The sequence below is a fragment of the Rhodococcus sp. P4_F5 genome (genome assembly GCF_056401315.1).
The window spans coordinates 56343-168425 of record NZ_JBFUJP010000001.1; the positions used below are offsets into that span (position 1 = coordinate 56343).

The 112083-nt window shown below is 70.9% G+C and carries 114 protein-coding genes, 1 tRNA gene, 1 pseudogene and 1 riboswitch (2 of these 117 running past the window's edge); of the genes and pseudogenes, 55 read left to right on the forward strand and 61 right to left on the reverse strand.

All coding sequences use genetic code 11. The features are described from left to right. Positions 1-1337: the 3' portion of a dihydrolipoyl dehydrogenase family protein gene (locus AC1DU4_RS00290; protein ID WP_477836939.1), read on the forward strand. The gene continues 127 nt to the left of window position 1, outside the view; 1337 of the gene's 1464 nt are visible here — the last part of the coding sequence; its start codon lies beyond the left edge, outside the window; it ends in the stop codon at positions 1335-1337. Then, positions 1330-2820 (forward strand): carboxylesterase/lipase family protein, encoded by a 1491-nt coding sequence (locus AC1DU4_RS00295; RefSeq protein ID WP_477836941.1) that lies wholly within the window; start codon positions 1330-1332, stop codon positions 2818-2820. Before AC1DU4_RS00290 ends, AC1DU4_RS00295 begins: the two co-directional genes overlap by 8 nt. Positions 2821-2838: 18 nt before the next feature. Here AC1DU4_RS00295 and AC1DU4_RS00300 read toward each other — a convergent pair whose 3' ends face one another. Both AC1DU4_RS00300 and cobF read right to left on the reverse strand, forming a co-directional pair. Further along, positions 2839-3714 (reverse strand): Fpg/Nei family DNA glycosylase, encoded by an 876-nt coding sequence (locus tag AC1DU4_RS00300; protein WP_477836943.1) that lies wholly within the window; start codon positions 3712-3714, stop codon positions 2839-2841. An 18-nt stretch (positions 3715-3732) separates the two neighbouring features. After that, positions 3733-4473 (reverse strand): precorrin-6A synthase (deacetylating), encoded by a 741-nt coding sequence (cobF, locus tag AC1DU4_RS00305; RefSeq protein ID WP_072842893.1) that lies wholly within the window; start codon positions 4471-4473, stop codon positions 3733-3735. Between the two features lie 156 nt (positions 4474-4629). Here cobF and AC1DU4_RS00310 point away from each other — a divergent pair, with 156 nt between their 5' ends. From AC1DU4_RS00310 to AC1DU4_RS00330, 5 genes are all read left to right on the forward strand, one after another. Continuing rightward, on the forward strand, positions 4630-5388 hold the full coding sequence (locus tag AC1DU4_RS00310) for a thymidylate synthase (RefSeq protein ID WP_477837426.1): 759 nt from the start codon (positions 4630-4632) through the stop codon (positions 5386-5388). After that, on the forward strand, positions 5388-5873 hold the full coding sequence (locus tag AC1DU4_RS00315) for a dihydrofolate reductase (RefSeq protein ID WP_477836945.1): 486 nt from the start codon (positions 5388-5390) through the stop codon (positions 5871-5873). The genes AC1DU4_RS00310 and AC1DU4_RS00315 overlap by 1 nt, the downstream gene beginning before the upstream one ends. Positions 5874-5958: 85 nt before the next feature. Continuing rightward, complete coding sequence (locus AC1DU4_RS00320; RefSeq protein WP_477836947.1) at positions 5959-6285, forward strand: cupin domain-containing protein; 327 nt, start codon at positions 5959-5961, stop codon at positions 6283-6285. Positions 6286-6326: 41 nt separating this feature from the next. Then, complete coding sequence (locus tag AC1DU4_RS00325) at positions 6327-6989, forward strand: alpha/beta hydrolase family protein (RefSeq protein ID WP_477836949.1); 663 nt, start codon at positions 6327-6329, stop codon at positions 6987-6989. Next, positions 6986-7723, forward strand: coding sequence for an SRPBCC family protein (locus AC1DU4_RS00330; protein WP_477836951.1), 738 nt, complete (start codon positions 6986-6988; stop codon positions 7721-7723). Before AC1DU4_RS00325 ends, AC1DU4_RS00330 begins: the two co-directional genes overlap by 4 nt. A gap of 10 nt (positions 7724-7733) precedes the next feature. Here AC1DU4_RS00330 and AC1DU4_RS00335 read toward each other — a convergent pair whose 3' ends face one another. Both AC1DU4_RS00335 and AC1DU4_RS00340 read right to left on the reverse strand, forming a co-directional pair. Then, the gene (locus AC1DU4_RS00335) at positions 7734-8372 is read right to left on the reverse strand and encodes a Tat pathway signal protein (RefSeq protein WP_477836952.1); all 639 of its coding nucleotides are present in this window, start codon (positions 8370-8372) and stop codon (positions 7734-7736) included. A 120-nt stretch (positions 8373-8492) separates the two neighbouring features. Beyond that, positions 8493-9395, reverse strand: a complete 903-nt coding sequence (locus tag AC1DU4_RS00340; protein ID WP_477836954.1) for a universal stress protein — start codon at positions 9393-9395, stop codon at positions 8493-8495. Positions 9396-9622: 227 nt separating this feature from the next. Here AC1DU4_RS00340 and AC1DU4_RS00345 point away from each other — a divergent pair, with 227 nt between their 5' ends. From AC1DU4_RS00345 to AC1DU4_RS00360, 4 genes are all read left to right on the forward strand, one after another. Further along, a complete protein-coding gene (locus AC1DU4_RS00345; RefSeq protein ID WP_477836956.1) occupies positions 9623-10801 on the forward strand; it encodes a sensor histidine kinase in 1179 nt (392 codons plus the stop codon). After that, entirely contained in the window at positions 10798-11475 is a 678-nt protein-coding gene (locus AC1DU4_RS00350) for a response regulator (RefSeq protein WP_477836958.1), read from the forward strand. The genes AC1DU4_RS00345 and AC1DU4_RS00350 overlap by 4 nt, the downstream gene beginning before the upstream one ends. Before the next feature lie 77 nt (positions 11476-11552). Then, the gene (locus tag AC1DU4_RS00355; protein ID WP_477836960.1) at positions 11553-11816 is read left to right on the forward strand and encodes an SHOCT domain-containing protein; all 264 of its coding nucleotides are present in this window, start codon (positions 11553-11555) and stop codon (positions 11814-11816) included. Next, on the forward strand, positions 11813-12619 hold the full coding sequence (locus tag AC1DU4_RS00360; protein ID WP_477836962.1) for an LLM class flavin-dependent oxidoreductase: 807 nt from the start codon (positions 11813-11815) through the stop codon (positions 12617-12619). Before AC1DU4_RS00355 ends, AC1DU4_RS00360 begins: the two co-directional genes overlap by 4 nt. Here the strand turns inward: AC1DU4_RS00360 and AC1DU4_RS00365 are convergent. After that, positions 12616-13656: an LLM class F420-dependent oxidoreductase gene (locus AC1DU4_RS00365; RefSeq protein WP_477836964.1), complete on the reverse strand. Its 1041-nt coding sequence runs from the start codon at positions 13654-13656 to the stop codon at positions 12616-12618. The two genes, AC1DU4_RS00360 and AC1DU4_RS00365, sit on opposite strands and share 4 nt — an antisense overlap. A 114-nt stretch (positions 13657-13770) precedes the next feature. Between AC1DU4_RS00365 and AC1DU4_RS00370 the strand changes: the two genes are divergently transcribed. Further along, complete coding sequence (locus AC1DU4_RS00370) at positions 13771-14583, forward strand: SDR family oxidoreductase (RefSeq protein WP_477836966.1); 813 nt, start codon at positions 13771-13773, stop codon at positions 14581-14583. Here AC1DU4_RS00370 and AC1DU4_RS00375 read toward each other — a convergent pair. Continuing rightward, a complete protein-coding gene (locus tag AC1DU4_RS00375; protein WP_477836968.1) occupies positions 14580-15557 on the reverse strand; it encodes an antibiotic biosynthesis monooxygenase in 978 nt (325 codons plus the stop codon). The genes AC1DU4_RS00370 and AC1DU4_RS00375 overlap by 4 nt on opposite strands. Before the next feature lie 153 nt (positions 15558-15710). On the opposite strand from AC1DU4_RS00375, the gene AC1DU4_RS00380 reads away from it, so the two are divergent. The 6 genes from AC1DU4_RS00380 (at position 15711) to AC1DU4_RS00405 (ending at position 22841) form a co-directional block, all read left to right on the forward strand. Next, positions 15711-16334 (forward strand): TetR/AcrR family transcriptional regulator, encoded by a 624-nt coding sequence (locus AC1DU4_RS00380; RefSeq protein WP_477836970.1) that lies wholly within the window; start codon positions 15711-15713, stop codon positions 16332-16334. A gap of 26 nt (positions 16335-16360) precedes the next feature. Then, positions 16361-18715 carry an MMPL family transporter gene (locus AC1DU4_RS00385; protein ID WP_477836972.1) on the forward strand — a complete coding sequence of 785 codons (2355 nt, stop codon included), beginning with the start codon at positions 16361-16363 and terminating at the stop codon, positions 18713-18715. A gap of 116 nt (positions 18716-18831) precedes the next feature. After that, positions 18832-20142, forward strand: a complete 1311-nt coding sequence (locus tag AC1DU4_RS00390) for a YhgE/Pip domain-containing protein (protein WP_477836974.1) — start codon at positions 18832-18834, stop codon at positions 20140-20142. Between the two features lie 43 nt (positions 20143-20185). Beyond that, a tRNA-Arg gene (locus tag AC1DU4_RS00395) sits at positions 20186-20261 on the forward strand. Between the two features lie 147 nt (positions 20262-20408). Next, on the forward strand, positions 20409-21824 hold the full coding sequence (locus AC1DU4_RS00400; RefSeq protein WP_477836976.1) for a DUF1254 domain-containing protein: 1416 nt from the start codon (positions 20409-20411) through the stop codon (positions 21822-21824). Positions 21825-21947: 123 nt separating this feature from the next. Continuing rightward, complete coding sequence (locus AC1DU4_RS00405; protein WP_477836978.1) at positions 21948-22841, forward strand: ABC transporter substrate-binding protein; 894 nt, start codon at positions 21948-21950, stop codon at positions 22839-22841. Positions 22842-22858: 17 nt separating this feature from the next. Here AC1DU4_RS00405 and AC1DU4_RS00410 read toward each other — a convergent pair whose 3' ends face one another. The 14 genes from AC1DU4_RS00410 to AC1DU4_RS00475 form a co-directional block, all read right to left on the reverse strand. Beyond that, entirely contained in the window at positions 22859-23290 is a 432-nt protein-coding gene (locus tag AC1DU4_RS00410; protein ID WP_477836979.1) for a type II toxin-antitoxin system Rv0910 family toxin, read from the reverse strand. A 102-nt stretch (positions 23291-23392) separates the two neighbouring features. Beyond that, the gene (locus AC1DU4_RS00415; RefSeq protein ID WP_477836981.1) at positions 23393-25030 is read right to left on the reverse strand and encodes a solute symporter family protein; all 1638 of its coding nucleotides are present in this window, start codon (positions 25028-25030) and stop codon (positions 23393-23395) included. Next, complete coding sequence (locus AC1DU4_RS00420) at positions 25027-25389, reverse strand: DUF485 domain-containing protein (RefSeq protein ID WP_072842912.1); 363 nt, start codon at positions 25387-25389, stop codon at positions 25027-25029. Before AC1DU4_RS00420 ends, AC1DU4_RS00415 begins: the two co-directional genes overlap by 4 nt. 145 nt (positions 25390-25534) lie before the next feature. Beyond that, positions 25535-27289, reverse strand: coding sequence for a sodium/solute symporter (locus tag AC1DU4_RS00425; protein ID WP_477836983.1), 1755 nt, complete (start codon positions 27287-27289; stop codon positions 25535-25537). A 10-nt stretch (positions 27290-27299) separates the two neighbouring features. After that, complete coding sequence (locus tag AC1DU4_RS00430; RefSeq protein WP_477836985.1) at positions 27300-27674, reverse strand: hypothetical protein; 375 nt, start codon at positions 27672-27674, stop codon at positions 27300-27302. Further along, positions 27671-28492 (reverse strand): LytR/AlgR family response regulator transcription factor, encoded by an 822-nt coding sequence (locus AC1DU4_RS00435; RefSeq protein ID WP_477836987.1) that lies wholly within the window; start codon positions 28490-28492, stop codon positions 27671-27673. Before AC1DU4_RS00435 ends, AC1DU4_RS00430 begins: the two co-directional genes overlap by 4 nt. 28 nt (positions 28493-28520) lie before the next feature. Further along, a complete protein-coding gene (locus tag AC1DU4_RS00440) occupies positions 28521-29726 on the reverse strand; it encodes a sensor histidine kinase (RefSeq protein WP_477836988.1) in 1206 nt (401 codons plus the stop codon). After that, the gene (locus AC1DU4_RS00445) at positions 29723-30094 is read right to left on the reverse strand and encodes an MmcQ/YjbR family DNA-binding protein (RefSeq protein WP_477836990.1); all 372 of its coding nucleotides are present in this window, start codon (positions 30092-30094) and stop codon (positions 29723-29725) included. Before AC1DU4_RS00445 ends, AC1DU4_RS00440 begins: the two co-directional genes overlap by 4 nt. Before the next feature lie 49 nt (positions 30095-30143). Beyond that, entirely contained in the window at positions 30144-31787 is a 1644-nt protein-coding gene (locus AC1DU4_RS00450) for a Na+/H+ antiporter (protein WP_477836992.1), read from the reverse strand. Between the two features lie 3 nt (positions 31788-31790). Beyond that, entirely contained in the window at positions 31791-32183 is a 393-nt protein-coding gene (locus tag AC1DU4_RS00455; RefSeq protein WP_477836994.1) for a thiol-disulfide oxidoreductase DCC family protein, read from the reverse strand. A gap of 33 nt (positions 32184-32216) precedes the next feature. Further along, positions 32217-32408: an antitoxin gene (locus AC1DU4_RS00460; RefSeq protein ID WP_072842920.1), complete on the reverse strand. Its 192-nt coding sequence runs from the start codon at positions 32406-32408 to the stop codon at positions 32217-32219. A gap of 113 nt (positions 32409-32521) precedes the next feature. After that, entirely contained in the window at positions 32522-34984 is a 2463-nt protein-coding gene (locus AC1DU4_RS00465) for an HAD-IC family P-type ATPase (RefSeq protein ID WP_477836997.1), read from the reverse strand. A 10-nt stretch (positions 34985-34994) separates the two neighbouring features. Next, complete coding sequence (locus AC1DU4_RS00470) at positions 34995-36110, reverse strand: MBL fold metallo-hydrolase (RefSeq protein WP_477836999.1); 1116 nt, start codon at positions 36108-36110, stop codon at positions 34995-34997. A 17-nt stretch (positions 36111-36127) separates the two neighbouring features. Continuing rightward, a complete protein-coding gene (locus AC1DU4_RS00475) occupies positions 36128-36859 on the reverse strand; it encodes an enoyl-CoA hydratase (RefSeq protein ID WP_477837000.1) in 732 nt (243 codons plus the stop codon). A 39-nt stretch (positions 36860-36898) separates the two neighbouring features. On the opposite strand from AC1DU4_RS00475, the gene AC1DU4_RS00480 reads away from it, so the two are divergent. After that, a complete protein-coding gene (locus AC1DU4_RS00480; protein WP_477837002.1) occupies positions 36899-37996 on the forward strand; it encodes an NAD(P)-binding domain-containing protein in 1098 nt (365 codons plus the stop codon). Here AC1DU4_RS00480 and AC1DU4_RS00485 read toward each other — a convergent pair. From AC1DU4_RS00485 to AC1DU4_RS00495, 3 genes are all read right to left on the reverse strand, one after another. After that, positions 37975-38643 (reverse strand): hemerythrin domain-containing protein, encoded by a 669-nt coding sequence (locus AC1DU4_RS00485; RefSeq protein ID WP_477837004.1) that lies wholly within the window; start codon positions 38641-38643, stop codon positions 37975-37977. The genes AC1DU4_RS00480 and AC1DU4_RS00485 overlap by 22 nt on opposite strands. Positions 38644-38744: 101 nt before the next feature. Beyond that, positions 38745-40496 (reverse strand): hypothetical protein, encoded by a 1752-nt coding sequence (locus AC1DU4_RS00490; protein ID WP_477837427.1) that lies wholly within the window; start codon positions 40494-40496, stop codon positions 38745-38747. A 173-nt stretch (positions 40497-40669) separates the two neighbouring features. After that, positions 40670-41254, reverse strand: coding sequence for a TetR/AcrR family transcriptional regulator (locus tag AC1DU4_RS00495; protein WP_477837006.1), 585 nt, complete (start codon positions 41252-41254; stop codon positions 40670-40672). A gap of 53 nt (positions 41255-41307) precedes the next feature. Between AC1DU4_RS00495 and AC1DU4_RS00500 the strand changes: the two genes are divergently transcribed. Continuing rightward, on the forward strand, positions 41308-41988 hold the full coding sequence (locus tag AC1DU4_RS00500) for a lysophospholipid acyltransferase family protein (protein WP_477837008.1): 681 nt from the start codon (positions 41308-41310) through the stop codon (positions 41986-41988). Positions 41989-41996: 8 nt separating this feature from the next. On the opposite strand, the gene AC1DU4_RS00505 is transcribed toward AC1DU4_RS00500, so the two are convergent. Then, positions 41997-42848, reverse strand: a complete 852-nt coding sequence (locus AC1DU4_RS00505; RefSeq protein WP_477837009.1) for an aldo/keto reductase — start codon at positions 42846-42848, stop codon at positions 41997-41999. Between the two features lie 59 nt (positions 42849-42907). On the opposite strand from AC1DU4_RS00505, the gene AC1DU4_RS00510 reads away from it, so the two are divergent. Beyond that, entirely contained in the window at positions 42908-44548 is a 1641-nt protein-coding gene (locus AC1DU4_RS00510) for an ABC-F family ATP-binding cassette domain-containing protein (protein WP_477837011.1), read from the forward strand. Here AC1DU4_RS00510 and AC1DU4_RS00515 read toward each other — a convergent pair whose 3' ends face one another. The 4 genes from AC1DU4_RS00515 to AC1DU4_RS00530 all read right to left on the reverse strand — a co-directional run bounded on the left by AC1DU4_RS00515 (position 44549) and on the right by AC1DU4_RS00530 (position 48411). After that, the gene (locus AC1DU4_RS00515; protein WP_477837013.1) at positions 44549-45739 is read right to left on the reverse strand and encodes a Dyp-type peroxidase; all 1191 of its coding nucleotides are present in this window, start codon (positions 45737-45739) and stop codon (positions 44549-44551) included. Then, positions 45732-46250: a copper chaperone PCu(A)C gene (locus AC1DU4_RS00520; RefSeq protein WP_477837015.1), complete on the reverse strand. Its 519-nt coding sequence runs from the start codon at positions 46248-46250 to the stop codon at positions 45732-45734. Before AC1DU4_RS00520 ends, AC1DU4_RS00515 begins: the two co-directional genes overlap by 8 nt. Further along, positions 46247-47719 carry a PepSY-associated TM helix domain-containing protein gene (locus AC1DU4_RS00525; RefSeq protein ID WP_477837016.1) on the reverse strand — a complete coding sequence of 491 codons (1473 nt, stop codon included), beginning with the start codon at positions 47717-47719 and terminating at the stop codon, positions 46247-46249. The genes AC1DU4_RS00520 and AC1DU4_RS00525 overlap by 4 nt, the downstream gene beginning before the upstream one ends. 149 nt (positions 47720-47868) lie before the next feature. Next, the gene (locus tag AC1DU4_RS00530) at positions 47869-48411 is read right to left on the reverse strand and encodes a hypothetical protein (protein ID WP_477837018.1); all 543 of its coding nucleotides are present in this window, start codon (positions 48409-48411) and stop codon (positions 47869-47871) included. Between the two features lie 110 nt (positions 48412-48521). On the opposite strand from AC1DU4_RS00530, the gene AC1DU4_RS00535 reads away from it, so the two are divergent. The 6 genes from AC1DU4_RS00535 to AC1DU4_RS00560 are packed head-to-tail and all read left to right on the forward strand — an operon-like array spanning position 48522 to position 54064. Further along, positions 48522-48839, forward strand: coding sequence for a helix-turn-helix transcriptional regulator (locus tag AC1DU4_RS00535; RefSeq protein WP_477837019.1), 318 nt, complete (start codon positions 48522-48524; stop codon positions 48837-48839). After that, entirely contained in the window at positions 48832-49407 is a 576-nt protein-coding gene (locus AC1DU4_RS00540) for a hypothetical protein (RefSeq protein WP_477837021.1), read from the forward strand. The genes AC1DU4_RS00535 and AC1DU4_RS00540 overlap by 8 nt, the downstream gene beginning before the upstream one ends. Beyond that, a complete protein-coding gene (locus AC1DU4_RS00545; RefSeq protein WP_477837023.1) occupies positions 49386-50288 on the forward strand; it encodes an ABC transporter ATP-binding protein in 903 nt (300 codons plus the stop codon). The genes AC1DU4_RS00540 and AC1DU4_RS00545 overlap by 22 nt, the downstream gene beginning before the upstream one ends. After that, on the forward strand, positions 50285-51493 hold the full coding sequence (locus tag AC1DU4_RS00550; RefSeq protein WP_477837024.1) for an ABC transporter permease: 1209 nt from the start codon (positions 50285-50287) through the stop codon (positions 51491-51493). Before AC1DU4_RS00545 ends, AC1DU4_RS00550 begins: the two co-directional genes overlap by 4 nt. A gap of 19 nt (positions 51494-51512) precedes the next feature. Then, entirely contained in the window at positions 51513-53006 is a 1494-nt protein-coding gene (locus tag AC1DU4_RS00555; protein WP_477837026.1) for a carboxyl transferase domain-containing protein, read from the forward strand. Further along, positions 53003-54064, forward strand: coding sequence for a hypothetical protein (locus AC1DU4_RS00560; RefSeq protein ID WP_477837027.1), 1062 nt, complete (start codon positions 53003-53005; stop codon positions 54062-54064). The genes AC1DU4_RS00555 and AC1DU4_RS00560 overlap by 4 nt, the downstream gene beginning before the upstream one ends. Here AC1DU4_RS00560 and AC1DU4_RS00565 read toward each other — a convergent pair. From AC1DU4_RS00565 to AC1DU4_RS00575, 3 genes are read right to left on the reverse strand one after another with little or no spacing between them, the layout of a single operon-like run. Further along, positions 54061-54738 carry a GOLPH3/VPS74 family protein gene (locus AC1DU4_RS00565; protein WP_477837028.1) on the reverse strand — a complete coding sequence of 226 codons (678 nt, stop codon included), beginning with the start codon at positions 54736-54738 and terminating at the stop codon, positions 54061-54063. The two genes, AC1DU4_RS00560 and AC1DU4_RS00565, sit on opposite strands and share 4 nt — an antisense overlap. Before the next feature lie 47 nt (positions 54739-54785). Further along, positions 54786-55646 carry a cytochrome c biogenesis CcdA family protein gene (locus tag AC1DU4_RS00570; RefSeq protein ID WP_477837030.1) on the reverse strand — a complete coding sequence of 287 codons (861 nt, stop codon included), beginning with the start codon at positions 55644-55646 and terminating at the stop codon, positions 54786-54788. Continuing rightward, positions 55643-56371: a DsbA family protein gene (locus AC1DU4_RS00575; RefSeq protein ID WP_477837031.1), complete on the reverse strand. Its 729-nt coding sequence runs from the start codon at positions 56369-56371 to the stop codon at positions 55643-55645. The genes AC1DU4_RS00570 and AC1DU4_RS00575 overlap by 4 nt, the downstream gene beginning before the upstream one ends. Before the next feature lie 148 nt (positions 56372-56519). On the opposite strand from AC1DU4_RS00575, the gene AC1DU4_RS00580 reads away from it, so the two are divergent. Next, entirely contained in the window at positions 56520-57053 is a 534-nt protein-coding gene (locus AC1DU4_RS00580) for a hypothetical protein (protein WP_477837033.1), read from the forward strand. On the opposite strand, the gene AC1DU4_RS00585 is transcribed toward AC1DU4_RS00580, so the two are convergent. After that, on the reverse strand, positions 56954-57904 hold the full coding sequence (locus AC1DU4_RS00585) for a M56 family metallopeptidase (RefSeq protein ID WP_477837034.1): 951 nt from the start codon (positions 57902-57904) through the stop codon (positions 56954-56956). The genes AC1DU4_RS00580 and AC1DU4_RS00585 overlap by 100 nt on opposite strands. After that, positions 57901-58275 carry a BlaI/MecI/CopY family transcriptional regulator gene (locus AC1DU4_RS00590; protein ID WP_477837428.1) on the reverse strand — a complete coding sequence of 125 codons (375 nt, stop codon included), beginning with the start codon at positions 58273-58275 and terminating at the stop codon, positions 57901-57903. The genes AC1DU4_RS00585 and AC1DU4_RS00590 overlap by 4 nt, the downstream gene beginning before the upstream one ends. A 315-nt stretch (positions 58276-58590) precedes the next feature. On the opposite strand from AC1DU4_RS00590, the gene AC1DU4_RS00595 reads away from it, so the two are divergent. Continuing rightward, complete coding sequence (locus AC1DU4_RS00595) at positions 58591-60498, forward strand: propionyl-CoA synthetase (RefSeq protein ID WP_477837036.1); 1908 nt, start codon at positions 58591-58593, stop codon at positions 60496-60498. Positions 60499-60684: 186 nt separating this feature from the next. Here the strand turns inward: AC1DU4_RS00595 and AC1DU4_RS00600 are convergent, their stop codons facing one another. Further along, complete coding sequence (locus AC1DU4_RS00600; protein ID WP_477837038.1) at positions 60685-62823, reverse strand: HNH endonuclease signature motif containing protein; 2139 nt, start codon at positions 62821-62823, stop codon at positions 60685-60687. Positions 62824-62890: 67 nt separating this feature from the next. Next, entirely contained in the window at positions 62891-63499 is a 609-nt protein-coding gene (locus tag AC1DU4_RS00605) for a DinB family protein (protein WP_477837040.1), read from the reverse strand. Between the two features lie 97 nt (positions 63500-63596). On the opposite strand from AC1DU4_RS00605, the gene AC1DU4_RS00610 reads away from it, so the two are divergent. Further along, positions 63597-64187: a lipocalin family protein gene (locus tag AC1DU4_RS00610; RefSeq protein WP_477837042.1), complete on the forward strand. Its 591-nt coding sequence runs from the start codon at positions 63597-63599 to the stop codon at positions 64185-64187. A gap of 5 nt (positions 64188-64192) precedes the next feature. On the opposite strand, the gene AC1DU4_RS00615 is transcribed toward AC1DU4_RS00610, so the two are convergent. Then, on the reverse strand, positions 64193-65671 hold the full coding sequence (locus tag AC1DU4_RS00615; protein ID WP_477837043.1) for an SDR family oxidoreductase: 1479 nt from the start codon (positions 65669-65671) through the stop codon (positions 64193-64195). 20 nt (positions 65672-65691) lie between these two features. Then, positions 65692-67026 (reverse strand): cryptochrome/photolyase family protein, encoded by a 1335-nt coding sequence (locus tag AC1DU4_RS00620; protein WP_477837044.1) that lies wholly within the window; start codon positions 67024-67026, stop codon positions 65692-65694. On the opposite strand from AC1DU4_RS00620, the gene AC1DU4_RS00625 reads away from it, so the two are divergent. Together AC1DU4_RS00625 and AC1DU4_RS00630 are read left to right on the forward strand one after the other, a co-directional pair. Further along, the gene (locus AC1DU4_RS00625) at positions 67025-67780 is read left to right on the forward strand and encodes a response regulator transcription factor (RefSeq protein ID WP_477837045.1); all 756 of its coding nucleotides are present in this window, start codon (positions 67025-67027) and stop codon (positions 67778-67780) included. The two genes, AC1DU4_RS00620 and AC1DU4_RS00625, sit on opposite strands and share 2 nt — an antisense overlap. Continuing rightward, positions 67777-69114 carry a sensor histidine kinase gene (locus tag AC1DU4_RS00630; protein WP_477837047.1) on the forward strand — a complete coding sequence of 446 codons (1338 nt, stop codon included), beginning with the start codon at positions 67777-67779 and terminating at the stop codon, positions 69112-69114. Before AC1DU4_RS00625 ends, AC1DU4_RS00630 begins: the two co-directional genes overlap by 4 nt. Before the next feature lie 220 nt (positions 69115-69334). Here the strand turns inward: AC1DU4_RS00630 and AC1DU4_RS00635 are convergent, their stop codons facing one another. Further along, positions 69335-69982, reverse strand: coding sequence for a response regulator (locus tag AC1DU4_RS00635; RefSeq protein ID WP_477837048.1), 648 nt, complete (start codon positions 69980-69982; stop codon positions 69335-69337). Further along, positions 69979-71130: a sensor histidine kinase gene (locus AC1DU4_RS00640; protein ID WP_477837050.1), complete on the reverse strand. Its 1152-nt coding sequence runs from the start codon at positions 71128-71130 to the stop codon at positions 69979-69981. The genes AC1DU4_RS00635 and AC1DU4_RS00640 overlap by 4 nt, the downstream gene beginning before the upstream one ends. Before the next feature lie 228 nt (positions 71131-71358). On the opposite strand from AC1DU4_RS00640, the gene AC1DU4_RS00645 reads away from it, so the two are divergent. After that, positions 71359-71814 carry a DUF6326 family protein gene (locus AC1DU4_RS00645; protein ID WP_477837051.1) on the forward strand — a complete coding sequence of 152 codons (456 nt, stop codon included), beginning with the start codon at positions 71359-71361 and terminating at the stop codon, positions 71812-71814. A gap of 312 nt (positions 71815-72126) precedes the next feature. Here AC1DU4_RS00645 and AC1DU4_RS00650 read toward each other — a convergent pair whose 3' ends face one another. The 6 genes and pseudogenes from AC1DU4_RS00650 to pdxH all read right to left on the reverse strand — a co-directional run bounded on the left by AC1DU4_RS00650 (position 72127) and on the right by pdxH (position 77272). Further along, positions 72127-72495, reverse strand: a complete 369-nt coding sequence (locus tag AC1DU4_RS00650; protein ID WP_477837429.1) for an FKBP-type peptidyl-prolyl cis-trans isomerase — start codon at positions 72493-72495, stop codon at positions 72127-72129. 6 nt (positions 72496-72501) lie between these two features. Next, positions 72502-72852 (reverse strand): annotated as a pseudogene (locus AC1DU4_RS00655) (FKBP-type peptidyl-prolyl cis-trans isomerase); the annotation flags it as partial. 5 nt (positions 72853-72857) lie between these two features. Further along, a complete protein-coding gene (locus tag AC1DU4_RS00660; protein ID WP_072842951.1) occupies positions 72858-74156 on the reverse strand; it encodes a citrate synthase in 1299 nt (432 codons plus the stop codon). Between the two features lie 144 nt (positions 74157-74300). Next, positions 74301-75248: an aldose 1-epimerase family protein gene (locus AC1DU4_RS00665; RefSeq protein WP_477837052.1), complete on the reverse strand. Its 948-nt coding sequence runs from the start codon at positions 75246-75248 to the stop codon at positions 74301-74303. A 24-nt stretch (positions 75249-75272) separates the two neighbouring features. Beyond that, the gene (locus AC1DU4_RS00670; protein ID WP_477837053.1) at positions 75273-76574 is read right to left on the reverse strand and encodes an MFS transporter; all 1302 of its coding nucleotides are present in this window, start codon (positions 76572-76574) and stop codon (positions 75273-75275) included. Next, entirely contained in the window at positions 76571-77272 is a 702-nt protein-coding gene (gene pdxH, locus AC1DU4_RS00675) for a pyridoxamine 5'-phosphate oxidase (protein ID WP_477837054.1), read from the reverse strand. The genes AC1DU4_RS00670 and pdxH overlap by 4 nt, the downstream gene beginning before the upstream one ends. A gap of 239 nt (positions 77273-77511) precedes the next feature. On the opposite strand from pdxH, the gene AC1DU4_RS00680 reads away from it, so the two are divergent. Both AC1DU4_RS00680 and serC read left to right on the forward strand, forming a co-directional pair. After that, positions 77512-78639 carry a citrate synthase 2 gene (locus AC1DU4_RS00680; RefSeq protein ID WP_477837055.1) on the forward strand — a complete coding sequence of 376 codons (1128 nt, stop codon included), beginning with the start codon at positions 77512-77514 and terminating at the stop codon, positions 78637-78639. A gap of 133 nt (positions 78640-78772) precedes the next feature. Beyond that, a complete protein-coding gene (gene serC, locus AC1DU4_RS00685) occupies positions 78773-79897 on the forward strand; it encodes a phosphoserine transaminase (protein WP_477837057.1) in 1125 nt (374 codons plus the stop codon). A 63-nt stretch (positions 79898-79960) separates the two neighbouring features. Here the strand turns inward: serC and AC1DU4_RS00690 are convergent, their stop codons facing one another. The 3 genes from AC1DU4_RS00690 to AC1DU4_RS00700 all read right to left on the reverse strand — a co-directional run bounded on the left by AC1DU4_RS00690 (position 79961) and on the right by AC1DU4_RS00700 (position 81614). Beyond that, complete coding sequence (locus AC1DU4_RS00690) at positions 79961-80476, reverse strand: hypothetical protein (protein ID WP_477837058.1); 516 nt, start codon at positions 80474-80476, stop codon at positions 79961-79963. Between the two features lie 214 nt (positions 80477-80690). Beyond that, positions 80691-81080 (reverse strand): RidA family protein, encoded by a 390-nt coding sequence (locus AC1DU4_RS00695; RefSeq protein ID WP_477837060.1) that lies wholly within the window; start codon positions 81078-81080, stop codon positions 80691-80693. 12 nt (positions 81081-81092) lie between these two features. Next, on the reverse strand, positions 81093-81614 hold the full coding sequence (locus AC1DU4_RS00700; RefSeq protein ID WP_477837062.1) for a nucleoside deaminase: 522 nt from the start codon (positions 81612-81614) through the stop codon (positions 81093-81095). A 220-nt stretch (positions 81615-81834) separates the two neighbouring features. Here AC1DU4_RS00700 and sepH point away from each other — a divergent pair, with 220 nt between their 5' ends. The 3 genes from sepH (at position 81835) to AC1DU4_RS00715 (ending at position 84037) form a co-directional block, all read left to right on the forward strand. Then, positions 81835-82728 carry a septation protein SepH gene (gene sepH, locus AC1DU4_RS00705; RefSeq protein WP_477837063.1) on the forward strand — a complete coding sequence of 298 codons (894 nt, stop codon included), beginning with the start codon at positions 81835-81837 and terminating at the stop codon, positions 82726-82728. Between the two features lie 95 nt (positions 82729-82823). Then, positions 82824-83087, forward strand: coding sequence for a hypothetical protein (locus AC1DU4_RS00710; RefSeq protein WP_477837065.1), 264 nt, complete (start codon positions 82824-82826; stop codon positions 83085-83087). Positions 83088-83290: 203 nt separating this feature from the next. Further along, positions 83291-84037: a DUF6928 family protein gene (locus AC1DU4_RS00715; RefSeq protein WP_477837066.1), complete on the forward strand. Its 747-nt coding sequence runs from the start codon at positions 83291-83293 to the stop codon at positions 84035-84037. On the opposite strand, the gene AC1DU4_RS00720 is transcribed toward AC1DU4_RS00715, so the two are convergent. The 4 genes from AC1DU4_RS00720 to AC1DU4_RS00735 are packed head-to-tail and all read right to left on the reverse strand — an operon-like array spanning position 84017 to position 87045. Further along, positions 84017-84292: a DUF2537 domain-containing protein gene (locus AC1DU4_RS00720; protein WP_477837068.1), complete on the reverse strand. Its 276-nt coding sequence runs from the start codon at positions 84290-84292 to the stop codon at positions 84017-84019. The two genes, AC1DU4_RS00715 and AC1DU4_RS00720, sit on opposite strands and share 21 nt — an antisense overlap. After that, positions 84289-85095, reverse strand: coding sequence for a TrmH family RNA methyltransferase (locus AC1DU4_RS00725; RefSeq protein ID WP_477837069.1), 807 nt, complete (start codon positions 85093-85095; stop codon positions 84289-84291). The genes AC1DU4_RS00720 and AC1DU4_RS00725 overlap by 4 nt, the downstream gene beginning before the upstream one ends. Positions 85096-85126: 31 nt before the next feature. After that, positions 85127-85558, reverse strand: coding sequence for a MarR family winged helix-turn-helix transcriptional regulator (locus tag AC1DU4_RS00730; protein WP_477837071.1), 432 nt, complete (start codon positions 85556-85558; stop codon positions 85127-85129). A gap of 32 nt (positions 85559-85590) precedes the next feature. Further along, complete coding sequence (locus AC1DU4_RS00735) at positions 85591-87045, reverse strand: NCS2 family permease (protein ID WP_477837073.1); 1455 nt, start codon at positions 87043-87045, stop codon at positions 85591-85593. Between the two features lie 79 nt (positions 87046-87124). Between AC1DU4_RS00735 and AC1DU4_RS00740 the strand changes: the two genes are divergently transcribed. Next, positions 87125-87373, forward strand: coding sequence for a DUF2530 domain-containing protein (locus tag AC1DU4_RS00740; RefSeq protein ID WP_072842965.1), 249 nt, complete (start codon positions 87125-87127; stop codon positions 87371-87373). A 29-nt stretch (positions 87374-87402) separates the two neighbouring features. Here AC1DU4_RS00740 and AC1DU4_RS00745 read toward each other — a convergent pair whose 3' ends face one another. From AC1DU4_RS00745 to AC1DU4_RS00755, 3 genes are all read right to left on the reverse strand, one after another. Then, positions 87403-89406 carry a YhgE/Pip family protein gene (locus AC1DU4_RS00745; protein WP_477837074.1) on the reverse strand — a complete coding sequence of 668 codons (2004 nt, stop codon included), beginning with the start codon at positions 89404-89406 and terminating at the stop codon, positions 87403-87405. A gap of 79 nt (positions 89407-89485) precedes the next feature. After that, on the reverse strand, positions 89486-90049 hold the full coding sequence (locus tag AC1DU4_RS00750; protein WP_477837075.1) for a phosphatase PAP2 family protein: 564 nt from the start codon (positions 90047-90049) through the stop codon (positions 89486-89488). Positions 90050-90093: 44 nt separating this feature from the next. After that, positions 90094-90969, reverse strand: coding sequence for a hypothetical protein (locus AC1DU4_RS00755; protein WP_477837076.1), 876 nt, complete (start codon positions 90967-90969; stop codon positions 90094-90096). Between the two features lie 195 nt (positions 90970-91164). Between AC1DU4_RS00755 and AC1DU4_RS00760 the strand changes: the two genes are divergently transcribed. Next, entirely contained in the window at positions 91165-91731 is a 567-nt protein-coding gene (locus AC1DU4_RS00760) for a DUF732 domain-containing protein (RefSeq protein ID WP_477837077.1), read from the forward strand. Positions 91732-91783: 52 nt separating this feature from the next. On the opposite strand, the gene AC1DU4_RS00765 is transcribed toward AC1DU4_RS00760, so the two are convergent. Both AC1DU4_RS00765 and AC1DU4_RS00770 read right to left on the reverse strand, forming a co-directional pair. Further along, a complete protein-coding gene (locus AC1DU4_RS00765) occupies positions 91784-94510 on the reverse strand; it encodes a sacsin N-terminal ATP-binding-like domain-containing protein (RefSeq protein ID WP_477837078.1) in 2727 nt (908 codons plus the stop codon). A 2-nt stretch (positions 94511-94512) separates the two neighbouring features. Continuing rightward, the gene (locus tag AC1DU4_RS00770) at positions 94513-95394 is read right to left on the reverse strand and encodes a DUF3027 domain-containing protein (protein ID WP_477837079.1); all 882 of its coding nucleotides are present in this window, start codon (positions 95392-95394) and stop codon (positions 94513-94515) included. Positions 95395-95445: 51 nt separating this feature from the next. Here AC1DU4_RS00770 and AC1DU4_RS00775 point away from each other — a divergent pair, with 51 nt between their 5' ends. The 3 genes from AC1DU4_RS00775 to AC1DU4_RS00785 are packed head-to-tail and all read left to right on the forward strand — an operon-like array spanning position 95446 to position 98411. After that, positions 95446-96234, forward strand: coding sequence for a glutaminyl-peptide cyclotransferase (locus AC1DU4_RS00775; RefSeq protein ID WP_477837081.1), 789 nt, complete (start codon positions 95446-95448; stop codon positions 96232-96234). A 57-nt stretch (positions 96235-96291) separates the two neighbouring features. Then, a complete protein-coding gene (locus AC1DU4_RS00780; protein ID WP_477837082.1) occupies positions 96292-97920 on the forward strand; it encodes an MFS transporter in 1629 nt (542 codons plus the stop codon). Positions 97921-97943: 23 nt separating this feature from the next. Further along, positions 97944-98411, forward strand: coding sequence for a DUF2771 family protein (locus tag AC1DU4_RS00785; protein WP_477837083.1), 468 nt, complete (start codon positions 97944-97946; stop codon positions 98409-98411). 8 nt (positions 98412-98419) lie between these two features. Here AC1DU4_RS00785 and AC1DU4_RS00790 read toward each other — a convergent pair whose 3' ends face one another. Then, positions 98420-98833, reverse strand: coding sequence for a cold-shock protein (locus tag AC1DU4_RS00790; RefSeq protein WP_477837430.1), 414 nt, complete (start codon positions 98831-98833; stop codon positions 98420-98422). Between the two features lie 121 nt (positions 98834-98954). On the opposite strand from AC1DU4_RS00790, the gene AC1DU4_RS00795 reads away from it, so the two are divergent. From AC1DU4_RS00795 to AC1DU4_RS00810, 4 genes are all read left to right on the forward strand, one after another. Then, positions 98955-99182 (forward strand): hypothetical protein, encoded by a 228-nt coding sequence (locus tag AC1DU4_RS00795; protein ID WP_477837084.1) that lies wholly within the window; start codon positions 98955-98957, stop codon positions 99180-99182. After that, positions 99179-99586 carry a YccF domain-containing protein gene (locus AC1DU4_RS00800; protein ID WP_477837086.1) on the forward strand — a complete coding sequence of 136 codons (408 nt, stop codon included), beginning with the start codon at positions 99179-99181 and terminating at the stop codon, positions 99584-99586. The genes AC1DU4_RS00795 and AC1DU4_RS00800 overlap by 4 nt, the downstream gene beginning before the upstream one ends. Next, complete coding sequence (locus AC1DU4_RS00805) at positions 99583-100908, forward strand: glycosyltransferase 87 family protein (RefSeq protein ID WP_477837087.1); 1326 nt, start codon at positions 99583-99585, stop codon at positions 100906-100908. Before AC1DU4_RS00800 ends, AC1DU4_RS00805 begins: the two co-directional genes overlap by 4 nt. A gap of 183 nt (positions 100909-101091) precedes the next feature. After that, a riboswitch (cyclic di-AMP (ydaO/yuaA leader) is annotated at positions 101092-101275 on the forward strand. Between the two features lie 5 nt (positions 101276-101280). Further along, positions 101281-101916: a transglycosylase family protein gene (locus tag AC1DU4_RS00810; protein WP_477837088.1), complete on the forward strand. Its 636-nt coding sequence runs from the start codon at positions 101281-101283 to the stop codon at positions 101914-101916. A gap of 68 nt (positions 101917-101984) precedes the next feature. Here the strand turns inward: AC1DU4_RS00810 and AC1DU4_RS00815 are convergent, their stop codons facing one another. Next, entirely contained in the window at positions 101985-102179 is a 195-nt protein-coding gene (locus AC1DU4_RS00815) for a hypothetical protein (protein WP_477837089.1), read from the reverse strand. A gap of 60 nt (positions 102180-102239) precedes the next feature. On the opposite strand from AC1DU4_RS00815, the gene AC1DU4_RS00820 reads away from it, so the two are divergent. The 5 genes from AC1DU4_RS00820 (at position 102240) to AC1DU4_RS00840 (ending at position 107571) form a co-directional block, all read left to right on the forward strand. Beyond that, complete coding sequence (locus tag AC1DU4_RS00820) at positions 102240-104531, forward strand: helicase-associated domain-containing protein (protein ID WP_477837091.1); 2292 nt, start codon at positions 102240-102242, stop codon at positions 104529-104531. Between the two features lie 107 nt (positions 104532-104638). Then, positions 104639-104764, forward strand: a complete 126-nt coding sequence (locus tag AC1DU4_RS00825) for a hypothetical protein (RefSeq protein ID WP_477837093.1) — start codon at positions 104639-104641, stop codon at positions 104762-104764. A 154-nt stretch (positions 104765-104918) separates the two neighbouring features. Further along, positions 104919-105083: a hypothetical protein gene (locus AC1DU4_RS00830; protein WP_175478195.1), complete on the forward strand. Its 165-nt coding sequence runs from the start codon at positions 104919-104921 to the stop codon at positions 105081-105083. Positions 105084-105230: 147 nt separating this feature from the next. After that, entirely contained in the window at positions 105231-106889 is a 1659-nt protein-coding gene (locus AC1DU4_RS00835; RefSeq protein ID WP_477837095.1) for a DNA repair helicase XPB, read from the forward strand. A 10-nt stretch (positions 106890-106899) separates the two neighbouring features. Then, on the forward strand, positions 106900-107571 hold the full coding sequence (locus AC1DU4_RS00840) for a DUF3239 domain-containing protein (protein ID WP_477837096.1): 672 nt from the start codon (positions 106900-106902) through the stop codon (positions 107569-107571). Here AC1DU4_RS00840 and AC1DU4_RS00845 read toward each other — a convergent pair. Then, positions 107568-108554, reverse strand: coding sequence for an LLM class F420-dependent oxidoreductase (locus AC1DU4_RS00845; protein WP_477837098.1), 987 nt, complete (start codon positions 108552-108554; stop codon positions 107568-107570). The two genes, AC1DU4_RS00840 and AC1DU4_RS00845, sit on opposite strands and share 4 nt — an antisense overlap. Positions 108555-108673: 119 nt before the next feature. Here AC1DU4_RS00845 and AC1DU4_RS00850 point away from each other — a divergent pair, with 119 nt between their 5' ends. Then, positions 108674-109768 (forward strand): alpha/beta hydrolase, encoded by a 1095-nt coding sequence (locus AC1DU4_RS00850; RefSeq protein WP_477837099.1) that lies wholly within the window; start codon positions 108674-108676, stop codon positions 109766-109768. 25 nt (positions 109769-109793) lie between these two features. Further along, a complete protein-coding gene (locus tag AC1DU4_RS00855; RefSeq protein WP_477837100.1) occupies positions 109794-110756 on the forward strand; it encodes a sigma-70 family RNA polymerase sigma factor in 963 nt (320 codons plus the stop codon). Here the strand turns inward: AC1DU4_RS00855 and AC1DU4_RS00860 are convergent. Continuing rightward, on the reverse strand, positions 110680-111285 hold the full coding sequence (locus tag AC1DU4_RS00860; protein WP_477837101.1) for a carboxymuconolactone decarboxylase family protein: 606 nt from the start codon (positions 111283-111285) through the stop codon (positions 110680-110682). The genes AC1DU4_RS00855 and AC1DU4_RS00860 overlap by 77 nt on opposite strands. A 124-nt stretch (positions 111286-111409) precedes the next feature. On the opposite strand from AC1DU4_RS00860, the gene AC1DU4_RS00865 reads away from it, so the two are divergent. Continuing rightward, positions 111410-112083, forward strand: partial view of a pyridoxal phosphate-dependent aminotransferase gene (locus AC1DU4_RS00865; protein WP_477837102.1) — the 5' portion only. 511 nt of this gene lie beyond the right edge of the window; 674 of the gene's 1185 nt are visible here — the first part of the coding sequence; its start codon is at positions 111410-111412; its stop codon lies off the right edge, out of view.

Consider the following 112083-nt stretch of genomic DNA (forward strand, 5'->3'; position numbering starts at 1 on the left):
GCGGCGAGTGCTCGTACTGGGCGTGCATGCCCAGCAAGGCGCTGCTCCGGCCCGCGGAGGTGCTCGGCTCCGCCCGTGCCATGCCGGGGGTCCGCGGCCTGGTCGGCATAGGCCGGCTCGACGTGCCCGCGGTGCTGCGCAGGCGCGACGCCATCACCAACAATCACGACGACTCCGGCCAGGTGTCCTGGGCGGAGTCCGCGGGAATCGACGTGATCCGCGGGGCGGGCTCGCTCACCGGCGAGCGGACCGTGCTCGTCTCGCGGCCGGACCGGCCTACCCGCACGTTGCGGGCCCGCTCCGCGGTGGTGCTGGCCACCGGGACCACGGCCGCGGTGCCGCCGGTCCCCGGCCTCGCGGAGTCGCTGCCGTGGACCTCCCGCGACGCCACCAACCTGCGGGAGGTGCCCGCCCGGGTCGCGATCATCGGCGGCGGCGTGGTGGCCACCGAGTGCGCGAACTGGATGCTCGCCCTCGGGGTGCGCGAGCTGACGCTGCTCGTCCGCGGCGACGCGCTGCTCGCGGCCGCGGAACCCTTTGCCGGCGAACTGGTCACGCGGTCGCTGCGAGAGGCCGGGGCCAGCGTGCGGTTCGGGGCACGGCTGCAGTCAGTCGAGCGCGAGGACCCGGAGGACACCGGCATCGGACGCGTCCACGGCGGGCCGGTCACCCTGGTCGTCGACGGCGAGCCGCTGGTCGTGGACGAGGTGATCGTCGCGGCCGGCCGTGTTCCCGCGACCGCGTCGTTGGGGCTCTCCGAGGCGGGTGTGGTGGCCACCGGCGCCGGACATGTCGCCACCGACGAGCATCTGACCGTGGAAGGCGCTGCGGGACAGTGGCTATACGCGGTCGGCGACGTCAACGGCCGGGCGCCGCTCACCCACATGGGCAAGTACCAGGCCCGCGTGTGCGGGGACGTGATCGCGGCCCGCGCGGACGGCCGCGGCCTGGACGGCCCGCGCTTCACCGCGCACGCCGACCACGACCAGGTTCCGCAGGTGGTCTTCACCGACCCCGAGGTGGCCTCCGTCGGACGCACCGAACGCCGTGCCCGCGCCGACGGACTCGACGTGGAGACCGTCGAGGTGCCGATCGCGGTGGCCGGATCATCGTTGGCCCGAGACGATTTCACCGGTCGCGCCAAGCTGGTCATCGACCGGGCCACCGACACCCTGGTGGGCGCCACCTTCGCCGGCACCGAGGTCGCAGAGTTGGTGCACGCGGCGACCGTGGCCGTGGTGGGCGCCGTGCCGATGGACACGCTCTGGCATGCCGTCCCGTCCTACCCGACCGTCAGCGAGGTGTGGCTCCGGCTGCTCGAGGCCAGGCGTGACTGACCCGCTGCTGGTCCGGACGGACGCCGGCGACGTCCTCGGACGCGAGCAGGGCGGGCTCCGCTCCTGGCGCGCGATCCCCTACGCCGCGCCGCCGGTCGGCGCGCTGCGACTGCGGGCGCCGCAACCGGTGACGCCCTGGCCGGAGGCACTGGAGGCATTCGAGTTCGGTTCCGCCGCACCGCAGTCGGGTCGGTTCGGCCGTCACGACGGTGGCACCGACGAGGACTGCCTGACCCTGAACGTGCTGGCGCCGTCCGCCCGCAGCATCAACCCCAGGCCGGTGATGGTGTTCATCCACGGCGGCGCGTACAGCGGCGGGTCGGCCTCCTCCCGGCTGTACCGCGGCGAGCGCCTGGTCCGCAACGGGCACGTCGTGTACGTGTCCCTGAACTACCGGCTCGGCGCGCTGGGCTACCTCGACTTCGGTGAGTACTCCACGCCGGAGCGCACTTTCGACTCGAACCTGGGACTGCGCGACCAGGTGGCCGCGCTGGAGTGGGTGCAGCGCAACATCGCCGCGTTCGGCGGCGACCCCGACGCCGTCACCGTGTTCGGGGAGTCGTCCGGCGCCAACGCCGTCACCACCCTGATGTGCACGCCCGCCGCGCGCGGACTGTTCGCCCGGGCGATCGCGCAGAGCCCGCCCGCCGCGTCCGCGTACGGCCCCCACCGATCGAGGATCTGGGCGGCGGAGTTCCTGGAACTGCTCGGCGGTTCCGACGACCCGGTCACCGCGCTGACCACCGCGAACGCCGAGACCCTGACCCGGGCGGGCGACGCCCTGGCCGCCCGCGGTGCGGACGAGGCGCCCGGCACCCGCGCGTTCGCCCCACTGGTCGACGGCGAGTTCCTGCCGCGGCACCCGCTCGACGCCTTCGCCGACGGACACCAGCATCGGGTGCCGCTGATCATCGGCACCAATGCCCGTGAGGGCACGATGTTTCCGCGGTTCCTCGACATCATCCCGACCGACCCGGTCCGGATCGAGAAGATGTTCGCCGAGACCGACCCGGCGCTGAAGGCCCGGATCCTGGCCGCCTATCCCGGCTACCCGGACCGCGCGGCCGCCGTGCAGCTCGGCGGCGACGTCACCTTCTGGGAGCCGTCCGTGCTGGTGGCCCAGGCCCACGCGGAGGTGGCGCCCACCTACGACTACCGCTACGACTTCGCGCCGCGCCTGCTGCGGGCCACCGGGTTCGGCGCCACCCACGGCACCGAACTGCTCGCGGTGTTCGACGCCGCCGACCTGCCGCTCGGACGCGGGGCGACCGTCCTCGGCGGCCGGAAGGGGTTGCGCGCGGTCGCCTCGATCATGCAGTCGCACTGGCTGAACTTCGCCCGGCACGGCGAGCCCCGGCCGACGTGGCCGTGCTACACCGCCGAGCGACGCGAGACGCTCGTCGTCGACACCGCCGCCCGCGTGGAGTACGACCCGGACGCGGAGCGGCGTCGGGCCTGGATCGGCTACCGGCACCGGCGTTGAGCGGTCAGCGGCGGGCAATCACTTGAGCAGTCGGGACATCCGCCGGTCCGCCAGCACCTTGCCGCCGGTCTGGCAGGTCGGGCAGTACTGGAACGAACGCTCCGCGTACGACACCTCGCGCACCGTGTCCCCGCACACCGGGCAGGGCAGGCCGGTCCGGGCGTGCACCCGCATGCCGGAGCGTTTCTCCCCCTTGAGCCGCGCCGCGTCCTGGCCCACCGAGCGCGTGACCGCGTCGGTCAGCACCGACCGCATCGCGGTGTGCAGCGCGGCGACCTGCTGGTCGGTGAGCTTGTTGGCCGTGGCGAACGGCGACAGCTGCGCCACGTGCAGGATCTCGTCGGAGTAGGCGTTGCCGATCCCGGCGAGCACGCTCTGGTCGGTGAGCGCGGACTTGATCCGCTGGCCGGTCTTCGACAGCAGCTGCGCGAACGCCGGTTCGGTGACGTCGAGGGCGTCGGGTCCCAGCTTGGCGATGGTCGGCACCTCGGCCGGCGTCCGGACCAGCCACACCGCGAGCCGCTTCTTGGTGCCCGCCTCGGTGAGGTCGAACGCCGGGGTCCCGCCGTCGGGGGCGAAGAAGTGCATCCGCAGCGCCAGCGGCCCCTTGCCGGGCTTCGGCGGCGTCTCGCTGGGGTGGTCGGTCCAGCGCAGCCAGCCGGCGCGGGACAGGTGCGTGATCAGCCACAGCCCGTCCTCCTCGCCACACCGGATGCCGAGGTGCTTGCCGAACCGGGCGGCGCCGCTCACGTCGCGGCCCGGCAGCGTGGAGATCGGCGGGTCGAAGGTCTTGAGCACGCTCAGTGCCGCGACGTCCACCCTCCCGATCACCGCACCCACCGCATGGGTGCGCAGGAACTGTGCCAGGGCCTCTACCTCGGGCAGTTCGGGCATGCGATCAAGCGTAAGGCGTCAGCGCCGGATCAGATAGGTATCCATGATCCAGCCCTTGCGCTCCCGCAGCTCCGCGCGCACGCGGACGATCTCGTCCTCCACCTGCCGCAGGTTCCCGGAGATCAGCACCTCGTCCTCGGTCCCGAGGTAGGCCCCCCACCAGATCTCGGCGTCCTCGCCCGGGACCTGGGTGAAGGTGCAGTCGGCGTCGAGCATCACCACGGCGTCGTCCACGCCGTCGGGCAGGCCCTCGCGCAGCCGCCGCCCGGTGGTGATGTGGACGGGACGGCCGATCCGGTTGAGCACGATCCGGTGCTGCGCGGCCAGCGACTGCACGCTGGTGACGCCGGGGATCACCGAGTAGTCGAAGTCGACCACACCGCGCGCGAGCACCCGCTCGACGATCCGCAGGGTGCTGTCGTAGAGCGAGGGGTCGCCCCAGACCAGGATCGCGCCGACCCCGTCGACGGCGGCGAACTCGGCCTCGAACACCGCGGCCCGGCGGTCGTGCCAGTCGTCGACGACGCCCTGGTAGTCCGACGGCGTGCGGTCCCGCGGCGGGTCGGTGATGTCCACCACCCGGTAGGTCCCGCGCATGTGCTCGTCGAGGATGCCCATCCGCAGGTCCACCAGGTCCTGCTTCTCGTCACCCTTGCCGATGACAAAGAAGACGTCGGCCCTGTTCATGGCCTTGACGGCCTGGATCGTCACCTGGTCGGGGTCGCCGGCGCCGATGCCGATCACGAGGAGCTCACGCATAGGGCGAGGCTATCGCCCGTGCGCCCTTCCGGTGGTACCCGCCACCGGAAGGGCGCACGGGCGGCGCGGCCGCCGTGTGCGGCGATTAGGCTTGCGCGCGTGACTGCCCAGCCCGCCCCCGTTGCCACCCCGTACGAGGACCTGCTGCGGCTGGTCATGGAAACCGGCACGCCGAAGGCCGACCGCACCGGGACCGGCACCCGCAGCCTGTTCGGTCACCAGATGCGCTTCGACCTGCGCGACGGCTTCCCGCTGATCACCACCAAGAAGGTGCACCTCAAGTCCATCGTCTACGAGCTGCTGTGGTTCCTGCGCGGCGAGTCCAACGTCGAGTGGCTGCGCGAGCACGGCGTCACCATCTGGGACGAGTGGGCCTCTCCCGAGGGCGAGCTGGGTCCGGTCTACGGCGTGCAGTGGCGGTCCTGGCCGACGCCGGACGGCGAGCACATCGACCAGATCAGCAAGGTGCTCGAGACGCTGCGGACCAACCCGGACTCGAGGCGCATCATCGTCTCGGCCTGGAACGTCGCCGACCTCGATGCGATGGCTCTGCAGCCCTGCCACGCCTTCTTCCAGTTCTACGTCGCCGACGGCAGGCTCTCCTGCCAGCTCTACCAGCGCAGCGCCGACCTGTTCCTCGGGGTGCCGTTCAACATCGCCAGCTACGCGCTGCTCACCCACATGGTGGCCCAGCAGGCCGGGCTCGAGGTGGGCGAGTTCATCTGGACCGGCGGCGACTGCCACATCTACGACAACCACACCGAGCAGGTCGCCGAGCAGCTCAGCCGCGAGCCCTACGAGTACCCGACGCTGAAGCTGCGCAAGCGGGACTCGATCTTCGACTACGAGTTCGAGGACGTCGAGATCGTCGGCTACCGGCACCACCCGGCCATCAAGGCCCCGGTGGCCGTCTAGTGCTGGGTCTGATCTGGGCGCAGGACCGGGCCGGGGTGATCGGCCGCGACGGCGCGATCCCGTGGCGCATCCCCGAGGACATGGCCTACTTCAAGGACGTCACCACCGGCCACCCGGTGGTGATGGGCCGCAAGACCTGGGACTCGATCCCGCCCCGGTTCCGGCCGTTCAGCGACCGGCGCAACATCGTGGTCACCCGCGACCCGCGGTGGGCGGCCGCCGGCGCCGAGGCCGCGCACTCGGTGCCCGACGCGCTGGCCCTGGCCGGCAACGGCGAGACCTGGGTCATCGGCGGCGGCCAGATCTACTCCGCCGCACTGCCTCTCGCCGACCGACTGGCGGTGACGGAGGTCGACCTGGACGTCGAGGGCGACGCCTACGCCCCGCCGATCGGCCCGGAGTGGACGCCCGATCACACCGGGGACTGGCAGGCCTCCAGCCGGGACGGCGTCCGCTTCCGGTTCCGCACGTACGTCCGACGCTGAGTCGTTACCCTCCTGTGGCCCCCTTTTGCGTGACGTGGGTCATACTGCTGGTGCAGGTGACAGACCCACCCTCGAGAGGCACGAGATGGACAAGAAGTCGCTGACCGCCGTTGCGCGGCAACAGCTCAAGCTCGCCGCCGCCGCCTCGAGCGGCCGCAGTTCGCAGACGCTCGTCGGGGGCCATTCCCGCGCACTCCGGCAGACCGTGGTCGCGCTGCGCGCCGGCGAGGGCCTGGCCGAGCACGACAACGCCGGAGACGCCACACTGCTGGTCCTGAGCGGGACGCTGTCCCTCGTCGTCGGCGAAGACTCCTGGAAGGGCTCGGCGGGCGACCTCCTGGTCATCCCGCAGGCCCGGCACAGCGTCGAGGCGCTCGAGGACGTCGCGTTCCTGCTCACCGTCGCCAAGTAGCACGCACCCGTCGTCGCGGTGACGGCGTAGGTTTGGGCGCCATGAGCGAGTTGTTCGAGCGCGACGGCGTACACGGTCACCTGCACCGCCCGGACGGCGAGCCGGTGGCCGCGCTGCTGCTGGCGCACGGCGCCGGCGGCAACTGCGAGGCTCCCCTGCTCCGACGCGCTGGCGACGAGTTCGCGGCGCGGGGCCTGCTGGTGCTGCGGTACGACCTGCCGTTCCGGCAACGACGGCCGAAGGGTCCCCCGCACCCGTCCGGAGCCGAGGCGGACCGGGCCGGGATCGCGGCGGCCGCCGACGCGGTCCGCGAGCTGGCGCCGGGACCGTTGCTGCTCGGCGGGCACTCCTACGGCGGCCGGCAGTCGTCGATGCTCGCGGCGGAACGCCCGCAGGCCTGCGACGGCCTGCTGCTGTTCTCCTACCCGCTGCACCCGCCGGGAAAGCCCGAGAAGGCAAGGACCGCACACCTTCCCGACCTGCGCTGCCCCTGCGTGTTCGTGCACGGCACCCGCGACTCCTTCGGCACGCCGGACGAGCTGCGCGCCGCCCTCGAACTGGTCACCGCGCCGACGACGCTGGTCCTGGTCGACGGCAAGGGGCACGACCTGGCCCCGGATCGCAGCGACGCGGTCCCGCGCGCGGTGGCCGCCGCCGCGGAGGCCTTCGCCCTGCCCACGACCGACCCGGAGGACCCGCGATGACCACCGACCCGCAGCCCGTGATCGAGGCCACCGTCGCCGCGGCGCCCGACCTCGTCTGGCAGGCCCTGCGCGACCCGGCCCTGATCAGGCGCTGGCACGGCTGGGAGTACGACGGCGAGGACGGCCTGGACGAGGAGATCACGCAGATCTACTTCGACGGCGTGAGCGAGGACGCGCCGGCGCGGACCCTGACCCTCCAGGGCGGCGACCGGTTCACCCTCTCCCCGGGCGACGGCACCACCACGGTGCGGATCACCCGGGCGCCCAAGGGCGGAAACCCGGAGTGGGACGACTGGTACGAGGACATCACCGAGGGCTGGGCCACCTTCATCCAACAGCTGCGCTTCGGCCTCGAGCGGCACGACCTCGCCGAGCGCCGCACCCTGCACCTGGACGGGCCGACCGGCGGGGTCACCGCCGCGCACCTGCTCGGAGTGGACACCGTCGTGGGCGACCCCGGTTCCGGGTACTCGGCGACGGTCGCGACCGGCGACACCCTGAGCGGCACGGTGTGGTTCCGCTCCCCCACCCAACTCGGGCTGACCGTGGACGCGTGGGGACCGGGACTGCTCATGCTCGGCGTCCTGCCCGGCAACCCACAGCGCCCCGGCGGAGGCGCTCAGGTCATCGTGAGCACCTACGGCCAGGGCGCCGAGGAGTTCGCGGCCCTCTCGGACCGCTGGGGCAGCTGGTGGGACACCCGCGAGAGCGCGGGCAGCTGCGACTGCGGCTAGCCGTACCCGGTCAGGCCGTCACGATGCCCATGCTCGGCCACCAGATGGTGCTCGTGACGACGTCCTCGGCCTTCGGCCCCACCTTGTGCTTGAGGTTGCCGTAGACGGCGCCGACGACCATGCCGCTGCCCACGTTCAGCGGTGCGGAGGAGATGACGGTCGGGATCACCTTGTTGTTCTGGTCCAGCCGGGTGATGCCGCTGGTCCCGTTGGCCAGGCTGTACCAGACCACGTTCAGTTCGGCGCCGGTCTGGTCGTCGGCGATGGTGCCGGGCCCGCCGAAGAACCCGAACCGGAACTCCTTGTTCATGTTGGTGGYGACCCCGGACCCGTACAGCTGGCCGAGGACCTCGCCGCCCTGCCCGGTGTCCGAGTAGGCGGGGACCGGGAAGATCTGGCCCGGCAGCGTGAAGACCGGCGTCACCGCACCCTTCACGTCCTTGGGTGCGGCGACGAGCCGCTCGACGGCGGCCGCGGCCGCCGGGTCGCCTGCCGCCGCGGACCGCAGACCCGCCTCGGCGGCCGCGAGGTCGGCGGTGGGCGGCGTTGCCGGCGCCGCGACCGCGGTGCCGGCGAGCAGGGCCGTCGCCGCTGCCGCGGTGGTCAGGACGGTGGCCAGTCGACGCCCGAACGTGAAACGCTGCTTCATGGAGCCTCCTTCGACGATGGGTCAGCTACTCAAAACATCGTTTCCGGTCTGGTTCCGTTACTGCGCAGCCCGATTCGGCCCGGCGCCTGCCGCCCGACCAGACCTGCCCCGGCCGCCCGGTCAGTCCTGTGCCGGCGGCCGCACGATCAGGACCGGGCAGTCGGCGGTGTTCATCAGCGCGTTGCTCGTCGAACCGAGCACCATCCCCTTGAAGCCGCCGCGGCCGTGGCTGCCGACCACCAGCAACTGAGCCTGCTCGGAGTACTCGCTCAGCACCCGGACCGGGCGGTCGCGGCTCACCACACGCTGCACGTTCACGTCCGGGTACCGCTCGAGCCAGCCGGCCAGCCGCTCCGAGAGCACCGCCTCCTCCGCGGCCTGGATCCCGCTCCAGTGCGGGTCCGAGGCGGTGGCCCCGAGCGAGGGCTGGACGGACACGTCGCTCCAGACGTTCACCGCCACCAGCGAGGCGCCCCGGGCGGACGCCTCCGCGAACGCCACGGCCACCGCGGCCTCGCTCACCTCGGACCCGTCGACACCGACAACGACCGGGCCCTGGGCGGGCGGGCGGCCGTCGAGGGTGCGGCCGCGCACCACCGCGACCGGGGCGGTCGAGTGCGAGGCCACCGCGCGGGTCACCGAGCCGAGYAGCGCCCCGGTGAACTCGCCGAGCCCCCGGCTGCCGAGCACGATCATGGTGGCGTCGGCCGAGTACTGCAGCAGGATGTCCGCGATCCGGCCCTCGTGCAGCTTGGTACCCACCGCGAGCGGGCCGAGGTCCTCGGCGACCGAGCGGGCCAGCACCTCGGCGCTGTCGAGGTGCGCGCGGCCCTCGTTCTTCAGGTCGTCGCTGTAGCCGCGGGCCAGGTAGGGCTCGGAGTAGTAGTACGGAGGCACGTGGACCACCGAGACGAGCAACAGCGGAACCTTGCGGCCGGCCGCCGTGCGCGCGGCCCACACCACCGCGGTCGACGCCGATTCAGATCCGTCCACTCCGACTACGACGGGCTTGCCTGCGCTCATGCCTTGTCCTCCAGCTGTCCGGTTTTCACCGATTGTGCCCTCCAGACCCGTCGCGCGGGGCGCACCCCGCCGCCCGGGCACCCGAAGTCCGAGGCGGGCCGAGACGGGGTGTGAGAAACGGCACCACAACCGATCCCGGTCCCGGACTCCGACTGCGCCGCGCGGCGGACTCCGCGTTACGCCTTCAGACCGATGCCGCGGCCGCCGTCCGGCGCTAGGTTGAAGCCATGCATGCCCGGGTGCCGAGGCCCTTCGACGTCGCACTCGCGACGGCGGTCGGCGTCGTCTTATGCGTCGGTTCGGTGGCCGCGGCCCGGCACCAACCGGGCACGCAACCGCTCGACGCGGCGGCCTTCGTCCTGCTCGCGGTGGGTCCGGTCGCACTGCTGTGGCGGCGGACCGCGCCCGTCGCGGTGCTCGCGGTGACCGTGGCGGCGGCACTGGCCTACCTGCTGCTCGGGTACGGGGAGGGTCCCGTCTTCCTGTCCGTGGTCGTCGCGTTCCTCACCGCCGCCCCGACGACCCGGCGCTGGCCGATGTACGCGGTACCCGCGGTCGGCTACGTGGTGTTCGTGTGGGGCGTCCCGTGGGTCACCGGCCGCGCCGTCCCGCCGGCCGCCGCAATGGTGGGGCTGGCCGCCTGGCTGCTCACCCTGCTGGCGGTGGCCGAGCTGATCCGGCAGCGACGCGACGCGGCCCGGGCACGCCGCCAACGGGCCCGGGCGGCCGCCCGCAGCGCCGAGGAGGAGCGCCTGCGTCGCGCCACCGAGGAGCGGCTCGACATCGCGCGCGAGCTGCACGACGTACTGGCGCACAGCCTTTCGATGATCAATGTCCAGTCCGGGGTGGCCCTCGAGCTGCTCGAGAGCCGGCCCGAACAGGCGGGCATCGCACTGGCCTCCATCAAGACCGCCAGCCGCGACGCCCTGCTCGAGGTGCACTCCATGCTGCGGACGCTGCGCCGCGGCGGCACCGAACTGGCACCGCTCGCGCCGGCCCCCACCGTCGCGGACCTCGACGCCCTGGTGGAACGGGCCCGCGCCGCCGGGATCCGGGTGCAGACCACCACCACCGGTGCGGCGCAGCCCCTTCCGGCGGCGGTGGACCTGGCGGCGGCACGGATCGTGCAGGAGGCGCTGACCAACGTCGCGCGGCACTCCGGCCAGACCGCGGCGCGGGTGTCGGTGCGTTACCTGCCCGGCCTGCTGGAACTGGAGGTGGCCGACGACGGCGTGGGAGACGGCGGTCGTGCGGCCCCGCACGGCGCCGGCATCGCGGGGATGACCGAACGCGCCCACGCCCTCGGCGGCACCCTCAGTGCCGGCCCCCGGTCCCCGCACGGCTTCCGGGTAAACGCGCGAATACCCGTGCCCGGCAACGACATCGGCGGCGGTGAGCCGACATGACGCCGCCGGCGATCCGGGTCCTGGTCGCCGACGACCAGGCGCTGGTGCGGGCCGGGTTCGCCGCCCTGCTCGACGCCCAGGACGACATCGAGGTGGTCGGCCAGGCCCAGGACGGCGCGGAGGCGCTGCGGCTGGCCACGGAGCTGGTGCCCGACGTCGTGTTGATGGACATCCGGATGCCGGTGCTCGACGGGCTCGAGGCCACCCGCCGGATCGCGGCCAGGCCGGCACTGTCCGGGGTCCGGGTGGTGGTGCTGACCACCTTCGAGCTGGACGAGTACGTCTTCGAGGCGATCCGCGCCGGCGCCGCCGGGTTCCTGGTCAAGCACACCGAACCGGCCGACCTGGTGCGTGCGGTGCGGGTGGTCGCGGACGGCGAGGCACTGCTCTCCCCCGGCGTCACCCGGCGACTGCTCGCCGAGTTCGCGGCCCGCGCCAAGCCCGCCCCCGACGCCGCCCCGCTGGCCGAGCTCACCGACCGCGAACGCGAGGTGATGACCCTGGTGGCGGAGGGCCTGACCAACGCCGAGATCGGGGAACGGCTGTTCCTCAGCCCCGCCACCGCGCGCACCCACGTCAGCCGGATCCTGTTCAAGCTGGGTGCGCGGGACCGCACCCAACTGGTGGTGCTCGCCTACGAGTCCGGCCTGGTCCGGCCCGGCTGGCGGGACTGAGGTACGTCCCGACGCGTACCCGAGATGCCGCGCGGCGGCCGATGCGCCGGAGCACCGCGAGCGGCCAGGCTCGGGACATGAACACTCTCAGCGCACAGACGTCCCTGATCCTGGCCGACCACTTCGACGGCCGATACGGACCCGGCTGGGGGCCGGGCCCGTGGTTCGTCCTCGTCCCCATCGCCTTCTGGGTGACCGTGATCGTGCTGGTCATCCTCGCCCGTCGCCGCTGGCGCGGGCACCACGGCGAGTCCACGCTGCGCGACGTCTTCGCCCGCGGCGAGATCACCGAGGCCGAGTACCGCGCCCGGTTGGCGGTGCTGCGGGAGACCCGGCGATGAGGGTCGCGGTGGTCGAGGCGCCCGCCCGGTCCGGCGCCGACTGGATCCGGCGGGTCCGGCATCTCGAGGAGCAGGGGTTCGACTCGCTGCTGGTGCCGGACACCCTGTGGACCACCTCGCCCTTCCCCGCGTTGGCGGCCGCGGCGGCGGTGACGACCACGCTCAGGCTGCGGACCTGGGTGGCCGCGGCGCCGCTGCGCACGCCGGCCGCGCTGACGCGGGAATGCGCCGCCCTGCAAGAACTCTCGGACGGACGGTTCGATCTGGGCATCGGGCCGGGACGCCCGGCGGCAGAGGAGGAGGCACGCCGGCTCGGGGCGTCCTGGCCCGCCGCGCCGGACCGGATCGCCGCGGTGGAGGAATCGGTGGCCGCGGTGCGGGCGGGCGTCGACCCGGCGCCGGAGGTGATCGTCTCGGCGGCGGGGCCGAAGATGACGGCCGCCGCGGGGCGGGTGGCGGATCGCATCGCGCTCGCCCTCGGCCCCACCGCGACCGAGGCAGATCTGGAGACAACCGTCGAGGCCGCGCGCGAAAAATGCGGCCCGGCAATGGTGTTCACCCACTCACTGGTGGGCGTCGGCGAGGCGTTGCCGTCGTGGTTCGCCCGGACCGGCGGACCCACCCTCGCCGAACTCCGGCGGCTGGGGTCGGCGGGTCTGCTGCCCGCGGACCCCGGCCTGGCCTTCGACCTCCTCCGCGAGCGCGAGGAGCGTCTGGGGATCACGGAGGTGACGGTGCCGGGCGAGCTGGCCGAGGCGTTCGCCCCGATGCTGGCCCGGCTCCGCCGATCCCCCGCGCTCTAGTCGACGATCTTGCGCAGCTGCTCGATCAGCTTGACCCGGCCCGCCGAGTCCGCGGCCAGCGGCGCGACGTTCAGCGTGGTGACCCCGGCCTCCGCGAACGCGGCGACCCGCTCCTTGACGTAGCCGGCGGGACCGATCAGCGAGATCGCCCGCACCAGCTCGTCCGGCACGGCGGCCGCGGCCTCTTCCTTCTTGCCGGAGAGGTAGAGCTCCTGGATGGTCGCGGCCTCGGCCTCGTAGCCGTAGCGGCAGGCCAGGTCGTTGTAGAAGTTCTTGCCCTTGGCGCCCATGCCGCCGATGTAGAGGGCCAGGTTGGGCTTGATCCACTCGAGCATGTGGTCGACGTCCTCGCCGATCGCGAGGGCCGGCCCGGCGTAGACCTCCAGCTCGCCGAGGCTCGGGTCGCGCTTGGCCTTGCCCTTGGCGAGCGACTCGCCCCACACGTCGTCGGCGCGCTCGGGATGGAAGAAGATCGGCTCCCAGCCCTCGGCGATCTCGGCGGTCAGCGCGACGTTCTTCGGCCCCAGCGAGGCGATCACGATCGGGATGCGCTCGCGCACAGGATGGTTGATCAGCTTGAGGGGCTTGCCCAGGCCGGTGCCCTTCTCGGCGGGCAGCGGGACCTGGTAGTACTTGCCCTGGTAGTTGACCTTCTCGCGGCGCCACACCTGACGGCAGATGTCGACGATCTCGCGGGTGCGGCCGAGCGGTGCGTCGTACGGCACGCCGTGGAAGCCCTCGATGACCTGCGGGCCGGAGGCGCCCATGCCGAGCACGAAGCGCCCGTCCGAGACGAAGTCCAGACCCGCCGCGGTCATCGCCATCAGCGACGGGGTACGGGTGTAGATCTGGAAGATGCCGGACGCGAGCTTGACCGTCTTCGTCTTCGCGGCGAGGAAGCCGAGCTGGCTCACCGCGTCGAAGGAGTACGCCTCGGCGACGAAAGCGATGTCGAGACCCGCGCGTTCGAGGTCCCCGACCTCCGCGACCGTCTCGGCGAAACCGCCGCTGTAGGTGATCTGCATTCCGATCTGCACCGGGCACCTCGTATCTGTTCGTTGGACGTTGCCTCGCACCCTACGCAGCGCGGCGCGGTAAACGTATGACAGAAGTGACCGTCTTCCGTGACCGAGTGACCCTACGATCGCGCCGTGAGACGAAAGAGGCGGATCGACTGGCCGCGCGCGCACGTGCTGGTGACCGGCGGCTCCCAGGGCATCGGCGCCGCGGTGGCCCGCGCCGCCGCGACCCGGGGTGCGACGGTCTCGATCCTCGCCCGCGGCGAGGAACGGCTGCGCGCGACGGCCGAGCCGATGGGCGCGAACTGGGCGGTCGCCGACGTCACCGACCCGGCGGGACTGTCGCGGGCGGTCGAGCAGCTCGAGGCCCGGTCCGGTCCCTGCGACGTGCTGGTCGCGTGCGCGGGCACCGCCCTGCCGGGGCGGTTCCTCGAGGTGCCGGTCGAGGAGTTCGAGTCGCAGATGCGGCTGAACTACCTGGGCGCGGTGCATGCGGCGCGGGCGGTGCTGCCGGGGATGCTCGCCCGAGGCCGCGGCACCGTGGTGCTGACCAGTTCGACCGCCGGTCTGATCGGGGTGGTCGGATACAGCGGGTACGCACCCACCAAGGCCGCCGTGCACGAACTCGCGCACTGCCTGCGCTACGAGGTGCAGCCGGCCGGGGTCACGGTCGCGGTGCTGTACCCGCCGGACACCGACACCCCCGGCTTGGCCGTCGAGAACACCCGCAAGCCGCCGGAGACCGTGGCCGTGTCCGGCGCAGTCGCGCCGGTCTCCGCCGACAAGGTCGCGGCCGTGGCGATGAAGGGGATCGAACAGGGCCGCCACCACATCTCGGTGGACCCGCTGACCCGCGTCCTGGTCCGCGCCGGCGGGATCGCCGAACCGCTGCTGCGCCCGTTCCTGGCGCGCACCATCCGCCGGTCCCTGGGCACACCGGGTTAGGGCAGCGTCCACACCACCGTGGTCGCGATCCAGAAGACGACGGCAGCCGCCGTCAGGAATCCCACCGAGATCACCAGCCCCAGCGTGTCGGTGCGCCGGCCCGGGCGCCGGCCCGGCTCCAGCCAGAAGCCCAGCACGCGGGTGACCAGTGGCATGACGACCCAGGTCAGGAGGCTGACCGAGGCGATGTTGCCGACCAGCAGGGCTGCCCACAGCTTCGCGCCCGGCCAGATCTCGGTGAGCGCGACGGTGAGGATCACGACGGTCGGGTACAGACCGACCAGCACCGAGAGCGCCGTCTTCCATGACGCGGTGGCGTCGGCCCCCGGCCCGGCCGCCGGGAACCACGACCCGTAGGGGTTCGCGATCTGGTGCACCTCGTACTCCTTGAAGTCGCGCCCCTCCGCGAGCAGCGCGGCGCGTTCGGGCGAGCCCAGCCACGCGTCGAGGTGTTCCGCGGTGTCGAAGCTGAAGACGATCGTCCAGCTGTTCTGGATCCCGGGCACCGGCCGGTGCAGCCGAGAGCCCCGGAATCCGGGGAACCCCTTCTCCGCCTCGACGACCCGCTGCTGCCAGGCCACGAACTCGTCCTCCCGGCCGGGCACGTGCGGGTGCGAGACCACCACCGTCACGACGTCGTCGTCGGCCTCGTCGACGAGCACGTGCTGGATCGGGGGCGCCTCGAAGAGGTCGGCGCCGCGGACCATCAGCTCGCGCCGGGTGTCGCTGTCGAGCCACCGTTTCAGGTTCGCGGTGCCGTCGAACCGGTAGACCACCGACCACCGAGACCCGGCGCCGGTGGGCCCGGTGACCTCGGCGCCGAGGAACCCGGCGAACGCCGCGGCGGCGCGGTCCACCTCGTCCTGCCAGCGCCGGAAGTCGGCGCGCCGGCCCGGGCTGACGCGTTGCGTCACGACCACCGTCGCCGGCGAGTGTCGCGGTGCGGCGGTGCCGGACTCCGACGACGGACTCATGGTGGGCCTCCCGACGGGACTCCCGACCAGAGTAGTCGCCGCCCATCCCGAAAGTGACCCACACCACTTCCCTTGTCGCGCTGTGGCCAAACCGACAATTTTGCACACCTGCGCAAGATTGCAGAACTCTGCAACATCGGTACCTTCGAGTAGGTGACCAGCCAATCCTGTCTGCGCGACCGTAAGAAGGCCGCCACCCGCTCGGCCCTCAGCAACGCCGCGGTCCGGCTCGCCCGGGCCGTCGGCGTCGACGCCGTCACCGCCGACGCCATCGCCGCCGAGGCCGGGGTCTCCACCCGCACCTTCCACAACTACTTCTCCTCCAAGGAAGAAGCGATCCTGTACCGCTTCGAGACCGAGGCGACGGTGTGGGTGGAGATGTTGCGCGCCCGGCCCGCGGACGAGCCGATCTGGGACTCCCTCGAACGACTGTCCCTCGACCTGGTCACCGACCCGGACCGCGACCTCGACGAGATGGTCGCGGTGATGGCGTTGGTCGAGGACAGTCCGGCGCTGATGACCCGCAAGGTGGAGATGCGTGGGCGCGTCACCCGGATCCTCGGCGAGGCCATCGCCGAGCGCACCGGTACCGACATCGACACCGACCTGTACCCGAACCTGCTGCAGATGGCCGCCGGTGCCGCCTGCAAGGCCGCAATCGAACTGTGGCTGCGCGGCACCTCCACCGCCACGTCCCCGGGAGAGCTTGTCTCCCAGTCATTTCGACAGCTGCGGGCCGGCCTGCCGCAGCCGCACCCCACCGCTCCCCAGTCCTGACAGTTCTCGACACCGAAGGGTCTTCCATGGCCACCTATCTTTATCGGATCGGCAAGTTCGCCTATCGGCGAAAAGGCACGGTCCTGGCGATCTGGCTCGCGATCCTCGTTCTCATGGGGGTGGGCGCCGCCACCCTGTCCGGCCCGACGAGCGACTCGTTCTCGATCCCCGGCACGCCCGCGCAGAAGGCTCAGGACCTGATGAGCGAGCGGTTCCCGGACTCGGGCAAGGACCCCTTCAGCTCGCTCAGCGCCCGGTTCGTCTTCGCCGCACCCGACGGTCAGACCCTCGCGACGCCCGCGAACGAGGCCGCGATGGACGCGGCGCTGGCGCAGGTCCGCGGCATCGACCTGGTCGATCCGGCCGCCAAGGCCGACCCCGCCGCGCCGGTTCCCGAGGGTGAGCGCTCCGCCGCGCTGGTCAACCCGGTCGTCGCCGACGCAGGCCTGACCGAGATGGCCACCGCGCAGGCCGAGCAGACCGGAAAGCCGCTCGACCAGGCCGTCGCCGACGCGCAGGCGCTGTCGCCGCTGAGCCCCGACAAGACCGTCGGCTACGTCGAGGTGCCCTTCAGCGGAGGCATGCAGGACGTCACGACCGACCTGACCGACCAGATCGACGCGGYCGCGCAGACCGCCCGCGACGCCGGCCTGACCGTGGAGGTCAGCGGCAGCGCCGCGCAGAAGGTCGACATGCCGGGCGGATCCGCGGAACTGGTCGGCATGGCCGTGGCGGCCGTGGTCCTGATGCTCACCTTCGGATCGCTGGTCGCCGCCGGGCTGCCCCTGATCTCCGCCATCATCGGCGTCGGCATCGGCAGCCTCGGCATCACCGTCGCGACCGGGTTCACCGAACTCGGGTCGATGACCCCGACGCTGGCCGTGATGATCGGTCTCGCCGTGGCGATCGACTACTCACTGTTCATCGTCTCCCGGTTCCGGCACGAACTCAGCGTCACCGACAGCCGCGAGGAGGCCGCCGGGCGCGCCGTCGGCACCGCCGGTTCCGCGGTGGTGTTCGCCGGCCTGACGGTGATCATCGCGCTGGTGGCGCTGCGGGTCGTCGGCATCCGCTTCCTCACCGAGATGGGCATGGCCGCCGCCTTCGCCGTGCTGATCGCGGTGCTCATCGCGCTGACCTTCCTGCCCGCGATGCTGGGCCTGTTCGGCCGCAAGGTGTTCGCCGGCAAGATCCCGTTCGTCAATCCCCGCGACCCCGAGTCCGGGTCGCTCGAACCGGGGCCGGCCAAGCGCTACGCCACCTGGGTGACGAAGCGTCCCGCCGTCCCGTTGATCGGCGGCGTGCTGCTGCTGGTGCTGCTCGCGCTGCCCGCCACCGGCCTGAAGCTGGCGTTGCCCAGCGAGGGCACCGGCGACCCGGCGACCTCCGCTCGGCAGGCCTTCGACCTGGTCAACGAGGGCTTCGGCCCCGGCCGCAACGGCCCGCTGCTCGTGGTGGTCGACGCCAAGGACGCGTCCGTCCCCGCCGAGCAGGCGTTCGGCGAGGTGCTGACCGCGGTCGCCGGTCAGCCCGACGTCACCAACGCGCAGATCATCGGCGTCAACCCGGCCGGCGACACCGCGCAGATCATGGTCACCCCGGCCGGCGCGCCGACCGACCAGAGCACCGTCGACCTGATGCAGTCCCTCCGTGACGGCGAGGCCGGCCTGCACGAGCAGATCGGCGTCAACTACGGCGTCACCGGGCAGACCGCGATCGAGACCGACATCTCGGACACCCTGCTCGACGCGTTGGTGCCGTACCTCGCGGTGGTCGTCGGCCTGGCGTTCCTGCTGCTGATGCTGGTGTTCCGGTCGATCCTGGTGCCGCTGACCGCGACCCTGGGCTTCCTGCTCAGCGTGCTCGCGACCTTCGGCGCCACCGTGGCGATCTTCCAGAACGGGTGGGGCGGACTGGTCGGCAACCCGCAGCCGCTGGTCAGCTTCATGCCGATCTTCCTGATCGGTGTGGTGTTCGGGCTGGCGATGGACTACCAGGTGTTCCTGGTGACCCGCATGCGCGAGGAGTACGTGCACGGGGCGTCCGCGAAGGACGCGATCACCATCGGCTTCAGCCATGGTTCCCGCGTCGTCACCGCGGCCGCGCTGATCATGATCTTTGTGTTCGGCGCGTTCATGGCCGAACCCAACTCGTTCATCAAGTCGATCGGCTTCGCGCTCGCCGCGGCGGTGTTCTTCGACGCCTTCATCGTCCGGATGGTGATCATTCCGGCGGTGCTGGCCCTGCTCGGCGACAGGGCTTGGTGGCTGCCGAAATGGCTGGACCGGATCCTGCCGAACATCGACATCGAGGGCGCGAAGCTCGAGCGCGACCTCCAGGCACCCGCGCCGTCCGAGCCGGAGGCGGTCGCCGCGCGCTAGCCGCTCCCCTACGATTGCCGCAGATCTGGCACCGTGTCCGCACCGTCTGGTGCGGGTGCGGTGCCAGAATCGTTTCGGGCACCAGTCTGGAGTCCCTCTGCGGAAGGCGACGACCAGTGGCATCGACCGAATCCGTACTGCGCACGGCCCGGTTCTGGTTGGCGCCGCTGGTGGTGGTCAGCGCCCTGATGTCGCTGCTCGYCGGGCTCTACCTGGGCGGCGTCCTCGACGCGCAGGAGGAACTGCACGACTTCCCGATCGCGCTCGTCAACCAGGACGAGGGCGACACCCCCGCCACGCCGGGCGCGGAGCCGGTGAACTTCGGCACCCAGATCACCGACGGACTGGTCGCGAACATCCCCGCCGACAAGATCGACCTGCAGCGGATCGGCATCGCGCAGGCGCAGCAGCGGCTCGCCGACGGCGACGTCTACGGCGCGATCGTGATCCCCAGCGACTTCAGCAAGCGCCTGCTGATCCTCGCCGAGGCCAGCGTGGTGCCCGGCGACGTCGAGAAGCCGATCATCACCGTCTACACCAACCCCCGCGCCGGGACGTACAGCGCGGGACTCGTCACCGGCGTCACGCAGCGCGCGCTCGACGAGGTGAACGCGACGGTCGGACGGCAGCTCACCGAGCAGGTCAACGCCCAGCTGGCGGGCATGGCGGGCGCCCCGCAGGTCGCGGGGGCCGCCCGGCTGACGCTGGCCACCCCGATCAACGTGGTCACCACGCCGTTCCACCCGCTGCCCGCGGGCACCGGCAGCGGGCTGTCCGCCTTCTACTACGCGCTGCTGCTCCTGCTGGCCGGCTTCACCGGCGGCATGATCGTGCACTCCCTGGTCGATGCCGCGCTGGGCTTCGCGCCGACCGAGTTCGGCCCCCGGTACGTGCACAACCCCGCCGTCGAGATCTCCCGGCTGCACACCCTGCTGGTCAAGTGGGGGGTGATGCTGGTGCTGGCCCCGCTGGTGTCCGGGCTCTACGTCGGGATCGGCCGGGCGCTGGGCATGCCGGTCCCGCACGGCCTCGGGCTGTGGCTGTACGGCGCGTTCGCCATCACCGCGGTGGGCGTCACCGCGCTGTCGGTACTGGCCGCCTTCGGCACCGCGGGCCTGCTGGTCAACCTCATCCTGTTCGTGATCCTCGGCCTGCCCTCCTCCGGCGCCACCATCCCGATCGAGGCGACGCCGCCGCTGTTCGGCTGGCTGGCGAACTTCGAGCCCATGCACCAGGTGTTCCTCGGCGCCCGGGCGCTGCTCTACTTCGACGGCGGCGCGGACCTCACCCACGCGGTCGGAATGACCGGAGTGGGGCTGCTGGTCGGGCTCCTGCTCGGCCTGGTGGTGACCCGGCTCTACGACGTGAAGGGTTTCCACCGCGGGACGGCGGCACCCGGCCAAGAGCAGGCGCCGACGACGCCGTGACGGGGAGTCGGATAGACTCCGCTGCGGTGTGTACACACACAACGCCTTCGTAGCTCAGGGGATAGAGCAACCCTCTCCTAAAGGGTAGGTCGCAGGTTCGAATCCTGCCGAGGGCACCACACTGCCGGTAGGGCGAGCACCCGCCGGGCAGGCCGCGCCGCACCGAGCGCCATTCCACCACTTTCACCCCCGCGGGATGAGGCCCGGGAGGCAGGTTCGCCGGGATGCTGAGGGCTCCACTGGTGCGAACTCAGGAGCGGCGAGGCATGGGCAATGCAAAGGATCTGACTGCGGATTTGAACAGGATCGGCGTTCCGGACCGGGTGGAGACCCCGCTCGGCACGTTCGAGTTCTTCGACGGTGTACCGCTGCCCGACTCGACCCGCGCGCTGTACGACGGCCTGGACTTCGTGCGCGGCATCGACGCCTTTCTCAACGCCGTGCCCGGAGCGTCCCTGGTGGCGATGCGGCGCGGCCTTCGCAGCGTCGGCGTCGACGGTCTCAACGTCCTCGGCGTCACCGATCCCCGGGCCAACTCGGGGAGCTACTTCCTGACCCCGAACACCGCGACCGCGTACGGGACCATGTTCATCGACCTGCACGACGGACCGGTCGTCATCGAGCCGCCGACGAACTCCCTGTGCGTCGTCGACGACTTCTGGTTCCGGTACGTGACGGACATGGGCATCGCCGGACCGGACAAGGGGGAGGGCGGAAAGTACCTGTTCCTCCCGCCCGGCTACACCGGCGACGAGCCCGAGGGCTACTTCGTCTGTCGCACACCCACTTTCACCAACTGGGTGGTCTTCCGTGCCCTCGACGGGATCGAGGCCGTCAAGCAGTCCCGTGTCTACCGGCTCTCCGAGTCGGCCAATCCGCCCGAGATGACGTTCGTCAACATTGCGGAGGAGAAGTTCAACACCGTCCACTCGAACGACTTCTCCTTCTTCGGCGAGGTCGACGAACTGATCCAGGAGGAGCCGCCCGGTTCGCTCGACCCCGAGCGGGCGGGTCAGCTCGCCGGGATCGGCATCAAGCACGGACGACCGTTCGAACCGGACGACCGGCTGAAGAAAATCCTCGACTCGGCGGCGAAGACCGCCGCGGGCATCAGCCGGGCGCTCGCGTACTTCCCGCGCGGCACGGAGAACTTCACGTTCGAAGAGGCGTCCTGGAAGGACGGGTTCGTCGGCGGCAGTTACGAATTCCTGCACGAGCATGCGCGCCTGCTCGATGCCCGAACCCTGTTTCACTACATCGCCACCGTCATCACGCCGGCGATGGCCCACGCCCAGGTGGGGGCGGGCTCCGCCTACACCTACACGGCCCAGGACTCGCAGGGGCGCCTGCTGGACGGCGCGAAGACCTACCGGCTCGTGCTCCCCCCGAACCCCCCGGCGAAGAACTTCTGGTCGGTCGACGTCTACGACACCCAGACCCGGTCGCTGCTGCAGACGGACAACCCGTACCCGAGCCTGATGAGCCTCACCGGCACCGTCCAGGAGGAGCAGGACGGGTCGATCGTGCTTTGGTTCGGACCGAGCGCGCCGGCCGGGAAGGAAGCGAACTGGATCCAGACCGTCGCCGACAAGAGCTGGTGGCCCGTCCTTCGCATCTACGGCCCGCTCCAGCCGTGGTTCGACAAGGCCTGGCAGCCCGGCGAGATCGAAGAATCCAGCTAGCCAAGGAAACTCCCGGGGTCGACGAGGGGCAACAGTGGAGCGGCCGAACGCCGCCCCACTGTTGCCCCGGACCCACGGTCCATGCACTATGTCCGGGTGCGCCGAATCGGACATCGCCCCGTCATGCTCACCCTCGTAGCGGTTTCCGCGCTGGCGCTGAGCGGATGTTCGACCGCCACCACCAACGCGGACATCGACGCCGGCGCCACCTCGACCGGGTATCCGGTCGCCTTCACCAAGCTGCCGTCGACCGCCGCGGTCAGTACCTGCGGACCGAGCAGCGAGGCCACCGTCAAGAAGGGCACGCTCACCATCGCGACGGACTCGCCGGCCTACGAGCCGTGGTTCGTCGGTGACAACCCCGCCAACGGCACGGGCTTCGAGGGCGCGGTCGCGAAGGCGGTCTACGAGAAACTCGGCTACCAGGCCGGGCAGGTGGAGTTCGTCCGGGTGCCGTGGGGCGAGGCAATGGCGCCGGGCCCCAAGGACTTCGACTTCGACATCAACCAGTTCACCATCGTCGGCGAGCGCCGCGACGCCGTCGACTTCTCGTCGCCGTACTACGCGGTGGCGCAGTCGATCGTCGCGATGAACGGCACCCCGGCCGCCACCGCCCGCAACCTCAATGACCTGACCCCCTACCGGCTCGGCGCCCAGCGCGGCTCCACCAGCCTGGCCGCGATCACCGGGACCATCCGGCCCGCGCAGCCGCCCGTCGAGTTCGACACCACCGACGACGCGAAGGCCGCGCTCACCGCCGGGACCGTCGACGCCCTCGTCGTGGACATCCCCACCGGATTTCAGATCACCGAGTCGGATCTGCCGAACAGCGCTCTGGTGGGCCAGTTCCCACGACCGAACTCCGTCACCGAGTTCTTCGGCCTGGTGCTGGAGAAGAACAGCCCGATGACCCCGTGCGCGTCGGCCGCGGTGGACTCGCTCTACGCGGACGGGACCCTGGACCGGCTCGCCCAGACCTGGCTCATCGACACCGGCGACGCCCCCGTGCTCGAGTAGCCCTGTCCTCGAACGGCTTACGAATACAGCGAGACGAAGGTGCGCAGCGAAGCCTCGATGTCGCCCTTGAGCGCCCGCGCCACGCCGGATCCGATAGGGCCGAACAGCGGGGCGCCGCCGAGGTCGATGTCGAGTTCCACCTCCGAGCCGGCCCCCTTGGACCGCACCGACAGGGTCATCTTGATCTTGACGCCGCCCTTGCCGTCACCCGCGAGCACCAGGTTGCGCGGCGGTGTGTAGCCGGTCAGGACCCACTTGACCCGGTTGCGAAGCCCCTTGACCGAGACCACCGACTCCGCGGTGGTGCCCGTCGCGAGGTGCTCGGGAATCTGGCTGCGCCAGCCGTCGTGGATCGAGAGCCACCGATCGAATTCGGTCAGGGCACTTGCCTTTTCCCACGCCACCTCGGGCGCGAGGGGAACGTCGACCGAGACCTTCAGCTTTGCCATTGACGCATGGTAGCCAACGGGGAAACGAAGCACCCCGCACCTGGGTACAGGGGGCACCAGGTGCGGGGCACGTTTCGCGTCTGCAGGGACGGTCCGGTCGCGTCAGTGCGCGACCGCCTTCTCCACGCCGACGCCGGTCAGGGAGCGCACCTCCATCTCGGCCTGCTTGCCCGCGTCCTCGAGCTTCCTACGGCCCACGTAGGTGCCGACGATGCCCAGCACGAAGGCCAGCGGGATGGACACGATGCCGGGGTTCGCCAGCGGGAACCAGGCGAAGTCGGCGTCGGGGAACATCGAGGTCGGAGTGCCGGAGACGGCCGGCGAGAAGACGATCAGCGTCAGGCAGCTGAGCAGGCCACCGTAGATGCTGAACAGCGCGCCGGTGGTGTTGAATCCCTTCCAGAACAGCGAGTACAGCAGGGTCGGCAGGTTCGCCGACGCCGCGACCGCGAAGGCCAGCGCCACCAGGAAGGCGATGTTCTGCCCCATCGCCAGGATGCCGAGCACGATTGACACCAGGCCGATGACCACCACGGTGATCCGCGAGACCCGGACCTGCTCCTCCTCGGATGCGTTGCCGCGCTTGATGACACTGGCGTAGATGTCGTGGGCGAAGGACGCCGACGCGGTGATCGCCAGGCCCGCGACCACGGCCAGGATGGTGGCGAACGCGACCGCGGAGATGATCGCCAGGAAGACCGTGCCGCCGAGCTCGAAGGCCAGCAGCGGAGCCGCCGAGTTCTCCTTTCCGGGCGCGGCCAGGATGGCGTCGGGTCCGACCAGCTTCGCGGCGCCGTAGCCGAGCACCAGGGTGAACAGGTAGAAGGCGCCGATGAGGCCGATGGCCCAGGTGACCGAGCGACGGGCCTCCTTCGCGGTGGGCACGGTGTAGAAGCGCATCAGCACGTGCGGCAGGCCGGCGGTGCCGAGGACCAGCGCGAGGCCGAGGGAGATGAAGTCGAGTCGCGTCATCGAGCTGAGGCCGTACTTGGCGCCCGGCGCCAGCACGTCCCGGCCCGCGACCGCCTCGTTGGTGGAGCTGTTGACCATGGCCTGCGCGTCGGCGAGCAGCTGCGAGAAGTTGCCCTTCACCGCGAACAGGACCAGCACGAACATGATGCCCGCGCCGAGGATCAGCAGCACGGCCTTGACCATCTGCACGTAGGTGGTGCCCTTCATGCCGCCGATCAGCACGTAGACGATCATCAGCAGGCCGACCACGGTCACCACGATCGCCTGGCCGACCTTGTCGTGGATGTCGAGCAGCAGCGCGACGAGTCCGCCGGCGCCTGCCATCTGGGCGAGCAGGTAGAACAGCGAGACCACCAGGGTGGACAGCGCCGCGGCCATCCGCACCGGCCGCTGCTTGAGCCGGAAGCTCAGCACGTCCGCCATGGTGAACCGGCCGGTGTTGCGCAACAACTCCGCGACCAGCAGCAGGGCCACCAGCCAGGCCACCAAGAATCCGATCGAGTAGAGGAAGCCGTCGTAGCCGTAGACCGCGATGGCGCCGGCGATGCCGAGGAAGGACGCCGCCGACAGGTAGTCGCCCGCGATCGCGAACCCGTTCTGCGGGCCGGAGAACTGGGCGCCGCCGGTGTAGAAGTCCGACGCCTTGGTGGTGGTGCGGCTGGCGCGGATCACGATGGTCATGGTGATGACGACGAAGGCCACGAAGATGGCGATGTTGAGCATCGGGTTGCCGACATCGGCCGACGATGCCGCGAGGATGGTGTTCACAGCTGGGGGCCTTCCAGTTCTTCGCGGATCGCCGAGGACCGCGGATCGAGTTCACGGTTCGCGAACCGCACGTAGAGGCCGGTGATCACGAAGGTCGTCACGAACTGGCCGAGCCCGAGGATCAGGCCGAGGTTGACGTTCCCGATGACCTTGGTGGCCATGAAGTCGCTGGCGTACGTCGCCAGCAGCACGTAGACGGCGTACCAGAGCAGGAAGAAGGCCGTCATCGGGAACACGAAGTTCCGCAGCCGGCGTCGGAGGTCCTGGAACTCCGGGCTCGCCTGCATGTCGATGAAGGCCTGCTCGTCCGGTGCCGCCCGTTCGGGCGAGCCTTCCGGAATCACATCGGCTGTGGTCACTGCGAACTCCTCGAGCGGGGTACGTGGATGGAGCGGTTGACCGATGACGCTAGTGAGATGCGGGTCACAGCCGCAGCCTGTGGCGGCGGTCACACGCCGAGGGGTCGAGGTGGGCGCCAGGCGGTCGGCCGAGCGCGACGAACGGCTAGCGGGAACGCAGCCCCGTCGCCCGGTCCGAGCCCACGTCGAGCCGCTCCGGCGCGTGCATCCGGGTGAAGATCAGCCCCACTCCGGCGGGCACCCGGCCGCGCGTCGCCCCGCTGACGAGCACCATCACCGCGAACGCCAGCGGCACGCTCACCGCGGCGGGGTAGCCGACCAGCGCGGCGGGCCAGCCGCCCCACAGTCCGCCGTCGACGCCACCCGCGACCGTCACCGCCGCCGCCAACCCCGACACCAGGCCGCCGACCACCATCCCGGCCGCCGCCCCGGCTGCGGTCAGCCCGCGCCACCAGATGCCCAGCACCAGCAGCGGGCACAGCGTCGACGCCGCCACCGCGAACACCAGACCGACGGTGCGCGAGAGGTCCAGCGAGACCACCCCGACCGCCAGCACCAGCGGAATCGCCCCGGCCAGTACTGCCGCCAACCGGAAGTCGCGCACCCGCCCGCGCAGCACGTCGGTGCTCAGCACGCCCGCGACGCTGACCAGCAGGCCCGAGGAGGTGGACAGGAACGCCGCGAGCGCGCCCGCCGCGACCAGCGCCGCCAGCAACTGGCCGCCGAGACCGGAGAACACCGATCCCGGCAGCAGCAGCACCGCGGCGTCGGAGGCCCCGGTGATGAGCAGTTGCGGCACCCACAGCCGGGCGAAGGCGCCCAGCAGCGTCGGGAACAGGTAGAACACCCCGAGCAGGCCGATCACCGCGAGCGAGGTGGCGCGGGCCGTCCGGCCGTCCGGGTTGGTGTAGAAGCGGACCAGCACGTGCGGTAATCCCATGGTGCCCAGGAAGATCCCGATCATCAGGGAGTAGACCTGGTAGATCGGGTGGGACCCGCCGAACCCCCAGCCGGGCTCGAGCCACTGCGCCTCGGTGGCGGGGGCGCCCGCCACCACCGGCACCGGCGCGCCCGCGTCGAGCACCAGCACGGTGCCGGCGCCGAGTTCGTGTTCGCCCGGGCCGAGCGAGACCGGGCCCTCGACCGGCGCGTCGTCGACGGTCCCGCTCACCTGCGCGTGCAGCGTCTCCGAGACCTGCACGACGACGTCGGTGGTGATGTCGACGGTGGTGCGCGCGCCGACGGTCGGCGGCGCGGGCGACGCCAGATCGTATGCACCGCCGAAGAAGTGCACCGACAGCACCACGGCGGGCACCGCGACCGCGGTGAGCTTGAGCCAGTACTGGAAGGCCTGCACGAAGGTGACCGACCGCATCCCGCCGCCGACCACGTTCCCGATCACGATCAGCCCGACCACCAGCGCGCCCACCCACGCCGGGATCCCGAGCAGGATGCCCAGCGTCAGCCCGGCGCCCTGGAACTGCGGCACCATGTAGAGGATGCAGATCACCACCACCACCAGCATGGCCAGCCGGCGCACCCGAAMCGAGCCGAGCCGGAACTCGGCGAAGTCCGGCACGGTGTAGGCCCCCGAACGGCGCAGCGGCGCCGACACGAACAGCAGCAGCCCGAGGTAGCCGGCGGTGAACCCGACCGGATACCACAGCGCGTCCGCGCCGTACTTGGCGATCAGCCCGGCGACGCCCAGGAACGAGGCGGCCGACAGGTACTCGCCGGAGATGGCGGCGGCGTTCAGGCGTGGGCCGACGCTGCGCGAGGCCACCAGGAAGTCGGAGGTGGTGCGCGCCAACCGGACTCCGTACAACCCGATGACGACGGTCGCGACGGCGGCAACCACCAGGACCAGGAGTGTGACGACGGGGAGCGGCTGACCGGACATGGCGGCCCGCTCAGTCGTCGGCCAGGTCGACGAATTCCTGCTCGGTGCGTTCGGCCAGCCGGCAGTAGAGCCGGGCGACGCCGTAGAGCAGCGGGTACACCGCCACCCCGAGCACCAGCCACGGCAGCCGGATCCCGAAGACCGCGACGCCGCTCAGCGCCGGGAACGCGAGCACCAGCAGCGGGATCAGGCCCAGCAGCGCCGCGGCGAGCACCGCGATCCGCAGTGCCAGTCCGAGTTGCGCGCGCACCAGCGCCCGGACCATCACCTCGCCGACCTCGGTCTGTTCCTGGACCTCCACCCGGGTCCGCACCACGCGGGCCCCGTGCCGGTCCGCGAGGACCACCCGCTGCCGGGCCCGCGGCGGGCCGTCGGCGACGCTCACCGGGGAGACCAACTCTGCCGGGGCGCCCGCACCAGCCGGTCCTTGAGTTCGCGGGTGTGGCGACGGCTCACCGGCAGTTCCACCGTCGGGCCGTCGGCGGTGGCGCGCAGGCACACCACGATGCCGGTGCCCGCGGTGCGGATTCCGGTGACCAGCGGCAGCGCCACCAGGTAGGAGCGGTGCACCCGCAGGAAGCCGGCCGGCTGCCACCGGGACTCCAACGCGGAGATGGGGATTCGCACCAGGTGCGAGCCGGACGCGGTGTGCAGCCGCGTGTAGTCGCCGTCCGCCTCCACCCATGCCACCGCCGAGCGGCGCACCAGGGTGGTGACCCCGCCCAGCTCCACGGGGATGACCTCGTCGGCGTCGGGCTCGGCGCCGGCCGCCTCGACCTGCGGTCCGCGCTGCTGACGCTGCGCGAGGATCCGGCGCACCGACTCCGCCAGCCGCTCCTCGCGCAACGGCTTGAGCAGGTAGTCCACGGCGCCGAGGTCGAAGGCGTCGACCGCGCGGTCGTCGTGGGCGGTCACGAACACCACCACCGGCGGGCGCACGAACGCGGCGAGCACCCCGGCCAGCTCGAGGCCGTCCAGACCGGGCATGTTGATGTCGAGGAAGACCGCGTCGATGGGTGCGGCGTGTCCGAGCCGGTCCTTGATCACCCGCAGCGCCGTCGTCGCGTCGCCCGCGGTGAGGATCTCCCCCACGCCGTCCTGCGCGCGCAACAGGTAGGCCAGCTCGTCGAGAGCGGGTCGCTCGTCGTCCACGGCCAGCACCGTCAGTGGGGCCTCGCGGGTCCCCTCGGCATTCTGCGTCACAACGAATCCATCGTGCCATGCCCGCCGGTCATGCCCGGATTCCGGCACGGAACTTGGGCACCCGCATGCTGACCTTGGTGCCCGCCCCCGGTGCGGTCTCCACCACCAGGCCGTAGTCGTTGCCGAACGCCGCCCGCAACCGGTCGTCGACGTTGGCCAGGCCGACGTGTGCGGACTCCTTCGCGCTGGGCCGGCCGGGACCGGACTCGACGGCGTCCAGAGATCCCGAGCGCAGCACGTCCGGATCCATCCCGACGCCGTCGTCCTCCACGCTGATCACGCAGTCGGTGCCCTCGTCCGCCGCGACGATGGTGACCGTGCCGCCGTGCTGCTTGCCGGAGAGACCGTGCCGGACAGCGTTTTCCACCAGCGGCTGCAATGCCAGGAACGGCAGCACCACGTTGAGCACCTCGGGTGCCACCTGCAGCCGCACCTCGAGCGCGCTGCCGAACCGGGCACGTTCGAGGGTGAGGTAGCGGTCGATGTTGCGCAGCTCGTCGGCGAGGAGCGTGTACTCCCCCGCGGACCGGAACGAGTACCGGGTGAAGTCGGCGAACTCGAGGATCAGCTCCCGGGCGCGGGCCGGGTCGGTCCGCACGAACGACGCCACCGTGTTGAGCGCGTTGTAGATGAAGTGGGGGCTGATCTGCGCCCGCAGCGCCCGGACCTCCGCCCGGTCCAGCCTGGCGCGCGAGGCGTCGAGTTCGGCCAGCTCGATCTGGCTGCTCGCGTACCGGGCCACCTCGGTGACGGCGCCGAGCACCCCCGGCCCCGGATCCGTGGTGGCGACCACGCCGAGCACCCCGATCACCCCGGCGTCCTCGACCAGCAGCGGCTGCGCGATCAACGCCCGGGCCGCGGTGGCGCCGAGTTCGGCCTGCTCGACCAGGACCTGCCGTTCTCCCTCGACCGCGCGGGCCGCCGCCACCCCGAACGCCTCGGAGAGCTGCTGGTGCGGTCCGTGCCAGACCAGCAGCCGACCCTCGGCGTCGGCGATCGCCAGGGCCGCGCCACCGGTGAGCTGGCGCAGGTACGGGGCGGCCTCGGCCGCCGAGGTCGCGTCCAGTCCGCGGCGCAGCGGTCGGGCGGCCAGGGACGCGGTGTGCAGGGTGTCGTGGACCGCGCGCTCCGCGGGGGTGGTGAGCGCCTGCCGGGTGCGTAGCCACACCACCACGACGCCGACCACGAGGGCCACCGCGACCACCCCCAGCAGGGCGAGAACCGTTGTGCTCACGGGGTGTCCGCGTCGAGCCTGGCCGTCAGGGTGCGCGGCGCCACCGTGCGGTACGCGTCCTCGACGATGTCCGCCACCTCGTCCCAGTCCACGCCCACGTCGAGGTACACCCCCACCCATCCGCGGGTCCCCACGTAGGGCGGACGGAAGTACCGCTGGGGATCGCGTTCGACCCAGTCCTGCTGCGCCCCGGCCGGTGCCGCGGCCCAGAAGGCGAGGCGGTCGTCGTGATGGTGGTCGGCGAGGCTGGCGAACTGCGGTGCCCGGCGGACGAACCAGGCGGGTTCGCCGTGGCTGACCCGTTCCGTCGCCTCCGGCAGGGCCAGGCACAGCGCCCGCAGGCGATCGAGCGGAGTGGTCGCGGTCATGGGGACGACGCTACGACAGCGGAGGCCCGCCCACCGCAACCACGCGCCTTCACCAGCGCTGTCGCTGCACCCGGGACTCCGCCACCGCCTCCTCCATGTCGAGTGTCTCCAGCACCCGGCGGAGCACCTCGTCGTCGAGGTCGCCGGAGTCCCGGGCCGCGATCAGTGCCCGGCGCTGGGCCTTGAGCACCCGGCTGCGCAGCCGGTTGAACAGCGCACTGGCCTGCATCGCCTTGACCTCGTGCTCGCCGACGTCCTCCACCCGGTCCGCCGCCATCCGGGCCTCGGCCGAGCGCCGGACCCGCTCCGCGACCTCCAGCATCTCCTTGCTCGCGATGCCCGTCGGCGGATCCTCGAGCACGTCCCGCAGCGACTGCTCGGCGGCCTCGAGGGAGACCTTGCGCGCATAGGCGACCTGCTCCTCGGTGCGGCGCTCCTCGTCCGGGTCGGCGACGTCGAGTTTCCGGATCAGCAGCGGCAGCGTCGACCCCTGGATCAGCAGGGTCCCGACGGCGACGGTGAAGGCGACAGCCTGGATGACCCCGCGGCCCGGGAACGGATCGCCGGCCAACGTCACCAGCGGCACGCCGGACGCCGCGACGAGGGTGACCACGCCGCGCATCCCGGCCCACGACACCACCAGGTTCTGCCGCCAGTTCAGCGGGTCGCCCGGCCGGGCACCGCCGCGCCTGCGGACGATCGAGCTGGTAGCCCGGCGCAGACCCCAGTTCAGGAAGATCCAGGCCGGGCGGACCACCATGACCAGGGCCAGCACCACCAGCCCGTACCCGAACACGTGCAACACCGGCAGCCCGTCGGCGCGCACGTCCTCGACCACCGATTTCAGCTGCAGGCCGATGTACGCGAAGACGAACGTCTCGAGGACCAGGTCGACGGTCGGCCACACCGATCGTTCCTGGATCCGCGTCGCCACCGACTCGTCGCCGGCGCTGCGCCCCATCACGAACCCGGCCGTGACGACGGCGAGCACCCCGGAGGCGTGGATCTGCTCGGCCGCGAGGTACGCGGTGAACGGCAGCACCAGACCCAGCACCGTCTCCATCGGGGAGTCCTCGATCCGGGACCGCACCAACCGGACCGCCACCGCGAAGGCGAGCCCGACCAGCACCCCGCCCGCGGTCTCGTAGAGGAAGAACACGACCGGCGAGTCGATGGCGATCTTCCGGCCCGTCACCGCGGCCGTGGTCAGCGCGAACAGGGTCAGCGCCGTCGCGTCGTTGACCAGGCTCTCGCCCTTGAGGATGGCCATGATCCGGGTCGGCAGGCCGAGCCGCCGGCCGACCGCGACCGCGGCGACCGCGTCGGGCGGGGCCACCACCGCGCCGAGCACCAGCGCGGCGCCGAGGGTGAACTCCGGCACCAGCCAGTCGGCGAAGAACCCCACCGCCAGGGTGGTCACCAGCACCATGCCGATGCCGAGCCGCAGGATCGACCCGAGGTTGCGGCGGAAGGTGTTGAAGGAGAAGTCGAGGGCAGCCGAGTACAGCAGCGGGGGCAGCACCACCCCGAGCATCAGTTCGGGCGCGATCTCCAGTGACGGAACGCCGGGCACGAAGGAGGCCGCCGCGCCGATCGTGACGAGCACCAGGGGAACCTGGAGGTCGAGGCGCTTGGCGAACCCGGCGACGACGATGGCCGCGATGACCACGAAGAGCAGGGTGGTGATGTCCATCCGTCAGCCGACCGCGCAGCTGCCGCCCCTGCCGGGCAGTCGGTGCCGGTTGGCGGCAACCATCCGGTAGGCCAGGTCCTGTACCTGCCGGATCCCGGGAATTCGATAGATGTACAACGGCATTCGGCTGCCGATCACCCCGGACAGTGCCGCGTTGATCGCGCCGGCGCCCGCGTACCGGTCGCCGCGGGAGTCCACCGCCCAGGCCCGTTCGAGCGCCTCGTCCTTGCTCACGCCGAAACGCTCCGTCGCGCCGGGCTGCTGCAACGCCGTCGCCGTGACCCGGCCGCGGCGGTCCAGTCGCCGCAGCCACCCGGCGCAGTACACACAGAAGCCGCAGTCCCGGTCGAAGAGCAGCTCCACGGTGTATCCGGCGGAGGGCGGTCTGACGGGCATTGCGGCTCCTGAGTGTGGCCGGCTTCTCGCGGACTACTGCTTCGGCGGGATGACCTTCTTGGCTGCGTCCTGCGCCTTGTCGACGTGCTGGGCGTACTTGCCGCCGGTCTTCTGGTCGACGATGTCGCCGGCCTTGTCGATCGCGCCCTCGATCTTGTCCGAGTGCTCAGAGGCGAGCTGCTGTCCCTTGCCGAAGAGGCCCTTCAGCGTATCCATGAAGCCCATCGTGGTTCCTCCTCCGACGCCCGGACCGGGCGCCTGTCGTCGAGGGGCGGTCCCCCCGCTCAGACCCAGTCTCACAGCTTTGCCGGACGCACGCCACAGGTAGGGCATGCTGGTCAGCCCGCCGGAGACTCAGGAAGCGAGAACACGCGGCGCTTGTCGCCGGACAGCAGTCCGGACACCCACCAGCCCAGCTCCACCAACACGATCCCCACGCCGCCGCAGACGATCGCAGTGGTGGTGGCGGCGATGTTGGACGGGTCCAGCTTGAAGAACTCGCGGGTGAACGGGAGCGCGAAGAGCACCAGGTAGCCGCCCACCGACCCCGCGATCAGCACGATCTTCCACCACACGTACGGCCGCGCGACGATGGCCAGCACCCACAGCGCGATCATGATCAGGGTGATCAGCGCCGTGGTACTGGCCTGGACCTGCTGGGTCGGCGTGGACTCGGGACCGGCGTAGACCAGCACGTAGGACACGAACGACGCCACCCCGATCACCACGCCCGACGGCACCGCGAACCGCATCACCCGCGAGACGAAGCCGGTGCGAGCGCGCTCGTTGTTCGGTGCCAGCGACAGGATGAACGCCGGGATGCCGATGGTGAACCAGGCCGCGATGGTGACGTGCCGAGGCAGGAACGGGTACGGCAGCGGGTCGAAGTGCAGCACCTGGGACAGGAGGCCGGACAGCCCGATCAACAGGGCCAGCAGCACCGAGTAGACGGTCTTGGTAAGGAACAGATTGGAGACGCGCTCGATGTTGCCGATCACCCGGCGGCCCTCGCCCACCACGTAGGGCAGGGTGGCGAACTTGTTGTCCAGCAGCACGATCTGCGCCACCGCGCGGGTGGCCGCGCTGCCCGAGCCCATCGCCACCCCGATGTCCGCGTCCTTGAGCGCGAGCACGTCGTTGACGCCGTCGCCGGTCATCGCGACGGTGTGGCCGCGCGACTGCAGCGCGCCGACCATCTCCCGCTTCTGGTCCGGCCGGACCCGGCCGAAGGTGGTCGCCTCGTCGAGCGCATCCGCGAGTTCCTCTCGCCCGGAAGGCAACTCGCGGGCATCGACGGGGCGGTCGCCGCCGGGCAGGCCCAGTGAGCTGGCGACGGCACCGACCGAGACCGCGTTGTCGCCGGAGATGACCTTGACGGACACGTGCTGCTCGGCGAAGTACTCCAGGGTCTCGGCGGCGTCGGGCCGCACCCGCTGCTCGAGGATCACCAGCGCCCGCGGGGTCACCCGGCCGGGCGCGGCGGCGTCGTCCACCGGCAGGTCGCTGCTGCCCAGCAGCAGCACCCGCAGCCCCCGCGCGCCGGCCTCCTCCGCCTGACGGGCGGGGTCGCTGGCCGGGTCGAGCAGCACGTCGGGCGCGCCGAGCACCCAGTTCCCGTTGTCGCCGTAGGAGATTCCGCTCCACTTCTTGGCGGACGTGAAGGGGGCGATCCCGGTCGAGGTCCAGCCCGGGTCGTGGTCGATCGCCTCGGCGATCGCCAGCATGCTGGCGTTGGGACGCGGGTCGTCCCCGGCGAGGGCGGCCAGCGCGTCACGCACCACCGCCTCTCCCCCGTCGCCGAGGACCCTCAGCTCGGACAGTCGCATCCCGTTCTCAGTGAGGGTGCCGGTCTTGTCTGCGCACACCACGTCGACCCGGGCCAGGCCCTCGATCGCGGGCAGTTCCTGCACCAGACACTGCCGCCGGCCGAGGCGGACGACGCCGACCGCGAACGCGAGGGAGGTCATCAGCACCAGGCCCTCGGGCACCATCGGGACCAGCGCGGCCACCATGCCGTTGAGCGCGTCGGGCAGTGCCTGCTTGCTGACGAAGAGCTGGTTGTAGACGATCATCAGGCCCGCCGGAATCATCAGGTATGTGATGAACCTGAGAATCTTGTCGACGCCGCTGCGCAGTTCCGAGTGCACCAGCGTGAACTTGCTGGCCTCCTCCGCGAGCCGCGCCGCGTAGGCGTCCTTGCCGACCTTGGTGGCCTGGTAGGCGCCGCTGCCGGACACCACGAAGCTGCCCGAGAGGATCTGCGCCCCGGGCGTCTTGTGCACCGGGTCGGCCTCGCCGGTGAGCAGCGACTCGTCGACCTCGAGCGCCTCGCCCTCGACCAGTGCCCCGTCGACGACGATCTGGTCGCCCGCGCCGAGTTCGATGATCTCGTCGAGCACCACCTCGTTCGGTGCCACCGTGACCGACTGTCCGTCGCGGCGGACCTGCGGCCTGGCCTGGCCGACGATCGCGAGCTTGTCCAGGGTCTGCTTGGCCCGGACCTCCTGGATGATGCCGATGGCGCTGTTCGCGACGATCAGCAGTCCGAACATGCCGTCGATGACGGACCCGGTGGCGAGCACGATGATCAACAGCACCCCGAGGATGGCGTTGATCCGGGTGAAGACGTTGGCACGGACGATGTCCCGCACCGAGCGGCTCGCCCGACCGGGCACGTCGTTGGTCCGGCCGTCGGCCCGGCGGCGGGCCACCTGGTCCGCGGTCAGCCCCACCGACGGGTCGACGTCGGCGTGCAGGGGCGCGGTCACGACGGATGCGCCCGGAAGGTCCTCGTTGGCCATGAACGCCAGGTTATGCCAGCCGGAGCCACCAGTGCCGCTGCACGCCGGGCCGCAGCACGTCGATCCGCTGACCGGGCATCGGCACGCTGACCCGGGTGCCGGACTCGCGGGCCGCCGTCAGCAGTCGCGTCACCGGCTCGGCCCAGGGGTGGAAGGCCAGGTTGAAGGTGGCCCAGTGCACCGGGACCAGCACGCCGGCCGCGTCGTCGCCCGCGTTGAGGTCGGCGTGCATCCGGACCGCCTCCTCCGGGTTCATGTGGATGTCGGGCCAGTGCTCGTCGTACGCGCCGACCGGCAGCAGCGTCAGGTCGAAGGGTCCGTGCCGCTGCCCGATCTCGACGAAGCGCGGGGTGTACCCGGTGTCACCGCCGAAGAACGCGCGGTGCCGCGGCCCGCGGATCACCCACGACGACCACAGCGTCGTGTTGCGGGCCAGTCCGCGGCCGGAGAAGTGCCGGGCCTCGGTGCAGGCGACGGTGAGCTCGCCGAGCACGACCTCCTGGTCCCAGTCCAGTTCGACGATCCGGTCCTCGGGGACCCGCCAGCTGCGCAGGTGCGCGCCGATCCCGGTCGGCACCACGAACGGTGCGGTCTGGGTGCGCAGCAGTGCCTCGACGGTCGACTTGTCCAGGTGGTCGTAGTGGTCGTGGGAGACGACGACGGCGTCCACCCGCGGCAGGTCCTCGATCCCGACCGGCGTCGGGTGCAGGCGCAGCGGCCCGACCAGCCGGGACGGCGAGACGCGGTCGCTCCACACCGGGTCGGTCAGCACCCGGTACCCGTCGACCTCGATGAGCGCGCTGGCGTGCCCGTACCAGGTGACGGCCAGGTCGGCGGCGGCCGCGGGGGCCAGCGGCGTGGCCAGCGGGATGGCCTGGCGTGGCCGGCCCAGCCGGCCACGGGTGAGCAGCGCCGAGACGATGCTCGAGTCGGAGCCGCCGACCACCTGGCGGCTGGGTTCGGTGTTGTGGAAGCGCCGGTCGCGGTACCGCGCCGAGCCCATCGCGTGCGGGGCGATCGCCGAGGTCGACGCGCCGATCTGGGACCGCACACCCCAGCCCGCCCGGACCAACGCCGCTACCCCGGCCAGCGCGACACCCGCCGCGAAGGCGCTCTTCGTTCCCATTCCGCCGCCCTGTCCCGCTACTTGCCCTGGAACATCGGCCGACGCTTCTCCAAGCGGGCCATCCGCGCCTCGTCCATGTCCTCGCTGCTCCAGGCCGCGACCAGCGCCTCACGCTGGTCCTCGGTGGCGTCCGCGCGGGTGCCGTCCTCGTTGAGCACGAGCTTGAGGTGGCGCAGGGACAGCGGCGCCAGGGCGGCGATCTGCTGCGCCCACTCCTGCGCGGCGGCCAGGTCGCCGATCTTGTTGGCCAGCCCGGCGGTGAGGGCGGCGTCCGCGGTCAGCCGCTCGGCGCCGAGCAGCACCGTGCGGGCCGGGCCGCCACCGGCCAGGGCCACCAGTCGCTTGACGGTCCAGTTGTCCACCGAGATACCGAGTTTGGCTGCGGGAACGGCGAAGTAGGCGTCGGGCGCCACCACGCGCAGGTCCGAGGCGAGGGTCAGCTGGGTGCCCGCGCCGATCGCCGGACCGTTGACCGCCGCGATCACCGGCACCGGCGCCGAGTCGATGGTGCGCAGCATCTCGAGCAGGGTGTCGAGGAAGCCGTCGGCGTACACGTCGCCGGACAGGTCCGCGCCCGCGCAGAACGCGGAGCCCGAACCGGTCAGCACGATCACCCGGGCGCCCTGGCCCACGGCCTCGTCGATCGCGTCGCGCAGCAGCACGCAGAGTTCGGTGTTGAGCGCGTTGCGCCGGTCCTCGCGCTGCAGTTCGATTGTCACCACGTCGCCGTCCCGGCTGGTCCCGATCATGGTTGTGACCGTACCGTTTGTCCCGGGGAGGTCGCCAACATGGATTCTCACGTCGACGTCGCGGTGATCGGCGCCGGTCAGGCCGGGCTGTCCGCCGGGTACTACCTGCAACGCCTCGGGGCGGACGCGGGACTGCGGTTCGTCGTGCTCGACCACGCACCCGGACCGGGTGGCGCCTGGCAGTTCCGCTGGCCGTCGCTGACCCTGAGCACCGTCAACCGGGTCCACGACCTGCCGGGGATGGCGTTCACCGACGTCCTCGGCGCCGAGGCGCCGGACCAGGTGCTGGCCGCGGACGCGGTGCCGCGCTACTTCGCCGAGTACGAACGCCGATTCGCGCTGCCTGTGCGCCGACCGGTGCACACCCGGGTGGTGTGCGACCACGACGCCGGCGGCCTGTTGACCCTCGAGACCAGCGCGGGCGCGCTGACCGCCCGCGGGATCGTCAACGCCACCGGCACCTGGGAGCGCCCCTTCGTCCCGCGGTACCGGGGCGCCGAACTGTTCGCCGGCCGCCAGCTGCACACCCGCGACTACCGGACGGCGGACGAGTTCGCCGGCCGCCACGTGGTGGTGGTCGGCGGCGGCATCTCGGCGGTGCAACTGCTCGACGAGATCTCCCGCGTCACCACCACCACCTGGGTCACCCGCCGCGAACCGCAGTTCCGCGACGAACCGTTCACCGGGGAGGAGGGGCGGGCCGCGGTGGCGGTCGTCGAGGACCGGGTGCGACGCGGGCTGCCGCCGGGCTCGGTGGTGTCGGTGACCGGACTGCCGCTCACCCCCGCGCTACGGGCGGCCCGCGAACGCGGTGTGCTGCAGCGTCTTCCGATTTTCGACGAGATCACCGCCGACGGTGTCCGCTGGGCCGACGGCACCGCCCAGCGGGCGGACGTGATCCTGTGGTGCACCGGGTTCCGCAGTGCCCTCGACCATCTGGCGCCGCTGCGACTGCGCGGACCCGGCGGCGGCATCACCATGACGGGTCGGCTGGCGACCCAGGTGGCCGCGGACCCGCGGATCCACCTGCTCGGGTACGGACCGTCGGCCAGCACCGTCGGCGCGAACCGCGGCGGCCGGGCGGCGGCGTCGGAGCTGATCGCGCACCTGAGATCTCACGCGGGTTCGACCCCGTAGATCCCCCGGTACTCCCGGGCGAACGCCCGCCGACCGAGCAGCCGCCAGGCGAGACGTCCGGGCAACGGCACCTCCGACAGGATCGCGCGGCGCTGCTGATCGGTCGCGCCGTGCAGCATGAAACCGAGGAACACCAGTCGGCGCTCCTCCGGGATCGACGCCCGGCCGCGGTCCCCCAGCTCGGCCCACTCCGTGGCCGACATCACCTGCTCGACCAGCGGCAGGATCCGTGCCTCCTCCTCGGCGAGGTGCTCGTCCAGCGCACCGGTCAGCGCGGTCAACGTCTCGGCCAGGTGCCCACCGGACTCCGGCGACGCGACCGCGGCGAACTCCCGTGCCTGCGATTCGACCCGTGCGACCAGTTCCCCGATCCGCTCGTGCTGCTCCTCCATCCGCAGCACCAGCGCACGATCGGTGGGCACCCGGTCCAGCAACCGGGGCCACATCAACTCGTCCTCGCCGCTGTGGTGGTGGTGCAGGGCCGCGGTCATCTCGTCGACGAAGGCGACGACGCGGGCCGCCCGCTCGGTGTCACCGTCCGGCACCGCCCGCACCGCCGTCGGCAGCGCGGCGAAATTGCGGCGGAACACGTTGTGGATGACCACCATGTCCTGGGTGTCCGGGCGGGTTGCAAGGGCGGTGCTCATGTCGTGCTCCTGACTGTCTGCGGGCGGTGTCCACGCAGAATGCCGGGCGGTTCTTGGGGAAAACTTGCAGCGCGCATGGACCGGCGGGACCGCGCGGTAATTCAGGACCTGGGGACCACCGCGCCGACCGGCCCGACCCCGACGCACAGCGTCAGTTCCGGGTCGAGCGTGCGCACCCGCACGTCCGGCCCACCGCCGTCGAGGTTGACGTAGACGGTGTTCAACCCGGCCCGCACCGGCACTGTCACCGGCTCGCCCTCCGCGAGGCCCACCTCGATCTCGCCGTCGCGGCTCGCCAGGTAATTCAGCTGCACCGCCCACTCCCAGCCGGCCAGCGGGCCGTTGAGCGGCAGCGCAGTCGGGGCATCGGTGACGTGGTAGCCGCAGCCCGGGACCGGCCCCTCACCGATCGCGCGCACCCAGCTCACCTCGGCGTCGACGATGTCGCCGGAGTCGGCCATCTTGCGCAGCACCGGCGTCGACGAGGCGAACTCCGGCCGGTCGGGCAGCGCGGCGAAGACGGAGCTTGCCATGTTGTGCGGGTAGGCCACCGGCAGCAGCACCCAGATCGACACCGGCTGGTCGAACATCGGCGCGTCGGCGTTCGCGGCGAGCGAGGTCTCGGCCCGGGTCAGGAAGTCCACGGTGGGGTTGTCCTCCCACCGCGGGAGGAAGGTCGCCGTGGACCACAGGCTGCTCGCGAAGAACGCCACCACCAGCCCCGAGACCAGCAGCACCGACCGGGGCCCGGCCGCGGCGGCTCGGCCCGACCAGCGTTCCCGGGTGGGGGCGCGCAGCACCAGGGCCAGCGCGATCGCGATCACCACGGCGCTGTCCGTCAGGTACCGCAGCGTCTGGCCGAGTTCGTAGGTGGTGTCCGGCGAGGACCGCGCGATCACCATCGCGGCCTCGGAGGCGAGCACGTACGCGGCGGTCGCGATCCACACCCAGGCGACGCGGCGTTTCCACGCAAGGGTCCCCGCCACGCAGGCGAGGACCGCGACGGCCGCCACCACGACGAGAGCCTCCGGCGGCACCGCCCACGGCGGGCTCGGCGGCCAGCGGTCCCACTGCCACGGCCCGCCCAGCAGCGTCGGGAACAGGCCCCGGTACTTCGAGTGACGCATCAGTTCGATCGTCATCTCGGGGGTGCGCTCGCCGGGGCGTGGGGTGACGACGAGTGCGTAGACGAGGGCCCAGCCCGCGACCACGACGGCGGACCAGGCCCACAGCCGCCGGCCCCGGACCAGCGCGGCGCGCAACGGTTTCCGGTGCCCGTCCACCCGGTACATCAGCGCGACGACGGCGAAGGCCACCACCGGCACCAGCACGGACTTCTCGAAGAAAAGCAGCGACGCGACGAACACCGCCAGCCCCGACCAGGCGTAGCGGGGCCGGCCGGTGCGGCACAGCAGCACCGCGTCCGCCGCCACCCAGGCCAGGCCGATCTGCATGGGCAGCGCGTTGAGGCCCGCCGCCCACCAGGCGAACGCGGGCAACGTCAACGGCGAGAACAGGTAGAGCGCAAAGGGAATCAGCAGGGTCGGCCGACGGCCGAGCAGCACGGTGAGCAGGCGCAGGACCGCCAGGGACGCGAGGGCCTGCAGGATCACCAGGATCAGTGCGGGCAGCGCCCACTGGTACGGGGCGAGGGTGTTCGCGATCCCGGCGACCAGGAACGCCGCCGGCATGAAGTGCCCGTCGTGGTCGTAGAGCAGGAACTCGGGCGAGAGCAGCGACATCGTGCCAGCGCGCCCGGTGAGGATCAGGTCGTCCCAGTAGTAGTAGCCGCGGGCCGCCACCACCCCGCGGACCAGCAGTTGCAGGGCCACCAGCACGGCGGCGACCTGCATGACCCGGGTGCCGGTCGGGCGCCACCAGGGAGCGCTGCCGCCGGACGGAACCGTGGGCGAGGACGCGGACTCGGTGGTGGGGACTGGCGCGCTCATCGGTCACCAACCCTAGCCGGACCCGGCCGGCGGTCGGGGTGCTGGAACTTTCGGCATGAACCAGCGCGGGAACTACGTCAGGAGAGGTGCCTGCGCACCACCTGGGCAACAACCTTCGGCAGATCGTGTGACGCCCCCACCAACCCCAAGCTGCGATTGGCCGTCAGGACCGCAATTCCGTGGAGGTTGGTCCACACCCCAATCGCCCTCTCCCTCGAGTCCTCGCACTCGGGGCAAGCCTCGGCCACCAGTCGCACGAGCGAGTCGAACAGCGGCAGGGTCTTCTCGCGAAGGTTTGCGCCGGCGCCTTCGAGAAGGTCATGTCGAAAGATCAGCTCGAACATGGCCGGACGACGCTCGGCGAACTGCACATACTCGAGCCCGAGGCGGATCAGCCGCTCCTCGGCCTGCACGTCGACCGCACCGAGAACCGGGCCGATGCCGGCAGCCAAGTCGGACAAGCCGGAAGCGGCTATCGCGGCAAGCAGTGAATTGTGCGTGGCGAAATACCTGCGCGGGGCCCCGTGTGAAACACCCGTCCGGCGCGTGACCGCGCGCAGGGTGAGCCCACCCACCCCCTCTTCTTCGAGCAGGTCGACACCCGCACTGACCAAACGCACACGAAGCGGCTCGCCACCAGTCACGTAGACATTGTCTACCATCGACTCGAGTAGACACTGTCTACTCGATTCGAGGCACGACCGAGGGGGTCACCATGTGGTACTGGCTTTTCAAATACCTGCTGATCGGACCGCTGCTGTGGCTGTTCGGACGCCCCGACGTCACGGGCACCGAGAACATCCCGCAGACCGGTCCGGTGATCCTCGCGAGCAATCACCTGACCGTCGCCGACTCGTTCTTTCTCGTGCTCATGGTTCGACGACGAATCACCTTCGTGGCCAAGAGCGAGTACTTCACCGGTTCCGGGGTGAAAGGCCGGCTCACGCGATGGTTCTACTCCGCGTCGGGCCAGGTGCCCATCGACCGCGCCGGAGCCGATGCGGCGCGCGGCGCGCTCGCCGCCGCACGAGGGATCCTCGACGACGGCGGCGTGTGGGGCATCTACCCGGAGGGCACCCGCTCACCCGACGGACGCCTCTACAAGGGCAAGACCGGAGTCATGCGGGTTGCTCTCGATTCAGGTGCGCCGGTCGTACCCGTCGTGATGCGCGGTACCGACACGGTCAATCCGCCGGGCAGTCGGCGGTGGCGGTTCGGCAAGGTACACATCACCATTGCCGAACCGCTCGACCTCTCCCGCTATCACGACCTGCGAGACAGCCGACCGGTCGTCCGCGCCGCCACCGACGAACTGATGAGCGTGCTTCACTGCCATTCCGGCCAGGAATACGTCGACCGCTACGCAGCCGACGTCAAGCGCGGCGCCGCCGGCTAGGCGTCTACCTACCCCATGTCGAACTCGTCGGGGTCCGGCCCCAGCCGGTTCCCGACGTCGAGCCCGGCGATGGCCGCCAGGTCGTCGGCATCGAGTTCGAAGTCGAACACCTCGAAGTTCTGCCTGATCCGGTACGGCGTCACGGACTTCGGAATCACCACGTTGCCCACCTGCAGGTGCCAGCGCAGCGTCACCTGGGCGGCCGACCGGCCGTGCTTGTTCGCGATGCGGGAGAGAACCGGGTCGTCGAGCAGTCCGCGGCCCTGCCCCAGCGGCGACCACGCCTCGGTGACGATGCCGTGCTCGGCGTGGAAGGCACGCACCTCCGGCTGCGCGAAGTCCGGGTGCACCTCAACCTGGTTGATCACGGGCACCACCCCGGTCTCGTCGATCAGGCGCTGCAACTGCGCGGGCTGGAAGTTGGACACGCCCACCGACTTGGCCCGGCCACTCTCCTTGATCTCCGCGAAGGCCCGCCAGATGGCGACGTAGTCCTCGCGCATCGCGCGCGGCCAGTGGATCAGGTACAGGTCCAGGTAGTCGAGTCCGAGCCGGTCGAGCGAGGCGTCGAACTCGCGCAGCACGTTGTCCCGCGTCCACGTCTCCGCGGCGCCGTTCCACAGCTTGGTGGTGACGAACAGGTCCTCCCGTGCGATGCCGGAGTGCTTGATCGCGCGGCCGGTGCCGGCCTCGTTGCGGTAGACGGCGGCGGTGTCGATGCTTCGGTATCCGACGCTCAACGCGCTGGTCACCGCCGTGTAGCTCTCGTCATCGGGCACCTGCCACACCCCGAATCCGAGCTGCGGGACGGTGTTGCCGTCGTTGAGGGGCACGTTCGGTACTGAGCTCAGAGAGGTCATGGAACGGAACAACCGCTCGCGCCGGGAGGATGTTCCCCCGCTACTGAGACAATCGACTCATGAGCGCCACCCTGCACGCCGACGACCTCTCCGCATCCCGCGGCGACCGCACCCTGTTCTCCGGCCTCGACCTCGTCGTCACCCCCGGCGACGTGATCGGCCTGGTGGGCGCGAACGGGGCGGGCAAGTCCACCCTGCTCTCCATCCTCTCCGGCCACACCACCGCCGACGTCGAGGGCACCGTCACGTTGAGTCCGCCGCACGCGACGGTCGGCTACCTCGCCCAGGAACCCGAACGCCTGCCCGGCGAGACCGTCGAGGGATTCCTCGGCCGCCGCACCGGCGTCACGGAGTCCGAGGCGGAGATGAACGCGGCCGCGGAGGCCCTTGGCGAGCCGGGCGGCGACGACCGTTACTCGCACGCCCTCGAGCGCTGGCTCGGCCTCGGCGGTGCCGACCTCCCCGAGCGGGCCGAGAAGGTGCTCGACGACCTCGGGCTCGACGTCGGGTTGCAGGCCGAGATGACCGCCCTCTCCGGCGGGCAGGCCGCCCGGGCCGGGCTGGCCTCGCTGCTGCTCTCCCGCTACGACCTGCTGCTGCTCGACGAGCCCACCAACGACCTCGACCTCGACGGCCTGGACCGGCTCGAGCGCTTCGTCGACGAGGCCCGCACGGGCATCGTGGTGGTCAGCCACGACCGGGAGTTCCTGGCGCGCACCGTCACCGGGATCGTCGAGCTCGATCTCGCGCAGCAGCAGATCGCGGTGTACGACGGCGGCTACGAGTCGTACCTCGCCGAGCGGGAGATCGCCCGCCAGCACGCCCGCGAACGCTACGAGGACTACGCGGACACCAAGAGCGGCCTCGAGGATCGCGCTCAGATGCAACGCAACTGGCTCGAGCACGGCGTCCGGAACGCCCGCCGCAAGGCCAAGGGCGCGGACGGCGACAAGATGGGCCGCAAGGCTCGCGCGGAGTCCACCGAGAAGCAGGCCGCGAAGGCCCGCCAGACGCAGCGCCGCATCGAACGGCTCGAGGTGGTGGAGGAGCCCCGCAAGGAGTGGGAGCTGCGGATGGAGATCGCCAGCGCCCCGCGCAGCGGCACCGTCGTGGCCACCCTCAGCGGCGCGGTTGTTCGACGTGAAACATTCGCCCTCGGCCCGATCACCGCCCAGATCGAGTGGGGCGACCGGGTTCTCGTCACCGGGCCGAACGGTTCCGGCAAGACCACCCTGCTGCGACTGCTGCTCGGCACGCTCACCCCGGACGAGGGCAGCGCCACCCTCGGCAGCGGCGTCGCGATCGGCGAGGTGGACCAGGCGCGCGGGCTCTTCGTCGGCGACGAACTGCTCACCGAGGCGTTCGGCGCGGCGGTCCCCGACTGGCCGGACGCGGACGTGCGGACGCTGCTCGCCAAGTTCGGCCTGCGCGGAGCGCACGTGCTGCGGCCGGCGAGCTCCCTGTCCCCCGGCGAACGCACCCGGGCCGCGCTGGCCCTGCTGCAGGCGCGTGGGGTGAACCTGCTGGTGCTCGACGAGCCCACCAACCACCTGGACCTGCCCGCCATCGAGCAGCTCGAGCGGGCGATGGACGAGTACGAGGGGACCCTGCTGCTCGTCACCCACGACCGCCGGATGCTGGACACGATGCGCAGCACCCGGCGGTGGCAGATGGACGGCGGCAGGCTCACCGAATCCTGATCACCCGCCCAGCAACTGCTCCCCCAGGTACCCGCCCGGCTCGCAGCCGGGGGGTATCGCGAACACCGCCGAGCCGATCGGCGTCGACCAGGTGTTGAACAGGTCCGCGTCCGAGAGTCGTTGCTGCACCGGCACGAACTGGGCCTGCGGATCCGCCTGGTAGGTGACGAAGATCAGACCGGAGTCGGACACCGCCTCCCCTGCGGGCGCCTCGTCGTAGTTGTAGGCCCGCCGGTGGAACCGCTGCCCGGGATCGGCGGAGCGGGCCAGTGCGATGTGCGAGTTCGGCGCGATCACGGTGATCCCGCCCGCGTCCACCGCCCCGAAGTCCGGCTCGTCGTGCTCGGCGTCGCCGGTCAGCGGCGCCCCGTCGGACATCCGCCGGCCCATCACCACCTCGCGGCCGGGACGGTCCAACTCGTCCCAGGCGTCGAGGTCGAGGCGGATCCGCCGAATCACCACGGAGGTGCCGTCCGCCAGCCACGGCTGCTGCGCGCCGTCGTTCCAGACCAGCGTGTCGAAGTCCCCGGTGCCCCCGCGCGGGTTGACCGTGCCGTCCACCTGCCCCATCAGGTTGCGCATGGTGGTGCCCTCCGGCTCGGTGCCCCGGGCCCGACGGAACCCGCGTTGCGTCCAGCGGACGGTCGCGGTGGAGCGGGCGCCCTTGAGCAGCACCCGCAACGCGTGCGCCACGGTGACCTGGTCGTCGGAGCCGACCTGCAGCAGCAGGTCGCCGTCGTTCCACCGCTCCTCGAGCCGGTCGATCGCGAAGGGCGGCAACGGCTTCAGCCAGGACGGACGTCGTTCCTCCACCCCGGCCGCGCGGAACACGCCGGGGCCGAAGCCCACCGTGACGGTGAGTCTCGCCGGCCGCGTGGCCAGGTCCGGTTCGGTGTCGGCCAGCGCGCCCCGGCCGGCGGTGAGCCGTTCCGCGTCCGACGTCCACACCTTCAGCAGCCGCACCAGCCCCGCCCGGTCGACCCCCGGTCGCAGGTCCAGCCCGACGAAGGTGGTGTGCGCCTGCGGCGGGGTCGCGACGCCGGCCTGGTGCGCGCCGCGGAAGGGCACCACGGACGGGGCCGCCTCCGCCTCCCTGTTCCCGGTGACCGCCCCGGCGCCCCAGCCGAGTGCGGCGCCGCCGACGGCGACCGCACCCGCGCCGAACAGACGCCGCCGGCTCAGCTCAGCCACCGTGCGCCCCTTCGTCGTAGGACTCCCGCGCGCCCGCGAAATCTCGCACCTGCGCGGTGAACTCGACGTCGCCGGCGTCGGCGAACCGGAAGGTGAACGGGACCTCGGTGCCCGCCTGGATCGGCGCGGGCAGGTCGAAGAGCATCACGTGGTCGGCGCCGGGTTCGAGGGCGTACGAACCGTGCGGGGGCACCACGATGCCGCCCTGCTTGCGGCGCATCACCATCGCACCGCCGCTGTCGGCCATCTCGTGGAGTTCGACGCGCGGCGCGGCCGGGCTGCTCACCTCGGTGAGCAGCAGCTCGGAATCCGAGTTGTTCACCAGGGTGCCGAACAGTGCGGTCATCCCCGAGTCCGCGGCCTTCACCCACTGCTCGTCGAACGTGACCGAGGTCGCGGCCGAGTCCGCCTGCGGCGGCGCCGAACCCTGGTCGCCCGAGCAGCCGGCGACGGCGAGTCCGATGGTCGCGATGCCGGCGATCGCAAGACGGGAACGAGTGAACGTGATCATGACTGGATCTCCTTGTTTGCGAGCGTCTTTGACTGAGCAGGTGTCTTCGAGCGTGTGGATGCGACGAGCCCGAGGAGCACGTCGACGACCAGGAAGGCCGCGAGGGACAGGCCGAGCAGGGGAACGAACAGGCCGACGGCCACCGCGACGACGGCCACTACCGCGACCACCGGCAGGCGCTGACGGCGCAGCGCTCCGCGGCGCGGCGGGGCACCGAATTCGATGCCGGCCGCCCGGGTGGGCCGGCGCTCCCACCACATCAGGTAGCCGCGCACGACGAGGGTGATCAGCGCGACCGCGAGGGCCGCGAGCACCACCTGGTTGGCGAGGCCGAAGAGGGTGCCCATGTGCAGTGCGATGCCCCAGGAGGTGAGCTTGGCCGCGATCGGGCCGTCGGCGAAGTCCACCCGGTCGACGACCCGCAGCGTGTACCCGTCGACGGCGATCGAGTCGCCACCCGACTTCGCCGTTTCCTTCACCGTCCACGCGGTGGAGACGTCGGCGGGAATCCCGACCGACAGTTGACCGGTCAGCCCCTGGGCGCGGGCCACGTGCAGCACCCCGTCGATCGCGGTGACGTCCACCGGGTCGGCGCCGGACGCCGCGTGACCGGCGTGCTCGCCGCCCGCTGCCGGGGCGCCGTGCCCGTCGTGCTCTCCCCCGCCGGCCGCCTGGGCGCCGTCGAGCGAGGTGTTCAATGCCGGGGCATTCCAGCTCATCTCGCTGCGGACGGTCTTGATGTTCGCGCCGGCGTGGTCGGACCAGGACAGGCCGGTGGCCGAGAGGAACAGCAGGCCGAGCGCCGCCCAGGCACCGACCGCACCGTGCCAGTTGAGCGTCCGACGGCGGCCCGTGACCGAGCGGTCGACGGTCAGCAGTCGGGCCTTCTTCCCGCGGGCCCGGTCCGCGCGCGCCCTGTTCCACCACAGGTAGAGGCCGCCGAGGACGATGACGAACAGCCACGACGCCGCCAGTTCGGTGTAGAGGTTGCCGACGTCGCCGAGGTGCAGGTTCTTGTGCAGCGCGGACAACCAGGCCCGCAACGGCAGGTCACCGGAATCGGTCTCCAGCGCGCCGAGCACCGTCCCGGTGCCCGGGTCGACGAACACGCTCGTCTGCCCGGATCCGACGTCGGGGTCGGCGAAGAGCACGCGGGTGGTGCCGCCCGGGTCGGCGGTCTGCACCGACTGCAGCGCGGACGCCTCGCGACCGTCCAGTGCGGCCTGCACCTGGACGGACTCGGCGACGGGTTGCTCGGCGACGGGTGCGCGCAGGTAGCTCCCGTACACCCAGCTCTCGAGGGTCGGGGCGAACGCGTAGACGAAGCCCGTCAGCGCGGCGATCAGCAGGAAGGGGCCGACGAAGACGCCGGCGTAGAAGTGCAGCCGCAGCACCAGCGCGCGCAGCGGTCGGGGGTTTCGGGGTGGCGGCGAGTGTTCGCGCACGCCAGTGCTCTCGATGACAGTCATGAAGTCGCTCTCGTCGATCAGACAGGGCGAGGGTCCGCACGGCGTACAGGCACGGCGGCACCCTCGTAGGCGCGGACCCGACCGGTTTGGGGATCCGCGAAAGCCGCGCACCGGCCTGCTCGGCCGAGGGTGCGCGGGGTGAGGTGTGATCAGACGAGAACGGGTGGCCCACGCCGGGGGGTGGCGGCGCGGCACAGCGCGGAGACGATCGGGTGGACGTCCACGACGGGACGCCAGGTACGGGCCTGTTCGGCGACGGGGATCGCGGCGAAGAGCGCGGCGACGACGGCACGCAGGGCCGCCTCCGTGCGCGGACCGATCCGCTCGGCCGCGGCGATCGCGGCCGCACAGACCCCGATCGCGAGCACGTGGGCGGCGATCATGCCGGGGCTGGGCACTGCCGAGACAGAGGCGCCCGAATGGTGGCCGCCCAGGCCGAGGGTCAGGTGCGCCCCGACCTGTCCGGCCGCGAGGACCGCGACGAGCGCGGGCCTGCCGGAGCGGAGCGCGGGGATCGCGGCGCTCACGCCGACCAGCACCGCGGCGAATCCGGCGAGCAGCACCAGCGTGGAGCCGGACGGGAGTCCGCCGCCGGCGACCCCGTGCGCGGCGACCGCCACGGCGACGGTGACACCGCCGACGGCGGTGTCACGCACTCGGCGAGAGAGCTTCTCACCTGGGCCGACACGCATGAACGAACCGTACTACACCTCGTCGTACCCCTCGGATGCAGCCGCCGCGGCCCCGGGGTCGAATGCCGACAAACTTGACAGACTGTTGGGTTTTCCTAACACTTTGATGCATGAGTCCGGTACGGCGCGGGGAGTCCCGCCCCATCCACAACCGCATCGGCGTGCTGCGCGCCGAACGGTCGCTCAGCCGGGCCCGACTGGCCGAGCTGATCGAGGTCAACCCCCAGACGGTGGGCGCACTCGAGCGCGGCGACCACTACCCGAGCCTCGACCTGGCGATGCGGATCTGCGAGGTGTTCGGCCTGCCCGTCGAGGCCGTGTTCTCCCGGACCGAGTTCACGCCACTCTCGGACGTGGTCTACCGGCGGCCGGACCGCACCGACAACCACGCACACGACAACCAGGAAGGCGACGCCGCCGATGTCTGAGCCGAATCTCGTCGAGCGCTACCAGGCGTACCGGGTGCGCCGGTTCCTGGCGAACTCCGAGAAGTGGCGCGACATGCTTCCCGGCTGGCGCACCCGGCCGCGCCGCCGGGCACTGGTGACGGGCCTGGCGGTCACGTTCGCGCTGATGCTCGCGGTGGCGGTGGCGTGCCACTTCTCCGAGTGGGCACCGCTGCTGTGGCTGCCGGTGTGCGTGCTGTTCCTGCCCATCTGGACCTCGCTCGCCGTCGTCTCGGGCCGCCAGGGCGATGCACCGACCGAGGCCCTCGACGAGTGGGAGGTCCAGCAGCAGAACAGCGCCCGCTCGATCGCCCTGAGCATCACCCAGTGGCTGATGACGATCCCGGTGGCGTACCTGATCATCGGCAGCGTCGTCACCGGCGGCTCCCACACCACCATGGCCTATACCGGCGGACTGCTCACCCTCACCATGCTGATGGTCGGCGGCTGCCTGCCCACGATGATCCTGGCCTGGAGCCAGCCCGACCCCGAGCCCGACCCCGTTGCGGACCACCCAGAGGAGGCGGCATGCACGCCGGCAACACCCTGACCATCGACCGGATCTCCAAACGCTACGGCGACGTCGTGGCGCTCGACGACCTCAGCTTCGAGGTGCGCCCCGGCGAGATCTTCGGCTTCGTCGGCAGCAACGGCGCGGGCAAGACGACCACCATGCGGATCACCCTCGGCGTGCTGTCCGCCGACTCGGGCGAGGTCCGCCTCGGCGGGCGGCCAGTCGACCTCGACGTGCGCCGCACCATCGGCTACATGCCGKAGGAACGCGGGCTGTACCCGAAGATGAAGGTCGGCGCACAGCTCGCGTATCTCGCTGAGCTGCACGGCCTCTCGCGCCGCGATGCCCGCAGCGCGGTGGCCCGCTGGACCGAACGCCTCGGCATCGACACCCGCGTCGACGACACCGTCGACGCGCTCAGCCTCGGCAACCAGCAGCGGGTGCAGTTGGCGGCCGCACTGGTGCACGACCCCGCGGTGCTGGTGCTCGACGAGCCGTTCTCCGGACTCGACCCGGTCGCGGTGGACGTGATGAGCGAGGTGCTGGTCGAGAAGGCGGACGCCGGTGTGCCGGTGATCTTCTCGAGTCACCAGCTCGACCTGGTGCAGCGCCTGTGCCACCGGGTCGGCATCATCGCCGCGGGACGGATGCGCGCYGTCGGCACGGTCGAGGAGTTGCGCGGCGCCGGCCAGACCCAACTGGTGGTGCATGCCCCGTCCGCCCCCGACGGCTGGGCCGACCCGATCGACGGCGTGCGGACGCTGAGCCACCAGGACGGTCACACCGTGCTCGCCCTCGACCCGGGTGCCGACGACCAGGCCGTCCTCGCCGCCGCCCTGAGAACCGGCCCGGTACACGAGTTCTCGTTGCAACGCCCCTCCCTGACCGAACTGTTCCGAGAGGTTGTCGCCGCATGAGCGCCCCGACGTCACCCGCGCTGAGCCCGGCCCGCGCCGTCGGCCTGGTCGCCCGCCGCGAGTTCCTCACCCAGGTCCGCAAGAAGAGCTTCCTGATCAGCAACCTGATCATCCTGATCGCGATCGTCGGCGGCATCGCCGCGTATGCGCTGTTCTCCGGCACCAGCGAGCCCAGCCGCACCACCGTCGGGCTGGTCGGTGACCAGTCGTTGACCGCGGTACTCGTGTCCGTCGGCGACGCCGCGGGGACGCCGGTCGAGGTCCGCGAGTTCGGCGACGAAGCACAGGCCCGCGACGGCGTCGAGGCCGGCGACATCGAGGTGGCGGTGATCCCCGCCGCGGACGGATCCGTCACGGCTGTAACGGAATCGGAGATCGACGCCGGCCTTCGCATGGTCCTGGACGTGGCGGTCGCCGAGCAGGCCCGCGCGACCGAGCTCAGTGCACAGGGCGTCGACACCGCCGCGCTGACCGCGGCGACCGGCCGCGCGGTGGTCACCGTCGACACCCTGGACGCACCGGATCCCGAACGGGGCCAACGCCTCACCCTGTCGATCGCCGCGGTGGCGCTGCTGTACATGCAGATCCTGATGTTCGGCATGTACGTCGCGATGGGCGTCGTCGAGGAGAAGTCGAGCCGGGTGGTCGAGTTGCTGCTCTCGACGCTGCGGCCGCTGCAGTTGTTGTGGGGCAAGGTCATCGGCATCGGAACGGTGGGGTTGACGCAGCTGGCCGCGTACGGCGTGGCCGGCCTCGGCGCGGGACTGGCGACGGGTGTCCTCACCGTCACCGGCACCGCCCTGGGCGTGTTCGCGGGCACCCTCGGCTGGTTCGTGCTCGGTTTCACCTTCTTCGCGGTGCTCTACGCGGCGGCCGGGTCGATGGTCTCGCGCCAGGAGGACGTCAACTCCACCGCGATGCCGCTGACGGTACTGATCATGGCGATGTTCTTCACCGCGTTCTCGGTGGTGAGCGACCCGGACGGCACGCTGAGCAACGTGCTGAGCTGGATCCCGCCGTTCTCCGCGATCCTGATGCCGCTGCGGATCGCGGCCGGGGTGGCGAGCACGACGCAGGTGGTCGGGACCGTCGCGATCATGCTCGCGGTCACCGCGGCGCTGTCGGTGGGCGCGGCGAAGATCTACCAGCGTTCGGTGCTGCGGGTGGGCAAGACCGTGTCCTGGCGGGAGGCGTTCGGCCGCTGAGCGGGGTTATGGTCTGGCCATGAGTCAGCGCCTGTCCGCCCACGAGATCCTCGACCTGGTGCTCGACGCCGGCAGCTTCGTGTCCTGGGACACCGCCCCGATCGCGGTCGACACCGACGAGTCCTACCGCGCCGACCTCGACGCGGCGGCCACGAAGACCGGCCTGGACGAGTCCGTGATCACCGGCGAGGGCACCGTCCACGGCCGGCGGGTGGCCGTGATCGCCTGCGAGTTCGGCTTCCTCGCCGGGTCGATCGGCGTCGCGGCGGCCGAGCGGATCGTCGCCGCCGTCGAACGCGCGACCGCGCAGTCGCTGCCGCTGCTTGCCTCGCCGACCTCCGGCGGCACCCGCATGCAGGAGGGCACCCTCGCGTTCGTGCAGATGGTGAAGATCGCCGCGGCCATCACCGTGCACAAGGCCGCGCACCTGCCCTACCTGGTGTACCTGCGCAACCCCACCACCGGCGGGGTGTTCGCGTCGTGGGGTTCGCTCGGGCACGTGACCGTCGCTGAGCCGGGCGCGCTGGTCGGATTCCTCGGGCCGCGGGTGTACCAGGCGCTGTACGGCGAGAAGTTCCCCGAGGGCGTGCAGACCGCCGAGAACCTCTACCGCAACGGCGTGATCGACGGTGTGGTGCCACCGAAATGGCTGCGGCACCTCGTGATCCGTGCCCTCCGGGTGCTGACCGGCGAGTCCGACGCGGTAATGGACCCGCTGCCCGAGCCCGCACACATCCCGGACGTGCCGGCCTGGCAGTCGGTGATGCTCTCGCGGCGGGCCGACCGGCCCGGCATCCGGGCGCTGCTGCGGTACGCCGCCACCGAGCAGGTGCCGCTCAGCGGCACCGGGCAGGGTGAGGCCGACAAGACGGTGCTGGTCTCGCTGGCCCGGTTCCGCGGCGCCCCCTGTGTGCTGTTCGGACAGGACCGCAGCGGCCAGTCCGCGCAGCACACCATGGGCCCCGGTGCCCTCCGCGAGGCGCGTCGGGCGATGAAGCTGGCCGAGGAGCTGCGGATCCCGCTGGTGCTCGTCATCGACACCCTCGGTGCGTCGCTGTCGAAGGAGGCGGAGGAACGCGGACTCGCCCCGGAGATCGCGCGCTGCCTCGCCGACCTGGTCACCCTCGACACCCCGACGGTCTCGGTGCTGCTCGGCCAGGGCACCGGCGGCGGCGCGCTGGCCCTGCTGCCCGCGGACCGGGTGCTCACCGCGCAGAACGGGTGGCTGGCCCCGCTGCCCCCGGAAGGCGCCAGCGCCATCGTGCACCGCGACACCACGCACGCCCCCCGGATGGCGGCCGCCCAGGGCATCCGGTCGCTGGACCTGCTGCGCGACGGCATCGTCGACGCGATCATCCCCGAACTGCCGGACGCCGCCGACGAACCGGTCGAGTTCTCCAAACGGGTGGGCGCGGCGATCGCCCGGGAACTGGTCACGCTCGCCGCCGAACCCGCCGCGGACCGCCACACCTCCCGCATCGCGCGCTACCGCAACCTCGGGCTGCCCCGATGAGTCCCGCCGCGAGCGAGCACGACTACGACCACGCCGCGCTGGCCCGGTTCGAGCTGTTCCTGTTCGCGGCGGTGGCCACCGTGCTGATCACCCGCGCGTACCTCGCGGCCACCGGCTACCCGCAGATCGGCGGCGGCGCCCTGCACATCGCGCACGTGCTGTGGGGCGGGCTGTTGATGGCCGGGGCGCTCGTCGGGGTGCAGATCAGCCAGGGCAGCCGGGTCCGGGTCCGCGCCGCCCTGGTCGGCGGCATCGGTTTCGGCCTGTTCATCGACGAGATCGGCAAGTTCGTCACCGCCGACGTCGACTACTTCTTCCAGCCCGCCATCGCCATCATGTACGTCGTCTTCGTGCTGTTCTACCTGGTGGTGCGGGAACTGCTGCTGCGGCGGCCGCTGACCGACGGCAACCGCCTGGCGGTCGGCTTCGGCGCCCTCGCCGATCTCGCGCTCGGCCAGCTCGACGAGGTCCGGTACCGGTCCGCGCTGCGCGTCGTCGACGGGGTGCGGGACCCGAAGTTCACGGACCTCGCGGGCCTCGTCCACGCCGGGCTGACCTCGCAGACTCCGCCGACGCGGGGTCTCGAATCGAGGATCACTCACGCACGCGACACGCTCAACCGACGTTCGACGGCGGTCCTGTCGCACTGGCTTGTGCGCCGAACGGTCCTGGCGCTGTTCGTGTTACAGGCGGCGGCGTCCGTCGTCGGGGTGGTCGTCTCGCTGGTCGTCGACAGCACCTACGAGACCGACGACGTGGCCGACCTGATGGTGCAGTTGTCGAGCACGGTGACCGTCGTCCTGATCGTGGCCGGCGTGTGGTTCCTGTTCCGTGGCCCCTACCTGCGGTCCCTGCGGCTGCTGCGGGCGTCCATCGTGGTAAACCTGCTGGTGACGCAGGTGTTCCTGTTCGCCGAGAACCAGCTCGGCGCGCTGACCGGGTTCGCCCTCTCGCTGTTCCTGCTCGCCGTCCTGCGCATTGCCATCCGAACCGAGGAGGGCACCGCGTCCGCCGTAGCGCCGGAGTCCTCGGCGAGCAGCGCGGACGCCCCGGCCTAGGACGTGCCGCCCGCGGCGATCGACGGCACGATGACCGCGACCATCACCGCCGCATTGACGGCCTCGACCGCCTTGCGTACCGCGGCGCCCGCCCACTCCCCTTCGGCGATCTCCTTGGCGCGCTTGTTGATCGCGCGCCGGTCGCCGTCGGGAAACACCCTCGGCGTCGCGTCCACCGCGGCGAGCAGCGAGACCAGCGCGGAGGTCCGGGGCGACGGGTCGGCGCCGCCGATCACCGCGTCGCGCAGCTCGGCGCGGAGCCGACTTTCGTGGGTGTCGTCGACGGCGGGCCACACCGCGGTCGGGAAGATGCCGAGCAGCTTCGCCTTGGCCTCGCGCACCCAGCCCTTCGCCACGATCCGTTCGAGCATCGCCTCGCGCAGGCCCTTGTCCAGCTTCTCGATGGCCCGTTCCGGCTTCATCGGCTTGGACTCGCGCAACTGGGCGACCGCCCGTGCGAGGATCGCGTCGTCCGGGGTGGACTCGTGACGCAGCACCAACCGCCCCTTGCGCACCTCCTCGCCCTCCCCGGCCGGCTCGACCACGCCGTCGATCGCGAGTTCGAGCAGCACGGCGCCGGCGAGCACGCGCGGCAGCTTGGCGCCGTCCACGACGGGCTTTCCGGTCTCGTYGTCCAGGAGCAGCAGCAACAGGTCTTCGGCGAGCAGCGTCATGCCTCCCACGGTACGGCGGACCGGCCGGTGGAGCAGTTCGACGGTGTTCAGCGGTCGTTGCCCGGCGCCGGCTCCGACACCTTGGACTCGGACCGCCGCCGGCGCACGACCCGCACCGCCACCAGCGCGAACAGCACCAGCACGACCGCCAGCAGGATCCCCGCATCGGAAACCCGCTGCGCCCAGTCACTCAATGTCACCTGGAGCGAGAACTGGTCGTCCACCCCCATCACGCCGCCGAGGTTCGCAGTCCCGTCCGTGGCGAGGAAGAAGGCCCCGAGCGCCACGAACAGCAGACCCGACACCAGCGACGTCGTGTGTGTGCGCACCGGCCCGAGCGCGATCGGCCTGCCCCGCAACCACGGCCGCCGTCCCAGATCGAATCGGTCCCAGAGCAACGCCAGCACGAAGAGCGGGACGGTCATCCCCAACGCGTAGACGGCCATCAGCAGTCCGCCGTAGCCGGCACCGCCGCCGGCCACCGCGATCGTGAGGACGCTGCCGAGCAGAGGCCCCGAACAGAACCCGGCGAACCCGTACACGCCTCCGAGCGCGAACACCGACACGGTCCCGGAGATACGCACCGACCCGGCCGCGCGTTGCGCGGGAGCGAACGCGAATCCCCGGCCGAACACCGTCATGACACCGAGTCCGATCAGCACCAGACCACTGATCGTCGTCACCGTCTCACGGTGCTGGGTCAGCAGCGATCCCATCGCACCGAGACCGGCGCCGAGCGGCACGAGCACCACCGCGAGGCCGAGGTAGAACACCGCGGTCCGGGCGGCGAGACGCCCGACACCGTCGAAGGCGTACGCGAAGAAGGACGGCAGCAGCAATGCCGAACAGGGACTGACCAGTGAGAGCAGACCGCCCAACAGCGCACCGAGCAGTCCGACGTCGGTCACGGCAGTTGCCCACCGGTCTTCTCGATCAACTGCTCGAAGGCCGACAGCGGCTGGGCACCGAGCACGGGATAGCCGTCGATCACGAACGACGGCGTGCTCGCCACTCCGATCATGTTGGCCTCCAGTGCATCTGCGGCGATGTCCGAGTCCACCGAGGTGTCTGCGGCGTCACGAGCGAAGCGATCCAGGTCCGGCACGCCGGCCTGCTGCGCGAATCCCCGCAGTGCCGCCTGGTCGAAGGTCGGGTGTCCGCGATCCGGCGCCGCGGCGTACAGAGCCGAGTTGAACTCCCAGAACCTGCCCTGTGCGGCCGCCGCCCGACCGGCTCGCGCGGCGACCATCGACTCTTCCCCGAAGATCGGCAGGTCACGCCACTCGATCCGTAGCTTCCCGGCCTCGACGTACTTGTCGACGAGCTGGGGCTCGGTGTCGCGACTGAACTTCGCGCAGAACGGGCAGCGGTAGTCCGAGTAAACGACCATCACCACCGGCGCGTCGACCGCCCCCCGGGCCAGCGGATCCGCCTCAGTCCGGCGGGCCAGGTCCCCGACCGGCCCGATGCCCGGATCCGGGTCCGCCGTCGCCGTCGCCGATGCCGTCGATTTGTCCGGGGCGCCCGTCCGGTCCAGCACGAGAAGACCCGCCAGCACCAGAGCGACAAGGCCGAGCCCTCCGAGCAGCCACACGTCCCACCTGCGCCCGAACGGCCTGCCCTGCGACTTCATCCGAACTCCATTCGTTCCAGCACGTCGACCCACCACTACTGTCGGCGATGGTACATGGAACTACTACCCTTCTTAGTAGTTCATCAGGCTGCACCGACGAAGGGCTCTGAGCATTGTGGTCGAAAAATCCGGCAGTGGAACGTATTTGGTGCGCGCGCTCACGGCGGGTCTCGTGACCGTGATCGCGGTCGGCGTCCCGACGGACATCATCGACACCCCGTTCTTCGGACGCGAGGTGCCCGTGCGCTGGTGGGAGTACCCGGTCCTCGTGGCCACCGCGATCCTGACGGCTCTGTGGTTCGACATCCGCCCCGGAGCCCAGGAACGCCGACCGACCGGCGCGATGGCCGGGGTGGTGCTCGCGGTGTTCGCCGTGGGCTGCCCGGTCTGCAACAAGATCGTCCTGCTCGCGATCGGCACGAGCGGCGCCCTCGGGTTCTGGGCACCCCTGCAACCGGTGCTCGCGGTCATCTCGCTCGCGATGCTGACCGTCGCCGTCGTGCTGCGCCGTCGTCAGAGCCTGTGCGGTCCCGACTGCGCCGTCCCCGCCGAGCGCACCGCCGCGGACCGCGACGCCGCCGATCAGGCGCCGAGCATCGCGCAGTACGCCGCGAGCGCCGCGACCACGACCACGACGGTCCCCAACACCGGAAGCGCCGACAGGGTGAGCGCGAGCGGATAGTGCAGGACCTGCGCCCCACGGCGCGACGCGCGCTGCCCCGACAGCCACACCACACGATCCTCGACGAAGCCCGCGGCCGACATCGCCGCCGGCCGGGAGTCCCGCGGTTCGTCGCGCCATCGCTCCAGCGCCGCGCACACCGCTGAAGGACCACACGACGCGGCGGCCTGACGGTCCGCGGACAACTCCACCAGCACCCGAACCCACGTCGCGCCCACCCGCGCCAGCGGGACCACCGGGACGGCGGCGCTCAATGCGTCGGACCACGCCACCAACAGGTGATGGCGGCCTCTCAGGTGGGCGCGTTCGTGGGCCAGGATCGCCTCCCTGGCCGGCGGCTCGAGATCGATCACACCCGTTCCCAGCACGATCGCCGGGGAGCGGCCGCCGATGCTGTACGCCGCGACCCCCGGCCCGACGACGTGGAAGACGTCGCCGTCGGTCGAGTTCCGCCGTCCCACCAGGCGCAGCACCGACGCGTGCTCCTCGGTGACCCGGCGATGGCGGAGCAGACCCCGCGAGACGACCAGCGCGATCCTTCCGACCAGCAGCAAGCCGACAGCCCAGAGCGTCGCCTCGACTGCGAGAAACCAAGGAACAGTGCCGTTCTGGCGCAGGGAGCTGACACACGAGAGCGTCGACGAGGGCAGGAGGTGCCAGCGATCTCCAGGCCGCACCCACAGGACGAGTGGCACGGCCGCCACCGCACCGACGAACAGTGCCTGCGACGTCAGCCAGGCCGCGAGGGCCACCCGCGGGTGCCGGTGCGGCGCCGCGAGCAGGCCGAGCCAGTGCGGCGCCGCGAACCCGAGAACCACCGTGGCGACCAGCAGGCCGATCGCGGCGATCACTCGAGACCGCCGCGTCGGCGCGTCTGCGTACGACGTGCGGCCCGACGCAGAATCCTCGACTCGTCCTCCGAGGCCGAGTTCGCGAAGTGCAGCATGACCTGTTCGGCGTCCCCGCTCGAGCGGAGCACCTGACGAAGCAGATCGGCCGCGGTCTCCTCCCGGCTGCGTGTGGCTCGGTACCGATAGGCCCGTCCGACGCGTTGCCGGGACACCATGCCCTTGGTGTGCAGATTGTCGAGCACGGTCATCACGGTCGTGTACGCAAGCGGCCGCGGGGGTTGCAGTCGATCCATCACGTCTCGCACGCGGACCGATTCGTCCACGCTCCACAGCACGTCCATCACCGCGGTCTCGAGGTCACCGAGCCCGATCACGCGGCCACCCCGGCGGCTCCCGGGAAGCCGAGCTTCTCGTCAGCGCGGGTTCCGCTCGCTCGTGCCATGCCGCAAGTACAAGACGCTACGAATCGAGAGTCAAGTTTCGAGGTGTCCTATTCGAGTTGTGCCGCCCGAGCACGACCTCGTCGGCGGCCGCCCCGGGCGACGGTGACGACCGTTCACCGACGGTTCGGCGCCAACCACCGACGGACAGGCGTCGCAGACCTCGTATTCGCGCTGTGTGCACGCCGGTGTCCCCTAGTGTTCAGTGCACGTCACAAGCACACAAGTACTGGGAGAGGACAGCCGATGAGTGCAGTCGAGCGGGCCACGGGCTCGTACGCCGAGGCCTTCCGTCAGAGCGTCGAGCAGCCGGAACAGTTCTGGCTCGAGGCCGCGGAAGCCGTCGACTGGGACGTCGCCCCGACTCGTGCGCTGGACTCGTCATCCGCCCCGATGTACCGCTGGTACCCGGACGCGACGATGAACACCTGCCACAACGCGCTCGACCGGCACGTCGCGGCGGGCCGGGGTGAACAGGCCGCGCTGATCTACGACTCCGCCATGCTCGGCACCACCCGCACCTACAGCTACGCGCAGCTGCTCGACGAGGTGTCCCGGTTCGCCGGAGTACTGACCGCGCAGGGCATCTCGGCCGGCGACCGCGTCATCGTGTACATGCCGATGATCCCGGAGGCGGCGGTCGCGATGCTCGCCTGCGCGCGCATCGGCGCGGTGCACTCGGTGGTGTTCGGCGGGTTCGCTGCCGCCGAGCTGGCCGCCCGTATCGACGACGCGGAGCCGAAGGCGCTGGTGACCGCGTCCGGCGGGCTCGAGCCGGGCCGCACCATCGAGTACCTGCCGATGGTCGAGCGGGCGCTCGGGCTGACCGACAAGGCGCCGGCCGTCGTGATCGTCAAGGACCGTCCGAGCATCCCCGGCTCCGCTGCCGACGTCGCGGGCTGGCTGGACTGGGACGCCGAGGTCGCCGCGGCCGCTCCCGCGGACTGCGTGTCCGTGGCCGCGACCGATCCGCTCTACATCCTGTACACCTCGGGCACCACCGGGAAGCCGAAGGGTGTGGTCCGCGACAACGGCGGGCACGCGGTGTCGTTGACCTGGTCGATGCGCAACCTCTACGACATCGGCGCCGGACAGGTGATGTGGACGGCCTCCGACGTCGGCTGGGTGGTCGGGCACTCGTACATCGTGTACGGCCCACTTCTCGCCGGCGCCACCACCGTGATGTACGAGGGCAAGCCGGTGGGCACGCCCGACGCCGGCGCATTCTGGCGGGTGGTTCAGGACCACCAAGTGCGGGCGCTGTTCACCGCACCGACCGCGATCCGCGCGATCCGCAAGGAGGACCCGGAGGCGAAAGAACTTGCCAAGTACGATATCTCGTCGCTGAAGACACTCTTCGCCGCGGGCGAGCGGCTCGACCCCGACACCTACGAGTGGGCCGGCAGGGTGCTCGGCGTGCCGGTCGTCGACCACTGGTGGCAGACCGAGACCGGTTGGGCGATCTGTGCGAACCTGAGGGGCCTCGAGCCGATGCCGATCAAGGCCGGATCCCCCACCGTCCCGGTGCCGGGCTACCGCGTCGAGATCCTGGACGGCGAGGGTGCGCCGGTCGAGGCCGGCACCGAGGGCAACATCGTCATCGCGCTGCCGATGCCGCCCGGCACGCTCGCAGGGCTCTGGCGCGACGAGGACCGGTACGTCAGGTCGTACCTGTCCACCTTCGACGGCTACTACCTGACCGGCGACTCCGGGTACATCGACGAGGACGGGTACGTGTTCGTGCTCGGCCGCAGCGACGACGTGATCAACGTTGCCGGGCACCGGCTCTCGACCGGCAGCATGGAGGCCGTGGTGGCCGAGCACCCCGAGGTCGCCGAGTGCGCGGTGATCGGGATCCGGGACGAGCTCAAGGGCCAGCGGCCCAGCGGCTACGTGGTGCTCAAGTCCGGTTCCGAGATCGATCCCGAGCAGCTGCGCAAGGACCTGGTCGCGATGGTCCGCGACCAGATCGGTGCCGTCGCGACCTTCCGTGACGTGACCGTGGTGCAGGCCCTGCCGAAGACCCGGTCCGGCAAGATCCTGCGCAAGACGATGCGTCAGATCGCCGACCACGACGAGTACACGGTGCCGTCCACGATCGAGGACCCGGCGGTGCTCGACGCGTTGGCCAAGCTGCTCGGTCCGGACGCCTGACGGGGCGCGCCCACGGTTCGGCGAGGGCAGCGACCCGCCCGGTCGCGGCCCTTGCCGTCACGGCCCTCACCGTCGTGGCCGTCGCGGTGGTGGCCCACGCCGTCACCATCGATCGGATCGGACGGTCGAGTGGCTGGCGCGATACCCGGGCCGGTTCGGGACCGGCCATCGCACCGGGCCTGCTGCTCAGAACGGTGGCGGTTCCTCGGGATTCGCCGATCTGTGGTGGCCGTGACTGCCGATGATCCGCGGGCCGGGGACCGTCAGCGTGTCGCTGCCCTGCGCACCCGCCGGCAGCGTCACCTCGCTCGTACCGAGACTCGAAGTCCACAACAGCGCGTGACCGCGCAGCGCGACCACGTTCCACAGCCGCAACGTCTTGAGCTGATGATGAAAAGCGCACAGGCACTCCAGGTTGGAGACAATCGTCCACCCACCCGCGGCCGGGTTCCATATTCGGAATTCGACGATGTGGTCGACCTGGCATGCGTCGGCAGCACGGGCGCAGCCCGGGAACCGGCAGTGCCCGTCCCGGGCACGGACCATCGCCACCGTTGCCGCGTCCGGGCGGTAGCTCAGCGCCCCGTCCGGGGGCGCCGGCAATCCGCCGTGCCCGTTTGGGTACTGCCCCAGCGCGAGAGTCGGATCGGCTCGCACCGCGGCCAGGATCGCCTCGGCAACTGTGCCGAGACTGAGCGGTACCGGTCGCATCGGAGGCTCACCCCTGGTCCGTTTGCCTGCTCGGGCTCCCGACCTCGCAGACCGCACCGAGGCTGCCGAGCACGGTTTGCCGGGTGGTCGCGGTCCGTAGTCGGGCACGTATCCGGCCCTGCGGCGGCCACCGCGGGCAAGGAACGAACGCACTCGGTACCGCGACCGTAGCGCTGGCGGCGCCTCGATGTCCGAGCCTGCAGGTGGAGTGTCCGATGACGTGGGACCTGACGCCGACACGGGCGCCTGCCCGACCGCCGGAGCAGTGCCCCGCGTATCGGGTTGCGTCGCAAGGTCAGCTGTGTCGGCTGCGGCTGGAGCGTCGGTGGTTGCGGCGTCGGTGGTTGCGGCGTCGGTGTTTGCAGCGTCGGTATTTCGAGCGCCGGTGGTTGTTGCAGTATCGGTCACGGCAGCAGCATCGGCCACTGCACCGTCGACGGCAGCAGCACCGGTCACGGCACCATCAGTTCCGACATCGGCAGTCATCGCATCGGCGGTCGTACCGTCGACCACAGTCGGCTCAGCACGCGCAGCCTCAGTGGGCAAATCCGAATCCGAATCATTCTGACCCACCACAACATCCGGTGGGCCATCTCCACCGACTCCGGCCGTGGCCACCTCGAGAATATCGCCTACGTCGGTGACCAAGCCACGCTTCTCCGCAATGTCCAGCGCCTCCGCCAGCAGCACCTGCCAGGTCCCGTCCGCCGCCAACCGCCTCGCCAGTTCGGGATCGATGAAGCCGTGCCCGTGCAGGTACGCCGGCTGCGACAACAACCCGACCAGGGTCGCGACATCTACCGTGATCTGCGTCAACGGCGTCCGCCGACCCGGCATCGACGCCCGCCCCGACGCAGTACAGTCCTCCCACTCGCACCGGCACGCCAGGTGCGGCTCACCGTGCATGATCGCCATCACCGCATCGGCCATCCGTTCCTGCGCTCCCCGCGGATCGTGCGGACACACCGTCGCCGTCATCTCCGCGACCAGCTGCATGAACTGCGCGCCCTCCTCGGGCGAGACCGTCACCTCGATCACCGACGAGCTCCCCCGCGACCGCCGCACCACCCGCCGACCGCGCTGCTCGAACTCCCGCTGCTCGGCCGCCTCCTGCGGCGAGTACTCGCAGATCAGGCGAAAGATCTCCCCCGCCAACGGTCCCGGCGTCAACTGCCGTGCGGCAGCAACGATCTCCGACTCAAGCGCCGCCACCGTCTCGAGTCGCAATCCGGCCGTGTCCCGCGCGATCACCCGCACCCGTGCGCAGTCGAGGTCGCCCGCCTCGAAGGCCGCCCGCACCCGGGGCAGTCGCAGTCGCAGATCCATCCCCAACTCCGCGTGGCCCTGCGCGACCGTTCGGGAACATCCCCAGCGCACCGCCAACTCCGCGATCGCGTTGTTGCCGCAGTCGGTGATGTCTCCCGACCCCAGCCGCACATCCCGCTCGATCCACGATTCCCAGAACCGGCCCGCCGCGAGCACCTTGAGCGCCGCGCACGTGTTCTCACCGCGCGCCGTCTCGGTCGCCTCGGTCAGGTCGATCGCATCGACCAGCACCGCCGAGGTCTCCGCCTCGACCCTCGAGTTCGCTCCACCACACCTGGTTTCGAACATGGATGCGACGCTACGCCTGGGGCCCGACAACTCTCCGAATCCGCCGATCACCGCCGGTCAGGGGCAATTACCCAGCCGTTCGCGACCGGCCCTCAGCGAACGGCTCGGCTGCGGCCTGGACCCGTCGGTGGTGCGCGAGACGACGGTCGGCGTCCGTGTAGGGCAGGTTGTCGTTGCCCTTCGTCATTCCCGCGATGCCGTCTATCAGCTCCCGAACGATGTCGGCGTGCCCGGCATGGCGCGCCGTCTCGATGTTCATGTGCAGCAGGATCTGGTGCAGGGTGACATTTTCATCGGGCCACCCCGGCGCGCATCCGGGAGAGTCGAGATCGAGGGCGTCGAACGTCTCACCGGCGTGCGCCCACGAACGTCGGTATAGACCGTCCACAATGAACTCCGTCGACTCGTCCGGAGTCGCCCACAGGTCGACGTTCTCGGCGGCACCGGGCCGGTCCCAGGGCAGCTCCAGGGGGGCGGGCCGTCCGAAAACATCTCCGAAGTAGCCGAATTCGCATGCGGCCAGGTGTTTGACGAGACCGAGAAGGTTGGTACCGGTCGGTGTCAACGGACGGCGGAGGTCGTACTCCGAGAGACCCTCCAGCTTCCACAGGACCGATTCACGCAGCACCTGCAGTCGCCCGATCAGGTCTGACTTGTTCGCGGCTTGCGAGGTCATCCAGGCAGCCTAGGCGGACAATCGAAGACACCGGTAGACCAATCCGCCCGGCGCGCGGCGCCGAATCACCACTGACACGAACACCAGGCAGCGGAGGTTGATTGTGAGAAACGCCGTCGGAGCACTGCTCGCCGCGGGATCCGCCCTTGTCCTGGCGGTCCCTGCCCAAGCCCAGTCTGCACCGTTGGCACCGGTGGCCGCCGTCGACATCGGGCGGTACACCGGGACCTGGCTGCAGCTCGCCGCGGTGCCACAACCGTTCAGCCTCGACTGTGCGCGCGACACCCGTGCGACGTACTCGCTGGTAGACGCCCGGAACGTCCGGGTCCAGAACAGCTGCGAGACCTGGTCCGGGACCCGCAACGAGATCGTCGGCAATGCACGAGTCAACGACCCGGTCACGAACGCGCAGTTGCACGTGAGCTTCCCCGCCGTGCGGTCCCAGGACTCGCCGGACGGACCGACCAACTACGTCGTGACCTACCTCGCCGAGGACTACTCGTGGGCGTTGGTCGGGGACCCGGCCCGTTTCTCCGGCTTCGTGCTGTCGCGGGTCCCGGCCGTCACCGCCGAGCAGTGGCGGCAGATCCGTGCGGTGGTCGAGTCACGCGGGTACAACTCGTGCCTGCTTCTCACCACGCCTACCTCCGGCGGACGCGACGACATCCGTCCGCTCTGCACGCTCTGACGGCCTCAGGATGCGCTCTGATGCCGACGGGCAGCGGTTCCGGTGATGTTGTTGACCATGCCCTTGAAGATGACCCCGTGAAACGGCAGGAGCGCGTACCAGTAGGCGCGGCCGGCGATTCCGCGTGGGAAGAAGGTTGCCCGCTGGTCGAGGCGGGAACCGCTCGGCGCGGCGTGGACCCGCCACTCGAGCCAGGCGCCACCCGGCGCGCGCATCTCCGCCCGCAGTCGCAGTAGGGCGCCGCGTTCGATCTTCTCCACCCGCCAGAAGTCGAGCGCGTCCCCGGTCTGGAGCCGTCGCGCATCACGACGGCCGCGACGCAGGCCCACCCCGCCGACCAGCCGGTCCAGCCAGCCGCGGACCGCCCACGCCAGCGGGAAGGAATACCAGCCGTTCTCGCCGCCGATGCTCTCGACCACCTGCCACAGCGTCTGCGCGTCCGCCTCACAGGTCTTGCTGCGTTCGTCGGTGAACACCACCTCGCCGGCCCAGACCGGGTCAGACGGGAGCGGATCCGAGGGCGTTCCAACCGGTGCGGCGTTCGCCCACGTCGTCTCCACCTCGCCCCGCTCGATGCGGCCCAGGGCCAAACGCACCGCCTCCCGGTACGGGGTGAGCCCGCCCGCAGGCGGCGCAATGACGTCGTCGATGCCGTGTTCGGTCATCACCGCGTCGTTCTGCAGCGACTCGATCAGCGCCCGCCCCAGACGAGACGGGATCGGGGTCACCAGCCCGATCCACAGGCCGGCCAGCCGCGGCGTCAGCACCGGAAGGACCAGGATGCGACGGTTGGCCAGACCCGCGACCTGCGCGTAGGTCCTCATCATGTCGCCGTAGCCCATCACGTCCGGTCCACCGATGTCGTAGGTACGACTGCGCGGCAACGGGGCCTCCGCCGCGGCGACCAGGTAGTGCAGGACGTCCCGGACCGCGATCGGTTGGATCCGGTTGTTCACCCACCGCGGCGTGGTCATCACCGGCAGCCGATTGGTCAGGTGCCGGATCATCTCGAACGATGCCGAACCGGATCCGATGACCACCCCTGCCTGCAACGCCATGGTCGGGATTCCCGAGTCGATCAGGATCCGCCCGACCTGGGTCCGGGAACGCAGGTGCGCAGACAGTTCCACCCCCGCCGGGTGCAGCCCACCCAGGTAGACGATGCGCGACACGCCCGCGGACCGCGCCGCGGCGACCACGTGCTGTGCGCCACGGCGCTCGGCGTCGGCGAACGCCTCGCCGCCGCCCATGGAGTGGACGAGGTAGTAGACGACGTCGATGTCCCTGAACGCCGCTGTCAGCGAGTCGGTGTCGTCCAGGTCGCCGCGGCAGATCTCGACGTCACGCGCCCACGGCACGTCCCGGAGCTTGTCCGGGGAACGCACCAGCACCCGAACCGAGTACCCGGCTGCGAGCAGTCGTGGTGTCACCCGGCCACCGATGTAGCCGGTCGCACCCGTGACCAGCACGCGCAGGTCGCCCATCACTCGACGATAGCCCTGCCTCAGCGCCCGAGTTCTCCGAGGCGCGCCAACGACTCTCGACGCTCGACGGCGTGGTCGACGACGGGGTCCGGGTATCCGGACGGGCGGCCGGCCTTCAGCGCGTGCACGGCGCCGCCCGGGACCCCGCGCAGCTCCGGTACCCAGCGGCGCACGTAGTCGCCGTCCGGGTCGAACTTCTCGCCCTGAGTAGTCGGGTTGAACACCCGAAAGTACGGCGCCGCATCGGTTCCGCAGCCCGCGGTCCACTGCCAGCCGTGCTGGTTCGAGGCCAGGTCCCCGTCGAGCAGGTGGGCCATGAAGTACCTGGCCCCACGCCACCAGGGCAGGTGCAGGTCCTTCACCAGGAAGGACGCGACGATCATCCGGACCCGGTTGTGCATCCAGCCCTCGGCGAGCAGCTGACGCATCCCGGCGTCGACAATCGGGAACCCCGTGCGCCCCTCGCACCATGCGGCCCAGGACAACTCGGCGTCCGGGCCGGTGTCGTACCGGATCGCGTCGAACCGGCTGTCGTAGTTGTGCCGGGCACTGTCCGGGCGGTGGTAGAGCACGTCGGCGTAGAACTCACGCCACGCCAGCTGGCGCAGGAAGGCCTCCGGCCCGGCACCGCGCAGACCGGCGAGATCCGCGAGCACGGTGCGCGGGTGGACGGACCCGTACTTGAGATCCACCGACAGCCGGCTGGTCCCGTCGAGGTCGGGCCGGTCCCGAATCCTGTGGTAGTCGGCGAGGTCGCCGTCACGGAACCGCGCCCACCGCTCGAGCGCGGCCCGCTCCCCCGCCGCGGGTCCGCCCGATGCCGCGGGCCGCGGGACCGGCACCCGCGCAGGCAGTTCCGGATCGAGCCAGTCCACCGCGACGCCCGAGCCGGCGGGTGCGCGCCAGCCGTGGTCGAGCCACCGACGGAAGTACGGCGTGAACACCCGGTAGGGACCGCCGTCGGCCTTCGTCACCCGGCCCGGCGCGACGGCATAGGGCGAGCCCGTCCGCACCAGCWGCACCCGCTCGGCGACCGCGTCGTCGCGCCGACGCCCGTACGGCCCGTAGTCCGCGCTGACGTGGACCTCGCTCGCGCCGACCGCCGCCGCGACCGCGGGGACGACCGACACGGGATCGCCCCGCACGACGCACAGGCGGCCGCCCAGCTGCTCGTCGAGTGCGGACAGGCTGCGGAACAGGTGGTCCCGCCGGACAGCACCGGACGGCCCGAGAATCGACTCGTCCAGGACGAAGAGCCCGAGCACCCCCGCGGCGCCGGCCTCGGCCGCCGCGGACAGCGCCGGCAGGTCCCCGGTGCGCAGGTCACGGCGAAACCACATGACGGAGGCGGGCATGCCCGTCTTTCTACACCCGCCCGGCGGGTGCGGGCACAATGCAGGGGTGACCGAACCCGCCGCCGCCACGGTCCTGGTCGTCGACGACGACCAGGACGTCCTGCTCTCCCTGCGTCGCGGCCTGCAGCTGTCCGGATTCACCATCCTCACCGCGGCCAACGGCGCGGAGGCCCTGAGGGTGGTCGCGGACCGGAACCCCGACGCGATCGTCCTGGACATGAACATGCCCGTCCTCGACGGCGCCAGCGTGGTGACCGCGCTGCGCGCGATGGGCAACGACATCCCGATCTGCGTGCTGAGTGCCCGTTCCTCGGTGGACGACCGGGTGGCGGGACTCGAGGCGGGCGCGGACGACTACCTCGTCAAACCGTTCGTCCTGGCCGAGCTCGTCGCCCGTATCCGCGCCATGCTGCGCCGTCGCGCGACGCCGCCACCGGCGCCCGCGCCGCAGGGCACGCTGACCGTCGGCGCGCTGACCGTCGACCTGCTGGGCCGGCGCGCGGTCGTCGGTGGCCACGAGATCGAGCTCACCAAAAGGGAATTCGAGCTGCTCGCCGTCCTGACGCGCAACAGCGGCGTGGTCCTGAGCCGTGAACGGCTGCTCGAACTCGTCTGGGGGTACGACTTCGTCGCCGACACCAACGTCGTCGACGTGTTCGTCGGCTACCTGAGGCGCAAGCTCGAGGCCGACGGCCGCCCCCGCATCCTGCAGACCGTGCGCGGGGTGGGGTTCGTGCTGCGGGACGCCCAGTGAGGGCCCGCCGGTCCTACTCGCTGCGAGCCCGCGTCGCCGCCGCCACCGCGCTCGGCGCCACCGTCATCGTCGCCCTGCTGGGAGTCTTTGTCGCGTTCGCGATCTCACGCAACAACATGAACCAACTGGACCGGCGGCTGGAGACCGCGACGCGCGTGCTGATCGCGAACGCCGCGACCGCCGCGTCGTTCCTGCCCACCTTCGGCGACGGCGGCGCGTTCGCCGTGACCATCCGGGCGGGAACCGACGTCATCGTGAGCACCCCCACCCGGCTTCCCGAACTCGACCCCGGCGCAGCGACCGTGCACGTGGACGGCACCGCCTACCGGGTGAACACCAGCCGAATCGCCGACAGCGACAACCTGATCTCGCTTGCCGTACCCGCGGCGGAGGCCCGCGACGTCACCGCCGAACAGCAACGCTGGGTGGCGGTCTCCGGTGTGCTCGCGATCGCCGCCGCCGGCGGTCTCGGCTGGATCTTCGGGGGCCGGGCGGTCCGGCCGATCACCGCGTTGACGCGGCACATCGGTGCCGGCACGCCGCAGCCCGGCCCGCCGCCGAAGGTCTCCGGCGTCCGGGAGGCCGAGGAGCTGGCGGACGAGCTGGAACTGATGCTCGCGCGGATCGCCGAGGCGCAGGCGCAGTCCGCGGCGTCTCTGGACACCGCCCGCGACTTCGCCGCCGCGTCGGCGCACGAGCTGCGGACCCCGCTGACCGCGATGCGCACCGACATCGAGGTCCTCAGCACCCTCCAACTCGACGACGCTCAACGCGCCGAGATCCTCGGAGACCTGGCACGTACCCAGGGCCGCGTCGAGGCGACCCTGTCCGCGCTCGAACGGCTCGCGTCGGGCGAGCTGTCCAGCGAACGCGACCACGTGCCCACCGACCTGGCCGAGCTGTGCGACATCGCCGCCCAGGAAGCCATGCGCCAACGGCCCGGCCTCGCGGTGCGGGTGGAGTCCGACCCCTCACTGGTCATCAACGGCCTGCCCGCCGGCCTGCGGCTCGCGCTGGACAACGCGATCGCCAACGCGGTCCGGCACGGCGGGGCGTCGACGGTGGTGCTGACGGCCCGGCGCACCGGGCCGGACACGGTGACGGTCACCGTCGACGACAACGGCACCGGCGTGCCGGTGACCGAGCGTGAAGCGGTGTTCGAGCGCTTCATCCGAGGCTCCGGGGCCGCGCGTGGCGGGTCGGGACTGGGCCTGGCGCTGGTGGCACAGCAGGCCCAGTTGCACGGCGGCCGGACCTACTTCGAGGACAGCGAACTGGGCGGCGCCCGCCTGGTGCTCGAGTTCGCGGCGCCGCGAAACCAGCCGCGAGGCTAGTGGCGTGTCCCGGTTTTGGTTGCCTGGTTGAGGGCGACGCGCCCGCGGGCGACTTTCTCGAGGACGGATTCGGCGGTCGCGGTCCAGATCAGGGGTTTGGAGTCCTCGTTGTGGACTGCGAGGTAGGTTTCGATGGCTTCGATCAGGTCGGGTACGGAGTGGAAGATGCCGCGGCGTAGGGCCTTGTCGGTTAGTAACGGCGGCGGGAGCCTTTGCGGCGTCAGATGCGGCCGGTCTCGTGGGCCCACATCGCGACCTCGACGCGGTTTCGGGCGCCGAGCTTTCGCATGAGGCTGGCGAGGTGGGCTTTGACGGTGCTTGGGGTGATGTAGAGCTCGCTGGCGATCTCATTGTTGGTGCGGCCTTGGGCTACAGGCACGAGGACTTCCTCCTCGCGGGCGGTGAGCGGTTCTATCGGCTGCCTCGGTGGTGAGGGCTGTGCGTGGGCGAACGCTGCGAGCAGTCGGACAGTCACGCTGGGGGCGATCAGTGCGTCTCCGTCGGCGGCGGCGTGGATGGCCTGGGTCAGCAGGGCGGGTCCGGCGTCCTTGAGCAGGAACCCGCGGGCGCCGGCTCTGAGCGCCCCGTGGACATACTCGTCGAGGTCGAAGGTGGTGATGACCACGATCGGYAGGGGGTCGGTGACGTCGGGGCCGGCGAGGCGGCGGGTGGCTTCGATGCCGTCCATCAGCGGCATTCGGATGTCGAACAGGCCGACGTCGGGACGCAGTTGGAGCGCCAGGCGGACTGCCTCGCGCCCGTCGGCAGCCGCGCCGACCACTTCGATGTCGGGTTGGGCGTCGAGCAGCATCGTCAGCCCGGTGCGCACGATGGGCTGGTCGTCGGCGATGAGGACCCTGATGCTCATCGTGGCGTCCCGGTTCGGGGCAGGACCGCCTCTACCCGCCAGCCCCGCTCGGCTGCGGGGCCTGCGTGGAAGGTGCCGCCGAGCAGTGAGGCACGTTCCCGCATGCCCACCAGGCCGTAGCCTGCTGGGGTGCGGCCGCCAGCGGCGGAGCCGTCGTCGTCGATGGTCAGCCGTACCCGGTCGGCGTCGCCTGTGACGGCGACGGTGACCCGGGTCGCGTGACGGGCGTGCCGTCGAGCGTTGGTGATGGACTCCTGGGCCAGGCGGTAGATCGCGGCCCCGACCGCCGGGCTGAGGTCGTCGAACTCGCCGAATAGCGTCACCTCGACGCAGGGACGCGTCCGGCCATCGGTGGCGAGCTGCTCGACCTCGGCCACGCCGGGCTGCGGCGCGAACTCGGTGTCCTGTGAGGCGCGGAGCACGCCGACGATGGCGCGCAGCTCGGTGAGGGTGCGGGTCGCTGCGTCCTCGATGACGGCCAAGGCCTCGATGGCGCGCTCGGGGTGGGAGGCCGCGATGGCACGTCCTGCTTGGGCCTGGATGGCGATGCCCGAGACGTGGTGGGCGACGGTGTCGTGGAGCTCGCGAGCGAGCTGTTCGCGTTCGCGGGCCTTGACTTGGTCGATGTCGCGGATGCGGATCTTCGCGCGATAGCGGATCGCGGCGCCGAGCGCGGCGGCGAACAGGAAGAACGCATATCCTGCGACCGCCTCTGCCAGGGTGGTGGGGTCGGCGCCGTGGGTGGTGATGATGGCCAGCCAGAGCAGGATGACGCCGAGGCCGCTTGCGGCTTCCCGACCGGAGCCCCACCGGAACAGGGCGTAGGCCAGGATCAGCACCGCGAGGGTGCTGTTCAGCACGGCGCCTTGCGACCCGGTGAGAATTCTGACGATGTCGACGATCGTCAACGTGCCGCAGGAGACCGCAACCGCGACGAGCGGGTGCGTGCGTCGCCACAGCAGGGGGCCGAGGACCGCGAGCACCGCGAGTAGCTGCAGCGGGCGTGGCGCCAGGTCCTGGCGAAGCACCACTTCCACCACCGACCAGCAGATCAGTACTGCGACCAAGGCCCAGTCCCGCGGCCCCCGGCCCGGGGCATTCGTGGGTCGAGGTTCGGCCCACAGCGAGCGGAGCGCGTTGGTGGCCATCTGATCAGCCTAGGCAGCCCGCGTGCTCGGTGCCTCCGCCGAAAGTACAAGAGCTCGGCTGTGCCAACGGCCAGGTCGAATCAGGCTCCGGGGCTAATGTGCCAGCCGCCGGCATCCGTGAAGGTGAAAGCACCCACCCGATCAAGCCAAGGAGCATTGATGAGAACGCCTCAATCCCACACTGCACCAGAGAATCCACCGTCCCAGAACACGCTGGAAGATCTGCGCATGCCCGTGCAGGCCAAACTCGCAGCAGCATGGACCAGCTTCATGTTCCTCTACATCTACGTCGACTACCTCGCCCTGTACAAGCCCGGCTTCCTCGACGACCTCCTGGCCGGCATCGTCCACGAGTTCGACATCGGTCCAACCTTTGTCGCCATTGCGCTCACGCTCATGGCCATCCCGATCCTCATGATCCTGCTCTCCGCGACACTGCCCGCCCGTGTCAACCGCACCATCAACCTCGTCGTAGCAACGCTCTACATCCCCGTCTCGATGTTCAACGCGGCAGGGGAGTCCTGGACCTACTTCTACTTCTACGGCCTCTCCATCGGACTCGAGGTGCTGCTCCTGGCCTTCATCCTGCGCTCCGCCTGGACCTGGCCACGCCGCACCGCATCACCGGCGACCCTGGCAGCCAGCCTCGACAGCGAGCCACTCCGCACGCCGCAGCAGACGTGACTGCCCGCCCCGCGCCCGACCATCCTTCGCTCGCCCCACCCGCGGGCACGGTCACCTGACTCAGCGTTCGCTGCTGAGAACTCCGTCCCACCCGATCCCCCAGAAAGGTCCGGTCATGATCGAGGCACGCGAGCTCACCGAGCGCTACGGCGACACCACCGCCGTGCACTCCCCTTTACGGGACATATCACTAGGTGCCGGTGGTATCGCCCGCAGACCCCACTCAGACCGGTCTTCGGACCCGGATCGGAAACAGGGCCCCGCATCGGTGTCGATGCGGGGCCCTGTCTGCGATGCGTCTTGGCTGTGTGACTACCTCGTGCCGAGCAGGTCGATCACGAAGACCAGCGTCTTGCCGGAGAGCTGGTGCCCGCCACCGGCCGGACCGTAGGCCAGCTCCGGCGGAACCGTGAGCTTGCGGCGGCCGCCGACCTTCATGCCGGGGATACCCTTCTGCCAGCCCGGAATCAGCTGGGCGAGAGGGAACTTCACGGAATCGCCACGCAGGAACGAGGAGTCGAACACCTCGTTGGTGTCGAACTCGACACCGTGGTAGTGGACGTCGACGACGGCGCCGGGCTGCGCCTCCGCGCCGTCACCGACCTCGATGTCCTCGATCACGAGCTCTGCGGGTGCCGGGCCGGCGGCCGGCTCGATCACCGGCGCCGCCGGCGGAACCACGACGTCGAGCAGGTCGATCACGAAGACCAGGGTCTTGCCGGAGAGCTGGTGCCCACCGCCGGCCGGGCCGTAGGCCAGCTCCGGCGGGATGGTCAGCTGGCGGCGTCCCCCGACCTTCATGCCGGGGATGCCCTCCTGCCAGCCGGCGATCAGGCCCGCGAGCGGGAACTTGATGGACTCGCCGCGGCTCCAGGAGGAGTCGAACTCCTCGCCGGACTCGAACTCGACGCCGAGGTAGTGGACCTCGACCTTGGCGCCGGGAGTGGCCTCGGCGCCGTCACCGACGGTGATGTCCTTGATCACGAGCTCGGTGGGCGGGGGGCCCTCCTGAAACTCGATTACCGGCTCGTTGCTCATGCGGGTCACCTGCTTTCCAGGTCGGTGTAGTTGCGTTCGGTGTAGCCGGTGTAGATCTGACGCGGGCGGCCGATCTTGGTGGCCGGGTCCTCGTGCATCTCGCGCCAGTGCGCGATCCAGCCGGGCAGCCGGCCCATAGCGAACAGCACGGTGAACATCCGCGTCGGGAAGCCCATCGCGCGGTAGATCAGGCCGGTGTAGAAGTCGACGTTCGGGTACAGCTTGCGCTCGATGAAGTACTCGTCGGTGAGCGCGGCCTCCTCGAGCGCCTTCGCGATCTGGAGCAGCTCGTCGTCGCCGCCGAGCTTGGCCAGGATGGTGTCCGCGGCCTTCTTCGCGATCGCCGCGCGCGGGTCGTAGTTGCGGTAGACGCGGTGCCCGAAGCCCATGAGCTTCACGCCGTCTTCCTTGTTCTTGACCTTGCGGACGAACTCCTTGACGTCGCCGCCGCTGGCCTTGATCTCGTCGAGCATCTCGAGCACGGCCTGGTTGGCGCCGCCGTGCAGCGGGCCCCACAGCGCGTTGATGCCGGCCGAGACCGAGGTGAACAAGTTGGCGTCGGACGAGCCGACCATCCGCACCGTCGACGTCGAGCAGTTCTGCTCGTGGTCGGCGTGCAGGATCAGCAGCATGTCGAGCGCCTTGGCGACCTCGGGGTCGACCGCGTACGGCTCGGCCGGGAAGCCGAACGTCATCCGGAGGAAGTTCTCGACCAGGGAGAGCGAGTTGTCCGGGTACAGGAACGGCTGCCCGACGGACTTCTTGTACGCGTAGGCCGCGATGGTCGGCATCTTCGCCAGCAGGCGGGTGGTCGACAGCTCGACCTGCTCCGGGTCGTCGGGGTCCAGCGAGTCCTGGTAGTACGCGGACAGCGCGTTCACCGCGGAGGAGAGCACCGGCATCGGGTGCGCGTTGCGCGGGAAGCCGTCGAAGAACCGCTTGAGGTCCTCGTGCAGCATGGTGTGGCGCTGGATGCGGGTGGCGAAGGCCGCCAGCTCGTCGGCCGAGGGCAGCTCGCCGTAGATCAGCAGGTAGCTGACCTCGAGGAAGCTCGAACGCTCCGCCAGCTCCTCGATCGGGTACCCGCGGTAACGCAGGATGCCGGCGTCGCCGTCGATGTAGGTGATCGCAGACTTGGTGGATGCGGTGTTGACGAAGCCCGGATCGAGGGTGGTGTACCCCGTCGCGGACAGGAGCTTGCCGAGCTCGATCCCGTCATTACCCTCGGTGGCCCTCGCGATTGTCATCGCATGTTCGCCACCGGGGTAGCTGAGCGTGGGCTTGGTTTCTTCGGCAGCGGGCACGGATGACCCCTCTCAAACTCGAACCTTGCGAGTAGCAATATCAGTCGAGTAGAACCTAGTCGCAGTCAGCTTCGGCTGCCCAGCGAGGGTCGCTGTGGCGCTCTGTGCGCCACAGTCAAAGTGCCGTGAGCTGTGGTTATCCGATCAGCATATGCCCAGCCCCCAGCTTCCGCTCCAGGTTTGCCCGGGCGCGAGAACAAGTTGGTCGATGCCCGAGTTGAAGGCGTCCGGCGGGCAGGTCATCGGCTCGACTGCCAGCGCCCGGCCGCGGCCCGGGTAGCCCTTCCCGATTGCGGGATCCGCGGTGAACACCTGGATCCAGCCGAACCGGCGGTCCGTCCACAACACCGTGCCGACGCCGTCCGGTGCGCGCAGCACGTGCCGGGCCCGGCCGTCGGGGTCCGGCACGATCGAGCTGAACGGGGTGTCCAACCGCACGCCCGCGAGGTCGCGTGGCGAGGTGAAGTCGAACTCGGTGCCGTAGACGGACTGCGAGTTGCCCTCGGGCAGCATCCGGTCCGGGTCGAGCGGCAGCCGGGTGCCCGCGGTCAGCTGCAGCGTGCAGTCGTCGAGCGGGGTGTCCCCGACGCGGACGTAGGTGTGCACGCCGAGCCCGAACGGAGCCGGCATCGCGCCGATGTTGGTGGCCGTGTGGGTGACGGTGAGACCGTCCGGGCCCAGCTCGTGACGCACCCCGACCTGCAGCGGGTACGGCCAGCCCTTGTGCAGGCCCACCCGGATCGTCTGCTCGACACTGCTCTCGGTACGTCCGACGAGCTGCCACTCGTCCCGTCGCACGAGGCCGTGGATGGCGTTGTGCCGGTCCGGTTCCGTGATCGACAACTGGTGCTCGACGCCGTCGAAGACGAAGTGCCCGTCCCGGAGCCGGTTGGGCCACGGCGCCAGCACCAGGCCCGCCGACAGCGGCGGCCGCTCCTGGGCGGACCACGTCTCGGTGAGGGCCCGGCCGTCGCACTCGAGCAGTCGCAACGCGGCGCCGCGGGAGACCACCTCGGCGCGGTAACCACCGAAGCTGAGCGGGTAGGCGCGCACGCCGGCGGACTCGATCACGCGGGACACGGACTCAGGCATGGATCCCAGTGTCCACGAATCGCCTCACCTTGCCACCGAATCCGACGCTCGACCCTCCCCGACGCGGTATCGGAGGAACATCGGGAACGCCAGGCAGGCGAGGGCCACCCCGACCACTACCAGGATGCCGCCGCCGGCCGCGGCGACCGCGGTGCCGACCGATGCGGCGGCCGCCCCGTGCAGCACGTCGCCCATCCGGGGGCCGCCCGCGACCACCACGATGAACACGCCCTGCAGTCGGCCGCGCATCTCGTCGGTCGCCACCTGCTGGAGCATGGTGCTGCGGAACGCCGCGGAGACCATGTCGACCGCGCCGCCGAACGCCAGGAACCCCAGCGCCACCCAGAGGAAGATCGCGCTGTCACCGGGACTGGCCAGGCCGACCGTGACGCCGAAGCCCACCATCGCCAGCCCCCAGAGCACGATGCACGCCACCACCGCACGGCCCTGGTACCGCACCCCCGGCAACCAGCCGGAGAAGACGCCGCCGAGCACCGCGCCCGCGGACATCGCCGCGAACAGCAGGCCCAGCGCGACGCCGCCGGTCACCGGGTCCCCGAACGTCTCGTTGGCGATCTGCGGGAACAGCGCCCGCGGCATGCCGAACACCATCGCGACGATGTCCACCACGAACGAGGCCAGCAGCACCTTCTGCGTCGACAGGTACCGGAACCCGTCCAGCACCGCACGCAGCCCGGCCTTCGTGGTGTGCCCGGTCGGCGGCAGCGCGGGCAGCGCCAGCACCGCCCACAGCGTCGCCATCAGCAGCACCGTGTCGATCAGGTACAGGCTGGCCAGCCCGATCGTCGGGATCAGCACGCCGGCCAGCAGCGGCCCGGCGATCGCGCCGAACTGCACGACCGTCATGTTCAGGGAGTTGGCCGCCGGCAACTGCTCGCCGGGGATCAGCCTCGGGATGATCGCGGCGCGGGTCGGCTGGTTGACCGCGAAGAACGCCTGCTGCAGCGAGAACAGCCCGAGTACCACCCAGACGTTGGCCATGCCGGCCGCGGCCTGCGCCCAGAACAGCAGCGAGGTCACCGACAGCCCGATCGTGGTGATCGTCATCAGCCGCCGCCGGTCCATCACGTCGGCGAGCGCGCCGCCCCACAGGCCGAAAAGCACCAGCGGGACCAGCCCGAACACCCCCGTCAGCCCGACGTAGGCCGAACTCCGGGTGATCTCGTAGACCTGCTGCGGCACCGCGACCACGCTGAGCTGCGCACCGATGACGGTGACGACGCCCGACACCCACAACCGCCGGTAGTGCGGCTCGCGCAGCGGGGTGGTGTCGGCCAGCAGCCGCCGACGGGGTTTCCCGGTCACGGTTGCAGTCGCGTCGCGGTCCAGCCGCCCTCGGCTCGGGTGACGAGCACCCGATTGTGCATGCGGTTGGCGCGGCCCTGCCAGAACTCGACGGTCTCCGGCCGGAGCAGGAGTCCGCCCCAGTCCGGCAGCACCGGAACCTGTTCCGTGTCTGCGAACCGCGCGGTGACCTCCGCGAGCCTCGCGTCGAGGGCGCTCCGGGACTCGATCGGCTGAGACTGCTGCGAGGCCCAGGCGCCGAGCTGCGAACCCCGCGGGCGGGTGTGCCAGTAGGCGGCGGTGACCTCGGCGGCCACCCGTTCGACCGGGCCGCGGACCGTGACCTGGTGTGCGAACGCGGTCCAGGCGAAGGTCGCCGAGGCGTACGGGACGGCCGCGAGTTGCCTGGCCTTGGTGGAGCCGTAGTTGGTGTAGAAGACCAGCCCTTCCTCGGACAACCCCTTGCACAGGACCGTGCGCGAGGCCGGCCGACCCGCCTCGTCGACGGTCGCCAGCACCATCGCGTTCGGCTCGACCACGCCGGCGGAACGGGCCTGGTCGAGCCACCGGCGCAGCAGCGGCAACCAGCCGTCTTCGAGGGCCGCGACATCCAGATTCGATTCCGGGGCAGGCGAATTCATCGCCTGGGCCGCATATCCCACGCGCATCGCGGCCAGGTCGGCGGGTACCGCGGGCAGGTTGTCGGAATCGGGTGACACGGGTGAACACGTTACTACCGGGTACGCACTCCCCGACCGGCGCGTGTTAGGGGATAGAGTTTCGAGACAACCGGACCCGCCGAATGGGGATTCGCACCCGCGATTCGCACCCGGCAGGGTCAGCAGTTTGCGCGGCGGCTCGTGCCTGTGAACCATGCATGCGCCCGCAAGACGGTCGAAGCTTAAGTCAGTGGTGCAGCCCGGACCGGCGGCACTGAAGATGAGGAGAGTCCACGAGCATGGCAGCGAGCGCGGTAGTACCCGAGGATTTTGTGAGTGGACTCGAGGGCGTCGTCGCCTTCACCACCGACATTGCCGAGCCCGACAAGGACGGTGGCGCGCTCCGCTACCGCGGCGTCGACATCGAGGACCTGGTCGGTCGCGGTGTCACCTTCGGCGATGTGTGGGCCCTGCTCGTGGACGGCCAGTTCGGCCAGGGCCTGCCGCCCGCCGAGCCGTTCCCGCTCCCGATCCACACCGGCGACGTCCGCGTCGACGTGCAGGCCGGCCTGGCCATGCTGGCACCGATCTGGGGCTACCAGCCGCTGCTCGACATCGACGACGAGACGGCCCGCGACCAGCTGGCCCGCGCCTCCGTCATGGCGCTGTCCTACGTCGCCCAGTCGGCCCGCGGCATCTACCAGCCCGCCGTGCCGCAGAAGGTCATCGACGAGTGCTCCACCGTCACTGCACGTTTCATGACCCGCTGGAAGGGTGACCCGGACCCGCGGCACACCGAGGCCATCGACGCCTACTGGGTGTCCGCCGCCGAGCACGGCATGAACGCGTCCACCTTCACCGCCCGCGTCATCGCCTCCACCGGCGCCGACGTCGCGGCCTCGCTGTCCGGCGCCATCGGCGCGATGTCCGGCCCGCTGCACGGCGGCGCCCCGGCCCGCGTGCTGCCGATGATCGAGGAGACCGAGCGGACGGGCGACGCCCGCGCGCTGGTCAAGGGCATCCTCGACCGCAAGGAGAAGCTGATGGGCTTCGGGCACCGCGTGTACCGCGCGGAGGACCCCCGGGCCCGCGTGCTCCGCGCCACCGCCAAGCGCCTGGACGCGCCGCGCTTCGAGGCGGCCGCCGCGCTGGAGCAGGCCGCGCTCGCCGAGCTGCGCGAGCGTCGCCCGGACCGCGCCATCGAGACCAACGTCGAGTTCTGGGCCGCGGTCATCCTGGACTTCGCCGAGGTGCCCGCGCACATGATGCCCGCGATGTTCACCTGTGGCCGTACCGCCGGCTGGTGTGCGCACATCATGGAGCAGAAGCGCCTGGGCAAGCTGGTCCGCCCGGCCGCCATCTACACCGGCCCCGAGCCCCGCACCCCGGACACCGTCGCCGGCTGGGACCTGGTCGGCAAGGTCTAGTTCACAGGCTCCGCTGCTACACCGCACCACAGCGAACGGCCGGGCGAGCTCACACCGAGCCGCCCGGCCGTTCCACGTGGGCGTCTAAACTACCCGTACACAGGGCCCATCAACGCTTAGGACACATTGACCAATGGCTGACGCAACTACACCGATCATCCCCGCCGACCTCAAGCCCGTTGACGGCCGTTTCGGTTGCGGGCCCTCGAAGGTCCGCCCCGAACAGCTCCAGTCGCTGGTGGACGTCGGGGCGTCGGTGTTCGGCACCAGCCACCGCCAGAAGCCGGTCAAGAACGTCGTGGCCCGCGTCCGGTCCGGCCTGGCCGACCTGTTCTCGCTGCCCGAGGGCTACGAGGTCGTCCTCGGCAACGGCGGCACCACCGCGTTCTGGGACGCGGCCGCATTCGGCCTGATCCGCGAGAAGTCGCTGCACCTGACCAACGGCGAGTTCAGCTCCAAGTTCGCCTCGGTGGCGAAGGGCAACCCGTTCATCGGCGACCCGATCGTCGTCTCGGCCGAGCCGGGCAGCGCGCCGGTGCCGGTCTCCGATCCGTCCGTCGACCTCATCGGCTGGGCCCACAACGAGACCTCGACCGGTGTCGCGATCCCCGTCTCCCGCCCCGCGGGTTCGGAGAACGCCCTCATCGCCATCGACGCCACCTCCGGCGCCGGCGGCCTGCCCGTGAACATGGCCGACGCGGACGTCTACTACTTCGCGCCGCAGAAGTGCTTCGCGGCCGACGGCGGCCTCTGGGTGGCGCTGATGAGCCCGGCCGCGCTCGAGCGCGTCGCCGAGATCAAGGCGTCCGGCCGCTGGACCCCCGAGTTCCTGTCGCTGCCCATCGCGGTGGACAACAGCTCCAAGGACCAGACCTACAACACCCCGGCCCTGGCCACCCTGCTGATGTTCGCCGACCAGATCGAGTGGATGAACGGCAACGGCGGCCTGGACTGGACCACCAAGCGCACCGCCGACTCCTCCTCGCGCCTGTACAACTGGGCCGAGGCCAGCGAGTACGCGACGCCGTTCGTCGCAGATCCGGCGCACCGGTCGCAGGTGGTCGGCACCATCGACTTCGACGACAAGGTGGACGCCGCCGAGGTCGCAAAGATCCTGCGCGCCAACGGGATCGTCGACACCGAGCCGTACCGCAAGCTGGGCCGCAACCAGCTGCGCGTCGGCATGTTCCCGGCCATCGACCCCGAGGACATCACGCAGCTGACCAAGAGCATCGACTGGGTTGTCGGCCAGCTCTGACCACTGCACACGAGAGCAGCCCCCGACCTCGAGGTCGGGGGCTGCTCTCGTCTCGGGCGGGTGTCAGCTGCCGAAGGTGCTCAGCACGCCGTTGATCAGGCCCGCGACGGCGCCCAGCGGGTCTTCTGCGGAGCCGCCGGCGGGGGCGGTGCCCTTGCCGCCGGTCACGGTGACCTTGGACACGGGGATCGGGTCCTGGTAGTCGGTGTCGCCGTCTTCCTTGCACTTGGTGCGGACCTGGTACTCGCCGTCCGCGAAGGTCGCCGAGGTGCCGGTGCCCGACGCGTCGACCAGGATCTGGCCGGCAACCATCTTCTCGCCCTCGATGAGGAAGCTCTCGCCGACCTTCGTGGTCTTGTCGAGGACGGTGGCGTCGGGCTGGTAGACGGTGCCCTCGCACTTGACGAACGCCTTGGTGGTGTTCAGGCCGGTCATCGCGATGGAGATGGTGCCCTTGCCCTCGTCGGCGGTGACGGTCGCGGCGCTGGTGACGGCGGCGGAGCCGATGGCCGGGTTGGCGACGAGGCCGAGCACGGAGAGGCCGGCAACGGCGCCGACGGCGGCCAAGTGCCGCTTCATGGAGGTAGCCACGAGAGTTGTCCCTTCGGTCTGCGTCCGATCCCGGAGGACGAACCGCACATATGTTTAGCCTGCCCTACATTAGGACAGGCTAAAATTAATGAGATTCCACACTCGAAGTCAACTCATGTGACGACCGGCACAACGCGGGGCGACTCAGACGGGTCAGCCCCCGGCACGTGATGCCGGGGGCTGACTCGCTGCCGAGGCGGTGCTACTCGACGATCAGGGCGTCGGCCTCGATCTCGACCAGCAGCGCGGGGTCGATGAGCGCGCTGACCTCGAGGATCGTCGTCGCGGGACGGATGTCGCCGAAGACCTCACCGTGCGCGAGCCCGGCCTCCTCCCACCGGCTCATGTCGGTGAGGTAGATCCGGGTGCGGATCACGTCCTCGGGCTTCGCGCCCGCCTCGGCGAGGGCCGCGACGACCCGGCTGACGGCCTCACGGGTCTGCTCGGAGAGGCTGTCGCCGCCGACCGGGCCGTCGGGGCCCGACGCGGTGGTTCCGGACACCGACACCTGCTGGCCGATGCGGACGGCCCGCGAGTAACCGATCTTCGACTCCCAGTCGGAGCCGGACGAGATGTTGTTTCGATTCGACATGGGGAGATTCTGTCAGGGCTCCCCCACCGCCTCCGCAGGCAACGTCTGGTTCTCCGCCACGAACCGATGGAAGGGCGCGAGCGCCTCGTCCCCGAGATGCGGACCGCTGACCACCGTCCCCTCGTTCGCCGACGCGATCACCTCCGCGCAGCCCAGCGTGAACCGCGGTCCGCCGCTGAGGATTCCGCCGAACTGTGCGGCCGCGGCACCGAACACCACCCGGCGCACCCCCGCCCACACCATGGCCGCCGCACACATCGGACAGGGCTCTCCGCTCGCGTAGACCGTGGCCCCGACGAGTTGGCCGGCATTGCCCTCGCCGCATGCGGTGGTGACGGCGTCGAGTTCGGCGTGCTCGGTGACGTCGCCCGACGTGGTCACGGAATTGGCGCCCTCGGCCACCACCGTGCCGTCCGCGCCCACGACCACCGCGCCGAAGGGGCGGTTCCCGGCATCGCCCGTCTCGACCGCCAGCTCGATCGCCCGCCTCAGGTGTGCCCGGTCGACCCTGTCAATGCTGCCTCGATCCGACATCTCGACGATCCTCCTCAGTTCGCCTCGACCGCTGTCGCCTCACCCGAAACGCCCGTCGGATCCATTCTCGCGGACCGGGTGCGAGTTGGGAACCAGAGAGAGTAGCGCGCCGCAAATCAAAGACCACCGCCGGATGTGGCGTGTCATCCCGTCCCACCGATCACGGGTCGGTTACAGTCCCTCCGCGGAGTATCGCGAGTGGTGCGATGAGGAGGTCATGGTGCGAGAGCTTCGAGTGATCGGACTCGAGCCCGGGGGCACGCATGTCGTGTGCGCCGACACCGAGAGCGGCGAACGCTTCCGCCTCCCCGCCGACGACAAGCTGCGTGCGGCCGCGCGCGGCGACATCGCGCGGTTCGGACAGATAGAGATCGAGACCGAGAGCCAGCTGCGCCCCAAGGACATCCAGGCCCGGATCCGCGCGGGCGCGACCATCGAGCAGGTGGCCGCCGAGGCCGGCGTCTCCATGAAGAAGGTCGAGCGCTTCGCCCACCCCGTCCTCCTCGAACGTGCACTGGCCGCCCAGAAGGCACAGGGCGGTCACCCCGTCCGCGAGAACGGCCCGGCTCTGCAGACGCTCGAGGAAATCGTCTCGCTGGCCTTCCGGGCCCGCGGCCACAACCTCGAGGACGCGGACTGGGACGCCTGGCGAGGCGAGGACGGACACTGGGTCGCCCAGCTGCAGTGGCAGGCCGGACGCACCACCAATGCCGCGCACTGGCACTTCCAGTACGACGCGCACGGCGGCACGGTCGTCGCCCTGGACGCGGCCGCGACCGACCTGCTCGACCCCGACTTCGGGCGGCCGCTGCGCGGACTGGCGCCGGTGACCGAGATCGCCCGCGACGACGAGTTCGACTCGTTCGACGCATTCGACGACCCGGACGACTTCGACGAGGCAGAAGCCGGCGCCGACGTCGGCCCCGCGGCCGAACCGACCGACGACCAGCCCCTCGGCGACGAACCGAGCTCACCCGCCGCCGAGACCTCGGTGCCGGAACCGCTGCCCAAGGTGGCGCCGCAGCACCAGAGCGGACGGGACAAGAAGGGCCGACCGGCGCTGCCGTCCTGGGACGACGTACTGCTCGGAATCAGGAGCAGCGGCCGCGGCTGACAGTCCCGCGTCCAGGCCGGCTACCGGGTGACCGCCCCGCGCCGGAACTGCTCAGGACCTGGTTCATCGCGCGGAACCTGCACGACACCGAGGCCATGGCCCGGATGCAGACCGTCGACCGGTTCATGTCCGCCATGCCCGGCTACCCGGCCCGGTTCTTCCATCAGGTCTGTTCGCAGCTGATCCTCGGAAATTCCTTGGCCACAGGGGAATTGCGGATCGGTGGGCGCGCCGTCGGGCTGTCGGGGGTGTCCGTCCCGGTGCTCGCGGTCGGCAGCACCACCGACGTCATCGCACCGGCCGCCTCGGCACGGGCGATCACCACCGCGGCGACCGGCGCGCCGAGCGTCCGCTTTTAGACCACCACCGGAAGTCACCTCGGGCTGATCGCAGGACCCGACGCAGCCGCCACCACCTGGGCATACCTCGACGATTTTCTCGCGGAACCGGCTCTCGTCGGCTGACCGGCCGGGAAGATGCTGCGCGCCCCGGTGCGCCACCGCGCTTATCCGCACCGAGGTCGTACCCTGCTAGGAAAGGGACTGAGAGGCAGGTACCGGACGTGGGGGCGAAAGCATCAACCATCTGGTATGTCGACGCCCCAGACCCGGCAAACGTGCTACGCGAGAACCCGGAGCCCGACGCGGACGCGGCCCGCGCCCTGGTCGGCGCGCTGTTTCCCGAGATGAACGTCTTCCCGCTCGGATCCGGCACGCTGGCCGACTCGACCGGCGTGGCACCGGGCGAGGTGTACGTGGGCAGCTATCCCGGCCTGACCGTGGTGTGCGGCACCAACCTCAACCTCCGCAAACCTTCCACGATCGACGAAACCTGGACTCGGCCACTGGCTTCCGAGCAGACCTACCTGGTGTGCACCGACCCCGGCGCCGCGTGGGGCTCGTTCGCCTACTGGGAACGCGGGGAGCTGCGGCGCTCGTTCAGCGCCACCCCGGTCGAGATCCACGAGAACCTCGGCCTGCCGCTGCTCTGGGAGCGGCCGTTCTGGGCGGGCGAGCACCCGCTGCCGTTCCCGCCGGGGGTGTTCCCCGACCCGCAGTCACTCCCGTTCCACCCCAGCGAGTTCGCAGAGGCGGCCAACGCGGAGTGGCTCGGCTACCGGTACACCCCGCCGGTCCGCGACGGAGAACTCGATCCGGCCACCGTCGGGCTGTGCGGGTTCGCCGTCTACCGGGACGGCGAGGAACCGCCCGTAGTGCTGGCCAGCACCCGCGCCGCCGGGCCCGGGCCACTGTCCCGAGGACTGCGGCGCTGGTTCGGCCGCCGCGACTCAGCGGGCGCCGAGCGCTAACGCCAACCAGCCGGCCGCCACGCCGGCCACCGTGCCGTACACCAGCCAACGCCACACCGGTGTGGCGCGCCACTGCCACAGGGTCGGCGCGACCCCCGCGGCGACCACCAGGTTGACCACCACTGCCAGCAGCGGGTGCACCTCGATCATCGCCGCGCCGCACGCGATCACCGCGACCACGGCGACCACCGCCGCGAAGCCCGCGACCACCAGGCCCGTCCCCCACGGCGTCCCGGATCCCACGGGGTCGGTCACCCCTGGGTCCTCACCCGTTCGTAGAACGCCATCGCGGCCGCCGTCGCCACGTTCAGCGAATCGGTTCCGGGCGCCATCGGGATGCGAGCCCGGACGTCGGTGTTGCGCATCGCGTACTCGGACAGGCCCGGCCCCTCGGCGCCGAGCAGCAGCGCCACCCGCTCGCCGGTCATGGCCTCCGCCAGCGTCACGGCCGCCGGATTCGGGGTAAGTGAAATGATCTGAAAACCCTTGTCCCGCAGCCTCTGAAGGCCCCTCGGCCATTCCGGGACCCGGGCGAACGGCACCCGCAGCACGTGGCCCATCGACACCCGCACCGAGCGCCGGTACAGCGGGTCTGCGCAGCGATCCCCGAACAGCACCGCGTCCACGCCGAGGCCGGCGGCGTTGCGGAACATCGACCCGATGTTCTCGTGGTCGTTGACGCCCTCGAGAACCGCGACGGTGCGGGCACCGGCCAGCACCTCGTCGAGGTCGAGTTCGGTCGGACGATGCGCGGCGGCGAGCACGCCGCGGTTGAGGTGGAAGCCGACCACCTCCGCCATCACCTCTGCCGAGGTCCGGTAAAAGGGCACGTCGACACCCTCGAGGTCCGCGGACAGCTCGCCGAGTCGCCGGTCCACCCCCAGCAGGCTGATCGGGGGGAAGCGCGACGAGAGCAACCGCTGCGCGACAAGGACCCCCTCGGCGATCACCAGGCCCTTGCCCTCCGGCAGGTCCGGACGCCGGTCCGAGGAGTTGAGGTCGCGGAAGTCGTCCAGCCTGGGATCGGCCGGGTCGTCGATGTCGATAACGTGAACCACTCGGACCATCTTGCCGCACGCCGGCCGAGCGCTACTCCGTGGTGTTGACCATGCCGCCGATGATGTCGACGGACCGCCGGAGCAGGTCCCGCTGTTCCGGGTCCAGCGCCGCCAGTCGATCCGTCATCCACTTCTCCCGKGCGCTGGTCTCGTCGGCGAGCAGCGCGCGGCCCGCGTCGGTGAGCGAGACGATGATCTGGCGGCCGTCGGTCGGGTGCGGCGCCCGCACCACCAGTCCGGCCTCGGCGAGCGAGGCGATCACCCGCGTCATCGACGGCGGCTGCACCCGTTCCCGCGCCGCCAGTCCACCGGGTGTCATCGGGCCGTGCTCGTACAGGCTCGACATCGCGGAGAGCTGAGTCAACGAAACCTGGGAGTCAGAGCGCCGACCGCGCAGATGGCGGGCGAGTCGTACGACCGCCAGGGACAAGTCACCGGCGAGGGCCCGAGTATCCATGGTCACCTTCGGAGGATACGGCACCTTGTGACACAGGTTCAGGTAATTGCCTCAGTGATGGGGCCCACCGCAAAATAGGCCACGAACAGGGCCGCAACCATCCACAACAACGGGTGAATCTGCTTGGCCCGACCGCTCGAAGCGCCGATCACGACCCACGCGATGAAGCCGACACCGATGCCGTTCGCGATCGAGTACGTGAAGGGCATGACGACCATCGTGAGGAACGCCGGCAGGGCCACCTGGAACTTGCTGAAGTCGATGTCGCGGACCTGGCCGATCATCATCGCGCCGACCACCACCAGCGCGGGCGCGGCGGCCTCGATCGGCACCACCTCGTACAGCGGGGTCAGGAACATCGCGGCGAGGAACAGCAGGCCGGTGACCACGTTGGCCAGGCCGGTGCGGGCGCCCTCGGCGATGCCCGACGCCGACTCCACGAACACCGTGTTGGACGACGCGGACGCGCCGCCGCCCACGATCGCGCCCGCGCCCTCCACGACGAAGGCCTTGCCGATACCCGGCAGGTTGCCGTGCTCGTCGGCGAGCCCGGCCTCCTTGCCGAGGCCGGTCATCGTGCCCATGGCGTCGAAGAAGTTGGCCAGCACCAGGGTGAAGACCAGGAGGCTGGCGGCCAGGACACCGATCCGGGTGAAGGCGCCGAACAGGTTGACGTCGCCGACCAGGCTGAGGTCCGGAAGCTGCGCGAGCACGTCGGGCATGGCGGGCACGCTGAGGTTCCAGCCGCTGGGGTTCACACCCTTGGAGGGGCCGACCTGCCAGATCGCCTCGACGATCGCGGCCAGCACCGTGGTGACCACGATGCCGATGAGCAGGCCGCCACGAACCTTGCGCGCCACCAGGATTCCCATCAGCAGCACACCGAACGCGAAGATGACCGTCGGCCACGACGAGATGGAGCCGCCGATGCCCAGGCCCACCGGAACCGAGGTGCCCGCCTCGTCGGGGATCCGGCGCACGAAGCCGGCGTCGACGAAGCCGATGAACGCGATGAACATGCCGATGCCCGCGACGATCGCGGACTTGAGCTCGTCGGGCACCGCGTTGAACACGGCGGTCCGGAAGCCCGAGATCGCCAGCACCACAATGATGATGCCGTCGATCACCACCAGGCCCATGGCCTCCGGCCAGGTGACCTGGGGGGCGATCGTCACGGCCAGCAGGGCGTTGATGCCCAGGCCCGCCGCGATGCCGAACGGATAGTTCGCGATGATGCCGAACGCGATGCTCATCACGCCGGCCACCAGGGCGGTGACCGCCGCGACCTGCGAGATCGGCAGGATGTTCCCGAGCACGTCCGTCTTGGCTGCCGCGTCGTCGGCGGAGAAGCTGCCGAGGATCAGCGGATTGAGGACCACGATGTAGGCCATCGCCACGAAGGTGACGAGGCCGCCACGGACCTCGTTGCTGACCGTGGAACCGCGTTCCGTGATCTTGAAGTAGTTGTCGAGGAGCCTCGAGGTCCCAGCCATGTCGTCCCTGTCTCAATCGCCGAAGATGCGCATCGCACCTGGGAGGTTAAGGCACCACCAGGCAGGTAGCGTTATTTCGGTGACCGCCAAACGCAACGATCCGCTCGTCCCGACCCGGCTCACCGACCCCCGGCCGGTGGTCGCGATCGGCGTCCTCGCGTGGTTCGTCGCAACTGCGACAGTGTTACTCGCCGGCGAACCGTGGCGCGAGGCCCTGCCGATCTGCTACGCGGGCCTCGCCGTCGGTGTGCTCGGTTTCACGTTGTTCCTGGCCCAGCGCGCGGCCGCGCGGCGCGGCAGCAAAGTCGCGCAGCGCGGCCTGGGCTAGGTGTAGTTCCCGGTCCGGCCGGCCGGCGATCAGCGCACCGGGACCGGGTGCAGCACCTCGGTGTCGCCGTCCCGCCCGTCCGTGTCACCGATGTAGACGTCGTCGGGATTCTCGTCGCCGTGGTTCTCGTCGCCGTGGTTCTCGTCGCCGTGGTTCTCGTCGCCGTGGTTCTCGTCGGCAGGGGCGACCTCGGCCGCCCGCTGCCGGCGACGCCACCAGACGGTCACGGCGACGGAGGCGACCACGATTCCGGCCAGTACCGCGATCGACAGCCAGAACCGCGGGCCGTCGTACCCGATGAGGACCATCCGCAGGGCGTTGCGTGCGTAGGTCAGCGGCATCAGGTCGTGCAGCAGGCGGATCGGGGCGGGCATCTGCTCGATCGGGTACACGCCGCCGAACGCGAAGATCTGGATCATCAGGGCGCCCAGCGCGATGAACGTGCCGTTGACCGCCCCGAACACCACGGTGAACACCCGGCCCAGCGCGACCCCGGCCGCACCGATCAGGATCATCACGGCGACCATCGCCAGCACGCTCGGCGGCTCCGCCTTCGCGACCGTCAACGTGACCACCGAGAGCAGCAGGGCCGCGACGAGGGTGATCGCGGCGGGCGCGCGGTACCGGCGCAGTCCGCCCCGCACCACACCCTCGTCCGGGTCCTCGTCGTCCCGTCGACCGCCTCGCGGCCGCAGCACGAACCACGTCAGGATCCCGCAGAGGAACAGCAGCACCGACATCACCACGGGCACGGCGCCGGGACCGAAGCCCGCCGCCACGTTCAGGTTGCGCTCGCTGACCGCCACCGGCGACGAGAGCAGGCCGGCCGTGGACTCCCGCTCCGCCTCCGTGAAGTGCGGGACCTGCTTGGCGCCGTCCGCCAGACCGGTCGCCAGTTCGTTGCTGCCGGCGTCGAGCTGGCCGACGCCGTCCTTGAGCTGACCGAGACCGGCGCTGAGCTCGGTGCCGCCCGCGTCGAGCTGGCCGAGACCGGTGTTGAGTTCGTTGGCGCCGGCGTCGAGCTCGTGCGCGCCCGCCGCCAGTTCACCGAGGCCCGAGTTCAGTTCCGCCGCGCCGGAGGCCGCCGAGGCGATACCGCCGCGGTACTCGGCGGTCGGGTCGGACAGCTCGTGGGCCAGCTGCCGGGCGCCGTCGCGCAGCTGCTGCAGCTGACCGGCGACGTCCTCCTCGCCGGTGGGCAGGCCCGCGGCGACCGCGGCCTCGAGCAACGGCGTGACCACCGTGTCGATGACCTCGCTGATCTGCGTCGCCCCGGCGCCGAGCTGGTCGGTGCCGTCCTCCAGCTGCGACAGGCCGGCGGCGAGTTCGCCGGACCCCGCCTTGGCCTCGTCCGCGCCGGCGGCCAACTGGCCGGTGCCGGAGGCCAGCTCGCCGCTGCCCGCGTAGGCCTCGTGCAGGCCCGCGGAGAGCTCGACACTGCCGTCGGAGAGCTGGGTGACGCCGTCCAGGGCCTCGCCCGTGCCGTCCGAGAGCAGACGCGCACCTGCGGCCGCCTCGTCGAGACCCTTGCCCACGTCGCCGAGTCCGACGAGAACCTGGTCGACGGACTGCTCGCCGATGCTCTCCGAGACCGCCGAGCGCACCTGCGCCATGACGCTCTCCCCGACCGGGCCGGCCACCAGGCTGTTGTGGTCGTTGTAGACCACGTCGAGCGTCGCCTTGCTGCCGTTACCGCTGGCCGCGCTGGCGATGTTCTTGCTGAAGTCCTCCGGGATCACCACGGAGAAGTAGTAGCGGCCGTCCTCGACCCCCGCCTTGGCCTCGTCGAGGGTGACCTCCTGCCAGTTCACGTCGCCGCCGTCGAGCAGCGCCGTCGCCACCTCGGTGCCCGCGTCCAGGCGGGTGCCGTCCAGGTCCGCGCCCGCGTCGCTGTTCACGATGGCGACCGGCATCTGGGAAACGGTGTCGCCCGGATCCCACAGCGCCCACATGTAGAAGCCCATCAGCGCCAGCGGCGCGATGACCAATACGGCCAGGGCCGTCCGGATCAGATGCGTCCGACGTGGCGACACACCAGACTCGACGGCTGTGGATCCTGGCTCCATGTGGGGGCCCTTTCCCTCAATCCTGCTGGACACGCGTCCAAGTTGGTCAGGATAGAGAAGTCTGGCCCACCTGTTGCCGTTTTCGCTCGAACCAGACAGCACCCCAGATCCACAGGGCCGCCCAGGCCGCCCCGAAGAGCCAGCCCGCGAGGACGTCGGTGAGCCAGTGCGCGCCCAGGTACACGCGCGAGAGCCCGATCAGCAGTGTCCAGCACGCGAGCAGCGCGAACACCCACGGCGCGCGCCACCGGGGCGCGGCCAGGCGCACGATCACCGCGGCGACCACGCAGACCAGGATCGCGGACATCATCGCGTGCCCGGAGGGGAACGAATGCGTTGCCTCGTCGACCAGCCGCTCCGGGAACGGCGGCCTGGCCCGCCCGAACATCAGCTTGAGCCCGGACATCACGAACAGCCCGGTGAGCATCGCGCCGGCCACCATGACCGCCTCGACCCGGTGCCGGCGCACCACCAGCGCGATCGTGATCGCGGCGGCGATGGCCCAGGAGGCGGCGGTGCCGCCGAGATTGGTGATCACCGTGACGACGTCGGTGAGCCAGGGCGTCCGCACCTCCAGCATCCAGTCGAGCACGTTCCGGTCGATGTTCATGTCACGATCATCGTCGCCGCCACGAACACCGACCGAACCGGGCGTCAGCTGCCCGAGCTGCCCGAACTCCCCGAACTGCCGGCACTGCCAGAGCCGCCCGGCTCCTCCGGCGACGGCGTCGCGACGAGGTCGCCCGGCGCGTACATGTACGCGGTCGCCTGCACCGCCAGCGAGGTGCCCGTGGTCGCCGGCGTCTTGGCACGCCAGTTCACGATCGGGTTGAGCGCACCGAACGGCCCGCACCCGGTGGCGCCGGGCAGCGCGAAGTCCTTCGCCGCCGTGTGCACGTTGGTGACCTGCAGCGTGCCCTCCGGGTAGTCCGGCCCGCCGACCACGTTGTACACGGGGTCGAGGGCCCCACCTCGCACTCCACGGAGCTCGAATGTCACCGGGCTCTCGGCGGATCCGAGGTAGCAGTTGTCGCCGAGGAATGCGTTGTTGAGCTTCATCCGGACCGGCATGTCGATGTTGAAGTCGAAGATCTCGTCGTGCATGACCGGCACCGCGACCGCCTGGACCTCCGCGGTCACCGCGGCGAGGCCGAAGAGGTTGTCGAACGGCAGGTCCACGCCCAGCACGCCTCCCGGCACCGTCATGGGCTTGGCGTAGACGCCGAAGTTCTCGGTGTCGGTGCTCGTGAAGGTGGAGCCGTCGGCCGGGAAGCCGACGCTGAGCACCATGTCGCCCTCCTTGACGGGCAGCTGGAATCCGTTGTTGTCGAAGGTTCCGCCGTTGATGGCGACGCCGACACAGGCGCCCTGCGGGTCGCCCTCGGTGTCGCAGTGCTCGGCGCCGGGGATGTTGTCGAGCGTCGTGGCCGCCGCGGTCGGCGCGGTCATCACCGCGGTCGCGCCCAGCGCGAGGCCGACGACCGCACGTCGGGACCAACGATGTCGGCGGCTGAGTGTTCGGTTGGCCATAGGTCCTCCTGAAATGGTCCAGCCCGGCCTCAGAATCGACCGAGCCGATCAGAGTGCTTGTGCCCGCATCACATTGGGTGATAACTGTGAATAGATATCACAGACATAGTCACCAAAAGGGATATTTGGGAATACTAGTTTCGATAGGCAACGATGCCCCCGGGGACACGCTGGAGCTGTGCCACACTTCGCGCCATGACACTTTGGCGAACGATCTCCGTGTCCGCAGCCGTGGTTGCGTGCTGTGCCCTCACGGCGTGCGGCGGGGAGTCGACCGGCACCGGCGACACCACCACCAGCAGCGCAGCGGCGCCCGGCACCAGCAGCCAGGTCAGCTCGGTGACAGAGGCGCCCGCCGTCGAGCCGGCGCCGATCGCCGCGCCCGTTCCCGCCGGCCCCGAGGCTCCGCCGATGCCGTCAGCGGAGGTCCCGGCCCCCGCGCCGGCCGCGCCGGAACCCGTTGCGGTCGTGGCAGACCCGGTCGACGCCCGGTCACCGGAGCAGGTGGTCGCCGAGTCCGGCGACCAGGGGCAGCGCTATCTCGGCGCCCTGCGCGCAGCCGGGATCCCACCGGCAGGCATGGACGCGCAGGAGATCCTCTACGCCCAGGGCCTGTGCCGGGCGCGCGCCGAGGGCGCCTCCCGCGCCGAGCTGCTGCGCGAGTTCGACGCCGTCGGCCAGGCGTACTCGAAGTTCACCCCGCTCTCCCCAGGACAGGTCGCCGAGGCGTACGTCGTCACCGCGGAGCAGCACTACTGCTGATCCGAGCCGGTCGGCAGCTGCCGGGACTCGGCCCGAAAGGCAACCGCCGCCGCTACTGCCTGCTGTCCCAGTGCGCTGTGCCCTGCTCGTCGACCCACCGGGGCACCGCAACGTCGGCCTCGACCGCGCCGCTGAGCCGGACGGTGAGACCCTCGTGCACCACCACCGTGCCCTCGGGCAGCTCCCGACCGGAGGCCACGTGCGCCAGCACGGCGCCGGGCTCCCGGTCCCAGGTGCTGACGCGGCCCGCGCCGAGCACCTCGGCGTGCACCGCCTCGGAGGCGAGCGGTAGGTCCAGCAGTTCGGCCAGCGCGGCGGCGCCGGCGAGGTCGCCGACCACCAGCCGGTCGGCGGGGATCGCGGCCGCGAACCAGGGCCGGTCCAGCACCACCGCCGCGGCCGGATCGACGGCTGCGCCGGACATTGCCCGGACCCGCGCGGGCGGCGAGAGTTCGTCCAGGTCCAGGGTCCCGGCCGCGGTCGCCGCGGCAAGCAGCCGGTGCGCCCGCACCACCACGGCCGGGCCGGGCGCCCGCTCCGGGTCGGCCAGCCGGTCGATCAGCAGTTCGGCCGTCGCCACCGAGTCCACCCGGTCGGCGGCCAGCGCACCGGTGAGCGCGGCGACGTCCGGGTGGTCGAGCACGTCCAGCAATCCCTCGTAGGTGCGGTTGTCGGGCGCGCGCAGCGAGCCGAGCCGCACTCCCCCGACCCGGGCGTGACGGCGCAGCCACCAGGCCGTGTACCCGTCCCGGTCCGCCAGCAGCACCCGGGTGTCCGGCTCCGCGGCCAGCAGGCTCAGCGCGGTGGGCCACGCCGCCTCGTCCACCAGGTCCAGGTCGCGCACCGCGACCAGCTCCTCCGGGTCCTCGGGGAGCGTGGCCCACCACGACCCCTCGTCGTCGAGGTCCTGTTCGGGTCCGGTCGGCAACTCCGTGCGCAGCACCGAGAATCCCCAGCCGACACCGACCGCCCGCAGCGCGTCCGCGCCGTGGCGCTCCACCACGTCCGCGGCGACCACCCCGAACGGTGCGTCCCCGGCGAGCACGGCGGCCAGCGGGGCGCCGGGCAGCAGCATCTCGTCCGCACCTCGCAGGTCGCCGTCCGAGTCCGGCAGCAGCAACTGCCCGAGCCACCCAGGCAGCTCGCCGCGGCCGGCCGCGGCCGCCGCCAGCGACAGCACCGTGTCCGCGAGTTCCGTTGCCGCCGGCACGTCGTCGAAGTCCGTGTCCTGGATCTCCGCACGCAGCGCCGGATCGGCCAGGATCTCGAACACGCCCGCCGAGCCCGCTCCCAGCCGGGCCAGCAGCGGATCGGCGGCCGCCGGGTGCACCAGCCGGATCCAGTCGACGCCGCCCAGGTCGGACCCGAGGTCGTGGCCGAGGACGACGGTCCGCGGGCCCGTCACCGTGCGCCCGTCGGCGAGCGGCACGGGGATCGCCGCCAGCTCCTCGACGGCGACGGTGTCCACGACGAGGGGATCGAGCGCCGCGTACAGCCTTCCCCACCAGTCGGGTTCGCGGTGCAGCCCGGAGAGCAGCTCGGCCAGCCGAGCCAGCCCGATCCGGTGCGCGCCCACCGCGGACAGCGCCGGCGCGCCGGCGGCGGCGGACAGTTCCGGGACGACCAGTCCGGGGACGGCGTCGCCGAGCAACTCGGCCAGCTCCGCGCTCAGCCCGGGCAGCACCGTCGCGGACGTCGGCGTCAGCTGGTCCCCCGCGACGCCGGGCAGCCACGGCCGGGTGGTCAGCTCACGCAGCACCGACTCGCGCAGCATCGCGTCCACCTCGCCGCGCGCGAAACCGGGCACCGGGACCATCGCCAGCCGTTGCGAAACGGGAAGCGCCGCAACGAAATCCGCATAGCCGTCGGCCAGGTGCGCGAGCGCGGCGCCGGGCATCAGCCGGCGCCGGTCCGGCTGCAGCGCCGTCTGGGCGATCAGGATCGCGGGCAGCGACAGCTCCTCGTCGGAGCGGGTCGGGGCGCGCAGCACGTCCTCGCCGACCGGGCGGACGCGACCGCCGGTGACCGGCACCAGCCAGCGCGCGGCCGCGGTTTCGAACTGCCACCAGCAGCGCTCGCCGACGGTCACCTCGACCAGCCCGCCGTCGAGGACACGCTCGGCGCGTGCGAACTCGTGTCCGTCGACCTGAATCGACTGCAGCGCAGGCAGTTCCAGCAGCAGGTCGGCGGCCTCGCCGGCCAGCCGCTGCACCAGCGCGGCGCCGTCGACGCCAGGGCGCAGCGCCAGCACCACCTCGGTGTCGTAGCCGTCTGCCGGCTCGGCCGCGGTCGGCCACGGCAGGCGCAGCACCGGCACGCCGGCGGCCGGCGCCTCGAGACCCGCCACGGCCAGTTCGGCGCGGGTACGGGCGGCGGAGAACAGCACCGACCCGGTGGTCGAGCGCAGCTCGATCTCCTCGCTCACGGCAAGGACCGCGGTGAAGCCGACGCCGAACCGGCCGACGCCGGCGGCCGGGTCGGTCTTGCCCGACACACGCAACGCCGAGAGCGCCTGCAGGCCCGTCGGATCCAGTGCGGTGCCGACATTCGCAACCCGCAGCATCATGCCGTCGAGCTTGACCCGCAGCCGACCGGGCACCCCGGCCCGGGCCGCGGCGTCGGCGGCGTTCTGCGCGAGTTCGGTCAGCAGCCGGTCGCGGTACCCCGCATGGACCAGGTCGGCCTCGGTGGTCGCGTCCTCGCGGAGCCTGGTCGGCGAGGACGTCCACGCCAACAGCGTGGACTCCCTCAGCGCGTTCGCGCCGAGGGGGTCGGCCACCGTCAGTTCGTCGATGCCGCGTCTTCTTCGGTGTTCGCGGCGTTCTCGGAGGCTTCGGCGTTCTCGGAGCCCTCGGAACCTTCGGCGTTCTCGGAGCCCTCGGCGGTGTCCACCGGTGCGGGCACGGGATTCGCGACGATCTCCACGGCACCGTCGTCGTAGGCGTCGAACTGCGGGCTGCCGGCGCCGGTGGGCAACTCGGTGTCAGAGTGCGCGCCGCAGCCGTACTCGGCGTAGACCACCCGACCGTCGGCCGCCATCTCGTTGCCGCACACCCCGAACGCCACCCGCAGCGACCCGGCCAGCGGGAGGTAGAAGCCGCACAGCTCACAGGTGGACGGCGCGGCCTTGGCCATCTCGGTGTCCGGCCCGTACTCGCCTTCGCGCCAACGCTCGGCCGCGTCCAGCCGACCCTCCAGGCTCATCACCTGCTTGCGGCCGAGGCCGACCTCGAAGGCCAGGTCGTCGACGACCGGGTCGCCCGTCGCCACGTAACCCGGCACCAGCCGGGGGTCTCCCGCCCGCGGCGGCAGCAGCCCGCCGGGCGTGAGATCGCCTGCTCGGACGCGCTCGTCCCACGGCAGCCAGTCCGGAGCGGTCAGCGCGTCCGGGCCGGGGAGCAGGACCAACTCGCTCACGGTGACGTGGTCGGAGTCCGGTGCGGCGGCCAGGACCACCGCCCACTGCCAGCCGCGATACCCCGGCAGCTGGGCCGTGAACCGGTGGGTGGCGGCGCTCTCGTCCTCGAACGTGACGCCGAGATGTTCCCCGACCTCACCCTCGCCGAGGTCTACCAACGCCTGACGCGCCAGGTCGACCGCATCGGCCAGAACGGGGCGCACGGGGGCAAGCTCGGAGGCAGGCTGGGGACTCACGCGGTCCATTTTGCCGTATCGCAGCAAATCCGTGGCAGGACGGGCTGTCATGCTGTCGTAATGACCTGGCGCCCACTCCTCACGACTGCCGTCGCGGCGGCCGCACTGGCCCTCTCCGGCTGTGCGCCGGACGCCTCGTCGACCACGTCCCCGGCCGTCGAACGGCTCCGCGTCGAGGTGCTCGACACCCGACCGCACGACCCCACCGCCTTCACCCAGGGACTCGAGATCTCCGACGGCGAACTGCTCGAGGGCACCGGGCTCAGCGGCCGGTCGTACCTGAGCGCGCGGGACCTCGGCACCGGCACGGAGCGGGTCCGGGTGCCGCTGGCGGACCCGCTGTTCGGCGAGGGCATCACGGTCGCGGGCGACACCGTATGGCAACTCACCTGGCGCGACGGCGTGGCGGTCGCGTACGACCGGGACACGCTCACCGAGCTCCGTCGGGTGAACTACGAGGGCGAGGGCTGGGGGGTGTGCGCGCAGGACGGTCGCCTGGTGACGAGCGACGGCTCCGACACGCTCACGTTCCGCGACCCGGCCACCTTCGACGGGCTCGGCACGGTGGTGGTCACCCTCGACGGCAAGCCGCAGTCCCAGCTGAACGAACTCGAATGCGCAAGCGACGGAAGCGTCTACGCCAACGTCTGGCAGTCCGACGTCATCCTCCGGATCGATCCGGGCACCGGCGACGTCACCGCGGTGGTCGACGCGTCGGGCCTGCTCACCCATGACGAACGACGGTCCGTGGACGTCCTCAACGGGATCGCGCAGGTACCCGGGACCGACCGATTCCTGATCACCGGCAAGTACTACCCACACCTGTTCGAGGTGCGGTTCGTGCCGTGACGCGCGGAGCCCTAGGGTGCGTGGCCCACTGTCGGTGATCTAGGACAGAATTGGGGAGTGACCGGACCCCGCGAGCCCCACGACCCCGACCGGGGTCGGTCGACCGGCGACCACCCACGGCACGAGAACCACCCCGGATTCGCGAACTATCCGCCGACCACGCGGCGGGTGGGCGGGCGTCGGCAGCCCCTGCCGCCGTTGCACCCCGTCGACAGCGGACCCACCGAGGAGATCCGGCAGCCCGGCCCCGGCGCACCGAAGCCGCCGCCGATCCCCCGCAAGCTCACCGTCACCCGGGTCGCCGCGATGCGCAGTCGCGAGCTGACGAACAAGGGCATCGCCACCTTCCACCGCGCCGCCAAGGCCGACGGCGCCGACAAGTCCGGCCTCACCGCACTCACCTATGCGGTGATGGCGAACTTCGCCACCGACGCCGCGATCGCCGTCGCCCTGGCCAACACGCTGTTCTTCTCCGCGGCGACGGGCGAGGACAAGACCAAGGTCGCGCTGTACCTGCTGATCACCATCGCGCCGTTCGCGGTGATCGCGCCGCTGATCGGTCCGATGCTGGACCGGTTGCAGCACGGCCGCCGGCTCGCACTGGCGTCGTCGTTCGCCCTGCGGACGGTGCTGGCGGTGCTGCTGGTCTTCAACTTCGACAGCTGGGCGCTGTACCCGGCCGCACTGGGCATGATGGTGCTGAGCAAGTCGTTCTCGGTGCTCAAGAGCGCGGTGACGCCGCGGGTGCTGCCACCCGAGATCGACCTGGTGCGGGTCAACTCGCGACTGACCGTGTTCGGCCTGATCGGCGGCACCATCGGTGCGGGCGCGGTGGCCGGCATCATCGCCTTCGCGACCGGCTCCACCGGGGTGCTCTGGTTCGCCGCGCTCCTCACCACCCTGGGCGCCTACCTGAGCATGYGCATCCCGGCGTGGGTGGAGGTCACCGAGGGCGAGGTGCCCGCGACCCTGACCTACCACGGCAACGACGCCCACACCGAGGTGATCGGGGCGGACCGCAAGGAGACGGTCAAGGCCAGCAAGCGGCGACAACCGCTGGGCCGCACCGTCATCACGGGGCTCTGGGGCAACAGCACCATCCGCGTGATGACCGGCTTCCTCACCCTCTACATCGCGTTCGTCGCCAAGTCCCGGACCGGGCACGAGCCCCTGGAGCAGGCCGCGATGCTCGGCCTGGTCGGTGCCGCCGCCGGCATCGGAAACTTCGCGGGCAACGCGGCGGGCGCCCGGATCAAGCTCGGCCGACCCACCGTGGTGGTGCTCCGGTGCACCGCCGCCGTGACGGCGGTCGCGATCCTCGTCGCCCTCACCGACAGCCTCCTCACCGCGGCACTGGCCGCCCTCGTCGCGTCCGGCGCGAGCGCCCTGGCGAAGGTCTCGCTGGACGCCTCGCTGCAGGACGACCTGCCCGAGGAATCCATCGCGTCCGGCTTCGGCCGCTCCGAGACGGTGCTGCAGCTGAGCTGGGTGATCGGCGGCGCGCTCGGAGTGCTGCTGCCGACGCAGTACTGGATCGGGTTCTCGGTGGTGTCGGTGCTGCTCACCTTCGGTCTCGTGCAGACCGTCCTCAGCAACCGGGGGTCGTCACTGCTCCCCGGGCTCGGCGGCAAACGCCCCGACGTGGCAAACCAGGAGATCACCAAGCCGATCTCGACCGCCGACTGACGCCCAACTAGAAACGGAACCCAATGACTCTGCAAGCCCGGACGAAAAAGACCATTGCGGCCCTCTCGGTGGTCGCGCTGGTGGCCGCCGGCGGCCTCGCCGCCGTGGTCACCGTGCTCGTCCAGAACGCCCCGGAGACCCTGCCGACGGTCACCGCGTACGCGCACTACAAGACCGTCGACGCACACGCCGGTGTGTGCGACGCCGACCTCGCGTGCGCGGGGCTCGAGGTCGCGAACCTGAGCGTTCCGGCGGGCCAGCCGCTGCAGTTGTCGCTGCCCAAGGACGTGTCGAGCTCCGACTGGCGGCTGAACGTGCAGATCGGCAACCCCGAGACCGGCGAGGTGTTCAACGGGTACCGCGACTACACACCGGGCGAGGCGTCCGCCGTGACGGTGCCGTCCGGCGAGAACGAGCAGCTCCTCGGCGTGATCATCCAGCTGCCCGCCGATGGCGGCCTCGCACCGGTGTGGGCGATCCAGACCTACTGAGACCCGACCTAGCTGTCGAGCTCCCGGGCGACGGCGCGCACGACCTCGGAGATCCGCTGCGCGGTCTTGCGGTCGGGGTACTTGCCCCGGCGCAGGTCCGGCTGCACCTTGGCCTCGAGCAGGGTGATCATGTCCTCGACCATCCCGTGCAGCTCGTCGGGGGTGTGCTTACGGGCGGCGTCGTCCTTGCGGGCGCCGCCGCCCTGCCGGATGGTCGGGGTCGGTTCGAGCACGGTCACGCTCAGGGCCTGCGGGCCACGACGGCCGGCGGCCATCCCGAACTCCACACGCTGGCCCGGCTTCAGTGCCTCGACACCCGCGGGCAGCGCGGCGGACCGGACGTAGACGTCCTCGCCCGACTCCTGGGAAAGGAAGCCGAAGCCCTTATCCGCGTCGTACCACTTCACCTTGCCGGTAGGCACTGCGTTCACCTGCTCATCCACATATAAAGGAACGCGCCCCACGGATGCGGGACGCGACGACCGCAGTCTACCCCCGCGCGCCGCCGGACCGACCCACGGTTTGAGGCGATACCGTTGGACGGTGGCAAGTCAACAGTCCCCCCGCGGCACCGCGCTCTTGCGTGTCGCGCTCGTCTGCTTCTCCGTCGGCGTGCTCGCGATCATCGCGGCCTTCGTGGTCTTCGCGCTCGGGCATGAACCCCCGCTCGCCCTGTACCTGCTGGCAGGCGCCTGCCCCGTCGGCTTCCTGCTGGCAATCGTCTTCGCACTGAGGTCCGGGCGTCGCGTCCGGGGAGGGGCGCAACAATGAGAATCGTCCTGAACATCATCTGGCTGGTCTTCGGCGGCCTCTGGCTGGCGCTCGGCTACTTCCTGGCCGGCGTGATCATGTGCATCCTCATCATCACCATCCCGTTCGGCATCGCGGCGTTCCGGATCGGCGTGTACGCGCTGTGGCCGTTCGGCAAGACAGTCGTCAACAAGCCCACCTCCGGGATGGGCTCACTGATCGGCAACGTGATCTGGCTGGTGCTGGCCGGCGTCTGGCTGGCCATCGGACACGTGGTCAGCGCGATCGCGATGGCCATCACGATCATCGGCATCCCGCTCGCTGTCGCGAACCTGAAGATGGTGCCGATCTCGTTGATGCCGCTGGGCAAGGACATCGTCGACGTCGACGCGGTACCCGCCTACCCAGGGGGCGCCCAGGGATGAGCCTGCTGCCCCCCACCGTCCGTGCTCCCGGCCCCGCGCCGGACACCGGTCCAGTCACGGCGGAGGGGCGCTCGCTGCCGTCCTCCCCGTTCTTCACCGGCGCGCTGGCCGCCCTCGCCGTGGCGGTGGTCGTCGCGCACGACCGGGCGGTCCCGCTCGGCCACCCACTGTGGGGCCTGTTCAGCAACGGCCTCGACCTGCTGGTGTACCGCAGCGGCGGTGCCACCGTCCTCAGCTCCGCGGGCCTCTACGACCACGCCCTGTACGGCGGCATGTGGTTCACCTATCCGCCGTTCTCGGCGGTGCTGTTCGCGCCGCTGAACCTGGTCGGCGCCGACATGGCCGGCCTGCTCGGCTACCTCGCCAACTTCGTCACCCTCTACCTGGTGGTGCTGCTGTGCTGGCGACAGCTCGGCTATCGGACCGGCCGGCACCTCTACATCGTCAGCGCCCTGCTCACGGTGATCTTCAGCGCGCTCGAGCCGGTCCGCACCACCGTGTGGCTCGGGCAGGTCAACCTGATGCTGATGCTGCTGGTGATCTGGGACCTCGGGCGGCCGGAAGGCAGCCGTCTGCGCGGGTTCGGCGTCGGCGTCGCCACCGGGATCAAGCTGACGCCGGGGCTGTTCCTCGTGCAACTGCTGATCACCCGGCAGTGGCGCGCGGCCGTCGTCGCGGCCACCACACTGCTGGCGACCGTGGCCGTCGGGTTCGTGGTGATCTTCTCCGACTCCAAGGACTACTGGACCGGCGTGATCGTGCACTCCACGCGGATCGGCGAGACGGCCTGGCCGGCCAACCAGTCGGCCTCCGGGGTGCTGGCCCGGTGGCTGGACGTCGCGGAGCCGCCGCGGCTGCTGTGGCTGGCGGTCGTCGGCGCCCTCACCGCACTGGGCATGGGCGCGTCCTACCTGGCCCACCGCCACGGGCACGCGCTGCTGTCGGTGACCGTGTGCGGCCTGACGACGGGCGCCGTCTCCCCCTTCTCCTGGGGGCACCACTGGGTGTGGTTCGTGCCGATGCTGGTCCTCGCGGCGGACTGGGCGCTGCGCAACGGTCGCGCAACCGCCTGGCTGGTGCCGGCGGCGCTCGCCCTGCCACTGCTGATCTGGAGCCACCGGTTCCCCGACGGGGTGTACGCGATCGGGCTGTTCATGATCCCGACCACGACCTACCTTGCCCCGATCTTCGCCGCGGTCTACCCGTTGACGTTCGTCGCGACCGCCACCACGGTCGTGGTCGCACTGCGCCGCTCCCCGCCACCGAACCCCCTGGTCAGCCCCGAGAACTTCTGTGATCTACCTCACATAACGGTGAGATAACAGGGCGGTCTCGGAACCGACCGAGTGCTTCTACCTGCGGAAACTTGCGCAATTCCAGGCGAAACGCCGAATATTCCACAATTTGGGTAACAGATGACGCACAGTCCCGATCCACGTACGGTCATCAGCGGCCGGAAGTTCGGCCAGATCCGGTCCGCCGCGCCAAACCTTGTCCCGCGGACCAGATTCCAACGGATTACCCAGGGACAAGGACGGGGGACCCAATGTCCCCAGTGGACACCGGAGGATGCGAAAGCGACCTCCTTGGGGTGAAGCCAGACCCGCACCAATCCAGGAGCGGCGAGGCCGGGCGACCTCTCAGCCCGAACCCGACAGCTGACCTCGCAGGCGCGTGTGGAGAGGAATGCTTCAATGAGTGCTGGACGCCATCGCAAACCGACTACCACCCGCCGCACTGCCGCCAAGGTCGTCGTGACCGGCGCAGTCCTCGGAGCGGCGAGCGCGGCCTTCGCGGCCCCCGCCAGTGCAGCGCCCGATTCCGACTGGGACCGTCTCGCGCAGTGCGAGGCCGGCGGTAACTGGGGAATCAACACCGGCAACGGCTACCAGGGCGGACTCCAGTTCTCGCCCAGCACCTGGACCGCACACGGCGGCGGCGAGTACGCCGCGACCGCGAACCAGGCCACCCGTGAAGAGCAGATCGCGGTCGCCGAGAAGGTGCTCGCGAACCAGGGCTGGGGCGCATGGCCGTCCTGCTCCTCGAGCCTCGGCCTGACCAGCGGCTCCACCCCGCGCAGCACGCCGGCCCCCGCGCAGGCGGCGCCCGCGGCCGAGGTCCTGCCGTCCGTCACCAGCGTCCCGACCACCGAGGGCACCGCCGACGTCTTCGAGTCGCTCGACAGCATCCTCAGCGCGGTCAAGGCCAGCGGCGTCGTCCTCGACCCGCAGGTCGAGTCCATCTTCCAGGACGCGAAGGCCAAGGGCCTCGGCGTCGACCCGCAGATCGCCCAGCTCCTCGAGTCCGGCGCGGCAATGCTGGCGAAGTAACACCCCCCACTTACGAAGAAGGGCCCCACACCTCACGGTGTGGGGCCCTTCTTCGTTCGGCGCGGTCGTCAGCGGTTCACGACGGTGTGCGGATGGGTGTACGGCAGCTCCGAGACGGGGAGCGGGAACTCGATCTCCTCCCCGAAGGGGGAAAGCCCCCCGGAACGCGACGACGAAAGCTCCGTCACGGCGTAGTCGCCGTCCTGGATCTCCGCCGACGGCCAGCCTGGATCAACGTATCGCTTGCTCGATTTGTTAGCCACGGGGTCATTTTGGCAGGAGGTCGCGTCGCCGTACAGCCCAGGTATCTAATCTGATACGCGATGACCGACACCGAAGGCGTTGACCCGGCCGCCGACACCGAGAGCCTGGCCGCCTGGCTGACCGCGAGAACCGACGCCGAGCTGGCCGAGTTGCTGCGTCTGCGTCCCGACCTCGCGGTCCCGCCTCCCGCCCACCTCGCGGTGCTCGCCGCCCGCGCAGAGCAACGGGCGTCGGTGCTGCGCGCCGCCGACGAGCTGACCGTGCTCGAGCTCACCGTGATCGGGATCCTCTCGCAGGAGGGGGGCCGTGAGCGCGGCGTGCCCCGGGCGGCGCTCACCGCGGCAGTCGCGGGCCGCGCGCCGGTGCGCTCCGTCGACAAGGCGCTGAAGGCGCTCCGCGATCGAGCCCTGGTGTGGGGGTCGAAGGTGCTGCGGGTGACTCCCGCCGCGCAGGACGCCGTCACCTGGCGGGTCGACGCCCCACGGGACGCGCTGACGGCCTCGGAGATCGAGTCCGCCCTCGCCGAACTCAGCGACACCGAACGCCGGCTGCTGACCACGCTGGCCACCAGTTCGCCGATCGGCCGCACCCGCGACGCCGCCCCCGGCACCGACCCGGAGCGGCCCGTGCAGCGGCTGCTGGCCCGGCACCTGCTGAACTGGATCGACGAGCAGACCGTGGAGCTGCCGTACCAGGTGGGCCAGGCCCTGCGCGGGGAAACGGTCAGCGACCCCGCCGCACTGACCCCGCCGCCGATCCGGGCGACCAAGTTGAAGGTCGCCGACGTCAACGCCGCCGCGGGCGGTGAGGTGCTCGAACTGGTCCGGCACTGCGAGGACCTGATCGCCGCCCTCGGCGCACAGCCGGCCGCGACCCTCAAGGCGGGCGGGCTGGGGGTCCGGGAGACCAAGCGGCTGGCGAAGGCCGTCGGCGTCGACGAGGCCCGGCTGGGCCTGCTCGCCGAGGTCCTCGCCGCGGCCGACCTGATCGGCCGCGGGACACCGGACCCGCTGCCCGCCGCCGACACCGGCGACGACTACTGGGCGCCGACGGTGGCGGTGGACTCGTGGCAGACCGCCACGCCCGCACAGCGCTGGCACGTGCTCGCGCAGGCCTGGCTCGACCTGCCGCGGCGGCCGTGGGTGGTCGGCATGCGCGACGAGCACGGCAAGCCGATTGCGGCCCTGTCGGAGGAGGTGCGCGCCACCGGCGCCCCCAGGGACCGCCGGTTCGTGCTGGGGCTGCTCGCCGAGCTGGGCACCGGGCAGGGCGCGACCGCGACCGAGGTGGCCGCCACGGTGGCCTGGCGCCGGCCCCGGTGGTCGGCCCGCTTCGGCGCCGACGCGGTCCGGCACACCCTGACCGAGGCCGCGACCCTCGGACTGGTCGGCCGCGGCGCCCTCAGCTCCCCCGGCCGCAGCCTGCTGCACGACGCCCCCGCCGAGTCCGCCGTCGCCGAGATGGCCGCGAGCCTGCCCGCGCCGATCGACTACGTCCTGCTGCAGGCGGACCTCACGGTTGTCGCACCCGGGCCACTGACCCCGGAACTGCAGGAACAGATCGCGCTCGTGGCGGACCTCGAGTCCGCCGGGACCGCCACCACCTACCGGATCGGCGAGTCCAGCGTGCGCCGCGCCCTCGACGCGGGCCTGAGCGCGTCCGAACTGCACACGCTCTTCGCCACCCGCTCCCGGACACCGGTCCCGCAGTCACTGACCTACCTGATCGACGACGTGGCCCGGCGCCACGGCCGGCTCCGGGCGGGCGTGGCCGCGTCGTTCGTCCGATGCGAGGACCCCGCGCTGCTCGCGGAGGTACTGGCGTCACCGGTGGCCGAACCACTGGCCCTGCGGGCTCTCGCCCCCACCGTCGCGATCTCCCAGGCACCGCTGGCCGAGGTGCTCGACCAACTGCGCACCGCCGGTTTCGTGCCCGCGGGCGAGGACTCGTCCGGCGCCATCGTGGACCTCCGCCCGCGCGGGTCCCGGGTGATGCGGCGCCGGGCCCGGCCGGCGCCGCGGATGCCGGCCGTCCCCACCGCCGAGCAGCTCGAGACCCTGGTCCGCCAGCTCCGGGCCGGCCAGCGGGCCGCATCGGCGACCCGCGGCGACGGCGTCCGCTCGGACGGCAGCCGGGCCAGCGGCGCCGCCACCGTCGCGCTGCTGCAGCTGGCCGCCCGGGTGCACCGCAGCGTGTCGATCGGGTACGTGGACGCGCAGGGCGTGGCCACCGAGCGGATCGTGGACCCGGTCAGCGTCGGCGGCGGTCAGCTCGACGCCTTCGACCCGGCGGCGGGCGCAGTGCGCCGGTTCACATTGCACCGGATCACCTCGGTGAACCTGGTCGACTGACCGGAATTCACGGRCCCCGAAAGCTCCTGATCAGCGCGACTGGCTTTTCCTACGGAATGACGTATGGTCTCGGTCAAGTGATTGCCACTTCGTATTCAGGAGAGACAATGGCCGATCGAAACTCTGGTAAAACCCTGAAAAAGCCCGCCCAGTCCATCAAGGAAAAGCGGGCGGAAAAACGGGAAAAGTCAGTCGAGTCCACGGAGTTCATCCGGAAGCGGAAACGCAGCTGACTTCATGCCCCCGCATGCCGGCGCCCTCGACGCACTGTACGAACAGTTCTCGAACAGCGGCAACGCCACCGCCAGGATCTTCGTACTGGACGAGCAGGCCAAACAGTCCGGCCTCCCGGTGCTACACCCGACAGGACACGGAAGGACCGTCACTGTGAAACGGACACTGCTCGCACTGGACCAGATCAAGGAAAGGCTGGAGAACGAACTGGACGCCGCCACCGGAAACGGTGAACGCCAGTCCGGGTACCGTTCCGGAATTTCCGAGGCACTGGTCCAGGTGATGGACACGAGAAATTCACTCACCGCGCAACGCTAGAAATTCGCGCGGCGAAAAACGGTTACAAAGGAAGGGATTCGGCGTTTCCGCCGAATCCCTTCCTTTTCTCGCGTGCGGCCTCGGCGGCGGCCGCCCACCCGGACAACGTGGACAATGGTGGGGCTACGACCGTCAAAAGGAGGACGCGTGACCGACGGACCCTTGATCGTCCAGTCCGACAAGACCCTGCTCCTGGAGGTCGACCACGAGCTGGCCGGCCAGGCCAGGCAGGCCATCGCCCCGTTCGCCGAACTCGAACGCGCCCCCGAGCACGTGCACACCTACCGGGTCACCCCGCTGGCGCTGTGGAACGCGCGCGCGGCCGGGCACGACGCCGAGCAAGTGGTCGACGCCCTCGTGACCTACTCGCGATTCGCGGTCCCGCAACCGCTGCTGGTCGACGTCGTCGACACCATGGCCCGCTACGGCCGGCTGCAGCTGGTGAAGAACCCCGCGCACGGGCTGACCCTGGTCAGCCTGGACCGCGCCGTGCTCACCGAGGTGATGCGGCACAAGAAGATCGCCCCGATGCTCGGCGCCATGGTCGACGAGGACACCGTCGTGGTGCACCCGTCCGAGCGCGGGCACCTCAAGCAGATGCTGCTCAAGATCGGCTGGCCGGCCGAGGACCTGGCCGGGTACGTGGACGGCGAGGCGCACCCGATCGACCTGGCCTTCGAGGAGGGCCACTGGCAGCTTCGCGACTACCAGGAGATGGCGGCCGAGTCGTTCTGGGCCGGCGGGTCCGGCGTGGTGGTGCTCCCCTGCGGCGCCGGCAAGACCATGGTCGGCGCGGCCGCCATGGCCAAGGCCAAGGCCACCACCCTGATCCTGGTGACCAACACGGTCGCCGGCCGGCAGTGGAAGCGGGAACTGATCGCCCGGACCTCCCTGACCGAGGACGAGATCGGCGAGTACTCGGGCGAGCGCAAGGAGATCCGGCCCGTCACCATCGCCACCTACCAGGTGATCACCCGCCGCACCAAGGGCGAGTACAAGCACCTGGAGCTGTTCGACTCCCGCGACTGGGGCCTGGTGATCTACGACGAGGTGCACCTGCTGCCCGCGCCGGTGTTCCGGATGACCGCGGACCTGCAGTCGAGACGTCGCCTCGGCCTGACCGCGACGCTGGTCCGTGAGGACGGCCGTGAGGGCGACGTGTTCTCCCTGATCGGTCCGAAGCGCTACGACGCGCCGTGGAAGGACATCGAGGCCCAGGGCTGGATCGCGCCGGCGGACTGCGTCGAGGTCCGGGTGACGATGACCGACGCGGAGCGGATGGCGTACGCGACTGCCGAGCCGGAGGAGCGCTACAAGCTCTGCTCGACGGCGCACACCAAGATCGCGGTGGTGAAGTCGATCCTGGCCAAGCACCCGGACTCCCCCACCCTGGTCATCGGCGCCTACATCGACCAACTCGACGAGCTGGGCGAGGCGTTGGATGCGCCGGTCATCAAGGGCTCGACCAAGACCAAGGAACGCGAGATCCTCTTCGACCAGTTCCGCAACGGCGAGATCCAGACGCTGGTGGTGAGCAAGGTCGCCAACTTCTCGATCGACCTGCCGGAGGCGTCGGTCGCGGTGCAGGTCTCGGGCACCTTCGGGTCGAGGCAGGAGGAGGCCCAGCGGCTCGGGCGCCTGCTGCGGCCCAAACACGACGGCGGCCAGGCGCACTTCTACTCGGTGGTGTCTCGGGACACACTCGACGCGGAGTACGCCGCGCACCGGCAGCGGTTCCTCGCCGAGCAGGGCTACGCGTACCGGATCACCGACGCGGACGACCTGCTCGGACCGGCGATCGGGTAGGAATAGGTCCGTGCGCCGCTTCGAGTTCCCCGTCGACAATGCCCATGCCCGGTCCGTGAACGAGACGGTCGGCGACGTCCGCCGACTGCGGGTCTCGTCGATCGTCACCGCCGTCCTGTTCGTCGCGCTCGCGGTGTGGTTGTTCACCCTCGCGCACCCGTGGTCGTACATCCTCGGCGTGGTGCTGGCCCTGGTCGGGGCGACCTCGTTGTGGGTCGCGTTCTGGGCCCCGCGCAAGGTCGGGTCCATCGAGGACCTGTACGCCAAGGGCGCGCTGGTGCCGGCGGTGGTGGCCGAGACCCGGCCGCGCGGCGCCACCCTGCTCGCGCTGATCGACGTCGCCAAGCCGACCGCGGACGGCCCGCACTACGTGCTCGTCACCCGCAACGTGCAGTCCCTGCCCGGCCACACGCTCAACCACGTGGGCGAGCGGGTGCCGTCGATCTCGGTGCTCTCGGACCGCAACACCCGGGCCAAGGGCGACACCTGGCAGATGGTCAGCCCGATGCCGATCGCGTGGGGCACCCGGGACGCGCGCGTGCTGCGACGCGCGGCGGATGCGATCGGCGGCGAGGAGTGGAAGCTGCTCGCCAAGAGCATCCCGCTCGCCGCGCAGGTGCGCCGGGCGGACAACCAGCAGCTGCCCGTCGCGACCGCGGACCTGCCCGACTACCTGCGTTAGGCGAGCGCGGGGATGACCTCGCGTTCGAACAGTTCGATCCCGGACCTGTCGTACGCCGCCTCCGGGAAGTAGCAGATGGCGTAGTCGAGCCCCTGCGCCCGCAGCGCGGTGAGGTTCTCGACGATCTGCTCGGGTGTCCCGACTGCGGGCATGCCGGTGAACGCGGCCATCGACGCCTCCGCCAGGTCCTCGCCCACGTAGCGAGCCATCCGGTCCTTCGTCTGCGCGAGCCGGTCGTCGACGTCGGCCTGCGTCGCACCGATCGCGACGTTGTAGTTGGCGGAGCGCACGATCGCGCCGAAGTCGGTGCCTACGGCCGCGCAGTGCTCACGCAGCACCGCGGACTTGTGCGTGAAGCCCTCCGGGGTGCCGTCGAAGTTGGTGTACTGCGCGTACTTCGCGGCGATCTTCAGCGTGACCTTCTCCCCGCCGCCGGCGATCCACAGCGGCGGTCCGCCCTCCTGCAGCGGCAGCGGCCGGCAGATCGCGCCGTCGACCTGGTAGTGCTTGCCGTCGAGGGTCGCGGCCCCGGTGCGCCAGGYCTGCTGCAGGATCTGCACGCCCTCGTCGAGGCGGGCCAACCGCTCACCCGCCCGCGGGAAGCCGTAGCCGTAGGCGCGCCACTCGTGCTCGTACCAGCCTGCGCCGATGCCCATCTCGATGCGGCCTCCGGAGATGAGGTCCGCGGTCGCGGCGATCTTCGCGAGGTAGGCCGGGTTGCGGTAGCTCATCGCCGTGCACATCTGCCCGAGGCGGATCTGCGAGGTCACCGCGGCCAGCGCCGACATCAGCGACCACGCCTCGTGGGTGGCCTCCTCGGTGGGTGCGGGCACCGTGTGGAAGTGGTCGTACACCCACGCCGACTCCCACGGTCCCGCCTCCGCGCGCAGGGTCAGCCCCTTCATCACCTGCCAGTGGTCGGCGGGCTCGATGCCCACCAGGTCCAGCCGCCAGCCCTGAGGTACGAACATCCCGAATCGCATCGGTCGAGCCTACGACGGTCGGCATCGGGTTCGGCAGACAAACTCACCCGGAGGCCCGCTGCGTGATGGAAGATGCACGGCAAGAAGACGACCCGGCCCAGCGGAAGAGGACCCCCGTCATGCAGAGCACGCTGATCGACACCGCACTCGAGCGCGTCACCCGCGCCGTCGTCGTGGCCGCGGGCGCCCTCCCCCGACCCGTGCAGCGCCTGCTCGCCGGCCGGCCGGTCCGAGTCGACGGCAACGAACTCAACCTCGAGATCCAGCTGATGCTGCGCATGCTGACGCTGCTGCCCGGCTCCGACTACGCGGCACAACCGGTCGCGACGTCGCGGGCGCAGATCGACTCGGAGGCGCGGTTGGTGGCCGGCGCCCCGATCCCGATGGAAGCGGTCCGGGACCTCACCGTGCCGGGCCCGGCCGGCCCGATCCCGGTTCGGCTGTACCGGCCGAAGGGCCTGACGGCGCAGGCCCCGGCGGTGGTCTACTTCCACGGCGGCGGGTTCGCGCTGGGCAGCCTGGACAGTCACGACAGCGTCTGCCGCTTCCTCGCCGCACATGCCGAGGTGGCGGTGCTGGCCGTCGACTACCGGCTGGCCCCCGAGCACCCGTACCCCGCGGCCGTCGAGGACGGGCTGGCCGCCTTCCGCCATGTCGCCCTGAACGCGGACGAGCTGGGCATCGACCCCCGCCGCATCGCCGTCGCCGGCGACAGTGCCGGCGGCAACCTCGCCACGGTGCTCGCCCAGGTGACCGCGGCCGCCGGCGGACCACGGCCGGCGTTCCAGCTGCTCTTCTTCCCATGGGTCGACATGTCGACCAAACACCGGTCGTACCAGCTGTTCACGGACGGGTACTTCCTCACCGAGGCGCAGATGGACTGGTACACCGAGCAGTACCTGCCCGACCGCGGCGCCCGCACCGACCCGCAGGCGTCACCGTTGCTGGCCGACGACCTGGCCGGGCTGCCGCCGGCGTACATCGCGGTCGCCGGCTTCGACGTGCTGCGCGACGAGGGGCAGGCGTACGCGACGCGGCTGCGCGAGGCCGGCGTCACGACGACGCTGCGCACCCACCACGACCTGGTGCATGCCTTCGTCAACATGACCGGTTACGGCCGCGCCGGCAGCGACGCGCTGCGTGAGGCCGTCGGCGCGCTGCGGGTCGGGCTCTCGCTGGACACGGCACCGGACGCGCAGACCCGGGTCTCGTAGGCACCGTCCTCGTAGACTCGACCGCATGGCCGTTACCGCGCTGGCCGAGACATTCGAGTCGCACCGCCAGCACCTGCTCGCCGTGGGCTACCGGATGACCGGCAGCGTCGCCGACGCCGAGGACGCCGTCCAGGAGGCCTGGCTGCGGCTGAGCGAGCGCGACGCCGACGACATCCGCGACCTGCGGGCCTGGCTGACGACGGTGGTCGGGCGGATCTGCCTCGACCACCTGCGCAGCGCGGCCGTCCGCCGGGAAAGCTATGTGGGGCAGTGGCTTCCGGAGCCGATCGTGAGCCCGCTCGGGGGACACAGCCCACCGGACCCGTTGGACGCGGTGGTCCGGGACGAGGACACCCGGCTCGCGGCGATGATCGTGCTCGACACCCTCGGCCCGGACCAGCGAACCGCCTTCGTCCTGCACGACGGATTCGGTGTGCCGTTCGACGAGATCGCCACACTGCTCGACACCTCCACCCCGGCGGCGCGTCAGCTCGCGTCCCGGGCGCGGCGGGCGGTCGCGGGTGTGGAGTCGCCGACGCCGGACCCCGAGCACGCCGAGGCGGTGGGCGCGTTGCTCGCGGCGATGGCCAGCGGCGACCTGCAGCAGGTGCTCGACGCCCTGCACCCGGACGCACTGGTGATCGGCGACGCGGGCGGCACCACCCGCACCGCCGTCAACGTGCTCCACGGCGCCGACCACTTCGCCCGGTTCTTCCTCGGCCTGGCCCAGCGCTACGGACCGCAGGCCCTCCTGGCCATCGAATCGGCCATGGTCAACGGCCAGCTCGGCTTCCTCTCGTACGGCTCGCCCGGCGACGAGACACACCCGGCCTTCCCCGGCCGCGTCGGCGGGTTCACCGTGCGCGAGGGCAAGGTCTGCGCGGTCTACGACATCGCGAACCCGGCCAAGCTCACGCGCGTCCGGATTCCCGGCTGGCACCGGCCTGATCCGCCGCCCACGGAACCCGGCACGCGTCGCCGGAACTGAACCCCTGGTCCACGATGCCGAGCGCCGAGTACATCCGCGAGCGCTGGTTCTCCAGTGCGATCTGGTAGGTCAGCTCCACCACACCGTCGCGGCCGAACCGGCGTTCGAGGTCCGCGACCTGCTCGTCGGTGACGGCGGTGGGCGTGGCGGTCATGGCGTCCGCGTAGGCGATCGCGGCCCGCTCGTCGTCGCTGTACCGCGACGAGTTCTCGTAGTCGCCGATCTGCTGGAGGCGCTCGACGTCCAGGCCTTCCAGACGGGTGAGCATGGTCCCGAAGTCCACACACCAGGAGCAGCCGACCGTCCAGGCCACCCGGTAGACCGCGATCTCGCGGACGTTTGCCGGCAGCACGGTCGACGCCTTCTCCACGGCCATCTCGTGCCCGGCCGAGGCCAGAAACAGCTTGCGGTGGTGTGCGAGCACGGCGAAGGGTTCGGGGACCGCGCCGAACCGGCGTCCGGCGATCCGGTATGCGAGCTTGACCAGCGGACCTGCCTCCTGCGGCGGAACCGGGGGAATTCGAGTCATGACACTCTCCTGTTCGCGGTATCGACGGCCCGTGTGCGGCCGTCTACTCCCTGGACGAGACGGCCCGGACAAACGTGACAGTAGGCGTTTCCCGGCCCAATGCACCCCCGCCTAAGCTGTGACAATGCCCGCAGCACGCCATTCGCAGACGGTCGCTCGCCTCCGGCCCTTCGCCTCGACGATCTTCGCGGAGATGACGGCGCTCGCCACCGCGACGGGTGCGATCAACCTCGGCCAGGGGTTCCCGGACACCGACGGTCCGCGGGCCATGCTGGACGTCGCCCGCGCCGCGATCGCCGACGGGCTGAACCAGTACCCGCCCGGCCCGGGCATGCCGGTGCTGCGCGAGGCCATCGCCGCGGACCAGGCCGCCCGGTACGGGATGTCCTACGACCCGGACACCGAGGTGCTGGTGACCGTCGGCGCCACCGAGGCGATCAGCGCCACCCTGCTCGGGCTGGTCGAACCTGGCCAGGAGGTGGTGCTGATCGAGCCGTACTACGACTCCTACGCCGCCGCCGTCGCGCTGGCCGGCGGGGTGCGCCGGACGGTGCCGCTGGTGCCGGACGGCGCGGGCTTCGCGCTGGACCTCGACGCGTTGCGTGCGGCGGTCGGGCCGAACACCGCGATGCTGGTGGTCAACACCCCGCACAACCCGACCGGCACCGTGCTCGGCGCCGCGGACCTGGCCGGGATCGCCGCGCTCGCCGTCGAGCGGGACCTGCTGGTGCTCAGCGACGAGGTCTACGAACACCTGGTGTTCGACGGCGCCGCCCACACCCCGCTGGCCTCGCTGCC

Excerpts from the sequence above, each read along its gene's own strand:
- AC1DU4_RS00665 (WP_477837052.1), bottom strand. The coding sequence starts at position 75,248 with ATGCCTGAGTCCGTGTCCCGCGTGATCGAGTCCGCCGGCGTGCGCGCC.
- AC1DU4_RS00405 (WP_477836978.1), top strand. The coding sequence starts at position 21,948 with ATGCTCACCCTCGTAGCGGTTTCCGCGCTGGCGCTGAGCGGATGTTCG.
- AC1DU4_RS00540 (WP_477837021.1), top strand. The coding sequence starts at position 48,832 with ATGTCTGAGCCGAATCTCGTCGAGCGCTACCAGGCGTACCGGGTGCGC.
- AC1DU4_RS00345 (WP_477836956.1), top strand. The coding sequence starts at position 9,623 with ATGCATGCCCGGGTGCCGAGGCCCTTCGACGTCGCACTCGCGACGGCG.
- serC (WP_477837057.1), top strand. The coding sequence starts at position 78,773 with ATGGCTGACGCAACTACACCGATCATCCCCGCCGACCTCAAGCCCGTT.
- AC1DU4_RS00350 (WP_477836958.1), top strand. The coding sequence starts at position 10,798 with ATGACGCCGCCGGCGATCCGGGTCCTGGTCGCCGACGACCAGGCGCTG.
- AC1DU4_RS00485 (WP_477837004.1), bottom strand. The coding sequence starts at position 38,643 with ATGAGCACCGCCCTTGCAACCCGCCCGGACACCCAGGACATGGTGGTC.
- AC1DU4_RS00525 (WP_477837016.1), bottom strand. The coding sequence starts at position 47,719 with ATGACTGTCATCGAGAGCACTGGCGTGCGCGAACACTCGCCGCCACCC.
- AC1DU4_RS00455 (WP_477836994.1), bottom strand. The coding sequence starts at position 32,183 with ATGCCCGTCAGACCGCCCTCCGCCGGATACACCGTGGAGCTGCTCTTC.
- AC1DU4_RS00465 (WP_477836997.1), bottom strand. The coding sequence starts at position 34,984 with ATGGCCAACGAGGACCTTCCGGGCGCATCCGTCGTGACCGCGCCCCTG.
- AC1DU4_RS00520 (WP_477837015.1), bottom strand. The coding sequence starts at position 46,250 with ATGATCACGTTCACTCGTTCCCGTCTTGCGATCGCCGGCATCGCGACC.
- AC1DU4_RS00615 (WP_477837043.1), bottom strand. The coding sequence starts at position 65,671 with ATGGGCGACCTGCGCGTGCTGGTCACGGGTGCGACCGGCTACATCGGT.
- AC1DU4_RS00555 (WP_477837026.1), top strand. The coding sequence starts at position 51,513 with ATGAGTCAGCGCCTGTCCGCCCACGAGATCCTCGACCTGGTGCTCGAC.
- AC1DU4_RS00575 (WP_477837031.1), bottom strand. The coding sequence starts at position 56,371 with ATGAAGTCGCAGGGCAGGCCGTTCGGGCGCAGGTGGGACGTGTGGCTG.
- AC1DU4_RS00535 (WP_477837019.1), top strand. The coding sequence starts at position 48,522 with ATGAGTCCGGTACGGCGCGGGGAGTCCCGCCCCATCCACAACCGCATC.
- AC1DU4_RS00550 (WP_477837024.1), top strand. The coding sequence starts at position 50,285 with ATGAGCGCCCCGACGTCACCCGCGCTGAGCCCGGCCCGCGCCGTCGGC.
- AC1DU4_RS00805 (WP_477837087.1), top strand. The coding sequence starts at position 99,583 with ATGAGCCTGCTGCCCCCCACCGTCCGTGCTCCCGGCCCCGCGCCGGAC.
- AC1DU4_RS00625 (WP_477837045.1), top strand. The coding sequence starts at position 67,025 with ATGCCCGTCTTTCTACACCCGCCCGGCGGGTGCGGGCACAATGCAGGG.
- AC1DU4_RS00510 (WP_477837011.1), top strand. The coding sequence starts at position 42,908 with ATGAGCGCCACCCTGCACGCCGACGACCTCTCCGCATCCCGCGGCGAC.
- AC1DU4_RS00310 (WP_477837426.1), top strand. The coding sequence starts at position 4,630 with ATGGAAACCGGCACGCCGAAGGCCGACCGCACCGGGACCGGCACCCGC.
- AC1DU4_RS00560 (WP_477837027.1), top strand. The coding sequence starts at position 53,003 with ATGAGTCCCGCCGCGAGCGAGCACGACTACGACCACGCCGCGCTGGCC.
- AC1DU4_RS00375 (WP_477836968.1), bottom strand. The coding sequence starts at position 15,557 with ATGAGTCCGTCGTCGGAGTCCGGCACCGCCGCACCGCGACACTCGCCG.
- AC1DU4_RS00480 (WP_477837002.1), top strand. The coding sequence starts at position 36,899 with ATGGATTCTCACGTCGACGTCGCGGTGATCGGCGCCGGTCAGGCCGGG.
- AC1DU4_RS00500 (WP_477837008.1), top strand. The coding sequence starts at position 41,308 with ATGTGGTACTGGCTTTTCAAATACCTGCTGATCGGACCGCTGCTGTGG.
- AC1DU4_RS00530 (WP_477837018.1), bottom strand. The coding sequence starts at position 48,411 with ATGCGTGTCGGCCCAGGTGAGAAGCTCTCTCGCCGAGTGCGTGACACC.
- cobF (WP_072842893.1), bottom strand. The coding sequence starts at position 4,473 with ATGCGTGAGCTCCTCGTGATCGGCATCGGCGCCGGCGACCCCGACCAG.
- AC1DU4_RS00490 (WP_477837427.1), bottom strand. The coding sequence starts at position 40,496 with ATGCAGGTCGCCGCCGTGCTGGTGGCCCTGCAACTGCTGGTCCGCGGG.
- AC1DU4_RS00810 (WP_477837088.1), top strand. The coding sequence starts at position 101,281 with ATGAGTGCTGGACGCCATCGCAAACCGACTACCACCCGCCGCACTGCC.
- AC1DU4_RS00605 (WP_477837040.1), bottom strand. The coding sequence starts at position 63,499 with ATGACCTCGCAAGCCGCGAACAAGTCAGACCTGATCGGGCGACTGCAG.
- AC1DU4_RS00325 (WP_477836949.1), top strand. The coding sequence starts at position 6,327 with ATGAGCGAGTTGTTCGAGCGCGACGGCGTACACGGTCACCTGCACCGC.
- AC1DU4_RS00680 (WP_477837055.1), top strand. The coding sequence starts at position 77,512 with ATGGCAGCGAGCGCGGTAGTACCCGAGGATTTTGTGAGTGGACTCGAG.
- AC1DU4_RS00770 (WP_477837079.1), bottom strand. The coding sequence starts at position 95,394 with ATGGACCGCGTGAGTCCCCAGCCTGCCTCCGAGCTTGCCCCCGTGCGC.
- AC1DU4_RS00695 (WP_477837060.1), bottom strand. The coding sequence starts at position 81,080 with ATGTCGAATCGAAACAACATCTCGTCCGGCTCCGACTGGGAGTCGAAG.
- AC1DU4_RS00470 (WP_477836999.1), bottom strand. The coding sequence starts at position 36,110 with ATGGGAACGAAGAGCGCCTTCGCGGCGGGTGTCGCGCTGGCCGGGGTA.
- AC1DU4_RS00505 (WP_477837009.1), bottom strand. The coding sequence starts at position 42,848 with ATGACCTCTCTGAGCTCAGTACCGAACGTGCCCCTCAACGACGGCAAC.
- AC1DU4_RS00700 (WP_477837062.1), bottom strand. The coding sequence starts at position 81,614 with ATGTCGGATCGAGGCAGCATTGACAGGGTCGACCGGGCACACCTGAGG.
- AC1DU4_RS00690 (WP_477837058.1), bottom strand. The coding sequence starts at position 80,476 with ATGAAGCGGCACTTGGCCGCCGTCGGCGCCGTTGCCGGCCTCTCCGTG.
- AC1DU4_RS00640 (WP_477837050.1), bottom strand. The coding sequence starts at position 71,130 with ATGGCCACCAACGCGCTCCGCTCGCTGTGGGCCGAACCTCGACCCACG.
- AC1DU4_RS00475 (WP_477837000.1), bottom strand. The coding sequence starts at position 36,859 with ATGATCGGGACCAGCCGGGACGGCGACGTGGTGACAATCGAACTGCAG.
- AC1DU4_RS00760 (WP_477837077.1), top strand. The coding sequence starts at position 91,165 with ATGACACTTTGGCGAACGATCTCCGTGTCCGCAGCCGTGGTTGCGTGC.
- AC1DU4_RS00785 (WP_477837083.1), top strand. The coding sequence starts at position 97,944 with ATGACTCTGCAAGCCCGGACGAAAAAGACCATTGCGGCCCTCTCGGTG.
- AC1DU4_RS00445 (WP_477836990.1), bottom strand. The coding sequence starts at position 30,094 with ATGACCGCGACCACTCCGCTCGATCGCCTGCGGGCGCTGTGCCTGGCC.
- AC1DU4_RS00775 (WP_477837081.1), top strand. The coding sequence starts at position 95,446 with ATGACCTGGCGCCCACTCCTCACGACTGCCGTCGCGGCGGCCGCACTG.
- AC1DU4_RS00460 (WP_072842920.1), bottom strand. The coding sequence starts at position 32,408 with ATGGGCTTCATGGATACGCTGAAGGGCCTCTTCGGCAAGGGACAGCAG.
- AC1DU4_RS00355 (WP_477836960.1), top strand. The coding sequence starts at position 11,553 with ATGAACACTCTCAGCGCACAGACGTCCCTGATCCTGGCCGACCACTTC.
- AC1DU4_RS00320 (WP_477836947.1), top strand. The coding sequence starts at position 5,959 with ATGGACAAGAAGTCGCTGACCGCCGTTGCGCGGCAACAGCTCAAGCTC.
- AC1DU4_RS00755 (WP_477837076.1), bottom strand. The coding sequence starts at position 90,969 with ATGGCCAACCGAACACTCAGCCGCCGACATCGTTGGTCCCGACGTGCG.
- AC1DU4_RS00410 (WP_477836979.1), bottom strand. The coding sequence starts at position 23,290 with ATGGCAAAGCTGAAGGTCTCGGTCGACGTTCCCCTCGCGCCCGAGGTG.
- AC1DU4_RS00360 (WP_477836962.1), top strand. The coding sequence starts at position 11,813 with ATGAGGGTCGCGGTGGTCGAGGCGCCCGCCCGGTCCGGCGCCGACTGG.
- AC1DU4_RS00825 (WP_477837093.1), top strand. The coding sequence starts at position 104,639 with ATGGCCGATCGAAACTCTGGTAAAACCCTGAAAAAGCCCGCCCAGTCC.
- AC1DU4_RS00595 (WP_477837036.1), top strand. The coding sequence starts at position 58,591 with ATGAGTGCAGTCGAGCGGGCCACGGGCTCGTACGCCGAGGCCTTCCGT.
- AC1DU4_RS00450 (WP_477836992.1), bottom strand. The coding sequence starts at position 31,787 with ATGGACATCACCACCCTGCTCTTCGTGGTCATCGCGGCCATCGTCGTC.
- AC1DU4_RS00400 (WP_477836976.1), top strand. The coding sequence starts at position 20,409 with ATGGGCAATGCAAAGGATCTGACTGCGGATTTGAACAGGATCGGCGTT.
- AC1DU4_RS00735 (WP_477837073.1), bottom strand. The coding sequence starts at position 87,045 with ATGGCTGGGACCTCGAGGCTCCTCGACAACTACTTCAAGATCACGGAA.
- AC1DU4_RS00330 (WP_477836951.1), top strand. The coding sequence starts at position 6,986 with ATGACCACCGACCCGCAGCCCGTGATCGAGGCCACCGTCGCCGCGGCG.
- AC1DU4_RS00860 (WP_477837101.1), bottom strand. The coding sequence starts at position 111,285 with ATGACTCGAATTCCCCCGGTTCCGCCGCAGGAGGCAGGTCCGCTGGTC.
- AC1DU4_RS00850 (WP_477837099.1), top strand. The coding sequence starts at position 108,674 with ATGCAGAGCACGCTGATCGACACCGCACTCGAGCGCGTCACCCGCGCC.
- AC1DU4_RS00495 (WP_477837006.1), bottom strand. The coding sequence starts at position 41,254 with ATGGTAGACAATGTCTACGTGACTGGTGGCGAGCCGCTTCGTGTGCGT.
- AC1DU4_RS00600 (WP_477837038.1), bottom strand. The coding sequence starts at position 62,823 with ATGTTCGAAACCAGGTGTGGTGGAGCGAACTCGAGGGTCGAGGCGGAG.
- AC1DU4_RS00750 (WP_477837075.1), bottom strand. The coding sequence starts at position 90,049 with ATGAACATCGACCGGAACGTGCTCGACTGGATGCTGGAGGTGCGGACG.
- AC1DU4_RS00855 (WP_477837100.1), top strand. The coding sequence starts at position 109,794 with ATGGCCGTTACCGCGCTGGCCGAGACATTCGAGTCGCACCGCCAGCAC.
- AC1DU4_RS00645 (WP_477837051.1), top strand. The coding sequence starts at position 71,359 with ATGCCCGTGCAGGCCAAACTCGCAGCAGCATGGACCAGCTTCATGTTC.
- AC1DU4_RS00710 (WP_477837065.1), top strand. The coding sequence starts at position 82,824 with ATGGCCCGGATGCAGACCGTCGACCGGTTCATGTCCGCCATGCCCGGC.
- AC1DU4_RS00800 (WP_477837086.1), top strand. The coding sequence starts at position 99,179 with ATGAGAATCGTCCTGAACATCATCTGGCTGGTCTTCGGCGGCCTCTGG.
- AC1DU4_RS00820 (WP_477837091.1), top strand. The coding sequence starts at position 102,240 with ATGACCGACACCGAAGGCGTTGACCCGGCCGCCGACACCGAGAGCCTG.
- AC1DU4_RS00300 (WP_477836943.1), bottom strand. The coding sequence starts at position 3,714 with ATGCCCGAACTGCCCGAGGTAGAGGCCCTGGCACAGTTCCTGCGCACC.